The following is a 115,343-nucleotide window of genomic DNA, read 5'->3' as shown; positions in this document are numbered from 1 at the left end:
TAGCAATAAAAATAATGGAAGAAAGAGAAGTACTAGATAATAAAAATAATTTAGATTTTTTAAAACAAATAATAAATTCAGTAGATGATGGAATTATAACAATAAGTAAAGATCATAAGATGACATTAGTAAGCAATAAGGCTTTAACTATGTTAAATCTTACAATAGATGTATTAAATAAAGAAATAAAAATAGAAAACACTGGAGAATATTATCCTAGAGGAGAACTATTTAATTTAAAGATAGATAGAAAAAAATATTCAGTAGTTGGAAAAATAATATATAATTACATAAATTTTAAGGAGTGCGAAAAGATATTAATATTTAAGGAATTTAAAAGCGCACAAAAAGAAGCTGTTAATTTAACATTTGGTAAAAATAGAATTTCTTGTGATGAAATAATTGGTGAATCTCATCCAATGGTTCAATTAAAAAGTAAAATAAAGAAAATAGCTTCATCTAAATCAACAGTACTTATTACTGGGGATAGTGGAACAGGAAAAGAGTTAGTTGCAAGGGCAATACATGCAGAAGGTGATAGAAGAAATAAACCATTTATTGCTATAAACTGTGGAGCTATTCCAGAAAGTCTTTTGGAAAGTGAACTTTTTGGATATGCTAAAGGTGCATTTTCAGGAGCAAATTCAAATGGAAGAGTAGGTAAATTTGAACTTGCAAATAAAGGAGTAATTTTCTTAGATGAAATAGGAGATATGCCACTTTATTTACAAGTTAAGTTATTAAGAGTTCTTCAGGAAAGAACTTTAGTAAGAGTTGGATCAAATAAGCTTATAGATTTAGATATAAGAGTTGTTGCTGCAACTAATAAAAATTTAAAAGAGCTTGTTGAAAAAGGTGAGTTTAGAGAAGATTTGTACTATAGATTGAATGTAATACCTATAGAAGTTCCTCCTCTTAGAAAAAGAGATGATGATGTTATCTTAATAATAAATAAACTTATTAAGAAGTATAATAATTTATTTAATAAAGATGTTCATACAATAGAAAATGAAGTGTATAGAATATTAAAGGAATATAATTGGCCTGGTAATGTAAGAGAGTTACAAAATGTAGTTGAATTTATGGTAAATGTTGCAGGTGAAGATGGAATAATAAAAAAAGATATGATACCAAAATCTATATTAGATTTTGAAAAGAATAATGTAGATTTTGAAGTTAAAAATATAGAAGAAAATATAAAATTTGATAAAAATGAAATAAAACCTTTAAAGGATATGGAAATGGAATATATTGAAAAGGTATTAAATTTATGTGGTAAAGATACAGCAGGAAAGAAAAAAGCAGCTAAGATGCTTGGGATAGGTATTGCAACTTTATATAGAAAGATAGAAAGTCATAAAGAATAATTTTTAAATTTTATATTTATCATTTTGATAAAATTTAATATTATTTTGATATATAAGTATAAAAACTTAGAAAAATAGAGGGTTACGGCCTAATTATCACTTTGACAATTAATTCTCAAAATGATAATTAGGCCTATTTTTATATAAAAAAAGAATAGGTTTATATAAAAAAATATAAGTTTAAATATTTATACTAAACTGTTAGTTTTATTGACTTTATAGAAATATTTTCAAAATAATTGTAGATTTAATTAACAATAAAAAATAGAGGTGGTTTTGGCATAGCAATTGCTATCAGTATAGTTATAAGGAATAAACTCTAGAAAATAGTGGGGGATAAAAAAATAACTTTAGGAGGATAATGCTATGGAAAAAATATTATGGAAAGAAAATACTTTACCAAAAACAGATAAAGAAGGATGTGTAAAATTTTTAAGTAAAGAGGAAGTATCAAAAGCTAGAAACTTTCACAAAAGTTTTTCAGAATATAAAGAAACACCATTAGTTAGCTTAGATCATTTAGCAAAAAAAATAGGACTTTCAGGAATTTACTTAAAAGATGAATCTTATAGATTTGGGTTAAACGCTTTCAAAGTTCTAGGTGGATCATTTGCAATGGGAAAATTTCTTGCTGATAAATTAGGAGAAGATATTGCAAATTTACCTTATGAAGTAATAACTTCAGATAAAGTAAGAGATAAATTAGGAGATATTACTTTTGTAACTGCTACAGATGGTAACCATGGAAGAGGAGTTGCTTGGACTGCAAATAGATTAAAACAAAAATCAGTAGTTTATATGCCAAAAGGATCATCAAAAACTAGACTTGAAAATATTAGAGCAGAAGGTGCAGAAGCTAGTATAACTGATATGAATTACGATGATGCTGTAAGACTTGCTGCTAAATATGCAGATGAACATAATGGAGTTGTTATTCAAGATACAGCATGGGAAGGATATGAAAAAATTCCTGCTTGGATAATGCAAGGTTATGGAACAATGGCTTTAGAGGCTGAAGAACAATTAAAGGAAAAAGGAATTGAAAAACCAACTCATATATTTGTACAAGCTGGTGTTGGCTCATTAGCTGGAGGAGTTCAAGGATTCTTTGCATCAGAATTTGGAGAGGATTGTCCAAAAACTGTTATAGTTGAAGCAAACTTAGCAGATTGTTTCTATAAATCAGCAGTAGCAAATGATGGTAAAGCAAGAGCTGTTGGTGGAGATATGCAAACAATAATGGCAGGACTTGCATGTGGTGAAGTTAATACAATAGGATGGGAAGTTTTAAAGAACCATGCAACTGCTTTTGTATCATGTCCTGATTGGGTTTCAGCAAAGGGTATGAGAATACTTGGAAATCCATTAAAAGGAGATACAAAGGTAACATCAGGAGAATCAGGAGCAGTAACAGCAGGTCTTTTATATGAAATTATGACAAATGAAGATTATAAAGATTTAAAAGAAGCTTTAGAGCTTGATGAAAATTCAAAAGTATTATTATTTAGCACAGAAGGAGATACAGATCCAGATAAATATAGAGAAATAGTTTGGGAAGGTAAATATTAAATTTTTAGATTATATATTTGAGCATGGAGGTGAACTTTATGTTAGACGGACAAAGAAAAGAAGAATTAATAAGTTTATGTCAAGAACTTATTAGAAATCAATCACTTTCAGGAGAAGAAGAAAATGTTGCATTAGCTATAAAAAATGCATTTGAAACACTTGGATATGATGAATGTTTTGTAGATTCTTATGGAAATGTTATTGGACATATTAAAGGAAAAAGAGAAGGTAAAAAAATTCTTTTTGATGGTCATATAGACACTGTACCAGTTCCAGATGATACAAAATGGTCCCATGCACCTTTTAGTGGAGAAAGAGTTGATGGAAAGATATATGGCAGAGGAACTTCAGATATGAAGGGGCAATTGTCAGCTATGATGGCGGCAGCAGCTTTCTTTGCAAAAGATACAAATAAGGATTTTGATGGAGATATATTTGTAGCAGGAGTAGTTTTTGAAGAAATATTTGAAGGTGTTTCAGCAAGAAAAATAAGCGAAGCTATAAAACCAGATTATGTAGTAATAGGTGAGTCATCAGAACTTAATTTAAAAATAGGACAAAGAGGTAGAGCTGAAATAGTAGTTGAAACTTTTGGAAAGCCAGCTCACTCAGCAAATCCTGAAAAAGGAATAAATGCTGTCTATAAAATGTCAAAAATAATTGAAAAAATACAAGAAATAGAACCAGTAGAGCATGATGTTTTAGGTAAGGGAATTTTAGTTTTAACAGATATAAAATCATCACCTTATCCAGGAGCATCAGTTGTTCCAGATTATTGTAAAGCTACTTTTGATAGAAGACTTCTAGTTGGTGAAACTAAAGAAGAAGTTTTAGCACCAATTAAAAAAATAATAGATGAGCTAAAGAAAGAAGATAAAGAATTTAATGCAAAAGTATCTTATGCAATAGGTACAGAAACATGTTATACAGGAGAAACAATTCATGGAGAAAGATTTTTCCCAGCATGGTTATATGATGAAGATGATGAATTTGTAAAAGCAGCTCTTAAAGGTTTAAGAGAAGCTGGAATAGAACCAGAAATCACTCAATATTCTTTCTGCACTAATGGATCACATTATGCTGGAGAAGCAGGTATTAAAACTATTGGTTTTGGTCCATCAAAGGAAAATTTAGCTCATACAATAGATGAATATATAGAAGAAGAACAATTATTTAAGGGAGCTGAAGGATACTACGGAATATTAAAATCTGTTTATAACAAATAGAGGGTGATTAACATGAAAATATTAATAAAAAATGGGTTTATAGCAGATGGAAGTGGAGAAAAAGGATGGATTGGAGATATCTTAGTTAATGGTAATAAGATAGAAAAAATAAATAAAAATATAGATGATAAATCTTATGATAGATTGATAGATGCTAAGGGGCTAGTTGTAGCCCCAGGATTTATCGATACACATTCACATAGTGATCTTAAGATACTTGAAAATCCATATAATGAGATAAAAATAAGACAAGGTGTAACTACCGAGGTTTTAGGACAAGATGGTATATCAATGGCACCTTTACCAAAAGAATTTATTTCACCTTGGAGAAAAAATTTAGCTGGTTTAGATGGTGAATCTGATGATATAAACTGGGAATATGAAACTACAGATGGATATTTAAAACTTATGGAGGAAAATGGAGTAGGCTTAAATGAAGCTTACTTAGTTCCTCATGGAAATATAAGAATGGAAGTTGTAGGACTTGGAAATACAGAAGTTACAGATAAAGAAATAAAGGATATGTGTAAAGTTCTAAGAAGAGAAATGGATGCAGGGGCATTTGGGCTTTCAACAGGTCTTATATATATGCCATGTGCATATTCTAAAACAAAAGAACTTATAGAACTTTGTAAAGTTGTTGCAGAATATGATGGAGTATTTGTAGTTCATCAAAGAAGTGAAGCAAATGAAATAATATCATCAATGAAAGAAGTGATAGAAATTGGTGAAAAATCAGGTGTAAGAGTTCATTTTTCTCATTTTAAGATTTGTGGAAAGAAAAATTGGAAACATATAAATGAAGTTATAAGTCTTCTTAAAGAAGCAGAAAAAAAGGGGATTAGGGTAACAGTTGACCAATATCCTTATATAACAGGAAGTACAATGCTTGGAGTAATTTTACCACCTTGGGCTCATGATGGTGGAACAGATAAGCTTATGAAAAGACTAGCATCAAAAGAAATGCGTGAAAGAATGATATATGATATGAAAAATGGAATAGAAGGTTGGGAAAACTTTCTTGAATTCATACCACTTGATTCAATATACATAACTTCTGTAAAAACAAAAAAGAATGAAGATGTTATAGGAAAAAACTTAGTTGAAATTGGACTTTTAAGAGGAAAAGACCCTTACAATGCAACATTTGATCTTTTATTAGAGGAAGAAAATGCTGTTGGAATGTATGACTTTTATGGTAAAGAAGAACAAATAATTGAATTTATGAAATTGCCAGAACAAAATGTTTGCACTGATGGATTATTATCAGGAAAACCTCATCCAAGAGCATATGGATCATTTCCAAGAATACTTGGTAGATATGTAAGGGAACTTAAAGTTATAACTCTTGAAGAAGGAGTTATGAAAATGTCTAGTAAAGCTGCAGAAGCTTTTGGTATAAAACTTAGGGGATATATAAAAGAAGGATATTTTGCGGATTTGGTTATATTTAATAAAGATACTGTAAGAGATGTTGGAACATATGAAAATCCAACTCAATATCCAGAAGGAATAGACTATGTAATTATCAATGGAAATATAGTTGTTGAGAAAAATAAGTACAATAGAGTAAAGGCTGGTATGGTATTAAGAAAATAATAGGGGGAGAGTTTATGTTAGTTGTAGGTAATGGAAGATTAATAACTCAAAATAATGAAAACCCATTTATAGATAATGGTGCCGTAGTAATTGATGGTGGAAAAATAATTGATTATGGAAATACTGAAAATATTCTTGAAAAATATAAGGAAATAGAATATTTAAATGCAGAAGGAAAAGTTATAATGCCAGGACTTATAAATACTCATGGACATATATATAGTGCTTTTGCAAGAGGGATGAATTTAGAAGGTCCAGTATCTAAAAACTTTATTGATATACTTAATAATCTTTGGTGGAGATTAGATAAGGCATTAACATTAGAAGATATAAAATATAGTGCTTATAGTACACTTATGGATAGCTTAAAGTATGGTGTAACAACATTTTTTGATCATCATGCTAGCCCACATGCTGTTGAAGGAAGTCTTTTTGAAATAGAAAAAGTTGCTAAGGAGCTTGGAATAAGAACTTCTCTTTGTTATGAAGTTTCTGATAGAGATGGAGAAGAAATCTTAGAAAAAGGAATAAAAGAAAATGTAGATTACATAAAGCATTGTAAGGAAGAAAATAATAATATGAATTCAGCAATGTTTGGATTACATGCAAGTTTTACTCTTTCAGATAAGTCACTTGAAAAATGTGTAAAGGCAGCAGAAGGATTAGATTGTGGATATCATATTCATGTAGCAGAAGGAATTGCTGATGAAGAGGATTGTATAGAAAAGTATGATATGAGAGTTGTTGAAAGACTTAATAAGTTTGGAATACTTGGTGATAAGACTTTAACAATTCACTGTATACATGCTGATGAAGACGAAAGAGAATTACTTTTAAAAACAGGTACTTCAGTAGTTCATAATCCTGAATCAAATATGGGAAATGCAGTAGGAGTATCTCCTGTAATAAAACTTATAAAAGAAGGAGTTACAGTAGGTCTTGGAACTGATGGATATACACAAGACATGTTTGAATCAATGAAAGTTTGTAATATAATTCATAAACATCATCTTAGAAATCCTTCAGTTGCATGGGGAGAAACTCCAATGATGTTATTTGATAATAATAGAAAAATTGCACAGAAGCATTTTGAGGGAATGTTTGGAATAATTAAAAAGGATGCTAATGCTGATGTAATAGTAGTAGATTATAATCCTTTAACTCCAATGAATGCAAGCAATTATAACTCACATATTTTGTTTGGAATGATGGGAAAATCAGTTGATACAACAATAGTTAATGGAAAAATTGTTGTAAGAAGAGGTCAAATTGTTAATGTAGATGAAAATAAAATATTAGAAAAAACAAGAGAGTTAAGTGCTGAATTATGGAATAGAGCATAATAATGAAATTTTAATATTTTAAGTAATAATAATCCTTTTTGAAAACGTGAACATTTATATTTAATATAGTGTTGTTTTTAATATGAGTATAGTAAGTGTGTTAAAAATAAACTAATAAATTTTAATGTTATTAGTTTAAGATAATCTATAAAATTAAAATTTTATAGAAAAATAATATAAAAAATCTAATGGTAATTAGGGGGAGTAAAAATGGCAAGTTTAAAGGTTAATATATTAGGAATGGAATTTAATAATCCAGTATTTACTGCAGCAGGTCCAGGAGCTAAAGATGGAGATCTTTGTGTTAAAGCAGTAGAAGGTGGAGCAGGTGGAATTGTTACAAAAACAATATCAGTAGATCCAGCTCCAGTACCAAGACCTTGTATGGGAAAAACAAATTCAGGATTTTTAAATACAGAATTATGGTCAGAATTACCAAAGGAACAATGGATTGAAAAAGAATATAAAAGAGCAAAAGAAGCTGGAGTTCCAATGATTGTTAGTATGGGATATACAAAAGAGCAAATAGAAAAGGTTGCTCCTCTTGTAAAACCTTATGCAGATGCAGTTGAACTTTCAACTCACTATGTAGGAACAGATGTAACTCCAATTGTTGAGGCTATGAAGGCAGCAAAAGCTGCATTAGATTGTCCAGTATTCATGAAAATGAGTCCTCATACTGATATTCAAAAAATTGCTAAAGCATTAGAAGAAGCAGGAGCAGATGGATTAGTAATGATTAATTCATTAGGACCATGTATGGCAATAGATGTTGAAACTGGTTACCCAATTATGGGAAGTGAAAAAGGATATGGATGGCTTTCAGGTTCACCAGTAAGACCAGTTGCAATAAGAAATATATATGATGCATCACAAGTTATAAATATTCCTATAATTGGTGTTGGTGGAGTAACTTGCGGAAGAGATGCAGCAGAAATGTTAATGGCTGGAGCTACTGCAGTTCAAGTTTGTACAGAGGCTATATTAAAAGGACCTAGCGTTTATGGAAAAATAGCTAAAGAATTAGATGAGTTCTTAGATAGCCACGGTTATAAAGATGTAAATGAAATAATTGGATTAGCTCATAAAAAGTCAGCTGATAGACATTTTAGAACAACATCAATTGCACCAGAAGTAGATCAAGACTTATGTATTAAATGTGGAATATGTAAGACAAGCTGTGTATATGATGCAATTGAAGTTTCAGATAAATTAATAATTGATAAAGATAAGTGTTTTGGATGTGGATTATGTGTTACAAGATGTCCAAAACATGCATTAAGCATCCAATATAAATAATTTTAAATTGATACTTATTTATATTGAATTTATATAAATAAGTAAAAATAGATATACAAAACAAATAAATTATTTTTGAAAAGATGGTAGTTTGGGTATTTTATTTTAAATTACTTAAATTTAATAATAAAATATTATTCAAATTAATATTGCGAAATAACATAATTACGCGTTAAGACCTTCAAATGTTAAGTACACATTAGTATGACACTTACAAAATAGCTAAACATGATAAAAAATAGATTACCCAAAATTTTATAGTTCAAAAATCTAAGTATAATATTAAAAATTAATTAAGTAATAAAAAAATACCCTACTATCTTTTAATATTAATAATAAAAATAATAATTATTTAATAGTAATAAATTTATTATATTTATTAGTTTTAATAAAACAGAAAATTTTTAGATATTTATTAGAATATAAATATCTGTTTAAAGAATATGTTTATATAAGGGGAACATAATAATTTGATATAAGATTATATGGGAAAACTTGTTTTGTTAGTATATACAAAACAAGTGTGACTATGAGAGGTGGAAGTTATGGCTGAATTCATACTTAATGGAGAGAGGAAAGTTGTAAATCAGAATAAGAAGTTATTAACATACTTAAGAGAAGATTGTAATATAACATCAGTAAAAAATGGATGTTCAGAAGGTGCATGTGGAACATGTACTATTTTAATTGACGGAGTTGCTAAAAAGGCTTGTGTAGTAACTACTGATAAGGTTAATGGAAAAGAAATAACTACTATAGAAGGATTTACAGAAAGAGAAAGAGATGTATTTGCTTATGCATTTACAGAAGCAGGAGCTGTTCAATGTGGTTTCTGTATACCAGGAATGGTTATGAGTGCTAAAGGATTATTTAATAAAACATTAAATCCTACTTCTGAAGAAGTTAAAAAGGCACTTATAGGAAATATATGCAGATGTACTGGTTATGTAAAAATAGAAAAAGCTATTATGATGGCTGCTGAAATATTTAGAGAAAACAAAGAAGTACCAAAAGTACCTTGTAAAGGAATACCAAGAGTTGGAGAAAGATTAGAAAGAGTTGATGCAATGGAAAAAACTCTTGGAATAGGTGAATATGCTGATGATATTAGAATAGATGGAATGCTTCATGGAGTTGCCCTTAGAACTAAATATCCAAGAGCTTTAGTTAAATCAATTGATATTAGTGAAGCTGAAAAGATAGAAGGTGTAGTAAAGGTTGTAACTGCAAAGGATATTCCAGGAAAAAGATATTTAGGACATATATTTAAAGATACTCCAGCACTTGTAGAAGTTGGAGAAGAAACAAGATATTTAGGTGATGCAGTTGCTTTAGTAGCAGCAGAAACTGAAGAAATAGCAAGAGAAGCTATTAAGCATATAAAAGTTGAATATGAAGAATTAAAGCCAGTTACATCACCAGAAGAAGCAGCAAAAGAAGATGCTCCAAAGATACATGAAAAAGGAAATCTTTTATCACATGAGCATTTAGTAAGAGGAAATGCTGATGAAGCTATAAAAAACTCTAAGTATGTAGTTACTTATAAATATAAAGTTCCATTTACTGAACATGCTTTTTTAGAACCAGAATGTGCTGTTGCAGTACCAGAAGGAGAAGATGGCTTAGTAGTTTATACAGGAACTCAAAGTATATATGATGATTTAAGAGAAATAGGATCATTATTAGATTTAGGTCCAGATAAATTAAGAGTAATTTCTAAGTATGTTGGTGGAGGTTTTGGTGGAAAAGAAGATATGAGCTGTCAACATCATACAGCACTTCTTGCATATTTAACAAAGAAGCCAGTTAAAATGGTATTACCAAGACAAGAAAGTATTATAGTAGATACAAAGAGACATGCAATGGAAATGGAATTTACAACTGCTTGTGATGAAAATGGTATGTTAACAGGAATGAAAGCCGTAATAGTTGCTGATACAGGTGCGTATGCATCACTTGGAGGTCCAGTCCTTCAAAGAGCTTGTACTCATGCAGCAGGACCATATAATTATCAAAATGTAGATATAGATGGAAAGGCCTATTATACAAATAATACTCCAGGAGGAGCATTTAGAGGTTTTGGAGTTACTCAATCAGCATTTGCAACTGAATGTAACTTAAATAAGCTTGCAGAATTAGTAGGTATAGATCCATTTGAAATAAGATATAAAAATGCTATAAGACCTGGTCAAGTTTTACCAAATGGACAAATAGCAGATGAAGGAACTGGATTAGTTGAAACTTTAGATGCAGTTAAAGATGAGTATTATGCTAATAGGGATAGAGCTGGAATTGCTTGTACATTTAAAAATGCAGGTATAGGTGTTGGGCTTCCTGACACAGGTAGATGTAGAGTTGCTGTAGTAGATGGTAAGATTCATATTAGAACATCAGCAGCATGTATGGGTCAAGGACTTGGAACTGTAGTTGTTCAAATAGTTGGTGAAGTTCTTAAATTAAAAAATGAAGATATAGTATACGAAACACCAGATACTAAAATAACTCCAGATTCAGGAACATCAACTGCTTCAAGACAAACAGTGTTTACAGGCGAAGCTACAAAAATTGCAGCAATGAAGCTTAGAGATGCATTAAGAGATAAAACTTTAGAGGAGCTTGAAGGTGAAGAGTTCTATGGTGAATATCTAGGTGTAACTGACCCAATGGGTAGTCCTAAAGAAAATCCAGTAAGCCACGTAGCTTATGGTTATGCAACTCAAGTTGTAATTATAGATGACAAAGGAAAACTTGTAAAAGTAATTGCAGCTCATGATGTTGGACGTGCAATTAACCCAAGAAGTGTAGAAGGTCAAATTGAAGGCGGAGTTGTAATGGGACTTGGTTATGGATTAACTGAAGATTACATTATAGAAAATAGTGTACCAAAATCAAAATTTGGAACATTAGGTCTTTTAAGAGCAAATCAAATACCAAAAATAGAACCTATAATAATTGAGAAAAATACAGCAGAATTGTCATTTGGAGCTAAGGGGGTTGGAGAAATTACATGTATACCAACTGCCCCAGCTGTACAAGGAGCTTATTATAAATTAGATGGAGTGTTTAGAACAGAACTTCCACTTAAAGATACTTTTTATAAAAAGAAAAAATAATATAAATATATAGAAATAGTTAATCAAAAATTTCTATTTCTAGACTTATTATAAATATGCTTAGTATTAAAAAATAAATAATAATACTTAAAAGATAAATTAATATGAAAAGAGGTAAATGTTATGAAAAAAGTAATTAACACAGAAAAGGCACCAGCTGCTATAGGACCATATTCACAAGGTATTGAAATTCAAAATTTAGTTTATACATCAGGACAATTACCATTAAACCCTGAAACAAAAGTTTTAGAAACAGAAATAAAAGCTGCAACTAAACAAAGTTTAGAAAATTGCAAAGCAATTTTAGAAAAGGCAGGAACAGGATTTGATAAAGTAATAAAGACAACTGTTTTTGTAAAAGATTTAAATGATTTTGCTGCAGTTAATGAAGTATATGGAACATACTTTAATGAAAATCCACCAGCAAGAAGTTGTGTACAAGTAGCAAAATTACCTATGGATGCACCTATAGAGATAGAAGTAATTGCTATTAAATAAATATTATTTTGGTTAAGGATGCTTTTAAGCATCCTTTTTTAGTATAAATATTTTATTTAGGATAAACTAAAAATATAAGCATAAACTTAAATAATATATTAAAAATATGGTATAATTCTATTGAAATCATGAATATATTTTTGTTTTTACTCAGGAGGAAACAGTATGGATTTAATAACGGTATCGGCTATAAGTGTTGGAATTTTTTCTGCATTATGGGCATTTATAAGCGATGCTCTTGGATTATTGACATGGGTTGGGTTTATAGGATTTACTAGTTATTTTGCATCAGGAGGAAAGGCTGTTGGGCTTAAAAAATCAATTGTTGCAAATATTACAGGAATAATTTGGGCTATGTGCATAATTGGAGGAACTAATTATTTTGGCTCTCCATATATAGCTTATATACTTACAGGATTTTTTTCTTTTGTTATGTGTTTTCAATCTAAGGCTAAGCCTTTAACATTTATTCCGGGAGCATTTTTAGGAGCATGTTCAACATTTGGAACTAATGGTAACTGGAAGATAGTATTAATATCAATAATTGTTGGTAATTTAATAGGTCGTTTATCAGATATAGTAGGATTACTTATGCATGGTAAATTTGGAAAAGAAGATTAAGATTAATTTAATAAATTAATAATTAAAATAGTTACTTTTATAACTTCTTAACTGATTATTGTTAGGAAGTTTTTTTATTTGTGAATACTATATAATTAAATCACATTAAAAAGTTAATATAAATAAGTTTAAACAGTATATTAGATATAAAATTAAAATAACTATATAAATGTATTTAAATATAAAAATTAGTTTGGTATTTAAGTTATTTTAATTTTATTCAGATAGACTTTATATAAATAAAGATGTTAATATAAATTTTGTAGTAATTTTATTGTAGGTTAAATATAAGTAAAAAGATATAATTATATTTAATTAAGAAAAATAACATTTGTTTATAATTTAATGATTAAAGGATGATAAAGATGAGTATAGCTATAATGGCATGTAGAAAACTTATAGGAAAGTGTGCAGGATCAGGATGCTTTAAGGCATATAATAATTCTGATAAATATTTTTCTATATATAAAAATAATAAACAAGAGCTTGCAAGTTTCTTCTATTGTATAGGATGTAAAGATACATTAATAGAAGGTGAGAATTGGAGTCATAAGTTAAGTCAGTTAAAGAAAAATAATGTTAAAGTAGTACATATATCAGATTGTATAAAAAGAGAGTGTAAGACGTATAAAAAGCATGAGGAGATTTTAAAAAAAGAAGGTTTTGATGTTGTCCATGGAACTCATTAAAAAGAAAAGACCAGATGAATATTCATCTGGTCTTTTCAATAAGAAAGGTTTGTTTATTTATATTAATTATTATGGTTGTTAGCTTTTTTTGTGTTTAAAGTTAATGATAGAAGGATTAAAGCAATTACTGCTCCGCATATTATAAAAATAAATGCTCCATTCCATCCAAAGTTATCAGCTATAAATCCTATAACTAAGTCAGCCATAAGCTCACCTAGGATATATGCACAAAGTCCTGATAATCCAACTGCTGCACCAACAGCGAAGTTTGGAACAATATCAATTAGGTTCATACCTATTAATAATTGTGGACCATATATAAAGCATCCTATTACAGCTACTGATATCATAGTTACCATGTAGTTAGAAGTTGTCCAGTAAGCTACAACAGCGAAGATAACTCCTACCATACATATTATACTTAAAGGAGCACGTTTTCCTTTAAATAATACGTCTGATAACCATCCAAGTAATATTGATGCAGGTATTGCTGCGTATTCAAATAAGAACATAGCCCAGTTTGCATCGGCATTTGTAAAGTTCTTAGCTTCGTGTAAGTATATTGGAATCCAGTTAACAACACCTTGTCTGATTAAGTAAACAAAGATATTTGCTAAACATAAATACCAAACATATTTATTAGTTAAAACATATTTGAAAATTATTTCTTTAGTTGATAATTTTACTGGGTCTTCTTCAGTTTTGATTTCTGAATAGTCATTTCTATATTCATCAATTGGAGGTAATCCAACTGATTCTGGAGTATCAGCTCCAACTATAAATACGAATATTGCAACTACTATACATATTACTGCTGGTAAGAAGAATATGCTTTGGAAATTACTAGCTCCAAATAATACTAAAGCTAATGTAGCTAAAGGAGCTATAAGTCCACCACCAATGTTATGTGAAGTATTCCATATTCCCATTTTAAGTCCTCTTTCATTTTGTGAGAACCATTTACCTATAACGATTGAACATGGAGGTGCTCCCATAGCTTGGAATAAACCGTTTATAATCATAAGTATTAAAAATATCCAAACAGTACTTGTGAATCCCATAAGGATACTTACTACTGCAGATGCTAAAAGACCAAAACCTAAGAAATATTTAACGTTTGATCTATCTGCTAAACTTCCTAAAACAAACTTACCTAAGCCGTAAGCTACAGCAAGTCCAGTACTAATTAAACCTATATCAGTTTTTGTAAAGTGATAATTACTAATTAAAAATGGTGATGCAACTGCAAAGTTTTTTCTAACTAGATAATATCCAGCATAACCAACAAATATCATAAGAAAAACTCTTAAACGATACATTTTGTAGGCTGAAGGGATTTTATCTTTTGCTAACCTTGGCATTGCAGGTGCAGGTTTAAAAAAATTAAACATTTATAAATCCTCCCTAAAAACATAATAAATTGATTACGTTTTCTGTATTTAAATCACATTAATATAATAAAATAAAAAATTAACAACAAAATCTCCTAATTGTTTCGCAAATGTAACAATTAGGAGATTTTGTTGTAGCTTTTATTATTTATATACATTTTTGTTAAATATATTCATAATTTCGTCACGATTCATAGCTGCTTTGTTGAAATCATAATCTAAAAATATAGTATTATATATGTTATTATTGGCTTGTTTTGTTGAGGTAGCCTTTGAATAGTTAGATAAATTATTAGCAACTTCTTGAGATAATATAAAATCTATAAAGCTTTCTGCTGCTTCCTTATTTACACAGTTTTTAAGTTCTGCTATAGAATCTACATTCCAACCAGTGTTTTTAGGAACTATGCTTATTATATCTTTGTTAAATTTACTTTGAAGAAGTTGATCTCCTAAAAAGTTTACTGTAACTGCATATTCACCAGATGAGACTCTTTGAATTGAATTAAAACCACTTACAGTATAGGCAGGTACATTTTCTGTGAATTTGGATAAATATTCTTTATATTTATCTTTACCTAACTCTTGATATAAAGAAGCTAAAAATGTATAACCAGTACCTGAGGTTTCAGGGTTAGGCATTATTACTTTTCCGTTATATTCTTTTTGTAGTAAATCATCAAAGGTTTTAGGAAGTGAAATTCCTTTACTTTTAAAATCCTTATCCCATATTTTCTTATTTATTCCTATTGCTAATACATCAACTTGAAATCCAGTCCAGTAGCTATCTGGATCTTTGTATTTTGCTTGTATATCATTAGAGTTTGGTGATTTATATTTTGCTAAAGCTCCATGTGACTTTAAAACTTCATAGGCATCACAACTTCCTCCTATAAATATATCACCACTTGATTTTCCTTTTTCAGCTAATATTTTATTAACAGCTTCTTCGGTAGGGAGTTTTATAAATTCATATGTACAGCCAGTTTCTTTTTTAAATTTTTCTAAAAGTGATATAGCTTCTTCTTCTCTCATTGCTACATAAACTGTTAAATGTTTTCCTTTTAGATTCAATTTATCCTTTTTATTATCTTTATTTTTAAAGGCAAAGATAATAAAAATAATTGATATTAATATAAAAAAGATAATTATGACTTTTTTATTTAAAATCTTTTTCATTTATTTCACCTTTAATATAAATATTTTTACCATTTTCATCGCCTAAATATTGAATTGCTAAATAATTTTTATATATAGCAATGTATATTGTATTATTTGCATTAATAGTGTTTAAACCATTTATAAAAATTTTTAAAACACCTTTTGAATCCTCATTAAGATTAGTATTTAAAAAATCTTTATTATCTTTCATAGTACTAAATTTATTTAAACATTCTATTAGCTTCTTTTTTTTCTCATTATTAAGCGTGTAAGATAAGTTTTCTTTTTCATAAATAATTTTTGTTTTATTAGATTTTAATATATTTAATATGTTTGGATAAGTATATAAGTTATTAAATAAGCTGTTTCTAAGAGTATTAATCAAATATGAATCATCATAAAATTTCTTATTGTCAATGGTTAGGTGATTATTTACTTTATACTTTTCGGAAGTGCCGTTTGAGTAAAATATTTCACCTGATATTGTTATGGTGTTAGTATTTTTAATTTTATTCTCCTTAGACATTTTTGAAGATTTTATGTCATTGAAATATTGAACTGTATCATTCATAAGTAAATTATCAGTTGAAGTAGTAGTGCCTAAGTAGTCATTATGTATTATTATTTTTGTTGGAAATTTAGTTGAAAAACTTTTTTTATTAAAACTAGAACTATCTATAATAGTTAAGTTATTATAAATTGCTTTTGTTGAATAAAGTAAAAAAGATAAAATTAAAATTATAAAAGCTATATATAATACAATAATATTTTTAAAATTCTTATTCATAAAAAATCCTTTCGCTATTTATAAAGGACTATTTCCTTTGTTTAAAAAATGTTAATGTTGCAGTTGTACCTTCATCTAAAATACTTTCAATTTTAAAACTTCCATTTTGAGTAGATAAAATTTCTTTGCATATATTAAGCCCAAAACCGTTTCCTTTTATATTGTTTATATTTGACATATTATTTATATCAAATCCTATTCCGTCATCTGATATATAAATTTCTATTCTATCATTAAGGTTTTTTGATGAGATTTTTATATACTCACATCCGCTATATTTTATTGAATTAATTAATATGTTTATAAATACTTGTTTTGTTTTATCATAATCGCCGTATATAAAAAGGTTATCGTAATTTTTTATTACTTGAATATGATATTTTTGAAGATTTACACTTAAAATAGACAAGCATTCATCAATTAAAGATTTTATATCTATATAAGTTGATTCAATTGAAAAATTTTCTTTATTTCCTTTTGATATGGTTAATATTTCTTCAACTAAAGATAATAATCTTCTTCCTTCTTTTTCAATAAGGGAAGAGCTATGTATAACTTTTTCTTTATCTGATAACTTTGGTATTATTTCTGAAAAACCAATTATTGCAGTTAAAGGGGTTTTGAATTCATGAGATATATTGTCAAAGAATTTTTTTTGTTTAATTTTTGCAGACTTAAGTTCTTTAATATAAACATCTATATTTTTACTCATTATATTAAAGGTATTTGCTAAATCTTCTACTTCATCTCCACTTTTGATTTCTATTGTTTCACCAAAATTACCATTAGCAATTTCATGTGTTTTATCCTTTAACATAAGTAATGGTGTTACTAATTCTTTTGAAAAGTTATATATTAAAATTATACCTATACCTAATGAAATGATACTAACTAAAATCATTATTAATAGGGTATTATTCAATATGCTTCCGTAAGAATCATTTTTAAGTATAAGTCTTAATACACCACAATTAATATTATTATAAAAAATTGGTGTAGACAAAAATATGTAGGGAACACCATCAATTTTTTTTATTATGTAAGCTTCTGAACCTTCTAATGCTTTATCTATATCTAAATTATAAAGGCTTAATTGTTTTTTATCAGAATCATAAAATATTTGTCCTGAATTACTTATTATCTGAACTCTTGTGTCAAACCTGTTACTTAAATTTGTAGCAATAAATGGAGAAAGTGATTTAAAAACCTCTTCTTTATTTGGATTTTTGTTTGATTCTAATAAGTTTTCTATGTATGCCCCCATAGTTGTATTTTCTTTAAGTAAGTATTTAAGAGAGTTATCTAATAAATTTTCTGAAAGGGTATTGAAGGTTATTATATATATAAAAGCTATAATAGGTATTAAAATTGATATATTGGTTAAAATTATTTTTTGTTTAAGAGTTAGATTCATCTTCAATATCAAATTTGTAACCTGCTTTATATAAAGTTTTTATATATTTTTGACAAGAGTCTAATTTTTTTCTAAGCCTTTGAATTAAAATGTCTACAGCTCTAGTTGTTCCTTCAAAATCATATCCCCATATTTTATTTAATAAATCTTCACGACTAAATACTCTACCTTTATTTTCAGCAAGACAAAGTAAAACTTCAAATTCTTTAAATGTTAAATCTACATAATTAGAATCTATAGAAACCTTTCTTTCAATAGGGTTTATTTTAAGATTTCCAAAGGAAAGTAAAGTTGGTTTTTCTTCAGAGGTTTTTTCTAATCGTTTGGAGATAACTTTTACCCTAAGTAACAATTCCGTACTGTTAAATGGTTTAGTAATATAATCTTCTGCACCAAGTCTAAACCCTAAAATTTTATCGTTAATATCGTCTTTAGCTGTAAGCATAATTATAGGTACATCTTTAATTAATTTAATTTTATTAATAAGTTCAAAACCACTTATATCAGGAAGCATAGCATCTAAAATTATTATGTCAGGTTTATGTTTTATAGTAAGGTCTAAAGCTTCATTTCCACATGTTGCTGTAATAACATTATAATTTTGTAATTCTAAGTTCATTTTTATAAGTTGTAATATACTAATTTCATCATCAACTACTAAAATATTCAATATTTTTCTCCTTCTATTTTAATATTGTTAAATGGTATACAATAGATTATACAAAATGAGTAGCTTTTTTACAATTAGAAAGGTTTTCATATCATTAAATATTGATAAAAAAAATATATATAAATTATTTTTAATTTATCAATAAAAATAAAAAGTTTTAATTTTAAATTAGATTAAATATAAATTTAACAAAAGTTAACAATAAGTTACTATTATATTAAAGTAATTATATATGCTTGACTAAATTAAGTTTCATTACTACAATGATATAAAACATAGTAAATTTATAAATTAAATAAGTTCTCGGTAGGTGAGGCTACCATAGGGATACGGGTTGCTGCCGCTGATTAATGGAGACATTAATTTGAAGGTTAGCAGTATACGTCGAATTTCAAGGCGTATTCTAATGCAATTTCATTGCCCTACGGAGTTGAAGCTTGAACGAGGTAATTTAAAGAGTTTATTATCCTTGTTCTGCTTTTAAGATTTTAACAAGGATTTTTTTATTTTTTAAATTACTAATAATTTTAATAAATAAGTGAGGTGAAAATAAATTGGAAACTGCAAGTAGTATTTTGGGAATTGATGGGCACCTGAGAAGCCTATATTTAATTAAGCAAAACATAAATAATATATTAAAAATACGAAGCCAGTATCTGGTTTATTTGTTTTGCCTGAAAATATAGAGACTTAAAATTAAGTGCCTGTCTACTAAAGCTTTAGTTGACAGGTTTTTTTATGCCTAATTCTCATTACTATTAAAAAGTAAGGAGGGTTTTAACATGAAAATTTTAAGAAAAGATTTTTCAAATAATAAAGTTAATTTAAGAAGAGAAGAAATAAATAAAAAATTAATTGAATTTGGATTATTAGAGAAAGAAGAATTTTTTAAAAAATTAAATACAAAAATAGAAGGTTTGGAAAAAGAAGAAGCTGAAAGAAGAATTGAAGAATATGGTTACAATAAGATTAGTTACGGAGAAGGAATAACATGGTATAAAAGACTTTTTGATGCCTTTATAAATCCTTTTTCATTAGTATTAATATTATTAGCAATAGTATCATTTTTTACTGATTACGTTATTCCAGCTCCAAAAGATAAAGATTTAACTACTGTTATTATAATTTTAGTAATGGTAACAATTAGTGGTATTTTACGTATTTTCCAAGAAGGAAAATCTAATAAAGCTGGTGAGAAACTTAAAGAAATGATTGAAACAACAGCAACTGTTATTAGAGGTGGTAAAGATATTGAAATTCCTATGGATGAAATAGTTAAGGGAGATGTAGTAAAGCTAAATGCGGGAGATATGATTCCTGCAGATATAAGAATTATTTTTGCAAAAGATTTATTTATAAGTGAATCAGCAATGACTGGAGAATCAGAGGCTGTAGAAAAGTATGGAGATCTATCACAAGAAACTAAGAGGAAAGATATAAAAAGTACTTTTGAATTAGAAAATTTAGCGTTTATGGGAACTAATGTTATAAGTGGTACTGCTATAGGAATTGTATTAAGTACAGGTAATAATACAGTAATTGGTAGTATGGCAAATGTTATAACAGAAAAGAAAGAAATGACAAGCTTTGATAAAGGAGTAAATTCAGTAAGCTTTTTATTAATAAGATTTATGGCGATTATGGTTCCGGTAGTATTTGTTATTAATGGAATTACAAAAGGTGACTGGTTACAAGCATTTCTATTTGCGTTATCAGTAGCAGTTGGATTGACTCCAGAAATGCTTCCAATGATAGTTACAACAAACCTTGCAAAGGGTGCTGTAAAAATGTCAAAGTATAAAACAATAGTTAAAAACTTAAATTCAATACAAAACTTTGGGGCTATGGATATACTTTGTACTGATAAGACAGGAACACTTACAGAAGATAAAATAGTTTTAGAAAATCATCTTGATATACATGGAAATGAAGATATTAGAGTACTTAAGCATGGTTATTTAAATAGTTACTTTCAAACAGGACTTAAAAATTTACTTGATGTTGCTATACTTCAATATGGAGATAAAGAAGGATTTTCTAATTTAAGTGAAAAGTATAAAAAAGTAGATGAAATTCCTTTTGATTTTTCACGTAGAAGAATGTCTGTTGTTTTACAGGACCAAAATGGAAAAACTCAATTAATAACAAAAGGTGCAGTTGAAGAAATGCTAGAAATATCTTCTTATGCAGAATATAATGATGAAATTGTAGAGTTAACAGAGGAATTAAGAAAAGAAATATTAGAAACTGTTAGTAAACTTAATACAAATGGTATGAGAGTAGTTGCAGTATCACAAAAAAATAATCCATCACCAGAAGGTAGTTTTTCAGTGAAAGATGAAAGTGATATGGTTCTTATGGGGTATATAAGTTTTCTAGACCCACCAAAGGAGTCATCAAAGGATGCTATAGAATTTTTACATGATTATGGAGTAGAAGTTAAAGTATTAACTGGAGATAATGAAAAAGTAACTAAATATGTATGTAGTCAAGTTGGTATAAATGTTAAAAATATATTATTAGGTTCAGAAATTGAAGATATGAAAGATGAAGAGCTAAAAAAAATTGTTAGACATACAAATGTTTTTGCAAAATTATCACCAAGTCAAAAAGCAAGAATTGTATCAGTATTAAGAGATCATGGACATGTTGTTGGATTTATGGGAGACGGTATAAATGATGCTCCTGCAATGAAAAAAGCAGATGTTAGTATTTCAGTAGATACAGCAGTAGATATAGCAAAAGAATCAGCAGATATAATTCTTTTAGAAAAGAACCTTATGGTACTTGGAAAAGGTGTTGTTGAGGGACGTAAAACTTTTGCTAATATAATAAAATATATAAAAATGACAGCAAGTTCTAATTTCGGAAATATGTTTAGTGTATTAGTTGCAAGTGCGTTTTTACCATTTTTACCAATGCTACCAATTCAAATATTAGTATTAAATCTTATATATGATATTTCATGCATAGCAGTTCCATGGGATAGGGTTGATATGGAATATTTGAAAAGACCACGTAAATGGGATGCCTCATCAATTGGAAGTTTCATGGTATGGTTTGGACCAACAAGTTCAATATTTGATATAACAACTTATGCAATTTTATATTTTATAATATGCCCCATTGTAGCAGGTGGACATTATGGAGCTTCAGGAGTTAATAATGTAGTATTTTTAGCAGTATTTAATGCGGGCTGGTTTGTAGAATCACTATGGACACAAACTTTAGTAATACACATGATAAGAACACCAAAAATTCCATTTATTCAAAGTAGAGCTTCAAGTTCAGTATTTTTATTTACAGGACTTGCAATATTAATTGGAACAATTATTCCATATACTTCATTTGGAGAAATTTTAGATATGAAACCAATGCCGGGAGTATATTTTATATATTTAACTTTAACAATATTATCTTATATGATTTTAGTAAATGTTATTAAGAAAATTTATATAAAAAAATATGGGAAATTATTATAATATATAGATTAATAATATAAGTGTATAATAATTATATAAAAATAAAATTATTAAAAGAGAGGAGGAAGATTATGTTTTCATTTTTAGATAAAAAATATAATTCAGTAAAAGTGAATGATTTAAAAGATAAATTAGTAAATATAAATTTAATAGATATTAGAGAACCATATGAATTTAATAATGGACATTTACCTAATGCAAAAAACATACCTATGGAAAATATAGTTAACCAACCTGAAAAATATTTAACTAAAGATAAAGAGTATTATATAATATGTCAGTCAGGAGTAAGAAGCAGTAGAACTTGTGATTTTTTAGATAGAAAAGGATATAAAATAATAAACGTTTCAGGTGGAACAGGAAACTATAATGGAAAATTAGAAAAATAATAAAAAAATTTGTACTAAATATAATTTTAGTACAAATTTTTTTTGCATAAAATAGAATTAAGTTAATAATATAAAGTATATTAATTGTAAAAGAAATAAAATAGAAAAATATAGAATTAAATATTTAATGTGATAGTTTGCTCTTATGACGAATAAGAGTTTTTAGAATAATTCTAATATAATAGATGATTATATTAATATTTAATTATTAATGTTTTGTTATATATTAATTATTAATATTAATGTAATAATTAATATATTGAAGAAAAGATTTTAAATAGTATACTTAATATTATTATAAAATAAAAATTGGAGGACATAATGAACGGATTTGAATTTTATGTTGATTTAATTAATATATACAGAGAAGTAGATTTGAGATTAAATTATAAGCTTAGTAATCTTTTAAAAATGATAAATACTAAAGGAGCAGTAAATGCAGCTAAGTATATAATAAAAGAAGATGATGATATATATGGATTGGAATTATTAATGAATAATAATATGGAAGATTTAACTATAGAAAATCTTATTCTTAATAATAAATATAAGGATCTTTTTACTGATAAAGATAGAGAGTTAAGTAATTTAAGATTAAAAAAATATAGAAATACCGAAAATAAAGATTTAAATGAAGAATAAAAAATCTATATCAAAAGGAATATATTCCTTTTGATATAGATTTTTTATTTTTATATTAAATTATTTTAAAACATATAAAAATATACATTATTATATAATAATTGTAATTAATTAGTACACATAAATTTAATTACATTTAAATAGTAATAAAATATTACAAAATATGAACTAAGTGTTAAAAATGTATTGAAATTTTAAATAAAATGTTTTAAAATTTTAAACAAGATATAAAATAATTAAATTTTTTGTAAAACTTAGGAAGAGTGGAGTGAGGGAATAAATGATAAAGCTAATTGGAGTTTTAATTGTAATATTAGGGTTTGTATTTAAAATTGAAACTTTATTTACAGTTTTATTGGCAGGACTTGCAACTGGTTTTGTTGCAGGAATGGACTTGAATGAAATTCTAACAGTTTTAGGCCAATCGTTTGTAGCAAATAGAGCTGTTTCATTATTTATATTAACGTTGCCTGTAATTGGAGTATTAGAAAGATATGGTTTAAGGCAAAGAGCTATTTATTTAGTAAAAAAATTGGGCAAGCTTACAACAGGCGGAGTTTTAACTGCTTACACAGCTATAAGGCAAATTACTGGAGCACTTTCAATAAGAATAAGTGGACATCCTCAATTTGTTAGACCATTAGTTAATCCAATGGCACAAGCAGCGGCTAAAAATAAGTTTAATAATATAGATGAGGCTGATGAAGAAAAAATAAAAGGTTTATCAGCAGCATCAGAGAATTATGGCAATTTCTTTGGGCAAAATCTTTTTGCAGGAAGCTCAGGAGTTTTATTGATATCAAGCACATTAACAGAGTTTGGATATAATGTTACTGCATTAAGTATAGCCAAAGCTAGTATAATAATGGCTTTAATAGCTTTCTTAGTATCATTATTACAAAATTATTTATATGATAAAAAAATGCAAAAAAAATATTCTAAAAAATAATTCAACAAAAGAGGAGGGGAAATATGCAACAGTTCATAGATATAGCTTTGGAGATTTTTTATATAACAATGGGTTTATTTATGATTGTAATAGCATATAAATCGTTTAAAACAATAGATTCAAGTAAACGATATTATACAGCATTATTTTGGATTATGATGTCGCTACCATTTATATTTGGTAAGTTGCTTCCTTACAACGTAACTGGTGGAATACTTGTCTTATCAAGTTTGTTAACAGTTTCTAAAAAAGTTGTTTTTGCAAAATACGATACAGCTACTGAAGAAGAAGGACAAAAAGCATCAGAAAGAATTAAAAGCAAAATATTTACTCCTTCATTAGTATTGGCTTTTGCAGCAGTTATAGTAGCTATGGGATTGTCTGATTATAAAAATTCATCACAATTTGCAATTGGTGTTGGGGCAATAGCTGCAATGGTAGCAGCTTTTGCAATAACAAAAGCTAAACCTAAAGAAGCTGTTAATGATGGAGCAAGGCTTCTTCACCAAATGGGACCAACAAGTATGTTACCGCAATTACTTGTTGCGCTTGGAGCATTATTTACACAAGCTGGTGTTGGTGATGTTATATCACAATATATTTCAGGTGTAGTTCCGCAAGGAAATAGATTATTAGGAGTTACTGCATACGTACTTGGAATGGCATTATTTACAATGGTTATGGGAAATGCATTTGCAGCATTTTCAGTAATTACAGCAGGAATAGGAGTACCTTTTGTATTAGCACAAGGAGCAAATCCAGTAATAGTTGGAGCATTAGCACTTACTGCTGGATATTGTGGAACACTTTTAACACCTATGGCTGCAAATTTTAATATAGTTCCATCTGCATTGCTAGAATGTAGAGATCAAAATGAAGTAATTAAGACTCAGGCACCAACAGCTATAATATTATTAGTTGTTCATATATTTGCTATGTATTTCTTAGCGTTTTAAAAAATTTAAGGGTATAGTAACAAAGGAGGAATTAAAATGAAGATATTATTAACTGGATTTGATCCTTTTTGTGGTGAAAAAATAAATCCAGCACAAGAAGCTGTAAATATGGTTTCAGATAATATAAATGGTGCAGAAGTAATAAAACTTATAATACCAACTGTATATGAAAAATCATTAAAAGTTATAGAAGAAGCTATAATAAAACATAAACCAGATGTAGTAATATCAATTGGTCAAGCTGGGGGAAGATATGATATAACTCCAGAAAGAGTTGCAATTAATATAAATGATTTTAGAATAAAAGACAATGAGGGAAATCAACCAATAGATGAGGTTATAAGAGCAGATGGAGATGCTGCATATTTTTCAAATTTACCATTAAAAGCAATAGTAAAACATTTAAATGAGAATGGAATACCAAGCACTCTTTCAAATACAGCTGGAACTTTTGTATGCAATCATGTAATGTATGGAGTTTTATACATGATAAATAAAAAGTATCCAAATATTAAAGGAGGGTTTGTTCACATACCATATATAACATCTCAAATCTTAGATAAAAAGAATGTACCTTTTATGTCGTTAAATGAAATAGTAAAAGGTATAGAATTAATTTTAGAAGCATGTACTATCTATGATGAAGATGTAAAAGTAATTGGTGGAGAAATATGTTAGTGGATAAAGTATTTGTATATGGAAGTCTTAGAAGTGGGATGTTCAACTATGAGAAATTATTAAAGGGTAAGGTTAAAGGGTTAAAAAAGGGGACAATTTATGGGGAATTGTTCCATATAGAAAATAAGGGATATCCAGCAGTAATTTGTGGGGAAGAAGAAATTGCTGGTGAATTAATGACATTTAAAAATTTTAATAAAACTTTATTTGAACTAGATGAATTAGAAAATTTTAAAGTTTTAGATGAAAATTCAGAGTATTTAAGAGAGGTTGTTGAAGTTTCTTTAGAGGATGGGACTAAAGAAAAAGCATATTTTTATAAATATAATACAAAATCTATTTTAAATAAAGAAGATAAGTTATTAAAAGTTAAAAGTGGGGATTGGTTTAAGAGGTAATGTAGAAAGAAGTTATCAAATATTTGGTAGCTTCTTTTTTGTATAATTTATAGATTATAAACCAAAAATACAATAAATATTAACAAAAATATAGTAAACTTAAAAAACATATAAATATTAAATTGAATATGCTAAATTATTTTTATAATTTAATCATTAGGGGGAAAAATGAAAGATAAAAAACAATTAAAAAAGAAAAATCCAATAAAAACTGTACTTAATATTATATTTTATTTATTTATAGTTGCAGTTATAGTTTTATCAATCTTTAATATAATGGGTGAAAAAGAAGGAAAACATCCAAGTATATTAGGTTATAGTACATATTATATAATGACTGGTAGTATGGAACCAAATATAAATCCAGGAAGTTTAGTGGTAGTTAAAAATGGTACAGATCAATCAATAAAAGTTGGAGATGTAATAACATTTAGAGGCTCAACAGGCAAGACAATAACAACTCATAGAGTGCAAAAGGTTGTAAATAATGGAACTGAATTTATAACAAAAGGAGATGCAAATAATACAGCTGATCCAATTCCAGTTAAAAATATGCAAGTTATAGGAAAGGTAATGTTCCATATACCTTATTTAGGAAATATATCTCAATTTATTCAAAGAAATTTAGTTATAGTAATAATATTTATTTTGGCCTTATTTGGTATTAGTACAGTTATCGATAAAGTTAGAAATAAATAATAAAAATATATTTTATTAATAAATTTAACAAAGTGTTAATAAAGTAAAATAAATATAAAAACTATTGTATAATAAAAAACTAAATGATAACATTTTATTATAAAAATGAAATTTAGGAGCTTTGAAACATATTCTGTATATGGGCACTTGGAATATGTGGAGCTAGTAGTGCAACCGACTAATTTATATTATTTTAAATATAGATTAGTCTTTTTTTATATAAAAATATATTAATTAAGACTAATGCAATTAAAACTAAAATTTTATAGAAGCTTTGAAGTATGTTCTGTATATGGGCACTTGGAACATATGGAGCTAGTAGTGCAACCGGCTAATTCTACATGATTAGCTTATTTTCTTAGCTAATCCTTACATTATATTCTAAAAATATAAAATAAAGTAAAACGGAGGATTAACAAATGAAAAAGAAAAAAATTATTAGTGCAATAGCGGCAGTCGCAGTAGTGGCATCATTATCAATAGGATCATTAGCTTGGTTTACATCACAAGACAGTGTAACAAATAAATTTTCAACAGTATCAACAACTGATCCAAGTGATCCAAATGCAGGAATAAAAATAAATGAGAATTTTGATAAAGAAACAGCTAAAAGTGTACTTCCAGGAACAGAAGTAAGAAAACTTGTAAAGGTTGATAGTAAAGCAAATTATGATCAACTTGTAAAAGTTAAATTAGAAAAGGTTTGGAAGGATTCAAATGGAAATAAAATAACATCTGTTTGGGTAAAAGATAATAAGATAGTTGCAAAAGGAACAGTAGGAGCTGAAGAAGTTGTTTTAAATGATGATTTAATTAAATTAAACTTTGGAGATAACCTAGATAACTCAAAAGGAAAATGGATTGATGGGGGAAAAGGAATTTATTATTATAATGGAATTCTTAAGCCAGGAGATGCAACAAGTGCTTTATTAAATAGTGTTACATTAGATGGACAAGCAGATAACTTCTATAAAGGTTTAAGCTTTGACGTTGTAGTTACAGCAGATGGTATCCAAGCATCAAATGGAGCTGTAAGTGATGGGTGGAAAGAAGCACCTCAAGCTATTAAAGATTTAGGCGGAGTATCTAAATAATTAAATAAATATAAAAGTAGGGTGATAATATATGAAAAATATTTTAAAAGCTTTTGTATTAACCCTATCAATTATATTACTTACTGGAATTAAGGGGGAGGCAGCAGAGGTGCTTCCCCCTAATGTTAAATTGGTAGGAGATGCTAATGGAATAGTATTTGTTAATGGTGATGAACCTTTTTTATGTAAATATAATATGCTTCCTGGGGATAGTGTAAAAAGAACAATGACTCTTAAAAATTCTCATAAAGATTCTTATGATATATATGTAAGAGCTGAAAGAGTTACTAGAAGAGAAAAATATGATTTATTAAAAAAGATAAATTTAATTGTAAAGTATGATGGCAATATTATATATAATGGTCCAATAGCTAGTAAAAATGGGTTAAGTAATGAGATTTTCCTTGGTAATGTTAAGCCAGGAGAAGAAAAAAAGCTTGAAGCTGAAGCTGTATTTGATGGGAAAACAATCGGAAATGAGTACAAAAATAAACATGCTGAAGTTGACTGGATATTTACTGCTATAAAAATTCCAGAGCAAATGATTAATAAAGAAAATAATTATAATCTAAATAATAAAAAAATGAATGGTATTTTACCTAAAACTGGTTACGAAAATTTTTATTTTATAGGTATATTAATTGCTTCAATAGGAATTATTTCTGTTTTAAAAAAAGATAAGAAATTTAGTAAGTAGTAGTGATGGGATTTAAAATTATTTATATATAAGAGTTATACGATTTAAGGATACTTCTTAAAAAGGAGGAAAAGTATGATTAAAAAGAAGAAAATTATAATTGCAACAATTGGAATAGCGTTAGTTAGTTTAATTAGTTTAATCAGCTTTGCAAGTAATGCATTTTTTACATCTTCTGATAAAGTGAAAAATGATTTTAAAATTGCTAAATATGAAGTTACTACTAAGGAAAATTTTCACCCTAGTAAATATAATAAAAATGATACTATAAAAAAAGAAGTTTATGTAGAAAATACAGGAAGCTTACCTGCTTATATAAGAGTTAAAATAGTTCCAGTATGGAAAAATGGATTACCTATACAAGTTAATGGTAAAAGCACAGTTGATTTAAATATTATTAATTTAGATAGTTGGGCAAAAATAGGGGATTATTATTATTATAAGGGAGTATTAAATCCTAAATCTTCTACAAAAAAATTACTAGATAGTGTAAAAGTTAGTGATAATATAAAAAATTTAGATGGTGATTATGATATAAAAAATTTATCTGTTGATGTATTTACTGAAAGTATAATACATCTAGATGAAACAAAAGAGAACCAAAAAGAGATTAATATTAAAAGAATAAAAGAAGCTTGGAAAGTTGATGAATCTAAGTTTATTGATAAAAAAGAGTAAGGAGTGATTTTACTAATGAATAATAAAAGAAAAAAATCTAAAGTTATTTTAGCAATGACAGTAATATTCACTTTTTTTACTTTTAATATTACTCCATTGAGTGTTAACGCAGATAATAGAAAAACAGATAATAAAAGTTTATTTACTATAAGTAAAACAGCAGAATATTATCACAAAGGTGATAAACAAAAACAATTAAAAGATAGAGAATATACTATAAATTTAAATGCTTCATTTAATGGAGCGACAAAGTCAAATCCTAAAGATGTAATATTAGTTTTAGATAAATCAGGAAGTATGTTATATAATAATGCTGAAGAAAATTTAAAATATGCTGCAACTACATTTGCAGACAAGTTGCTTTCAGATAAAAATAATAGAATATCTATAATAACATTTTCACAAAGTTATAACATTATAAAAGATATTAAGGATGCAAGTAATGGTTGGATATTAGGTAAAATATATAATTATCAAGATAATAAAAATATACCAATATATATTGATACAAAGAATTATATTAATAATAATACTAATTATTATTGGGGATATATAAATTATGGAACTAAAAGTGAAAGAAGGGTATTAGTTAACCATCTTTATAATGGATATTTAATAGAATCTGGTATACCTTCAGATTCTGATTTGTTAGTTGATTTTACATCAGATAAAAATACAGCAATAAATAAAATAAAAGATATAGGAGCAGGTGGAGGAACTGATGCTGAATCTGCTTTAGATAAGGTTCAAACTCAATTGGAAAAGATTAAAGATAGCAAAAGAGGAAAGTATGTTATATTTTTTACTGATGGATTACCTAATGCAAGTATAAATTATGAAGGTAATGATTTTGAAAATGTTATTAATCAAACATTAAAAACTTATAAAGGATTAGAAAAAGAAAATAATGATACTAAATTTATATCATTAGGTTTTAAAAGTGATACATTAGGTTTAAGCGGATACTATAAATATATGTCAGAAAAATTTCTATCTGGAATACAGAATTATAATAAGGAAATAGATAAAAATAGTAAAAATGGTGTAATTTATATAGATGATGTAAATGATATAAATAAAGTTTATAATAAAATTTATGAAAAGATTATAAATTCGGTAGAAAATGTAACTATAAAGGATGTAGTTCCTGATAATTTTGAAATAGTTGATGGTAGTGTAACAAATGGTGGAGTAGTAAAAGGAAACACAGTTATTTGGGAAAATCAAGTAATTACAAAACAAAATAAAACTTTTTCTTTTAGAATTAAGGCAAAAAATTCATACTTTGGTAACGTAACAAATGATATTGATTATATGAATATAGATGGTGCAATAAATACTAATGAAAAAGCAACAATAGAATATATAAATCCAATTAATGATAAAAAATTTATAGAAGAGTTTCCTGTACCTAGAGTAAATGTTCCTAATTCATATAATTTAAAATTACAAGATAAAATTGTATTATATGGAGATAAAATAAATTTAAATACTTTAATAAATAAGCTAGTTATTAAGTATGGTCCTAAAAATGGGTATATATATACATGGACAGATGATAAGGGAAATAAAATAGTAGTAAATAATCAAAGTAGAAAGTTTAATGAAAATAATAATCTTAAAGAAAATAATATAGTAATGAAAGAAGATACTAATTATACTTTAGAAATAACTAATAAGGATATACCAAGTTTAAATTTAAAAAGTACTGCCAAGGTTAAAGTTATTAAACCAAAAGTAGAAATATTAAAAAATGTTATTGATTCAACTGGAAAAAGTATAGATTCAGCTCAACTATTTTCATTTAATATGTCTCAAAATTATAATGGCAATATTCCTGTAGAATTTACTAATCAAAATTGGAATGTTGATATTTATAACAATGAGAAGTTTACTATTAATAATATTACAAGGGGAACATATAAATTTAATGAAGGTGATTTTCAAGGTTATAACATAAAATCTTTAACAGTAGATAATCAAGTTATTTCTTTGAATAAAGATGCTTTTGAAATTGGTATGTCAGATGATGGTAATGTAACTTTAAACGGGAAAAAGATAGGTAATAATAATCCTGTGATAAAAATAAATATAGTTAATGAATCTAATCCACTTAAATTTTTTAATAGTAGTGATGTAATAAGAAATACATTTGAAAAATGTAAGTAATATAAGCCCATAAAGCAATATTTATATACTAAGGTATTTACTTCAATTAAATTGAGTAAATACCTTATTTTTTATGAAAACTTTTATAGTATTTTATAGATAAACTTAAGTTAATAACTTTAATAATATGTAAAATAAATAATAAGATATATTAAAAGCAAGAATACATTAGATATTAGAACATTAAATATATTTTTTTTTATTTAAACTAACTTTAATACGAAAAATAAACAAATAAAAGATAATATTAACTAAAGGATATTTTACCTCATTTATAATAGATGTTAATATTAAGACAAGATTTGGACAAGATGTTGAGAGGGATGATAATTATGAGTCAAAAAAGATATGATGAAGTTGTCATTGAAAAAGAAAAAACAAAAACAAATGAATTAAGAAAAGAACAAGAAAAAATGGCTAACAAAATAAAAGAAAAAGAATTACATAAATAAGACTACACCAATAAAATAAAAGAACATATTGTTTGATTAAGTAAATCTTAATTAAGCAATATGCTCTTTCTTTTTATGTGAAGAAATTTAATTTTATACTGTCATTATTTTTAAAGTATTATCTTTAAATGATGAATCTCTATTAGAAGTAAGTACTATAATAGTATCCAATCTATTTGCAATTTTATTTTTTAATACAAAGTTTCTACAATCATCTAAAAATTTATTATCGCTTATAAAATCATTATATACAAAAGGTGTTACACCGTATTGTAATAATAAACTTCTAGCAACCTCCTTATTAGGTGTTATTGCAATTATATTAGCTTTAGGTCTGTATTTTGATATAGATTTAATCATTTTACCATCTAAAGTATTTATTAATATAGCTTTAGTTGGAAAGTTATTAGCCATATTGACTATAGAAGAATACATTATATCATCATATCCTAAGGTTTTATTTATACATTCTTCTAATATTTTATTTTTAATTTCTAATTTGTTTTCTCCATCTTTTAATAATTTGCATAATGTATCTAATACTTCAATTGGATTATTACCTATAGATGTTGATCTTGTAAGCATAACTCCATCAGCATTATCAGATATTATTGTGAATATATCGCTTATTTCAGAACGATTAGGTTTATTAAATGTAATCATTGAACTTAATATTTGATTAGCAACTATAGATATTTTATTATTTTTAATACATTTATTTATTATATTTTTTTGAATTGCTGGTATTTCTTCGTATTTAATAGTTATACCCATTTCATTTCTACAAATAATAACCCCATCACAAAAACTTAGTATATCATCAATATTGTTGATACAATCAATATTTTCAACATTACATAATAATTGAGTCATTGAGCTTTTTCTATATTCTAATATTTTATCAAAATATAGTAATATATCATTTTTAGTTCTTACAGAAGATACAGAAATAAAATCAGCACCAATATTACAAGCAAATTCAATATCTTTTTCCATTAAAGTTGTAATTAGAGGTTTTTGTTCTTTTATCTTAGAGCAATTTAATTGTTTATTTGCAGATATAAATCCTGGAACTATAACCTTGCATTTAATTTCACGTCCTTGAATTTCAATAACTTCAAATTGAACAAGACCATTATCTATAAATAGTTTATCAGAAGGGGATAAAATTTTATGTAGATATGAGTTTGATATGGAGCACCTAGTATCATCTCCAATAATTTCACTACCACATAAGAAAGAAAAATTTTGACCTTTCTTTAGAGCAAAGCCACTATTTATAAAAGAGTTAGTTCTAATTTTATTGTCTTTAATATTTATAAGAATTGCTGTAATTGTATTTAATTCTTCGTCAACTTCCCTTAAAAGCTTAACAGCAAGTTTTGCTTCATCATATGAATAATGCAATAAGTTTATTCTTGCTACGTTCATACCATGATTAATTAATGTCTTTAAGCTTTCTTTATTAAAATTAGATTTGTTTAAAGTAGCTATTACTTTTGTTTTTTGCATTATATCACCTCAAATAATAAATTTGTAAATTGTTATAATAAGATTATACATATTTAAATATAAAAAAGGGGTTAAATTTATTTAATTATTTAAATGTTTACAAATTTTGTCTTACGAAAATGTAAGTTAAATGAAATATAAATAAATATGAGATTATATGTAAAGAAGTTAATATATACACATAAGATAATTTCAAGGAGGGCATACTGATGAAAAATATATTAGAAGTTAAAAATATAGAAAAATATTATGGAAATAAAGATAACGTTACAAAAGCATTAGATGGAATAAGTTTTGATGTTACAGAAGGAGAATTTGTTGGAATAATGGGAGCATCAGGAAGTGGTAAAACAACACTATTAAATTGTATTTCAACAATAGATACAGTAACTACAGGTAAAATACTTTTAGATGGGGAAGATGAAACAAGATTAAAAGGAAAGAAATTGGAAGAATTCAGAAGAGATAAGCTAGGATTTATATTTCAAGATTATAATTTATTAGATACACTAACTGTTTATGAAAATATTGCGTTAGCCTTAACAATACAAGGCAGAAAACCTAAAGAAATAGATAATTTAGTTAAAGATGTATCAAAAAAATTAGGAATAGAGACACTTTTATCAAAATATCCATATCAAGTATCAGGAGGTCAAAAACAAAGAGTTGCATCAGCTAGGGCAATTGTTACTGATCCTACATTAATATTGGCTGATGAACCAACAGGAGCACTTGATTCAAAATCAGCAAGACAATTATTAGAAAGTTTTGAAAAGATAAATAAAGAATTAAAAGCAACAATACTTATGGTAACCCACGATCCATTCACAGCAAGTTATGCAGATAGAATTTTATTTATAAAGGATGGAAAAATATTCAATGAAGTAACAAAAGGAAATAATTCTAGAAAAGAATTCTTTGATAAAATAATTGAAGTTGTTACTCTTCTAGGGGGGGAAACTAATGTATTTTAAGTTAGCAATAAATAATGTAAAGAAAAGTTTTAAAGATTATACTATATATTTTCTAACATTAACATTTGCGGTATGTATATTTTATAGTTTTAATTCAATTGATGCCCAAAAAGACATGATGGGTATTAACAAACAATATTTAGAGCTTATGTCAAATGGAATGTCATACATATCAATATTTGTATCAGTAATACTTGGTGGACTTATTATATATGCGAATAACTTTCTTATAAAAAGAAGAAAAAAGGAATTAGGTCTTTATATGTCTCTTGGAATGAGCAAAGGAAAAATGTCAAAACTTTTAGTTATAGAAGAACTGTTAATAGGTATAGGTTCATTAATTATTGGACTTATTGCAGGCATGTTAATATCACAGCTTTTAGCGATTATTACTTCAAAATTATTTGAAGTAAATATAATAAAATACCAATTTATAGTATCTGTAAATTCAATAATAAAAACAATAATATATTTTGGTGTTATATTTTTAATAGTTATGATATTTAATACATTTAATATTTCAAAATATAAGCTTATTGATTTACTTAATGCTCATAAAAAGGGAGAAAAGAACAAAATTAAGAACCCTTTTATTGCAGGAATTCTTTTTATAATTTCAATAGTTATGATAGTATTTGCTTATAAATTAATACTTAAAATTGGATTAGATTTTACCAAACCTGAATTTAAAATATCAATACTTTTAGGAATAGTAGGAACAGTATTATTTTTCTATGGCTTAACAAGCTTCTTAATAGTTATAATTCAAAAAAATAAAAAAATATATTTAAAAAAATTAAATATATTTACTTTAAGACAAATGAATAGCAAGATAAACACAAATTTTATATCAATGGCAGTTATTTGTTTAATGTTATTTTTAACTATTAGTATATTATCAACAGGTGTAGGTTTTAAGAAACAAAATATTGATAATATTGCTAAATATGATGCTTCAGTTACTGCATATTTTGATAAAAATAAAAAAGATTCAATTAAAAATATATTAGATAAAACTAAGTTTAAAATTATAAGTGGAGATAAGTATGCTTACATAAACCTTTATGATACAAAAGTAAGTTTTAATAGTCTATTGGGAGAATATGCGAATGGAAATATAAAAGAAACCATTGAGAATGGGCATATGGGAAATATAAAGGCTATTCCATTATCAGAGTTTAATGAATTAAGGGCATTAAATGGAGAAAAACCTTTAAAGTTAGATGAAAATAAGTTTTTAATACAATCTAATATGGAACAAATGAGACCTACAATAGAAAACTTTATAAAAAAATCAAGTGAAATACAAATAGAAAATAAGAAATATACATTAGAAGATAATAAATTAATAGAAAATCCTATATCTACTCAATCAGCAGCAGAAGTTCTATTTAATATTATAGTTCCAGATAGTGTTGTAAATGGATTAGAAATTAATCAATCTTTCTTAGATATACAATATGGAAATGATAAAGATAAATCGCAACAATATTATACTGAATTCTTTAAAAATAATAATGATTTTAATGGTACTTTTTTACGACTAACAACTAAGATAGAAACATTAGAAGTTATGAATGCTTCAACTGCATTAATACTATATATTGCATTATATTTGGGAATAATTTTCTTAATATCAAGTGCAGCAGTGCTTGCTCTTCAACAATTATCAGAAGCTAGTGATAGTGCTGAAAGATATAATTCATTAAGAAGAATTGGAGCACCAGAAAAAATGATAAACAAAACAATATTTATTCAAACATTATCATATTTTATGCTTCCATTAGCACTTGCTATAGTTCATTCAGTAGTTGCTATAAAGGTTACTAATTCATTTATAGCATTATATGGAAAGCCAAGTATAATATCATCTTCGTTATTAACTATGGTATTTATAATAATATTATATAGTGGATATTTTATTGCGACATATTTTGGTTATAAAAATATAGTTAAAAAGATTTAATTAAATAAAAATAGGGCTATTGTAGTAGCTCTATTTTTATAAGTTCAAATATTTTATTGAATATTATGTAAATTGACTTAGAATAATATATAATACTATTTAAAATAAAGTATATTTTATAAATATGTTTAAATGAAGGGATAGGAGGTTTTTTTATGTTTAATATTGGGATAATAGAAGATACAGAAATTATAAGAGAAGAACTTGGGAAGCTTCTTTCAAGGTATGGATATAAAACTACATTAATTATTGATTTTGAAAATGTAATAGAAGATGTTTTAAAAACTAATTTAGATTTAATATTATTAGATATAAATTTACCTTATTATGATGGATATCATATATGTAGAGAAATTAGAAAAAAATCATCTGTTCCAATAATAATAGTAACAAGTAGGGATAGTGATATGGATGAAATTATGAGTATGAATTTGGGTGCTGATGATTTTATAACAAAGCCTTATAACACTCAAATACTTTTAGCAAGAATAGAAGCAATTCTTAGAAGGGTAAATGGAGTAAAAAATGATTCCAATATACTTACATATAAAAATTTAAAATTAGACTTATCAAAAGGAATAATTATTCTAGAAGATGGTAATACATTAGAACTTACAAAAAATGAAATAAAGATATTATCATATTTAATGGAGAGAAAAGGTGAAATTGTAAGTAGAGATGATTTAATGGAATATTTATGGAATTCTGATTATTATGTAGACGATAATACATTATCAGTTAATGTAACTAGAATAAGAAAAAAACTTCAAGAAGTAGGAGTTAAAGATATAATAGAAACTAGGAGAGGGCTTGGGTATATAATGCCATGAGTTTATTAAGTTATTTAAAAGATAAAAGTATATTTTTAATAATAAATTTAGGATTATTTATATTAATGTCTATATTAATGAATTTTTTAAAATTTGGAAATGGAATAATATTTATTATATTTTGTATATGGTTTATGCCTTTATTTATTTATATAATATTTCAATTTTTAAGAGAAAAAAGGTTTTATAGTGAAATAATAGAATTAAGCAATGAATTAGATCAAAAATATTTGTTAGCTGAAATAATAAATAAGCCTGAGTTTTTAGAAGGACAAATAGTTTATAATGCATTAAAAGAAGCTAATAAAGATATGCATGAGCATATAAATGTTTATAAAAATATGCAAAATGAATATAGAGAATATATAGAAATGTGGGTTCATGAAATAAAAACACCAATTGCATCAACAAATCTTATTATAGAAAATAATAAAAATGAAGTAACAAAAAATATTTCAGGTGAACTTAAGAAGATAGATAATATGATAGAACAAGTTTTGTATTATTCAAAAAGTGATGAAGCTAATAGAGATTATATAGTAAAGCAATTTTCATTAAAAGAAGCTGTAATGTATTGTGTTAAAAAGAATTCAAGAGATTTTATAAGTAAGAAAATTAAACTAAATATTGGGGAAATAGAAGCAAATATATTTAGTGATATAAAGTGGATTGAATTCATAATAAATCAAATATTAGGAAATTCATTAAAATACACTCCAAGTGGAGGAGAAATTTCTATAAAATGCAATAAAGAAAAAAATAAAATAATTTTAAATATTGAAGATAGTGGAGTTGGAATTGAAAAATCTGAATTAAATAAAGTTTTTATAAAGGGATTTACAGGAGAAAACGGTAGAATATTTGGTAAGTCAACAGGTATAGGATTATATTTATGTAAGAAGCTTTGTGATAAATTAGGACTTGGAATAGCACTAATGTCTGATAAGGGAAAAGGAACAAAGGTTAGTATAATTTTTCCAGTAGGAAATACCTATATATAAAATTTATAAATATTTTAGCAAAAGTGATTAATATTAAATTTAAAATGAAATAATACTTATATATGTAAAAATAGGAGTGGTTTAATGTGAGTAAAAGGATATTAATTACAGGAGCTGGAACAGGAATAGGTAAAGATGCTTCAATAGAATTAGCAAGATTAGGACATAGAGTTTATGCAACAACACATTATGATGACGAAGCAAAATGGATTAACGAATATGCAAGAGATAATGAATTACAAAACAATTTAATAGCCTTTAAATTAGATTTATTATCAGTTGAAGATAGAAAAAAAGTTTTAGAATATGATATTGATGTTTTAATAAATAATGCAGCCATTGGAGATACTGGTTCAGTAATAGAAGTTCCGATTGACTCCTATAGAAGAACTTTTGAAACTAATGTATTTTCAGTTTTAGAATTAACTCAATTAGCACTTCAAAATATGATTACAAAAGGAAAGGGCAGAATAATTTTTGTATCATCATTGGTTGGTAGAATATCAATGCCATTTTTTTCGCCTTACTCAGCTACTAAATTTGCAATAGAAGGAATTGCAGAATCTTTAAAAGATGAACTAAATATGTTAGAAAACTGTGATATAGATGTTGTATTAATAGAGCCTGGAGCTTATGCTACTGGATTTAATCAACTTAATATGGAAAAGAAGTATGTGTGGATGAGAAATAATTCATATTTTAAGGATAAATTTAATAAGATTAAGTGCAAAGAGCAAGAGCGATTTAAAATTTTAGAAGAAAAAGATACTGAGTCAATAGTTTTAAAATATATAAGAGCAGTTGAGGAACGTAAACCTAAATTTAGATATACATCACCTACATATCAATCATTTGTTATTCAAGGACTTAGACTTATAGGTAGATAAATTAATTATACTTTTAATAAATTTTTTAGAACTTAGTAAAATCTAAGTTCTTTTTATTTCAAATTTAATTTAATAAAAAAAGAATTTATATTAAAATAGTAGTAGTGGACTTTACAGAGTAATGAACTTTTTAAGGAGGAATAAATGAGAAGGATATTTGATTCTTTATTTAGTAGAATAGCCATAGTTGGACTATTAATTTTTATACAACTAATTATATTGATTATAGGGATATGGAAGCTTAGTGAATCATTTGTATACTTGTATGTATTTTTCTTTATAATAAGTGTTTTAGTAGTAATATACATAGTCAGTAGAACAGATAACCCATCATATAAATTAGCTTGGACAATACCTGTTTTATTATTTCCTGTATTTGGAGGTTTGTTTTATTTATTATTTGGTGGAAAGAAAATTAATAATAATTTTAAAAGAAAAATAATTAGAGTATATTATGAATTTAAAGGGGCTCTAATACAAGATCCAATGATAATTCGTGAGTTAGAGGAACAAGATAAATCAATAGCTAACCAAGCTAAGTATACAAGTAAATATGCAGAGTCTCCAGTATATAAAAATACGTTAACTGAGTATTTATCTCCTGGAGAAAAGTTTTATGAAAGATTAGTTGAAGAATTAAAAAAAGCAGAAAAATATATTTTTATGGAATATTTTATAGTTCATGAAGGTAAAATGTGGAATACTGTTTTAAATATTTTAGAAGAAAAAGCCAAACAAGGCGTAGATGTAAGAATGATATATGATGATATGGGATGCTTAACTACACTTCCTTATAAGTATAATGAAGAACTTGAAAAAAGAGGTATAAAGTGTAAAGTATTTAATCCATTTGTACCATTTCTTTCAATAATATTAAATAATAGAGACCATAGAAAAATAACTGTAATTGATGGACATACAGCATTTACAGGAGGAATAAATTTAGCTGATGAATATATAAATGAAATAGTTAGATTTGGTCATTGGAAAGATTCTTCAATAATGATAAAAGGTGAAGCTGTTTGGAATTTAACTATAATGTTTTTACAAATATGGAGTTTCAATAGTGGTGAAAATATTGATTATAATGATTTTAGATTCCCAAAAGATAAATTTAAATTTGAAAGTGATGGATATGTTCAGCCATATGCAGATAGCCCTTTAGATGATGAGATTGTAGGAGAAAATGTTTATTTGAATATAATTAATAAGGCTGAAGATTATGTTTACATATGTACTCCATACTTGATAATTGATAATGAATTAGTTACGGCATTAACTTTAGCTGCAAAAAGTGGGGTGGATGTAAGAATAATAACGCCTCATATAGAAGATAAGTGGTATGCGCATATTGTTACTAAAGCATATTATCCTCAACTTATAAAAGCTGGAGTTAAGATATATGAATATACTCCTGGTTTTATACATTCAAAAACTGTTGTATCAGATGATAAGGTAGGAACAGTTGGAACTATAAATTTTGATTATAGAAGTTTATATCTTCATTTTGAGTGTGGAGTTTGGTTATATAAAACAAGTTCTATAAATGCAATAAAAGAAGATTATATAAATACGTTAAAAGTTTGTACAGAAATAACGTTAGAAGATTGCAAGCATGTTAAAGTATATAACAGAATATTAACAGCTATATTTAGAGTTTTTGCACCACTTATGTAATATTTGCTTTATAATTAAGTTAAGAGGACTTTTTTTTAAAAGTCCTCTTAATAAATTAGTTTTTTACAGAAGAAAAATTAAGGGGGAAGTTTATGGTTTTAATCTTGACGTTTATATTGTTTCTTGCAATATTTCTTTTAGTTATAGATTTTTTCTCAGTACTTTTTAGACTTACAGGAATGCCTTTAAAAAAAGCAAGATTTCAAGTAATATCTTTACTTACTAGTACAGGATTTACTACAAAGGAAAGTGAAATGATAGTTAGAAATCCATTAAGAAGAAAACTTGCAAGTTGGCTTATGGTAATAAGTTATGTAAGTACAGCAACATTTATATCATTTTTTGTAAGAATGCTTTCAGATAGTGTTACGAGCATTGGATTTTTTACAGTAGTTATAATATTTATTATTGTAGTAGCTTTTTTTCATAAAACTTCATTACTTGAAAAGTTTGAATCAAAGATTGAGTTATCTGTATCAAAATCGAAAATATGGGAAAAGTTAAATGCTAAGCATTTTACTTTAATTACGGATACAAAGGGATATGGAATATATGAAATTTATTTAGCAAAAGATTCAAGTTTGATTGGAAAAAGTATAATGGAAAGTAATCTTAAAGATTTAGAAATAGAAGTTTTAAATATAGATAAAGGAGATGAATTTATAAAATTTCCTTCTCCTGATTACATATTTGAGATATATGATAACATAACTGTTTATGGTAATTTAAAAAATATAAGATCAGAATTTAAATATGTAAGTGGACAATAAACAAAAAAAGAACTACTAAGTAGTTCTTTTTTATTTATTTACTATCAAATATATAAAAATTATTTGAAATATAATTATTAAAGGAATACCATATTTAAATTTAATATGCTTTGTTTTGTGTCTAAATTTATTCATTCCTATAAAACTTCCAATACTACCACCTAATAAAGATAAAATAATTAATGTGTTTTCTGATATTCTCCATTTATGCTTTTTAGCTTTTTCTTTATCTATATACATAAATATAAAGCCCAATATATTAATGATTAACAAATAAAATATAAATAAATTATTCAACTTTCTAGCCTCCTTATATTACTGATTTAATATTTTATCAGATAAATAATATAAAAAGAACAAAAAGTTTGCATTTATTTACAAAATATGGTAACATTTATTTATAGAATATTGGTATAAAATGAAGCATGTCTTAGATATTTAAAGGTTTTTAAGGGGTGATGGGGAATGGCAAATACAAATTATGCTAAACTTAGAGAAATTGAGATGTTTCATAAAAAAAAGATGAGATATGAAAGAATTATGCAAAAAAGAAGAAGAAGAACTTTTACAATTGTTGCGTTAACCTTAATAATATTTAGTTTTTTTATTTATACTAAAATATCAAGTAGTAGATATTCAACATTTTTGATGAATAATAGTAAGTACGGAAAAGTTAAGAACAGCCTTTTAGCAGAAAATATTGACAATTTAATAAGAAATTTAAATATAGAAGAAGTTAATTATAAATGGAATGAAGACATTATAGAGAATAATGTACCAAATAAAATAGTTGTACATCATGCTGTTACAACTGATGTTGAACCACAAGAAATACATTCTTGGCACATAGAAAAAGGTTATGGTGGTATAGGATACCACTACTACATAAAAAAAGATGGAACTATATATAGAGGAAGAGAAGAAAAAATGCAAGGAGCACATGCTATAGGAGAAAATAGTAGAAGTATAGGAATATGCTTAGAAGGAAGTTATGATAAAGAAAATATAGAACAAGCACAGATGACTAGTCTTGTAAATTTAGCATCAAGCTTAGTTGTAAAATATAATATGGAAAATATAATAGGCCATAGAGATTGCAATGATACTTTATGTCCAGGAGAAAATATAAATATAGATAAAATAAAAGATAAAGTTGTAAGTGTATTAACTAATTCAATAGAATAAACACTCTTAAAATAAACAATACTAATATTAAAGTATTATTATTTTAGGAGTGTTTTTAATATGAAGTTATTACACATAATAGTGAATTCAAAACCTGAAGAAGAATCATCTAGCAGAAAAGTAGCAAGGCATCTTGTAAATACAATATTAGAAAGAAATCCTCAATATAAATTAGAGGAAATAAATTTGTACGAAGATTATATACCAAGATTAAAATATAATTATTTTAAAGGCAGGAATTGTTTAGTAGACAATAAAGAATATGAAAATTTAAATGATGATGATAAAAAAGAAGTTAATAGAATAAATGAATTATGTGATCAATTTAGGAGTGCTGATATGTATGTAATAGCTGCACCAATGTGGAGCTTATCATTTCCAGCTCCTTTAAAGGAGTATTTAGATTGTATAGTTCAGATTGGTAAAACTATTGAAATTAAAGATGAAAAAATAAAAGGTTCATTAGATGATAGAAATAGAAAAATGGTCTATGTTCAATCTTCAGGTGGGGAGATTCCTTGGATTTTAAGAGGAAAATTAAGTCAAGGAGTTGAATATTTTGAGGATATAATGAAATTTTTAGGAATTAAAAAATTTAAAGAATTATTAGTTGATGGAACAGGAATTGATAAATATACTAAAATGGATGCTGAACATAGAGCGATGAAAAAAATAGATGCAATTATAGAGGATTTTGATTCATAGAATAAATTTTGATAAATCTAGATAATATTAGAAACATTAAAATATTATCTAGATTTTTTTGCATAAAATAACAAAAAAATAACTAAATATAATAAAAAAAATTATAATTATTCAAAAAAACCTCTATCATATGAATAAAATTTCTGTTATTCTAGTTATTGTGTTTAACAAAAGAAAAATAAAAGTTGTATTAGGAGATGTTAATTGTGAAAGAAAACATAAAAGAATACGGAATAATAACTATAGGAGTTCTTCTAATTTCAATAGCAATAGAGTATTTCTTTGCACCAAATTGTATAGCGGCTGGAGGAGTAAGTGGACTGGCTGTTGTAGTAACTCATTATATACCTAGTTTAAGTGTTGGTAGTTTCTCATTTATAGTTAATTTATTTTTATTTGTACTGGCATTTATTGTAGTTGGTGGAGATTTTGGACTTAAAACTATTTATGCAAGTTTTGGCTTATCTTTTATATTATGGTTTATGGATAAATTTATACATCCACAAGCGTTAACGAATGATTTAATGCTTGCAACTATTTTAGGAACTATAATAGTTGCTATAGGACTTTCAATAGTATTTAATATAAATGCATCAACTGGAGGGACTGATATATTAGCTAAAATATTAAATAAGTACACTACTTTTAATATTGGTATAGCATTACTTTGTGTAGATTTTTTAGTAACTTTATCAGGAGCTATAACATTTGGGATAGATAAAGGATTTTATGCATTACTTTCTGTTGTAATAAATGGACCATTAATAGATAAAATATTATCTATTATGAATCAGAAAAAGCAAATTACTATTATAAGTAATAAAAATGAAGAAATATCAAAATTTATAATGGACGAATTAAAGAGAGGATGTACAGCTTTAGCAGGTTCAGGTGCTTATAGCAAAGAGAAGAAAGAAATAATTTATTCCATTTTAAATAAAAAGGAATTAGAAAAATTAAAAGATTTTATAGAAAAGATAGACAATGAAGCTTTCTTTACTATAGGAAATATAGAAGAAGTTCAAGGAAAAGGTTTCTTAAAGGTTAGTGGACTTTAATAATTTATAAGACAAGTGTTTTTATAATCACTTGTCTTTTTTTATAAAAATAATTAATAAAATAAACTATGTTGAGATAATAATTAAAATTAATGTTAACAAGAATAGATATAGTTAATAATAGTATTAATATATTGATATAATTGAAATAAAAGCAAATAAATTTATATAAGTTTATAGAAATAAATATATTATTTAAATTCATAATAAAAGATTATTGTGTATATTAAGTTTTAAAATAATCAAATATAAATTACAGAAGAAGAGGGGATTAATGTGAAAAAAGTAATATCAATTCCAGTTATAGTTGTATTATTATTTAGTTTAGTTTCATGTGGTGCTAATAGAAAAATTTACGATAGTGTTAATGACTTTTTTAAAGCATACAAGGAATTGGATTTAAATAATGCAAACAAGTATGTTGAAGATGGTGGATTATTAGCCAAGTCTATAAATAAATTTGATAGTTATAATGATAAAAGAAAAGATGCTATAAAATATTGGGCAAGCAAGATATCATATAAAATAAATAAAACAGAAGAAAAAAATGGTATAGGAATTGCAGATGTTGAAGTTACAGCTCTTGACGGAAATTATATTTATAATAATTATATGCAAAATGTACAAGCATTACAATTTAATGAAAATCAATTAAATAATAATAATAAATATGGAAATCCAATAGGTGGGGATTTCGATGATGCATTTTTAAGTGCTTTAGAAAATCAAGAAACACCACTTAAAACAACAAATATTAAAGTTAAGCTAAAGAAGATAGATGATACGTGGAAAATTACAAATGATAGTGAAGTACTTACTGCAATATTAGGTGGACTTAGTCCTAGTGAAATATTAGATTAATTAAATTTTGTTTATTTATATAGATTGAATTTTTTTAGATACATAAATAATATTATTTGTGTATCTTTTTTCTTTGATATAGAATAAATTAATAAATATATTTAGTAGATGATAGAATTAGTCTGAAGGAATATATTTATTTTTTGTTATATTAAGGGGGATTTTTATGAAAAGGTTTTTAATTACTTTTATTATTTGTATTGGATCTATATCTTTAATTGGATGTTCTGGTGTGAATAAAAGTATATCTGAAAATTCTAATGAAGTAATTAATCAGGAAGATAACAATGAAGAAAAAGAGAAAGAAGATACTAAAAGAAAAGAAGAATTAAAAAAAGCTAAAGAGGAAAAAGATGCAGCAGAAAAAGCAAGATTAGAGAAAGAAAAAAAGAAAGTAGAAGAAGCAAAAAAAAAGGAGGAAGTTAAGAGAATAGAAGAAGAAAAGAGAAGAAAAGAAGAAAAGAGAAGAAAAGAAGAAAAAAGGAAGTATGAAGAAATTAAGAAGAATCAAAATAAGGTATTTAAGTTATATTCTTTAGATGAATTAGGCGATAAAAAAATAATTATTGGTGAAGTTAAAAGTTCATCAAACTCTATAAAAGAAGATTTAAATAAAATAGCTGTAGAATTATCAAATAAAAAATTTAATTCAATGAAGATAGAAGTAAAAGAAGTTAAAAATAATATAGCTTATATAAATTTAAAGGACAGTGGAAATAATGAATGGGTGAAAAAGTGGTTTCAAGGTTCTTATGGAGGATTATCAACTTACACGGCACTTACAGAAAGTTTTTTACAAAAATCTTATAAAGGTGATTGGATTAGAGGAGTAGTTTTTACTTATAATAATAAACCTATTGAAGAGTATGATCATGTTAATTTAACAGGTACAATATATAGATAAAAAAGGCTACATATATGTAGCCTTTTTTTAAAATCCTAATCCCATTGGATAATTCATAAACATGCTAGAAAATACTGAAGCAAATACTAATACAAACATAATTGCAAATAATAAGCATACAGCTAATAGAACTAAAGGAGCTACAATATTAGTTCCTCCATTTTCTTTTAGAACTTCTGAGCTATCTCCAAACTTATTAAAGAATGATTTTAGAGAAGTAATTTTATTTTTACTATCATTTACATAAATACAGTTTCCATAAACTCCAAGTAAAATCATAATTATTAAGTCAAAAATAGCAGCTAATGTAGAACTGAATGTACCTATTAGTATACCTCCAAATAATTTTATTAAAAATACTCCAATAAACCATTTATAAAGCTTTCTATATAATAACCAATATGTTCCTAAGAAAAATGAAGCCCAATTCCATGATGCAAAATTTGATTTTTCGTGGTTATTTTTAAATTTTTCAAAATAATACTTAGTATTTTTATTTCCAATAAAATTAATAATATCTAAATCTGTTATTTTATTAGAAGTGCTTGTACTATTTTTTTGTTCTGAATTTTCTTCAGTATTTATGAATTCTTGTGAATTATTTAATTCTTCTGAAATCATATAATTCCCTTCTTTCTATAAGTTTTAAATATAAGTTCTTAGTTTATTATAACAAAATAGTAATGAATAATTGTATTAAATATAAGAAGGTATTGTTTCAATAAAGTAAAATTTAGTTCAATATAAATTAAAAATAAAAATATGTTTAAACATGAGGAAAGAGGGGATAAGTTAACCCCTCTTTAGTGTAGTTAAAAATTATAGTTATGCATGAATAGTTATTATAGGTAAATTACTTAGGTTGTTAGATTCATCTCCATCTGGTAAACTTCTTAGATATTCTTCGCCTTTAGCGGAGACTCCAACGCCAACACCTTTGATTTCTCCTCTTTTAGCCATTTCAATTGCAGCATTTTTATCAACTTGGTGGCCGTTTTGAAGTTCATATCCTATTATTAACCCGCCGTGTTTAACAACTTTAGTAATTTCTTGTGCATCACTTTTAGGTGTTGGAACTATTTTATTAATATTTTTTGGTACATTTCCGGTCATATTATCTTTTATAGTATCCTTCATTTAAATACACCTCCATTTGATACAGTAATAGTTTAAGTAATTTTAAAAAAATTATTCAGTAAAATATTAGATTATTATTCTAATATAAGTTTAAATTTAATAAATTATTATAAGACCATTATAAATTAATTTAAATAGTGGAGGTTCTTATGAAGTTAGATTTATATACTTTATATCTTTATAGATATGCAAAAGAATATTTATTTGAAAAAAATGTTGATATAATAAAGATAAAAGAATTTTCAAATTGTTCTAAAGTAAGATTTTTTGATAACTTCATATTTGAAAAAAATATTGCAGATAATGTAATAGATTTTTATGAATATTTAAAAAGAAGAAAATGTTTTAAAATTAATATGCTAGTTCATAATAAAAAATATCTAATATTAAAATTTTGGTGTAGTTTTTCTCTTGAATATTGGTATGGATATAAAGAAGATGATAAATTTGACATAATGAACTTTGAAAAAGTAAATGAAGATATTTGGGCAAAAAAATATTTGAATATTTCAGAAGAAGAAGAGAAGATGTTAAGATTAAAATTTAAGATGAATAACTATATGAATATTTAAATTAATCACAATATACCATAAGTATATTGTGATTTTTAATACTAAAATATAAAGATTATATAATTATTCTATTTAATTTATGTTTATAACTCCAGATTCAGTTGATTTTATACTTAAGATATCTTTTCCATTACCGAATTTTTTTGTATATATTTTTTTATCAAAAGTTTTATCATTTAATGCTATTATTTCGCCATTACGAGTTTTTGCATTTAATGAATAATCACTTACATTACCTCTATTATATATATTTATTATTCCATGAGTATTTGAAATACTAGTAGATGAACCAAGTTTAGTAAATGAAAAATCAATTTCTCCTGAATAGCATTCTATAGATGAGTTTCCAAAATATCCATTACAATAAATCTTTCCGTTGTCATTTTTAATTTTAGAGTTTTTAAAATTAGAATTTGTACAACTTATATCACCAAGTGTTTCTACATCAACATTAGTGGCTTTTATATCAGAAAGTTCAACCGATGAAGTATCTCCTTTTATGTTTAAATTATTCAAATTTAAATTAATTATAGATATTTGAGATAATGTTGGTTTTATAGTTAAATTTTTATTATAGCTCTTAGGTATAGAAATATTTATTGTATTATAATCTATGGATGAATCTAAGTTCTCAGTATTAAAAGTTAAAGTTCCACCATTTTTATTAAATTTTATTTCTTTAGAATTAAAATCTTTAACTATACTTTCTTTACCTGATATAGAAAATTCTAATAATAGTTCATTTGAATTATTAGGATATATTCTTATATCAGAATTATTAGATATTATATTTATAGAATCTATATCTTTATTTATAGTGTATTTGGCTTGTTTGGTTGTAGCAATAGTATTTTCAAACCAAGTTTCTGCATTAAATAATCGAGAATCAAATCCTAAGAATTTTTTGGCATCTTCTTTGTAATTTGATAATCTATAACCACTATTATAAAGTATTGCAACAGAACTTATATATGAAGCTATGCAAATTATAAGAAGAACTAATAAAGCAATTTTATATTTCTTTTTTATAAGAGGTTTTTTCATATTAGTTAGCCTCCTTACCAAATATTTTTTTTACTAATTTAATTGAATAGAATAAGCAAAATTTTAATAAATAATAAGTTAGCATTATAAAAAGTAAAGTTAATGAAATTGAGCCTATTATAAACATGATTATTGAAGCAGTAGGAAATTCAGTTATAAATGCTGGTGTATTACTTGCTCCTAATATAACTAATCCCATTTTTCCTAACAAAACAGATATACTACCTATATTTAAAGCAATACTAAAAGCTATAGCTGCTATAAGTATTGCGATTATTGCAGCAAATATTCCGAAGGCAAGCCCTCCGATAGATAGAATTATTGGGATACATAATAAGAATAAAAAACAAATTAAAGCAAGTTTTATTACTCCACGTATATTGATTGAAAAATTTTTAGAGAAAAATTTTTTAGATGTATTATTAGTATCTCTAATATTTGAATTAGATGAGTAATTAATATGATCTATTGTTTCTTTTTTACAATCATTATTTTTACTTTTTGATTCTTCACTTGATTTAGTATCAGTACTAATATTAGAACTTGAAATTAAATCATTAGAAAATTGTTCTGTATCATTTATATTAGTAGATGTAGTTTTATCTGAAGTATCACTATAGTCTTTTACATATTTATTATAATCATTTTCGTAATAGTCTTTTGTATATTTATTATAATTATTTTTTAGATAAAGATTTTTATAATGAACAATTAAATCGTATGGATTTCCTAATTCATTTATAATGTCTTCTTCATTTTTTCCTTCAGAAAATCCAGATATAAAATTTTCTTGATAATCAAAAATAATCTCAGCAAGCTTTCTATCAGGAAGTTCTTTAAGTCCATTTGCAAGTATTGATAAAAATTCTGATTTAGTCACATTGACATCCCCCTATTATAACTAAATTACAAAAAGTTATATAGATTTTGTAAAAAATTTCATATTCATAGTATAATATTCGCTTAATGACAATTCAACGTATTGGTGCGTATTTAAAGATTATTTTAAGAGACTTAAGAATTTAATAAGATTTGTTAAGGATTTTTATAATTATTTACAAAATAAAAATTCTGAATTACATAATATTATTTTTTATACAATTTAATTACTTGTTTTCTAAATTTTAAAGTATAATTTTAGAAATAATATTTATTAAAAAGAATTTCAATATTTCAATTAAAGTCTTTATGAAGTTAAGTATATTAATAAAAATATACATATTAATAGCTTTATATTATGAAATTATAGAAATTCTTTTTAATTTAAATGTACTTTTGCTTAAAATTTAAGCTTTGAAATTTGTTTATACATTGATAATTCTTTTTCAGATGATACTTCCTCTAATGATTCATTCCAATCTTTATCAAATTTAATTTTAAATATTTCTATTTGATTTGGAGAATTAACAGGTGCTAATGCAACGTATTCAGTTCCACATAATAATTTTTTTTCTAAAATAGAATAATCAATTTTATTATTATTTTCATCTAAAAATGTCATTATATTTCCAGTATTCAAAATAATCACTCCTTAAAAGTTATATCACTATATTTTTCTACAAAAAAGTATAATTATTCAGAATAATAATTAACAGGCTATAAATGGCTTGTTTAAAGGATTTATTAAGAAATGTTGTTGATAATGTGGATAACTATGTTTATAATATGTAAAAATAAAGAATAATTTCCATAAAAAATATAGTATAAAAATACCACAATATATACCAAAAAAATAAAAAAATAATCAATATGATGGGTGTTGTAGAAATAAAGATTATTAGTTAGAATTTATTTAAGAAAAATAATTTATGTTGATGAAAAATGTTAACAGTATTCACAAAGCTGTGGATAAAAATTGTGGATAATGTGAATAACTTTAAAGGAGATAAAATATGGAATATAATAAAGAAATACTTGAGGCTAAATTTATAAATAGACCAAATAGATTTAATGCATTAGTAGAACTTGAGGGGGAGGAGATAACTGTACATGTTCCTAATACAGGAAGATGTAAGGAATTACTTGTAGAAGGAGTTAAAGTACTTATAAGAAAAGAAAATAATCCTACAAGAAAAACTAAATATGATTTAATTTCTGTATATAAAGGAAATGAGTTAATAAGTATAGATTCGCAAATACCAAATAAAGTAGTTATGGAAGCTTTACAAAATAAAAAAATAGAAAAATTAATTAGTTATAATAATATTTTAAAAGAAAAAACTTTTGGAAATAGTAGATTTGATTTTAAATTATCTAATGATAATGGAGAAGAATACTATTTAGAGGTAAAAGGTGTTACATTAGAAGAAGACGGTCATGCAATGTTTCCTGATGCGCCAACAGAAAGGGGAAGAAAGCATTTATTAGAGTTAATAGAAGTTAAAAAAAGTGGTAGAGGAGCAGGTGTGTTATTTTTACTTCAAATGAATAATATGAAAGATTTTGCACCAAATGATGAAAGAGATAATGAATTTGGTAAAGCCTTAAGAGAAGCAAGAGATAATGGAGTAGATATATTTGTTTATGAATGTGATGTTTTAAAAGATTCAATAACATTAACAAATAGAATTGAAGTTAATTTTTAGAAAATTTACTTCTAAAACATAATATTGTATTTTATAATTAAAGTAATAATTATAAAGTAAAAGGGAGTTATATATGAAATATAAGTTTTGTCCAAAGTGTGGTAGGGAATTAGAGATGTTTAATTGTTGGGATGAGGGATATGTACCTTATTGTCCAATAGATGATACATTATATTTTGATACTCCAAAACCTTGTATAGTGGTTGGAGTAGTGAAAGAAAAAGAAATTCTTTTATTAAAACAAAGTTATATATATAAAAATTCAAAAGTATTAATATCTGGATATGTAGGTCAAAATGAGTATGCAGAAGATACCGTTTATAGAGAAGTTCTTGAGGAAACAGGAATAAAAATAAAAAATATAAAATATCTAGGTTCTGATTTTGTTAAAGATAAAGATTTATTTATGATAACATTTATGGCTGATTATGATAGTGGTGATATAAAAAAATCAGATGAAGTAGAAGGAATTGAATGGGTTAACATAAATGATGCTATATCTCAAATGGAAGAAGATAAGATAGGGAAAAGAGTAGTTAAAAAGATATTAGAAAGTATGAATTTATAACAATTAAAATCCACATAACTATAGTTTGATATAGTTATGTGGATTTTTTAATAATTTTCAATTCTTTTAAGTTCTATAACTAATATATTATTATCATAAGAAATAGTTGTACTATCTACCATCATACCAACTAAAGATAATTCAGAGTCAAATTCATTATTTCCTCCTAAATGCCAATAGTATTGTTCAACTTCATGTTGGCGTGGAATATTAAGAGTTTGAGTTAAATTCATTAAAGTTTCATCTGATAAATTTTCAATTTTTGCCTTTATTAAAATAATAGATGTATTTTCTATAGTTTTTACGTTTACATTAATATCAGTACTATTTAAGTGATAACAAAATGACATAATTTCATTAATTATCTTAAGTTTTTTTTCTACATTAAATTTCATTTGTGTAAACCTCCCTTTTGAATGTTGTTATAATTGGTATTAAAATCATTGCTACAAATCCACCTGCAAGTCCATTATTATATAAATTTAACCCACCATGTAAATATCCTACATTTGTAACTAATGAAACATGAAGTATACCTGCTAGTATTCCATATTTCCAACCAAATTTACCTGATATAGGAGCAAGACAAGTACTGAATAGTATTGCGAGTTGAATTCCAGGATCAGATATATCATTAACTCCTATAATAGCACATATAGTAGCTCCAATCATTACAGGTACTATGTTTTTTATATGTTTTCCAAAACAGCCAAAACCTATTATAGTAAATAAACCACCAATTGTTGGACCGTTTAAGTCTCCACCAAATAATAATAAGTATATACTTGAGAAAATACCTATTATTCCCATATTAATATAAGATGTTTCTCCAAATAAAATATAAAAATCTGATACAAGTTTTCCAGAAAAACTATTTATTTTTTTTAAGTTATTTTTATGATCTTTTCCAAAATAGAGTCCAATACAAATTAAGTAAATAGATATTATAAGCATAAATATAAAAAGAAATGTGTTGTTTCCGGTACTCCAAACTAATTGAGTTTTAAAGTCTATTCCAAATATTCTAAAAATGGACATAAGAAGTGTTGCAAGAAGTCCACAAGCAAAGCCTATATTATAAAGGTTATAGCCGCCATGAGCTGAAATACAATGAGTTGCTATAGGAGTTAGTAGGAATCCTGTAAATACTCCTATTAATGACCCTAAAGTAATACCTAGCAATAGATTATTAGATGAAAAACTAAGTTGAGTAACAGTTGGGGCTAGAGTTGTTGATAATAACATTACTAAGGAATAATTCATTAAAGGTTGCTTTTGATATTTGGAATATAGATAAACACCAAACATAACAGGCCATATATTAATTATATTTTTGCCAAAGAAAGAAAAGCCAGTCATAAGCCATAATGCCATTATAGTTGAGCCATTAGGTTTAATTTTTAAAGCTACTAATATAAAAATACTTATAATACTTGTCAATGCTGCATTTACTAATGTAGCACCAATGCCAGCAATTTGAATATAATCAGTTATTAGAATATCAGGTGTTAATATTATGTTTTTTAATCCTATAAAGATTTCTTTAGGAGAATTAATAGTAAAAGCAGTAAGTATAAAAAATAGATATATTGAAATTAAGATTTTGTACGGGAGAAAAAATTTTTTTAGTTGAAGCATAAATAAAAAAACACCGCCTTTTATAAATCAATATTATTTGTAAACATTATATTACAAATAATACATACTTATCTATAAAATGAATAAATATTTTTTATTTATCAAAAATAAATATTTTAATTAATGGAAGTTGGTTATATAATAAGTTGTAAAGCAAAGCAATGTAAGTTTTTGGAGGGATAAAAATGAGTAAGGATAATGAAAAATATGTTCCAGAAATATTAGGAACATTTAGAAATCATATAATTGAAGCACCTTCTGCAATAAGAAAGTGTAGTGGAATAAAGATATTTGGAAAGAGAATTAAATCAATAATGTTTTCAACTGATGTTGCCATGATAAAAAATACAAATGCAGATGCAATAATGGCAGTATATCCTTTCACCCCCCAACCAAAAATAACTGAGGCTATAATAACAGCAGCTGATGTTCCAGTGTTTTGTGGAGTTGGAGGTGGAATAACTCAAGGTAGGAGAGTTATAAACTTAGCATTAGATGCTGAATTTAAAGGAGTAATAGGGATAGTTGTAAATGCACCAACAACAAACAGTGTAATAAAAAAGATAAGAAAAACAATAGATATTCCTGTTGTTGTAACAGTTGTATCAGAAGATACAGATATAGAAGAAAGATTAAATTCAGGTGCCACTATATTAAATGTATCAGGTGGAAAAAATACAGCTAGAATTGTTAAGAAAATAAGAGAAAAGTATCCTTTAGTTCCTATAATTGCAACTGGAGGAAATACTGAAGAAAGTATATTAGAAACAATAGAAGCTGGAGCTAATGCAATAAGTTATACACCACCATCATCAGCAGAGATAATGGGAGATTTAATGAATATTTATAGAGAAAAAGAATATTAATGTATAAAAGACTTTAAATTTATAGTATCATAAATAATAAAAAATAATAATATATTAGGAAAGAACAAATCTTAGGGTAGAGGTGCCGAGATTAAGAGTAATCTTTAGGAGTTTTGCAGACTATGAATAAGGATGAAAGGATGATTGGCCGAAGTTAAATTATAATGCAAATATAATTTTTCTGGGTATGTATATAATATATGCATAACTGTCACATAACGTGGAGAGCTACAAGGATTTTTAAATTACTATATAAGTGAGTTTAGAATATATTAATTTTAGGCTTAAGTTTTTGTAATTATAATACCTTAATGTTATAACGTTATTACCCGTCACAGGAATTTTCCTGTGACGTTTTGTTTTACTTAAATGAATTGGAGGAATTTAAATGAAACTATTTGGTAATATGAGGACTGAAGAAAATACTTTAGTAATTGGAGGAATAAAAACAACAAAGTTAGTTGAAGAGTTTGGAACTCCTTTATATGTTATGGATGAGAATTTAATTAGAGAAAATTGTAGAAGGTATTTTCAGGCCTTTAGTTGTGAAAATAGAGGTAATAAGGTAGCCTATGCTGGAAAAGCATTTTTAACTTTAGCGATGTGTAAAATAATAGAGGAAGAAGGCTTATGTTTAGATGTTGTTTCAGGTGGAGAATTATATACAGCATATAAAGCTGATTTTCCATTAAAAAAAGTATTATTTCATGGAAATAATAAAACATTAGAAGAAATTGAAATGGGTGTAAAACTTGGTGTTGGAACATTTGTAGTGGATAATTTATTTGAAATAGAACAGCTTAATAAAATTGCTAGAGATTATGAAAGAAAGCAAGATATTTATTTAAGAATTACTCCGGGTATTGAGGCACATACACATGAATATATAAAGACAGGACAAATTGATTCTAAGTTTGGTTTTGCACCAGTAGGAGATAATATAATAAATGCTATAAAAAGGGCTATAAAATTGGAAAACATAAATTTACTTGGGCTTCATTGTCATATAGGTTCACAAATATTTGAAATAACTCCTTACGAAGATGCGGCTGAGATAATGCTTAATTTAATAAATAGAGTTAAGAATGAAACTGGATATATAATAAAAGAGTTAGATTTAGGTGGTGGATTTGGAATATATTATAGTGATGAAGATAAACCAAGAGAAATAGAGGAATATTGTAATGCCATAATAAATAAAGTAGATGAAGTTTGCAAAAATTTACAATTGGAAAGACCTACACTTATTATAGAGCCGGGAAGGTCAATAGCTGGAAATGCAGGAATAACATTATATACTATAGGCTCAATAAAAAATATACCATCAGTTAGAAAATATGTGTCTGTAGATGGCGGTATGACTGATAATATAAGACCAGCATTATATAAGGCTAGATATGAATGTATAGTTGCAAATAGGGTTATATATGATGCTAAAGAGAAAGTAACTATATCTGGAAAGTGTTGCGAATCTGGTGATATATTATTAAATGCAATAAAAATACCATCTGTTTTAAGTGGAGATGTTCTTGCAGTTATGTCAACGGGTGCATATGGTTATTCAATGTCTAATAATTACAATAAGATTCCAAAGCCAGCAGTTGTTATGGTTAAAGGTGGAAAAATTAAAATTATATGTAAAAGAGAGAGCTATGATGATATAATTAAAAATGAAGTAATTTAAATTTAACTGAAGGGTATAAAGTGGGGAAAAGTATGGGAAAAAAATTTATTACGGACATAGTCTGTCCTATTATCTTAGCTGTAATATTAGCTTTACTAATAAACAAATTTTTAATTTTTAAAGTAGAGGTTCCTACATCATCAATGGAACCTACTATAAAAGTAGGAGAAAAGTTTTTAGTAACAAAAGTTTATAATTTTAATAATTTAAAAAGAGGGGATATCATAGTCTTTAAAAATAAAGAAAAAAATGAGATTATGATAAAGAGGCTTATAGGTCTTCCAGGAGATGAAATTGATGTAAGAGGAAATGAACTTTATATTAATGGAGAATTTATTCAAGAGGATTATGTGAAAAATCCAGATGGTTTTTTTGGGGAGTTCAAAGTTCCAGAAGGTAAATATTTTTTCTTAGGAGATAATAGAAAAAATTCAGCTGACTCAAGGTATTGGGAAGATCCATATATTCCAAAGGAAGATATAAAAGGTGAGGCACAACTTAGAATATATCCAATAAGGGAATTTGGAAGTATAAAATAATATTTTATTTAATAATATTAAAAGATTTTAATGTAATTTAGAACGAATAAACTAATTAGTTTATTCGTTTATTTTTGTTATTAAAAAATACTTAAGTGGTATTTAATATTGTATAATATTGAAATATAAATTACGTATGATATAATGTGAAAATAAGATTAAAAGTATTTAAAAAAGGACAAGAATATAATATAAAAATTTAAATTTCATGAAATAAATTTGTCAAAAAAGTATGATATAATTAAATTTAATTTAATATCAATATTTAGGAAAGGTTAAACAGGTATATAATGCATTTATGAGAAAAATTTATGTAGTTGATAGAAGTGAAGGACGATATTATATTTTACAGTCTTTAGATAATAAAATATTAAATGTTCCTAAAAATGAATTTTCTATAAAGTTAAAAAGTGGTGATGTAGTATATGAAGAAAATAATCAATACTATTATAGTGAAGAAGAAACCATTAAAAGAAAAAAGTATATTAGTGAATTAATGGAAGGAATGTGGGATGAATAATACTAAGTTAAATTTTTTTAAAGATTGGATTATACCAATAATTATAGCTGTTGTATTAGCTATATTAATAAATAGATTTTTAATATTTAGAGTTTATATACCAAGTTCATCAATGGCACCAACTTTAAATGTAAATGATAGGCTTTTAGTAACAAAAGTTTATAAGCCAGAAAATTTAAAAAGAGGTGATATAGTAGTTTTTAACTCTAAAGAACTTGATGAGATAGTTATAAAAAGACTTATAGGACTTCCAGGAGATGAAATAAGATTTGATGGTACTTCTGTTTATGTAAATGGCAAGAAGTTAGATGAACCATATGTAAAAAATCCTATGGAGTTTTATGGAACATTTAAGGTTCCAGAAGGTAAGTACTTTTTCTTAGGGGATAATAGGGCAAATTCAAATGATGCTAGATTTTGGAAGAATCCATATATAAATGGAGATCAAATATTAGGTAAAGCACAAGTTAAAATATATCCTTTCAATGAGATAGGATTTTTACAATAATTATAAGGAAAAGAGAGGTGGATTGTATGGAGCCAGAAAACCAAAAACAAAATAAAAATAAGGCTGGGATTATATATTTTTTAATAGCCTTAGCAATTATAATGTCCTTTAATTACATTAGAGAGACATCAATGAATAAAGAGATTAGTTATACTTCATTCCAACAAATGGTGAAGGATAAACAAATTTCAAAGGTTGTAATAACTACTGAGAATTTAATTATTACACCAAATGATAAGAGTGAATACAAAGGAAAGACTTTATATACAGCAAATATACCAAACAATGACTTACTTAAACAATTAAATTCAGCAGGAATTGACGTAACAGGAAAAAATCCTAAACAATCACCTATTTTTGACTTCTTAGTAAGTTATGGATTATTATTTTTATTCATGTTTATAATGTGGAAAGTAATATTCTCAAAAATGGCAGGTAAAATGGGTGGCGGAATGATGTCACTTGGAAAAAATAATGCTAAAGTTTATTTAGAAGATGAAATAGGCGTAACATTTAAGGATGTTGCAGGACAAGAAGAAGCTAAAGAATCTCTTGAAGAGGTAATAGATTTCTTAAATGATCCTAGTAAATATACTGAAATAGGAGCTAAGCTACCAAAAGGAGTTCTTTTAGTTGGACCTCCAGGAACAGGTAAAACATTACTAGCAAAAGCAGTTGCAGGAGAAGCAAAGGTACCATTTTTCTCAATATCAGGTTCAAGCTTTGTTGAGATGTTTGTTGGTGCTGGAGCTAAAAGAGTTAGAGAATTATTTAAGGATGCTCAAGAAAAAGCTCCTTGTATAATCTTTATAGATGAAATTGATGCTGTTGGTAAGAGTAGAGATAGTCAACTTCAAAGTAATGATGAAAGAGAACAAACACTTAATCAGTTATTGGCTGAAATGGATGGTTTTGATTCATCAAAGGGTATAGTAATACTTGGGGCTACAAATAGACCTGAAATACTTGATAAAGCATTACTTAGACCAGGTAGATTTGATAGAAGAGTTATAGTTGATAGACCAGATTTTCCAGGAAGAGAGGCTATACTTAAAGTTCATGCAAAAGATATTAAACTTGGAAAAGACGTAAATTTAGAAGAAATAGCAAAGAGTACTCCTGGTGCAGTTGGGGCAGACCTTGCAAACATCATGAATGAAGCAGCACTTAGAGCTGTTAGAGAAGGTAGAAAAGAAGTTATTCAAGATGACTTAAGAGAAGCAGTAGAAGATATAATAGCAGGTAAAGAAAAGAAAGATAGAATACTTTCACCAAAAGAAAAGAAAGCAGTTGCTTTCCATGAAGTTGGTCACGCTTTAGTTGCAGCTCTTTTAGATGGAGCAGATCCAGTTCATAAAATTACAATAGTTCCAAGAACTATGGGAGCTCTTGGATATACTATGCAATTACCTGAAGAAGAAAAATACCTAATTTCTAAGGAAGAGCTTATGAATCAAATAACTGTAATGCTTGGTGGTAGATCAGCTGAAGAAGAAGTATTTAATCTTGTATCAACAGGAGCTTCAAATGATATAGAAAGAGCAACTCAAACAGCTAGAGGAATGGTAACTATGTATGGTATGACAGAAGAGTTTGATATGATGGCTCTTGAATCAATACAAAATAGATATTTAGATGGTAGGGCTGTTAGAAATTGTAGTGAAGAAACTTCAACTTTAGTTGATAAAGCAGTTCTTAATATAATAAAGGAAGCTCATAAGAAAGCAAGAACTTTACTAAAAGATAATAGAGACCTTTTAGATAAAATATCAAATGTTCTTCTTGAAAAGGAAACTATTTTTGGAGATGAATTTATGGAAATAGTTTATGAAAAATATCCAGAAATGAGAATTAAAAAAGAAGAAGAAGATAGAATAAAAGAACAAGCTAGAAAAGAAGCTAAGATGCTTGCTGAAAGTAGAAAAAATTCTAAAAAGGAAGCTTCAATATTATCAACAGAAAAATTAGAAGCAAAGGATGAAATAGCTGTTACTAAGGTTTCTACTACAATAGTAGAAAATTTAGAGCAAAACAAAGAGAGTTTAAATTCTTCTAATAATGAAAAAAAAGATTTAAAATTAAGCAATGAAAATGAAGAAAAATCAACAAGTAATGAGAATAATAGAGATGGTAAATAGGTGAGTAACAATCTATTTTGGAAGGAGATATAGATAATATGGAAAACAACCTAGATTTCCTTATGGAAGAAGCTCATTTAAATGACACATTAAATATAATAAATGAAGAGATTTTAAGTTATATAGAAAAAAGAAAATATATAACAGAATATATTATAGATTACAGAAAAAAAGTAATAGAAGAATATAGGGATGATGAGGATAAAGTATTAGAATACTTTGACCATGAAGCTTATGTAAAAGAGGAAGCTTTTAAAAATATAGATAAAAAGCTTAAGGAATACACAATTTTGAAGGAATCACCTTACTTTGGAAAAATAAATTTTATAGAAGAGGGAGATTCTCCAGAAGAAATTTATATAGGTAGATTTGGACTTACAAGAGAAGGAACATATGAGCCAGTCATTGTAGACTGGCGTGCTCCTATAGCTTCATTATTCTATAAAGGAAATGTTGGTGAATCTTCATATACTTCTCCATCTGGAGAGATATCTGCTGATATACTATCAAGAAAACAACTTGTAATAAAAAATGGAGAACTTAAAGGTGTATTTGAATCAGCAATAGATGTAAAAGATGAAATACTTCAAATGGTTTTAACAAGTAATTCAAGTGAGAAACTTAAAGATATTGTAATGACAATACAAGAGGAGCAAGATGAAATAATAAGAGCTCCAAAGGATAAAGCTGTTGTTGTAAATGGAGTTGCGGGTTCAGGAAAAACAACAATAGCTCTTCATAGAATATCATATCTTTTATATAATTTTAGAAAACAATTTGGAGACAAAGTTTTAATACTTGGTCCAAATGATATATTTATGGATTATATAAATGGTGTACTTCCATCACTTGGTGAAGATGGAGTAGATAATATGACCTTTGAAGCTTTTGCAATTAAAGAAATAGGAATTAATGAACCTATAACAGAGTTTTCTTATTATATAGAAGAAGCTATGAAAGGTAATGAAGAAGCTTTAAAAGAATACAAGTATAAGAGTTCATTTGAATTTGTAAGAAAACTAGATGATTCCATAGAAGAAATGAATAAAAATTATTTTTCTTTAGATAGTGTAAAATTCTTTGGAGAAGAAATAGTTTCAAAAGATGAAATAAGAGAATTATTTAATAAACATTATGCTTATATGCCTTTATTTAGAAGAAGTGATAAAATAAAAAGAATACTTATTTCTAAAATAAAAGATAAAAGAGATGAGTATGTTTGGAAGTTAAATAAAGAAATACAAGAAAAAATAAGCTCTCTTACAGAAGATGAACTTATTTTTGAAAAAAATAATTTAGATTTTACTAGAAGACTAAGAATAAGAGAAATAGTAAGAGAAGTTATTAATGCAAGAGAAAGATTAAATGAATGGCTTAATAATGAAGATATAGTAAGTATATATAAGAAAATTACAAATACTGATAATCTTGGCTTTATGGATCTTGCAGGTATACTTTATTTAATGATAAAGTTAAATGGTAAAAAAACTAAAAAAGAATATAAGCACGTAGTAATTGATGAAGCTCAAGATTATAATTATATTCAATTTATAGTATTAAAAGAATTAACAGGAGCTAAGAGTTATACGATAGTTGGAGATAGTAATCAAAGGCTTATTGATACAAAAGAAGTTCCAGCAATGCTTAAATTAAATGAAATATTAGATAATGTAATGGAATTTAGTTTAAATAAAAGTTATAGATCAACTCAACAAATAATGGAATATGCAAGTAAATTCTTAGATGAGGAAAAAATTGTACCATTAGTAAGAAGTGGTGAGTCCGTTCTTGAAGAAGAAACAGAAAATATTGAAGAAACTATAGATACTATAACTTCTATAATTGAAGATTATGAAGAAGAAGGTCTTGAAAGTATAGCTGTTATAACTAAGAAAAAAGATGAGCTTAAAAATTTATCTCATAGACTCAAAGGAAAAGTTAAAATACTTACATTTGATAGAAATGACATAATATATAGAGGCGGAAAAGTTTTAATACCAGCATATTTTGCAAAAGGATTAGAATTTGATGGAGTAATCATTTTAGAGGATGACACAGACACTCCAAATCTTGTAAAATATATAATGTGTACTAGGGCCCTTCATAGATTATCAGTTATAAAACAGATAAACAAATAGCAAAAAAGATTGCGTAAATTTACGCAATCTTTTTTTTGCTTATAATTATAATCCATCATAATATTAAACAGTTAAAGATTAATTAGGATTTAAGTTTATTTAAAGATAATTTAATTTTTAAACTTTTCAAAATCTATTATTATATCATTATAAATTTTATTTACTAAATTAAAATCCATGTGAGAAACATATATTTTTTCAAGCTTATCATGTGTAAGTTTAGCTTCTGTTATTAAAGATAAACCTTTATTAAGAAGTATATCAAATTCAGTTCTATCAAAGTCTAATTCTTCTTTATAATTTGCTAATATATTTCTATCACAAAGGGAGGATAAATCAAAAACAGTTGCATTTAATTTTATTTTTGATAATTCATTTTCACTAAATATACCTATTCCTTCTGAAGGTATTATTATATGCTCTAATTCATCAGGTAAAAGAGGATGATGGTAGTACTCAACATATAAACCAAGCTTTTGAGCTGAAATTCCTAATGATTTTAATAAATCACTTTTATAAAGACCAGGTTCACCTTTAAGTACAAATAATTTTGTTAAAGATTTTGATAGAAGTTCACTAAAAGAAACTATTCCATTTGGAGTAAAAGCAGTAGCAAAAAGATGTCTTTCACCTCCAAGTGTATTGGATGATTTAATAGGTAAAACTGCTGACTTAATTGTTTCTTCAAGATTTAATAATAAGTCTTTATTTACAGATGATTTATTTATATTTCGCCAATCCAAATATACTGAATTTGCAGCGTTAAAAAATGTATAAGCTCTAGAAAAACATTCACTTATTTGATTACTAAGGGATATAATTTCATTCTTATATTTAGATATATTTTTGTTATCTAAAGCGACAGCTAAGTCAATAATTTTATCTATAGCTCCAGGGGAACGTGGGTCTGTCATATGAGGAGAAGTTGCATCTAAAATTGCTGCTTTTAGTTCTTTAACTAAGACACCATCTAATGATTGATCATCAGATGAGCAGTGATATTCCTCAACTGTATATCCGTTAGATTTAAAGTGGAAGGCAAGTTTTTTCATAAGAGAGGATTTTCCAGTTCCAGGTCCACCTTTAAGACATATAATTCTATTGGCATCTTCTTGAGATAATAAATATTTAAAAAGGGAATAAAAACCTTTTGGTGTATTATTACCTAGAAACATATGACGATTTTGAGTTGTGTCCATTATTTCACCTTCTCATAAAATATTTCAGTAATACATTATATATTTGTATAGATTTATTTGTTACTATTAGGGAATTATGTTTTAAAATAGTTATGAAAATAAAAAAGGACAGAATTCCTGTCCTTTTTATTGCTTTTTGGCAAAATAATATCTAATACCAATTACCAATACAGCCAGTAAAAATAAGATTACAAACCAACTCACAAAACTAGGTTTTGTATTAGTTATATTAGAAAGAATATTAATATTATTTATCATATAGCCCCCTATAATACAATGATTTTTTCTATGCTTATAATATTATATGCAATAGTAATATAGTTCTCTAAAGAGAACTATATATTCCTTTAATTGATTAAAATATTAATTTTATTTTGAATTGATAATAAAACAATAAAGAGTTAAAAGATTTTAAATAGAATTTACTTATAAATAGATTATAATACAAAAATTTCCAAAAATTCAATATAAAAAATAACTTTTTGAAAAATTAAAGTTTTATTAAATTAAAAATAGAGTAGCTAAAAAGCTACTCTATAAAATTTGATTAAAACAAATGATTACTATAAATTATAATTAAATTAACTATAATCATGGTCTATTGTTATTATGCAATTATATTGAGGATGTATATCTTTTATTGATTTTATTAAATCTTTTTTTAAGGCATTTTCATCCATTATTTTATTTAGTGCCTTTGAATTAACTACTATATCAAAAATAAGATTTTTTTCATTTCCTTCACCAACTATCCTAAAGTCATGCATAGACTTAATTAATGGATTATATTTAATAATTTTTGATACTTCATTATGAGCTTCTCTAATTTCATCATTAGATAAACATATTGGGTCCATATGAATTACTAAATATACACCAAGTTCTTTAGAAATTTCTCTTTCAGCTTTATCTATTATATTATGAATTTTCATAATATCAATATCTGATGGTATTTCAGCGTGGACTGATGCCATACATCTTCCAGGACCATAGTTATGTATAACAAGATCATGTATTCCTGTTATATAATCGTATGATAAAAGCATAGAATGTATATCTTTTACTAATTTAGGGTCAGGTGCTTCGCCTAGTAAAGGATTAATTGTTTCTTTAACAAGTGAAAATCCAGAATAAATTATAAATAATGCAACTAGAATACCAACATAACCATCAATTGGAATAGTTGTAAATTTAGCAGCAAGTAAAGATATTGCAACACAACTTGATGTAAATACATCACCTAAAGCATCAACAGCAGATGCTTTTAAAGCTGTTGAGTCAATTTTATTTCCAATAAATTTATTAAAGAATGAAAGCCATACTTTAAGAAAAATAGAAATAATAAGAAGAATAAAAGGAATCCATTCAAATTTAATAGCTTCGGGATTCATTATTCTATCAAATGATGTTTTTACAAATTGAAATCCAACTAGCATAACCATAAATGCTACAACAAGAGCTGATAAGTACTCAATTCTACCATGTCCAAAAGGATGTTCTTCATCAGCTGGTTTATTTGCCATATTAAATCCAACAATAGTTATTATTGAAGAAGCCGTGTCAGATAAGTTATTAAAGGCATCAGCAGTAACTGCTATACTTGATACTAATGTACCGACACTAAATTTTATTAAAAATAATAAAAAATTAACTATTATTCCAATAATACCACCTAAAAATCCATAAGAATTACGAACTTTTTTACTAGCGGTATTTTCACTATCTTTTATGAATTTTTTTACTAAAAATTGCGAAATCATTAATATTACCCCCGTTTAATTTATATATTTTATTCTATATTAGAGTTAAACATTAATCAAATAAAGTAAACATTAATTTTATACTATATTTTAAATTAAATTTTATTTTTTATTTGGTAAAGAAATATTATTTTAATTTAGAATTTATATAGTTAAAAGTATATTTTAAAAGTTAATATTTATTTAAATAAATGTTTATTTTATTTCAGGTTATTTATATAATTTTAGTTTAAATGAAAAAATTAAAATTTATGCTTTATACATATTTTAATTTAAATAATTAAAGGTTAAATAAAGTATTAAATCATTAGTTTATAATTATTTTTAGTATTAAATGTGGTAAAATATATAATAAATAGTTATTTAGCTTTAGGAGGAATAGTTATGCAAAAGAAATTAGCAAATGAATTAATAGATTTCTTATATAATAGTCCAACAGCATATCATGCTGCTTCATCAGTAAAAGAAATTTTGGATAAAGAAGGATTTCAAGAATTATTTGAATCTGACTCATGGAAAGTTAAAAAAGGCGGAAAATATTATTTAAAGAAAAATGATTCAGCAGTAATAGCTTTTACTGTTGGTAATGGTGAAATAGAAAAAGATGGTTTTAGACTTATTGGAGCACATACAGATGCACCAGGATTTAAAATTAAGCCAAATGCTGAAATGGTAGGAGAAAATCATTATTTAAAATTAAACACAGAAGTATATGGTGGACCAATACTTTATACTTGGTTTGATAGACCACTTGGAATTGCTGGAAGAGTAATAGTTAAGGGTAAATCAGCATTAAAGCCAGAAGTTAAACTAGTAAATATAAATAAGCCAGTATTAGTAATACCAAGTTTAGCTATTCATATGAATAGATCAGTAAATGAAGGTTATGAATTTAATAAACAAAAAGATACATTACCTTTAGCTGGATTTGTTAATGAAAGTTTAGAAAAGGAAGATTTATTATTAAATCTTATTACAGAAGAATTAGGTGTTAATAAAGAAGATATATTAGATTTTGATTTATTCCTATATGAATTTGAAAAAGGATGCATAATGGGAGTAAATGAAGAATTTATATCAGCTGGAAAGTTAGATGACCAATGGATGGTTTTTGCAGGAATTAAAGCTTTAATAAATAGTTCAGATATAGATGCAACAAAAGTTATGATTTGTATAGATAATGAAGAAATAGGAAGCTTAACAGCTCAAGGAGCTAATTCAAATTTAATTAGAAGAACATTAGAAAGAATTGCAATTGCTCTTGATAAAAATACAGAAGAATTCTTTAGAGCACTTTCAAATTCAATAATGATTTCAGCAGATTTAGCTCATGCAGTACATCCAAATTTACCAGAAAAACATGATCCAACAAATAGACCTGTTCTTGGAAATGGACCAGTTCTTAAAATTGCAGCATCAGGAAGCTATTCAACAGAAGGAGTTGCAGCTGGAATATTTGAAGCTGTATGTAAAGAATCTAATGTTCCAATGCAAAAATTTGTAAATAGATCAGATGTAAAAGGTGGAACAACAATAGGACCAATGTCAGCAGCTGATTTATGTATACCAGTTGTTGATATGGGAGCACCAATATTAGGAATGCACTCAGTAAGAGAACTTGCAACAGTAAAAGATAATTTTTATTCAGTAGAAGCATTCACTAAATTCTTTAGCTTAAATTAGTTATTATAAAGAGCAGTTATTTAAATAATTGCTCTTTTATTTTTATAGTAAAATTAAAAAATTCTCATTTTATATAAAGTATATTTTAATTTTAAGTTGTTATTATTAATACATAATATAAATATTAAATTTTTAGGAGGATTTTTTATGAATGAAAATAATATAAATGAAAACAAAAATATAAAGGATACAGAATTTATAGAATTAAATAATAATAAAGATGATTCACAAAATAATTCAAAAGAAAAAAAAGCTAAGAAAAAAATTAGTAAAGGAAAAGTGATAGGACTTTCAATATTGGGAGTTCTATTATGTGGAACAATAGCTGCGGGAGCTATAACACATGAAGTTATTGAGAATAAATATAATCCAATAGAGCAAGTAGAAGAAAAAATAGAAATGAAGTTTGCAGAAAAACCAAATTATACATTAGATCAAGCTAAAGAAATAGCTTTAAAGAAAGTTCCAGGAAGTTTAGTAAGCGCAAAAGAAGATGTAGATGATGGTGTTGTAGAGTATGAGATAGAGATAAAAGATAAAGATAATATGCTTCAAGAAGTTAATGTAGATGGAAGAACAGGTGCTATAACAGAAATAGATAATAATTGTCATGATGGTCATGGGGATAATCATCATGATGATTAATTTAATTATTAACTATTATAAATAAGAGAGATTTAAAACCTCTCTTATTTTTAAAATATTTACATATAGTTTAGCTATTGTGTGATTAAATAGTAGTATAGGCAATTTATATTAATTTAATTTAGGAAGGAGGATTTTATGAGAAAAATTTTAATTGTTGAAGACGAAGAAAATATGGTTTTATTTATACAGATGGAATTAAAATATGAAGGTTATAATGTTGATGTAGCAAGTGATGGTAGAAAAGCTGTAGAATTAGCATTAAAAAATAATTATGATTTAATATTACTAGATTTAATGTTGCCAGGAATAAACGGTTTGGAAGTTTGTAGAAGAATAAGAAAAGAAAAAGATACACCTATAATAATGTTAACGGCAAGAGATAGTGTTATGGATAAAGTTACTGGTCTTCAAAATGGAGCAGATGATTATATTGCAAAACCTTTTGCAATAGAAGAATTATTAGCTAGAATGGAAGCTATATTTCGGAGAATAAATAGTAAAAATATAAAAAGTGAATTTAAATTTAAAGATATAACATTAGACGTAGAAGGAAGAATAGTAAAAAAAGATGAAAAAATTATAGAATTAACAAATACAGAATTTCAACTTTTATTAATACTTATAAGAAATAAAAATAAAGTTCTAACTAGAGATGTATTATTAGATAATGTTTGGGGATATAACTCAGAGGCAGAAACTAATATTGTTGATGTATATGTAAGATATATAAGAAATAAATTAGATAAAGATGATAAGGAAAAATATATTCAAACAGTAAGAGGAGTTGGATATGTTATGAGAGATAATGATTAAAGAAAAGTATAAGAAATTACCTATATTTTGGAAAATAACAATAGCATCTGCAATAGTATTTGCAGTATTTATATTATTTATAGCAATAGCTCAAACAGCAGTATTTTTTGATTGGTTTATAGATCATAGAAGTAAATATGGAATAGAACTTAATATTTTTGATGATATATTTGAATCTTATGGTTATTTAATATTAATAACTGCTGTACTTGGGTTATTTATAAGTGTGATAGGTGCAATGGCAATATCAAGATTATTTCTTAAAAATATAAGAGAACTTACAAATACAATGGAACAAATAAAAAATGAAGGAAGACTAGATAAAAGAGTTAATATAATTGGTGATGGCAGGGATGAAATTTCAAAGCTTGGTATAGTTTTTAACTCTTTAATGGATGACTTAGAGGCTTCATTTAATAGGGAAAGAAGATTTGTTCAAGATGCTTCTCATGAACTTAAAACACCACTTACTATAATAAAAGGTCATTTATCATTATTAAATAGATGGGGAAAAAATGATAAGGAAGTGTTAGATAAATCAATAAAGGCAAGTAGTGAAGAAGTAGATAGATTAATAGATTTAGTAAAAACATTACTTGATATATCAAAACTTGATAACTTGAATGAGAGGTTAAGTGGAAGTTGTAATACGGAAGAAGTTTTAAAAAATATTTTAGATGATTTTTCTATTATAAAATCTGATTATAATATTAAAGTTAATTATAATGGAGTAAAAACTTTTCCTATGAGCGAGTTACATATGAAGCAACTTATTATAATTTTATTAGATAATGCTATAAAATACTCAACTACTAATAAAAATATAGATATAATATTTGAAAAAAATAATAACAATAAAATATTAAAGGTTGTAGATAGAGGTATTGGAATACCAAAAGAAGATATACCATTTCTTTTTGATAGATTTTATAGAGTTGATGAATCAAGAAATAGTAAAACAGGTGGAAATGGATTAGGTTTATCTATAGCAAAAAAATTAGTAAATATATATGGCGGAACTATATTTGTTAATAGTAAATTAGGGGAAGGATCAATATTTGAAATAAAAATATGACAATAGCAAAATAGCCATTGACAATAGGATTTTATACTCTTACAATCTATAATTGAACGTGTTTAAAAGTTAGTGATTATATATAATTAAGGGGATGAAGAATTGAAAAATTACAAAGGAATTTTATTTGCAATATTAGCTTCAGTTGCATTTGGGTTAATGCCTATATTTGCTAAATTTGCATATCAAAATGGTTCAAATCCAACTACAGTATTAGTATTTAGATTTTCAATAGCTGCAGTTATACTTTTTGTATATTTACTTATAACTAAAGTATCAATTAAAGTAACAAAAAAACAATTTCTATATTTATTTTTTACAGGATTTTTTGGCTATACAATAACTACTCAAACATTATTTATGTCTTATAATTATTTAGGGGTAGGACTTGCAACTACATTACATTTTGTTTATCCAGCATTTGTTTGTATATTTGAATATATTTTATTTAAAAAGCTTATGAGTAAAAATAAATTAGCATCATTAATATTTGCAGGAATTGGAGCATATGCTTTAATTGCATTTGAAAATAATACATTAAGTATATTAGGTGTAGTTTTAGCTATAATTTCTGGAATAAGTTATGCAGGTAACATTATAATGTTAGCCCTTGAGGAGCTTAAAGATGTTGATAATAGAGTAGTTACTATGTATTTATCTTTTGGAGCTGGTGTTGGAATGATACTTTATGGACTTATAAATAACTCATTAGTTATGACATTTACAGTTAATTTAGTATCTTCATATATGTTAATATCAGTTGTATCAACAATATTATCAATAATATTATTATTAAAAGGTATAGAACTTATAGGTGCATCTTCAGCATCAATACTTGGTACGTTTGAACCAATTGTTAGTATTATTATGGGGGTAATATTATTTGGAGAACATCTAACATTAGCATTAATTTTAGGTACAATATTTATAATAATATCAACTATAATATTAGCAAAAGATAAATCAAGCATCGAAACTGTTGAAGAGTTAATTGAAGAAAAGAATTTAGGGGAATTAAATACAGAAATAAAGTAATATTATATATTTAAAAAGATGGTATTTATAAATGAGATTTTTTATCTTTTTTATAAATACCATCTTTTTTATTTTTATAGAAAAATAAAAAGTAATTTTTTTTATTATTTTGGTAAAAACTAAGTTAACAAGTAAAACTTTGCAAAGGAGAAGATTAAAGTGAATAACAAAAACTCATCAAGTAGGAGAAATGTACTTAATGAATTAAAGCTTAGTTTTATGAAAATAAAAGAAAATTATAAGTATATAAAAGCTTTATCAAATGAAGGAGAAGATGTAATAGGGGCAGGGCAATGGTTATTAGATAATATTTATCTAATAGAAAAAGAATATAAAACAACTAAAAAGAATATGCCTAAAGAATATTTTGAGGATTTAAATGAAGTTACTTTTAATAATGAAAATTCTCCACGTATTTTTTTTCTTGCAAGAAAGATGTTAAATGAAAATAATATGAATGTAACAGAAGAAGAATGTATAAATTTTATATTAAAAAATAATAAAAAGTTAACTATGGGAGAACTATGGGCATTTCCATTAATGCTTAGAGCTTCAATAATTATAAGCTTATCTAATATAACTGAAAATTTAAAAGAGATATATAGTGATAAATTAAATGGTAAAAAACTAGCTTATAAAATAATTTCAGATAAAGAACATAAAAATTCAGATGAATATTATGAAATTATAAAAAAATCAACATTTAATTTTAATAATCAGTTATATAAAGTTTTAAAAGATAATTCTTATGAAGATGAAAATTTATATAGTATTTTAAAGTTAAATTTAATTGAAAACAGTTCAGATAAATGTGTAATGAAAAATAAATTATTAGAATCAAAATTAGAGTTAGAAATAAGTTTATTAATTAATTCAATAAGAGAGATAGATTCTATAAATTGGAGAAGGTTTTTTGAAGAAACATCTATGGTGGAGAAAATTTTAAAAAATGATCCTAATAATATTTATAATAGAATGGATTTTGAATCAAAAGATTATTATCGCCATAAAATTGAAAAAATTTCTAAATTAAATAATATTGATGAAATTTTAATAGCTGAAAAATTAATATTTCTAGCAAAAAAAGCAAGTGATTTGGGAAAATGTGATTTTAAAAGGCATATAGGATACTATTTAATTGATGATGGAATTAAATATTTAAATGAAGTTCTTGAAATTACAAATAAAATAAAGAATAAAATGAATTTTAAAAGTTTCTTTATGATAAATGTTTTAGGAACATTATTTTTAATATTAATTACACTTTTTATGGGAAATTTATTAGGTGCAAATTATAATTTAGGTCAATATATACTTGCAGCAGTAATACTTTTAATTCCATCAAGTGAAGTTGTAGTTACATTAATAAATTTAGTAGTTAGTAAAAGTGTAGAAGTGAGGCATGTACCAAAGTTGGAGTTAAATTCTATAAGTTCAGAACAAAAGACTATAGTAATAGTGCCAACAATAGTTAATTCAATAAAAGATATACATAAGCTTTTAGAAAAACTTGAAGTAGCATATTTAGCTAATAAAGAAGATAATTTATATTTTGCTATACTTGCAGATTTTAAAGATAGCAAAGAAGAATTAAATGATTATGAAAAAGAAATAAATTTAAAGGCTATAAGGGAAACAGAAACTCTTAATATAAAGTATTGTAAAGGAGATGAAGATGATAAGTTTTTCTTCTTTAATAGAAAAAGAGTTTATAATCCTCATGAAGGTGTGTTCATGGGTAAAGAAAGAAAAAGAGGAAAAATAATGGAATTTATAGCTTTATTAAAAGGGGGCAAAAACCATACATATAATGTTATAAGTTCAAATATAGATTGCATTAGAGATGCCAAGTATATTGTAACTTTAGATACAGATACTTTTTTAACAAGAGGAGTAATAAAAAAATTAATAGGAGCAATGAGTCACCCTTTGAATAAACCATTTTGCAAAGAAGGTATTGTAAAAAGAGGTTATACTATAATGCAGCCTAAAGTTTCAATATCTTTAGAAAGTAAAAATAAAAGTAAATTTTCAAAAATATTTGGTGGTGATAGTGGAGTTGATGGTTATTCAACAGCATATTCTGATACTTATCAAGATTTATTTGAAGAAGGTTCATTTACTGGTAAAGGAATTATAGATATAAATGTATTTTATAATGTTCTTAAAGATGAAATACCGGAAAATAGAGTATTAAGTCATGACCTTTTAGAAGGATGTTATGTAAGAAGTGCATTAGTAACTGATTGTGAGTTTATAGATAATTATCCATCAACATATATATCAAGTACAAAAAGATTACATAGGTGGGTAAGAGGAGATTGGCAATTAATTTCATGGATGTTTTCAAAAAAGTTATCTGCACTTTCAAGGTGGAAAATATTCGATAACTTAAGGAGAAGTCTTTTAGCTCCATCAATATTAATAGGGATTATAATAACTTTATTATCATTAAATAGAGGTATTGAAATAACTATATTATTATTTTTAGCAATAGCAACACCATTATTATTTACTGTTACGGATTTTGTTGTTACCCCTAAAAATAAACTTATAGGAACTTTGAAAAGTTTTAAAGAAGTAATTCTAATTATAAGTTTTATACCATATCAAACGTATATAATGGTAGGGGCAATATGTAAAGCATTATTTAGATTTCTAATATCAAAAAATAATTTATTAGAATGGCAAACAGCAGAAGATGCTGAGAATACAGTTAAGGATAGTATTGGATATTATTATAGAAATATGTGGTTTTCTGTATTAGCTGGAGGATTATTTATTGTATTTGGATTTAATTCATCTTTTACACTAGGTGGGTTAATGACAGTAATATCTATACTATGGTTATTTGCACCATTAATAGCCTTTAATATAAGTACTTCAATAAAAGAAGAAAAAGATGAGCTTACAAGAGGTGAAAGAAATTATTTAAGATGTATAAGTAGAAGGATATGGGCTTATTATGAGGATTTTGTTAATGAAGAAAATAATTATTTAGCTCCTGATAATTATCAAGAAAAACCTTACAAAGGAGTTGCACATAGAACATCACCAACTAATATTGGAATGGGGCTTATATCAAATATTGTTGCATATGACTTAGGATATATATCATTAGGTGAAGTTATAAAGAGATTAGAACTTATAATAGAAGGAATGAATAAACTTACTAAATATAAGGGGCATTATTTTAATTGGTATGATACAAAAACCTGTACACCATTATGGCCAAGATATATATCAACAGTAGATAGTGGAAATTTATTAGGTTATTTATGGATTATAAAAGAAACACTTGTTGAATATAAAAATAATCCATTAATAAGAGAAGAAGAAGTTTTAAGTTTAGTTGATACATACAATATATTAGGAATAGATTATAGTAATAATCTCAATGTATCAAATAATTTAAAAAATGAAGATTATATACAGATTTTAAAACAACAATTACAATATATTAAATTAATAAAAGAAGAAAGTACAGATAGAGAAGAAGAATTTAAATATTGGTTAAATAAGTTAGAGAAAGAAATTGAAAATAAAATAAAATATTCAGAGTATATTTATGGAGATATAAATAAAATATTATTTGAATATTTAAAGAAAGAAAACCCATCGCTTATAGAACTTAAAAAAGAAATAAAAAAGATTGAAAGATTATCAGAAGATGACTCTAATAAAGTTTTAGAAGAAAAAGTTAAACAATTAGATGTTTTTGAAAAGAAAATTGATGATTTAATAGAAAAAATAGAAGTAATTATGAGTGAAATGGATTTTAAAATTTTATATTCAAAAGATAGAGGATTATTTTCTATAGGATATAATGTAGAGGAAAATTCTTTAGGTAATTCATATTATGATTTATTAGCATCTGAATCAAGAGTAGCTTCATTTTTATCTATAGCAAGAAATGAAGTTGATACTAGTCATTGGTTTAAACTTGGCAGAGCAATGACTAATGCATATAGAGGGATGAGTTTAGTTTCATGGAGTGGAACTATGTTTGAATATTTTATGCCCAATTTAATAATGAAAAGTTTTGAAGAAACTCTTTTAGATAAAACGTATAAGTCAGTTATAAAGGCACAAATAGCATTTGCTAAAAAGAAAAATATTCCGTGGGGTATATCAGAATCAGCTTATTATAAATTTGATATAGGAGAAGTTTATCAATATAAAGCTTTTGGAATTCCAGGAATAGGATTAAAAAGAGGGCTTGAAGATGATTTAGTAATATCACCATATTCAACACTTATGGTATTACCTTGTATTAAGGAGAAGTCCATAGAAAATCTAAGAAATTTAGAAAGTTTAGGAGCAGTAGGAAGATATGGTTTTATAGAAGCTATAGATTTTACTGGAAAAAGAGATAATAAAATAAAAGGGCATATGTATAAAGGTAAAGAAGTAAGATGTTATATGGTTCACCATTTAGGTATGTCTTTATTAGCTTTAGATAACATATTAAATAATAATATACTTAAGCAAAGATTTCATAATATAAAAGAAGTAAAAGCAACAGAAATATTACTTAAAGAAAAGATACCTAAATATATAACATTTGAGCGTAATGAAGATATTGCAATTAATAGAGAATATATAGAATGTGAAGATTTTACTCCAAGAAGATTTAATAGCAGTACAAATAAAAATCAAGAAGTTTTGTTGTTATCAAATGGAAACTTTTCAACTATGATTACCTTACAAGGAAGCGGTTATTCAAAAGAAGGAAATAATTTATTATATAGATGGAAAGGGGATAGTACTGTTGATAATAGTGGATTATTTTTATACATTAAAAATTTAAATTCTAATGAATATTGGAGTGCTACTTTTGAGCCTTGCAGAAATGATTGTGAAGAAACGGATATAGAATTCTCGGTAGATAAAGCAAAATTTACAAAAAGATGTGGATTAATAAAGAGTGAAATGGAAGTTGTAGTATCAAGTGAAGATAGTATAGATATAAGAAAGCTAAAATTAAAAAATGTTGGAGAAAAAGGAATATCTATAGAAGTAACAAGTTATATGGAAGTAACATTAACTACTATGGAAGCTGACACAGCACACCCAAGCTTTTCAAATCTTTTTATTCAAACTGAATTTGATGAAAGCACAAAAACAGTAATAGGGAAAAGGCGAGCTAGAGTTAAAGATGGAAAAGTTCCTTATATATTTCATAAGCCAATATGTGATTATGAGTTTGAAGGGGTAATGAGTTATGAAACTTCAAGAATGAATTTTATTGGAAGAAATAGAGACTTAGATAAGCCTTTAGCTTTGGATAATAATAATAGTTTAAAAAATACAGTAGGAACAGTATTAGATCCTATAATTAGTACTAGAGTAAGATTAAACTTAGAACCAAATGAAGAAAAAATAATTTATTTTATAACAGGAACTGCATCTGAAAGAGATGAGGTTATAAAACTTTCTAGAGAATATAGTAATATTAAAAAATTAGAAAATGAGTTTAATACATATAGTAGATTTATGCAAGTTGAACTTAAAAACCTTGCTATTACATCAGCACAAGCTAATATATATCAAAGTTTAGCTTCATATATATTATTTTTAAATAATGAAAGAAAAGATAGAGAGTTTTATATAAGAAATATAAATAAACATCAGAAAGATTTATGGGCATTTGGAATATCAGGAGATATAAAAATTATAATGTTACTTGTTAATAGTGATGAAGATATTAATTTAGTTAGGTCAATTATAAAAATGCATAAGTACTTTAAAAATAAAGGAGTTAAAACTGACTTAGTAATTTATAATAATGAAGAATCAAGTTATGAAATGCCACTTCAAAGAGAAATATTAGAAGAAATTAATGTTTTATCTGGTGAAGAAATTTTAAATAAACAAGGAGGAATATATCTTCACAATAAATCAACAATGAATGAAAATATAAGAGATTTTTTAATTGGTATATCATCAATTTTTATAGATAGTACAAAGGGAAATATATTAACTCAATTAAAAGAACAACAATTTTTAAATAATAAGAATGATAAATATACATATGAAGAAAAATATAAATATAAAAAAATAATAGAAAATAAAAACAAAATAAGTATGTATAATGAATTAAAGAATAAGTTAGATTTTTTTAATGGGTATGGTGGTTTTGATAAAGAAGATAAAGGTTATGTAATAGTGCTTAGAGAGAATAATAATACGCCAGCACCATGGATTAATGTTATTTCTAATGAAAGGTTTGGATTTCATACATCTGAAGTTGGATCTATGCACACTTGGTGTGAAAATAGTAGAGAAAATAAAATAACTCCTTGGAATAATGATATAGTTAAAGATTCATTAGGAGAAGCAATTTATATAAGAGATAATAATGATTTGAAATATTTCTCAATAACTCCAGAGCCTGTTAGAAATGATGGAGAGTATATAATAAAACACTCATTTGGATATTCAAGCTATTCTCATACAGTTAATAATATAAGAGGTAATATGATAGTATTTGCTCCAAAGGGAGAAAGGGTTAAAATTCAAAAAATAATACTAGAAAATATAGATAATATTGATAAAAATTTATCAGTATATTATTATGCTCAACTAGTACTTGGAGTTTTAAATTATCAAACAGCTAGATATATATCAACCTACAATAGAGGAAACTATATTTATGGTCAAAATCCATATTCAGAGTACTTTGGTAATTTGAAAGCGTATTCAACTATAATAGGTGGAGAAAATATAAGTTTTACCTGTGATAGAAAAGAATTTATTGGGATTTCTGGTAGTTTAGAATCACCAAATGGTTTGCAAGAAGATAAATTAAGTGGGGCATGTGGAAGCAGTTTTGATCCATGTTTAGTTACAAAGTGTGATATTACATTAAAGCCTGGAGAAAAGAAGGAGTTGATAGTACTTTTAGGAGAAGAAGAATCTGAAGAGAAAATAGAGTGTTTAATAGAAAAATATGAATATATAGAAAAGGTAAATGACGAATTAAATAATATTAAGGAGTATTGGGGCGATTTCCTAGGAAATATACAAGTTAAAACAAAAGATGAATCAATGAATTATCTTTTAAATGGATGGTTACTATATCAAAATTATAGTTGTAGATATTTAGCGAGAACGGCTTTTTATCAATCAGGTGGTGCTTATGGATTTAGAGATCAACTTCAAGACTCAATGTCTCTTGGTATTATAAATCCAAGTATAACAAAAGATCAAATTATAAGAAGTGCTTCAAGACAATACTTAGAAGGTGATGTTCAACATTGGTGGCATCCTATAATAAATAGTGGAATAAGAACAAAATTTTCAGATGATTTATTATGGTTACCATTTGTAACAGCTGAATATATAGAAATTACAGGAGATTATAATATATTAAATGAAAGTGTTCCTTATTTAGAGGATGAACCTTTAAAGGGAGATGAGGATGAGAGATATACAATAGTTAATCAATCAAATAAGGAAGGAACTATATATGAACATTGTATAAAAGCTATAGAAAAATCACTGAAATTTGGTAAGCATAATATCCCACTAATGGGAAGTGGGGATTGGAATGATGGAATGAGTACAGTAGGCAATAAGGGAAAAGGTGAAAGTGTATGGCTTGGATGGTTTATATATAAAATTTTAGTAGGATTTGATGATATATGTAATTATATGAAAGATGATGAAAAAGTAAATAGATATAGAGAAATGAGAGAATTTATAAGAGAAAATATTGAGAAAAATGCTTGGGATGGAGGATGGTATAGAAGAGCTTATTTTGATGATGGAACACCTCTTGGTTCTAGAGAAAATGGTGAGTGTCAAATAGACTCATTAGCTCAAAGTTGGTCAGTAATATCAGGAGGTGGTAAATTAGAAAGAGCAAAAGAAGCTATGGAAGCCGTAGATAAAAATCTAGTGGATAAAGATTTAGCTTTAATAAAACTTTTAACTCCACCTTTTGAAAAATCAAAAGAAGAGCCAGGGTATATAAAGGGGTATGTTGCAGGGGTAAGAGAAAATGGAGGACAATATACTCATGCAGCAACTTGGGTTATTTTAGCATTAACAAAGCTTGGAATAGGAGATAAAGCTGCAAAATATTTTAATATGATAAATCCAATTAATCATGGATTAACTGAACTTGATTGTAGAAGATATAAGTTAGAACCATATGTTATGGCGGCTGATGTTTATGTAAGAGAACCACATGGAGGCAGAGGTGGATGGAGCTGGTATACAGGAACAGCTAGTTGGATGTATAAAGTAGGATTAGAAAATATATTAGGATTTAAAATTTATAAAGGAATAGGATACAAAATATCACCATGTATTCCAAGTGATTGGGATGGTTTTGAAATAAAAATAAACAATAAATCAGAAAAATATAATATAAAGATAAAAAAATCATTTAAAAATAAAATAATAATAAACGGAAAAGAAATAGAAGAAGATTTAATTCCTAAAAACTTAGGAGATGCAAGTATAGAGGTTTATTACAAAGATATTAAAAACTAAAAATTTAATAATAGTAAGAGATATAGTTAAATTCCTTTTTCTATATCTCTTTTTTCTTTAAAATAAATTTATTGAAAATATAATTAAAGTTTAAAGAAAAAAATGAATTAATTTTAATATTTTACTTATATTTATAAACAAATTAAAGAAATTAATAGAAAAATGTTAAAAAAATATCATAATTGACATATATTTTAATAGGTGCAATAATAAAAAAGTAGAAAACATTTACAGAAATGATAGGGGCGAGAATATGAATTTTAAAGAAGTTTTAGCAGATAATCCAGTAATAGCAGCAGTAAAAGATTTTGAGGACTTAAAGGTAGCTATAAATTCAAATATAGAAATTATATTTGTTCTTTTTGGTGATGTCCTTAATGTAAAAGAAATAAGCAGTATGATAGAAGAAAAAAATAAAATAGGAATTGTACATATTGATTTAATAGATGGATTAAATCAAAGAGAAGCAGCAATTAAATTTTTGAAGAAAGAGACTAAGTTTAAAGGAATTATTAGTACAAAGCCTCAAACAATAAGATTTGCCAAAGAAAATGGTTTTATAGCAATACAAAGAAGTTTTGTATTTGATACAATATCACTTAAAAATGTTAAAAATCATTTATTATCAGATATTGATGCAGTAGAAATATTACCAGGTCTTATACCAAAAGTTATTAATCAAGTTACAAAAGGCTCTGAAAAGCCAGTAATTTGTGGTGGACTTGTAGAAAAGAAGGAAGAAGTAATAATGGCATTAAGTTCTGGAGCATCATCAGTTTCAACAACTAAAAGAGAAATATGGGGAATGTAAATATGGTATTTGAAATTTAATGATAAATTAAATTTATGATTTTAAATACGATATATTATATAAAAGCAAAACATATAGACTATAAAAGAGGTGTAGAGATGAAACAAAAGTATATTATAGCTTTAGATCAAGGAACAACAAGTTCAAGAGCAATAGTTTTTGACAATGAACAAAACATATTAGGTGTAAGCCAAAAGGAAATAACTCAAATATATCCTAGAGAGGGTTGGGTTGAACATAATCCTATGGAAATATGGGCAACACAATATGGTGTTCTTCAAGAAGTTATAGCAAAAACTAATATAACTCAAGAGGATGTTGCAGCTATAGGAATTACTAATCAAAGAGAAACAACTATAATATGGGATAAAAACACTGGAGAGCCTATATATAATGCAATTGTTTGGCAATGTAGAAGAACAGCTCCTATTTGTGATAGTTTAGAAGAAAAAGGGATGAAAGATTACATAAAGGAATCAACTGGTCTTATACTTGATGCATATTTCTCAGGTACAAAAATTAAATGGATTCTAGATAATGTTGAAGGTGCTAGGGAAAAAGCTGAAAAAGGAGAATTACTTTTTGGTACTGTAGATACTTGGCTTGTATGGAAGTTAACAAATGGAAGAGTTCATATAACTGATTATACAAATGCATCAAGAACAATGCTATTTAATATAAATACATTACAATGGGATGAAAAGATTTTAAAAGAATTAAATATTCCAAAATCAATATTACCAGAAGTTAAAAATAGTTCAGAAATATATGGATATACTAATCTTGGTGGTAAGGGAGGAGTAAGAGTTCCTATAGCTGGAATTGCTGGAGATCAACAGGCGGCTTTATTTGGACAAGCATGTTTTACAAAGGGTTCAGCAAAAAATACTTATGGAACTGGATGTTTCTTACTTATGAACACAGGGGATGAAAAGGTTGAAAGTAAAAATGGACTTTTAACAACAATAGCAGTTGGAATAGATGGTAAAGTTCAATATGCATTAGAAGGTTCAGTATTCGTTGGGGGAGCAGTTATACAATGGATAAGAGATGAGTTAATGCTTGTAAGTGATGCTCAAGATACTGAATATTTTGCAAAAAAAGTTAAAGATAATGGTGGTGTATATGTTGTACCAGCTTTTGTAGGACTTGGAGCACCACATTGGGACATGTATGCAAGAGGAGCTATATTTGGATTAACAAGAGGATCAAATAGAAATCATATAATAAGAGCAGCATTAGAATCAATAGCATATCAATCAAAAGATGTATTAAATGCTATGGAAGAAGATGCAGGAGTAAAAATTAATGTTCTTAAAGTTGATGGTGGAGCTAGCAAAAATGACTTTTTAATGCAGTTCCAAGCAGATATATTAGAAACAGAAGTAACAAGACCAATAATTACAGAAACAACAGCACTTGGAGCAGCATATTTAGCAGGACTTGCAGTTGGATATTGGAAAGATAAAGAAGAAATAGCTAAGTCATGGTATGCAAGTGAAAACTTTAAACCAAAATCAGAAAAAGAGCATATAGAAAAATTATATTCTGGTTGGAAGAAAGCTATAAAAAGAGTTAGTGGCTGGGAAAAAGAATAGTAATAAAAGTAAAATTTTATTTTTAAATTATAGCTGAAAACGTTTGACAAAAATAAAAAGCTATGATAATATATAACCATAATATAATATGAGTGTTAAGAGAATTAGAGTCAAGCACATAAGTTAGGGATTATTAATCCCTAGTTTCTGCTTGACTTTTTTTGCTTTTAAAATTTATAAAGCGAATTCTAGGAGGTTTTTTTATGTATGATGTTGCAATTATAGGAGCAGGAGTTATAGGAGCTTCAATATTTAGAGAACTTACAAAGTACAATTTAAAGGTAGCAGTATTAGAAAAAGAAAATGATGTATCAATGGGAACATCAAAAGCAAATTCAGCAATAGTTCACGCAGGTTATGATCCAAAAGTTGGCACATTAATGGCAAAATATAATGTTAAAGGAAATGAAATGTTTGAAGATCTTTGTAAAGAACTAGATGTACCATTCAAAAGAAATGGTTCATTAATAATAGGTTTCTCAGATGAAGATATGGAAACTATAAAGGCATTATATGAAAATGGTAATAAAATTGGAGTTAAAGGCTTACAAATTTTAAGCAAAGAAGAGCTTCTAGAAAAAGAGCCAAACTTAAGCGAAGAAGTTGTTGGAGCTTTATATGCACCAACAGGAGGTATAGTTGGACCATTTGAATATACAATAGCACTTATGGAAAATGGTGTATCAAATGGAGGAGAATTAATATTAAGAGCTGAAGTAACAGATATAAAGAAAGAAAATGATATATTTAAGATAAAAACAAAAAATGGACAAACAATTGAAGCTAAATATGTAATTAATGCAGCAGGAATTCATGCAGATGATGTACATAATTTGATTTGCAAAGAAAGCTTTAAGATAGTTCCAAGAAAAGGTGAATATTTTGTAATGGATAAAACTCAAGGGGATATCGTAAGTCATACAATATTCCAATGTCCATCAAAACTTGGTAAAGGAATATTAGTAACACCAACAGTTCATGGAAATCTTTTGGTTGGACCAGATGCAGAAGATTTAGAAGATAAAGAAGATACAAAGACAAAAGGTGATAGATTAGACTATATAAGAGAAACATCAATGAGAACAACTAAAAAAGTTAATTTCAGAGAATCAATTAGAAACTTTGCAGGACTTAGAGCAACACCAGATAGAGGAGATTTCATTGTAGAAGAGGCAGAAGATGTTAAAAACTTTATAGATGTTGCAGGAATAAAATCACCAGGATTATCATCAGCACCAGCAATTGCAGAAGATGTTGTTAAAATATTAGAAGGTTGCGGATTAAAATTAGAAGAAAATAAAGATTTCAATGGTGTTAGAAAAGAAATAAGATTTATGGAATTATCACCAGAAGAAAAAGCTGAAATAATTAAAAAAGATCCAAGATACGGAAAGATAGTTTGTAGATGTGAAAGTATCACAGAAGGTGAAATAGTTGATGCTATACACAGATGTTTTGATAAAAATATGACATTAGATGGTGTTAAGAGAAGATGTAGACCAGGAATGGGAAGATGTCAAGGTGGTTTCTGTGGACCAAGAGTTCAAGAAATTATAGCTAGAGAATTAGGAATTAAGTTAGAAGATATTAACCTAGAAAAAGACGGTTCATATATATTAGTAGGAAAAACAAAATAGGAGGGGTAGTTATGTACGATTTAATAGTAGTTGGAGGAGGCCCTGCAGGACTTGCAGCAGCTTATGAAGCATACAATGATGGAGTAAAGAAAATTTTAATTATAGAAAGAGACAACGAGCTTGGAGGAATATTAAATCAATGTATACACAATGGTTTTGGACTTCACACATTTAAAGAGGAATTAACTGGCCCTGAATACGCACAAAAGTTTATAAATATGCTAGAAGACACAAATGTTGAAGTTAAACTTGGTACAATGGTTCTTAATATAGATGAAAATAAAAATGTACATGCCATAAATGAAGAAGAAGGATATATAGTATTAAGCGCAAAAGCTGTAATACTTGCAATGGGATGTAGAGAAAGAACTAGAGGAGCTATAAATATACCAGGAGATAGACCATCTGGAGTATTTACAGCAGGAGCTGCTCAAAGATATATCAATATGGAAGGATATATGCCAGGAAAAAAAGTTCTAATATTAGGATCAGGTGATATTGGACTTATAATGGCAAGAAGAATGACTCTTGAAGGAGCAAAAGTTTATGGTGTTGTAGAACTTATGCCATATTCAAATGGATTAAATAGAAATATAGTACAATGTCTAGAAGACTATGATATACCACTATACTTATCACATACTGTTGTAGATATTGTAGGTAAAGAAAGATTAGAAAAAGTAGTAATAGCTGAAGTTGATAAAAATAGAAAACCAATAAAAGGAACTGAAAAGGAATTTGAAGTAGATACATTACTTTTATCAGTTGGATTAATTCCAGAAAATGAATTATCTACTAAAGCAGGTATTACAAAAGATATGAGAACAAATGGACTTATAGTATCAGAAAGTATGGAAACATCAATAGATGGAATCTTTGCTTGTGGTAATGTAGTACATGTTCATGACTTAGTTGACTTTGTTACTCAAGAATCAAAGCATGCAGGAAAGTCAGCTGCAAAATATATAAAGAATGAGTTAAATAAAGGTGAAACAATAAATATAGTTAATGGTCAAAATGTAAATTATACAGTACCTCAAAGATTTAATGTAGATGCAATAGATGGTAGCATGACTGTGTTTATGAGAGTAAATAATATATATCATGATAAAGCATTAGTAGTAAGAGAAGGAGATAGAGAAATAGCAAGCTTTAAGAGAAAGCATCTAGCTCCATCAGAAATGGAAAAAATAATATTACCAAAGAAACTTCTTGAAGGAGTAAAGGGTGATATTACAATATCATTAGAATAATATAAAATAATAATTAGTAGGGGAACTCAACTTCTCCTACTGAATAAGATTAAAAATAAGACCTCAACCTAAAAAATAATAAAGTTATAAAAATTAAGTACAACAAAAATGAAAAACTAACAATATTTACAAATTAAGTATAAATAAGATACGGAAATTTAATTGTTTAATGAGAGAATTAGTAAAATAGAGTATATTATAGGACGGTGAAAATCTATGATTAAGGAATTAATTTGCATAAGTTGTCCAATGGGATGTCATTTAAAAGTAGATACAGATAAAAAAACAGTTACAGGTAATACTTGTAAACGTGGTGAAATATATGGATTAAATGAAGTTACAAATCCAGTTAGAGTAGTAACTTCAACAGTAAAAGTAGAAGGTGGAGAACTTCCAGTGATACCAGTAAAAACAAATGGAGCAATTCCAAAACCTTTAAACTTTGAATGTATGAAAGTTATAAATGAAACTGTAATTAAAGCTCCAGTAAAAATGGGAGATATAGTTATAAAAGATGTACTAGGAACAGGAATAGATGTAATTGCTAGTAGAAATATAGAAGCAGTCTAAAAAGCTAAATATAGCTTATAGAAATAAAGATTTAATCACATACGTACCTCTTTAAGGGCAATTTAAACTTTAAAAGTTTAAATTGCCCTTAATTTGTGATTATTATAGAGTAATTGTAATAATTTTGACTTTATTTTGTAATTGTATATAATATATATAAAATTTATACTTTATATAGTATATATGAGTTACTTTAATGAAATTTTTATAAATTTATATATATATTAAAAGTTAAAAGTTAGTTAATTATTTGATGAAAAATACTATTGTTAATATAGGTATAAACCTAGGAAAATGGCTTTATAAGGAGTATTAAGATAGTTTTATAAAGTTAATTTAAGAAGTAATTAAGATAGTATTTACAATTTGTTAAAAACAATTAAATTAATGTAATTGAATATTATTAAAAATAGTAATAATATTTCAGGTGGAATTTATTTATTTCCGGATTTTACGTAACTTTAAGAGAGGAGCAAGGTATGAAAAAATTATTATATTTTATAATACCATTAATAATTGGGGTATTATTTGCTTTTGGACTAAATAAGTTTTTAGACCATGAAAATAGCAAATTGATGAAAGAAAAAAACTTAGTGCCTCTTATGGGGGAATATTCATCAGATATAAAGGATAAGGGTGTACTTATAAATAATGAATTATTATCTAAAAATAATATAATGATTTTAGGTTCATCAGAATTAAGTAATATAATAAAAAGACAACATGCAGCAACATATTTTAATAGTGGAAGAACTAAAAATGGATTATTTACTGTTGGAAGACCATATAATCAAACATTACAAGAAACACTTATACTTGGATCTACTAATCCTGATATAGATAATAAAAAGGTTGTAATATTTGTATCTATGCAAGCATTCTTAAGTAGAAAAGGAGTGCCTGGAAAAGATTTTCAATCATTATTTTCGCCAACACAATTTTATGAATTTTTAAATAATAATAATATAAATAAAGAAACAAAAGATTATTTAGCAAGAAGAGTAGCATCACTTTTAAAAAGTAGTGATGAATATTCAAGTGAAAGAGTTTATGCTGAACTTTACACTGATAACTCAACTTTGGGTGATATATGTAGTGTATTATTTAAGCCTTATTTTTTTATTAGAGAAAAAGAAGTTATGTTAAAAGAAAAAGGTCTTTTATATTTAAAACTTAAAAAACTTAATAATAAAAATAAAACTAAAAAATTAAGCAACAATTCAATAGATTGGAAAAGAGAAGATGAAATAGCATATAAAGAAGGTCAAGCAAAGGCTAAGGGAAATAAATATAAAATAGATTATAACAATTATAAATTTATTTCCAAGAAGTTACCGAAAATGAAAAATGCGTATTCAAAGATTAATTTATTAAAATCACAAGAAGTAGATGATTATAAGAATCTTTTAAATACTTGTAAAGAACTTGGAGTTAAACCTACTATAGTATTATTACCAAATGCAGACTGGTATTATGATTATACTGGAATTACTAAGGATAAGAGAACTAATTTTTATAAAACATTAGAAGAATTAGCTAGCAAGGATGGTTTTAAAGTAATTAATTTACAAGACAAAGAACCAACTCTAAAAAATAATAAAAATACAGATTACTATTTAAGAGATATAATGCATCTTGGAACGAGAGGATGGGTTGATATAAGTGAAAGGATTTATAAAGAATATAATCAAGGACAAATACCTGTTAACTAGTATAATAGTAACTTTAATAATAATTGCAGCAATATTAATAGTAACATTTACACCATTTAAACAAATACCATTCATTTACAATGAATTCTAATTTGAGGAGGATATTAAGATGGAAATAATTAAAGGGATTAAGAAATATGCTAATACTGATAGAATTGCTTTAAAATGCGATGGAGAAGAATTATCATATAAAGATTTAGATAAATTTTCAGAAAGCATAGGAGTTTATTTAAAAGAAATACATAAGGATAACACTCCTATAGTTATATATGGTAATAAAGATAATTTAATAATGTCATGTATGATTGGGGCATTAAAATCAGGTAGAGCTTATGTTCCATTAGATATAAGCTTTCCTTTAGATAGAGTTTCAAATGTAACTGAAGAAGTAAAACCAAAAGTACTATTTAACTTTAGTGATTATGATAAAGAGGTTTTTGGAGAAGGAATAAAAGTAATTAATAAAGATGAATTAGAAAAAATAATATGTGATAATAAAAATGAAGTATTAACAGAAGATTCATGGGTTAAAGAGGATGAAAATGCATACATATTATTCACATCAGGAAGTACAGGAAAACCAAAAGGGGTTCAAATAAGTAGTAACAACTTAGATAATTTTGTTGAATGGATTAGTGAGTATTTAAATATTGATGGAAGTGAAAAAGTTATAATGAATCAAGCTGCATATTCATTTGATCTTTCAGTAACAACAATATATCCAGGATTAACTCATGGAGAAACTTTATTTTCACTTTCAAAAAAGACTTTAGCAAACTATAAAGAACTTTTTAATCAATTTAAAGATTCTGATATGGCAATATGGGTATCAACACCATCATTTGCAGGGGTATGTGTAACAGAAGATACATTTAATTCAGAGATGTTACCTAAATTAGAGTCAATGATATTTATAGGAGAAGTTCTTCCAAAAAATTTAGCTAAAGATCTTAAAGAAAGATTCCCTAACACTAGAATAATAAATGGATATGGACCAACAGAAGCTACAGTTGCAATAAGTGCAAATGACATAACTTCACAAATGATTGAAGATTCAAAAAGCTTACCAGTTGGTGTTGTTATGGATACAACAAAAATTAGAATAATAGATGATAATGGGAATGATGTAGTAGATGGAGAAAAAGGTGAAATCGCTATAATTGGTAAATCAGTATCAAAGGGTTATTTTAAGAATGAAGAAAAAACAAATGAAGTTTTCTATTATGATGAATTTAATGGTGAAAAATTTAGAGCGTATAAAACAGGGGATATGGCGTATCTTTTAGAAGGTAAAATATATTACTGTGGAAGAAAAGACTTTCAAATAAAGCTTAATGGATTCAGAATAGAAATAGAAGATATAGAAAATAACTTAAGAAAAGTTGATAATGTAAAAAATGCTGTTGTATTACCGATATATAAAGATGAAAAGATTGCATATTTACAAGGAATAGTTCAATTAGAAGAAAAAAATGACCTTAGTAATTTAAAAAATGGAGTAAGAATAAAAAAAGATTTAGAAAAATTTATTCCAAATTATATGGTTCCAAGAAATATTAAGATAATAGAGGAATTCCCAACAAATATAAATGGTAAAATTGATAGAAAGAAACTTATGGAGGAGATTTAATGACACAGTATGGAGATTATTTATATCTATACATATTATTATTAACAACTATACCTGCCATAGTTTTAGGTTTATGTGGTAAGAAGATAAAAATATATGGAATGATTGCTACTATATTTATGATTTTTCTTATTATTGGTATTAATGTACAGTTAGGATTTTTGTGTACATTCATAATATGGGAATTAATAATAGTATATGGATATTTATTTATTAGAAAAAAAACAGATAGTATTATAGTATATAGAATATTTTTATTTGCTTCAATGCTACCTGTAATAATTAATAAAATATCACCGCATTTTGATTTAATAATTCCAGGTGCTAAGATAACTACTATAGGTTTTATCGGTATATCATATTTAAACTTTAGAGTTATTCAAATGGTTATTGAAATATATGATGGTGCTATAAAAGAAGTGAAATTATCTACATTTTTATATTTTGTTTTATTTTTCCCAACATTAAGTTCAGGACCAATAGATAGGTCAAGAAGATTTGAGAAAGATTTAGATAAGGAAATTTCAAAATCAGAATATATAAATGAATATTTAATGCCAGGAATAACAAAAATATTTTTAGGTATTTTATATAAGTTTGTAATAGCATTTTTAGTAAATACAATGTGGTTTACTAAAATACCAACAAACCATTTAACATTTGGTCATGCATATCAATATATGGTAGCTTATACTTTATATTTATTCTTTGACTTTGCAGGTTATAGTTTATTTGCAGTAGGTACAAGTTACATATTTGGAATAAAAGCACCAGATAACTTTAATAAGCCATTTATTAGTAAAGATATGAAGGAGTTCTGGACAAGATGGCATATATCACTTTCAAGATGGTTTGGAGATTATATTTTTTCAAGATTTGTAATAAGTTCTATGAGAAAAAAAAGATTTAAAAAGAGAGTTACAGCATCTCATGTTGCACAAATGATAACAATGATAACAATGGGATTTTGGCATGGATTAACATGGTATTATATAGTTTATGGTATATATCAAGGTGCTGTATTAGTACTTACTGATATGTATCAAAAAAAATCAAAGTTTTATAAAACTCATAAAAAGGAAAAATGGTTTCAATATTTACAAATATTTATTACATGGCATATAGCTGGATTTGGTCTTTTAATATTCTCGGGATATTTTGCGATAGTTAAATAATAAGGTTTAATTAAATGTTATATAAACTTAATATAAATTTACTGGAGAATTTTAGCTTTTAGTATTAAAATATAAATATATATTTTAAAAATAATTAAACTTTAATAAAAAATAAAGATTTGTATAATAGTATATAAGAGAGAATTTAAAAATAAAGGAGAATTTAGATATGCAAGAACAAGTAATAGAAATTTTTGAAGAAGTAACAGGTTGTGATGAAATAAGAGACGATTTAGATTTTGATTTATTTGAAGCTGGTCTTTTAGATTCACTTGCAATAATTGAAGTTTTATTACAAATTGAAGAAAGATTAGGAATAAAATTACAACCAACTGATTTAGAAAGATCAGATATGGCTACAGTAAATAATTTAGTAGCATTTTTAGAAACAAGATAATATTAACTTTATAAAAATTAATATTTAAGTTACATAAAAAGAGATATTCAATTTATTGAATATCTCTTTTTTGACGCTTAATCTTTTGGTTATTTTAACTTATAGTTAATTTTTATTATTTTTAAGATAAGATTTTGGTTGCTTTTGTATTTCTTTTACTGATTCAATTTCAGATAATCTATCTGCCATACTATCAGTGTAATTAAATTCTTGCCAAGCTATATTATTTACAACTATATCATCAGTAACAGGGTTTGGAATCATTGTTATATCTCCATTTGGAGCTGTACTTATTAAGTCTTCATCTGGAAGATGATAGTCATCTCTTTCATTAGGAAGATATGCATGTTCACCAGGATTATTTCTTATTTTTGCTGAATCTACTTTATTTTTTTTCATAATTAATCCCTCCTCTTGTTTAGTTTCTCCATAAAGAAAAAATATATTAGATTTATTTAAAAATAAATTTATTTATATTAACTTCTAGTAAGCATTACATTTTATATGATAAAGTATTAATTATAGAAAACTTAAGATTATAAATATTTAAAATAAAGTGGTGAAAAGATTATGTTTCAACTAGAGGCTATTAAAAGTTTCAATGATTTAGAATTTAGCGTTTATGATTATGTTATGAAAAATAAAAATACAGTAGTATATATGAGAATAAGAGAGCTTGCAGATGAAGCACATGTATCAACAACTACAGTTTTAAGGTTTTGCAAGAAACTTGGATGTGATGGTTTTTCTGAATTTAAGATTAAGTTAAAAATGTATTTAGAAAATGAAGAAAATTTTAATGTGAAAAATGATAAAAGTATTATAGTTGAATTTTTAAATAGAGCAGATAGCAATAATTTTAAAAATGATTTAGAAAAAGCATCAATTGCTCTTAAAGAAGCTAAATATATATTTTGTATAGGTTTTGGTAGTTCAGGAGCTATGGCAAATTATGCTTCAAGGTATTTTGCAGGGCTTGGAAAATTTTCATTACCAATAACTGACCCTTATTATCCAACAGAAAGTGTTTATGTAGAAGGAAGTGTTACACTTGCCTTTTCAGTATCAGGTGAATCAAAAGCAGCTGTAATGCATACTAATAGAATGAAAAGTGCTGGGGGGAAAATTATATCAATAACAAATAGTAAAAATTGCACTATAGCAAGTTTAGCGGATATAAAACTTGCATATTATGTACCACAAGAAAAGTATGGAATAAATGAAGCAACAACTCAAATACCTGTACTGTATATAGTTGAAGATTTAGGAAAAAGAATGAAAAATTTATAATTTTAAAATAATTAAAGTTATAAAAAATTTATATGTCTATTTAATTGAAATGTTTTATATAAAAAAGCATCTTATAACAAGATGTTTTTTTTATATAACAAATTATTTAAAAGATTATGTGTTTTTTATTAGTTCAAATATATTTATCTAAATTTTAAAAGGAAATATAATTAAGTCAATATAAGAAAGAACTATTTAAGGTATAGTTTATCTGTTATAAAATTTGTATAAATAAATTATAAAAATAAAGTGGGAGGTTTTAATTTGAGTAAAAAAGGATTGAAGATAGTTACAATAGGTGGAGGGTCAAGCTATACTCCAGAATTAGTTGAAGGAATTATAAAAAGATATGATGAGATGCCAGTTGCAGAATATTGGCTTGTTGATATAGAAGAAGGAAAAGAAAAACTTGAAATAGTAGGGAATCTTGCAAAAAGAATGGTTGAAAAAGCGGGAGTTCCAATGGAAATACATTTAACTTTAGATAGAAGAGAAGCTTTAAAAGATGCAGATTTTGTTACAACTCAATTAAGAGTAGGTCTTTTAAAGGCCAGGGCTAAAGATGAAAGAATTCCTTTAAGCTATGGATATTTAGGACAAGAAACAAATGGAGCTGGAGGACTTTTTAAGGCACTTAGAACAGTTCCGGTTATTCTTGATATAGCAAAAGACATAAAGGAACTTTGTCCTAATGCTTGGCTTATAAACTTTACAAATCCAGCTGGTATAGTTACAGAAGCACTTTTAAGATATGGAGTTCATAAAAAGGTAATTGGAGTTTGCAATGTTCCAATAGGTATGGAGTTTGGAGTAGCTGAACTTTTAGGAGTAGAAAAAGATAGAGTAACAATTGATTTTGCAGGTTTAAATCATATGGTATATGGACAAAGAGTTTACTTAGATGGAAAAGATATTACAGAAGAAGTTATAAATAAAATGGTAAAGGGAGAAGATATACAAGGGGTTGCAAATATTGTATCATTAGGATGGGATCCAGCGTTTATAAAGGCATTTGGAGTGCTTACTTGTCCGTATCATAGATATTATTATAAGAAAAAAGATATGTTAGATAATGAATTAAAAGAGTTTGCGGAAGGAAAAACAAGAGCGGAAGTAGTAATGAAACTTGAAGAAAGGCTATTTGAACTTTATAAAGATGAAAATTTAGATGTGAAACCAGAAGAACTTTCAAAAAGAGGTGGAGCTCATTATTCAGATGTTGCATGTAATGTAATTAATGGTATTTATAATGATAAGCATAATATAGTTGCTGTAAATACAAAAAATAATGGAAAGCTTAAGCAATTTGATGATAATTCAGCAGTAGAAATAAGCTGTTATATAACAAAAGATGGTCCAGTACCAGTTGAGACAGTAACAGATTTACCAATAGCAGCTCAAGGATTAACATCACAAATAAAAGCATTTGAAAGATTAGCAGCAGAAGCGGCATATACAGGAGATTATAATACGGCTCTTCTTGCAATGGTTACAAATCCATTGGTATCAGATGATATAAAAGGAAGAAAAATATTAAATGATATGTTAGTTGCTCATAAAAAATATTTACCTCAATTTAAGAAGGTTATAGATGCAATTGAAAAGGTAAATTTAGCAGAGTTTTAAAATTATAAAAATACTATTTTTTAAAACTACATGGCTTTATAAGGCTATGTAGTTTTATTTGTGTTATAATCATTATATTAGTTTTGACTAATTTAATTGAAACTTATTGATTGTACTGATATAATAACTTTGTTTTCTTAAACTTATGATAAAAAGTTAAGTACAAATGTTTATTTGGAGGAGAGAGATTATATGCCAGTAAGAATAGCCATCTTAGGTGGACCAAGATGTGGAAAAACTACACTGATACAACAATTATATGTTGATTTAAAAATAAGAGATTTAAATGTTGGAGTTGCGACTGAGTATAGTACTGATTACTTAAGAGATAAAGGTATGATAGAAACAATAGCGGAACAATATGGTATATATTTAGGACAAGCTCAATTAGAAGAAAGTTTAAATGAGTTTGATTATGCAATAACAGATTATGCTACATTTGTTCCATATATATATGCTAGATTTATGTTAGGTGATAAAAAGAGAACAAAAAAAGAAATAGAAATATTAAAGGATTTGTACATATTAGCATTAAGAGATTTACCAAAGTATGATTATATATTCTTTGTACCAAGAGAATTTGGTTATACACAAGATGGAGTAAGATGGCAGGATGAGGATTTAGCAAATGCCATAGATAAAGCTATATTAAGTTTCCTAGAAGCGGAAAATGTTAAGTTTGAAGTAATAACAGGTTCAACAAAAGAAAGATCAGAAAAGATTTTAGATAGAGTTGGAATAAAAGAAGTAGAAATAAAGGCAGCAATGCCACAAAAATAATATAATTATAAAGACTTATTAAAGTTTAAATTTAAACTTTAATAAGTCTTTTTTTATCATTAAATTTAATTTAATATACATAAAAAATAACATTTATTTAAGTCTAAAATTAATATGAAAGTTTAATAAATATAAGAATTAAAGTATACAAATTTTAACTGTTTAGTGATTATTTAAAAAATTTTAAAATAATAATACGCTTAGTGTGATAAAAGTTCTTAAATAAGTGTGAATATATAAATGAAAGTTTAGTGATACTGTATAAAGAGTTTTTAATTTTAAAAATAATATAGATAAAACTTTAATTATAGATTTCACACGAATTTGGCACGATAATTGCTAATTTTATTTAATACTAAGGGAAAATAAATTAAAAGTACATATATTATAGTCATATTGGAGGGTTTAGAAATGGAATTCAGAATTGAGAAAGATTCAATAGGAAGCAAAAAGGTGCCAAAGGATGTTTATTATGGAGTACAAAGTTTGAGAGGGCATGAAAACTTTAGAATTAGTGGATTAGATTTAGAAGAATCTTTCATAAAAAGCTTAGCTTTAGTTAAAAAAGCTTGTGCTATTACAAATTGTGAGGTAGGGGAGTTAAAAGATAACTTAAAAGATGCTATAGTAAAAGCTTGTGATGATTTATTAGAAGGAAAGTATTTAGATCAATTTATATTAGATCCAATTCAAGGAGGAGCTGGAACTTCAACTAATATGAATATGAATGAAGTTATAGCTAATATAGCAAATGAGTATTTAGGTTATGATAAGGGGTTACAATATCCAGTACATCCAAATGACCATGTAAATATGGGACAGTCAACAAATGATGCTATACCAACAGCCGGATTAATAAACTGTCATTTGTTATTAAGAGAATGTATAGAAGAATTAGAAAAATTTAAAAATGCACTTTTAGTAAAAGGACAAGAATTTGAACATGTAATAAAAATGGGAAGAACAGAAATGCAAGATGCTGTTCCAATAAGTTTAGGTTCAGAATTTACTGCATATGGAAGAGCAGTAAGTAGAGATATAAAGAGATTAGAAAAAAGACTTGATGAAGTTTTAATAGTTAATCTTGGTGGTACTGCAATAGGAACAGGAATAAATGCAAATAAAGATTATATAAAAGAAGTTTGTATAAATTTAAATAAATTAAGTGGATTAAATATAAGACAAGCTGAGGACTTAGTAGATAGCACTCAAAATGCAGATACAATGGCAGCACTTTCATCAGATTTAAAAGTTTGTGCTATTAATTTAAGTAAGATTGCAGGAGATTTAATTTTAATGTCATCAGGACCAAGAACAGGATTTTCTGAAATAAATCTTCCAGCTAAACAAAATGGTTCGTCAATAATGCCTGGAAAAGTTAATCCTGTAATGCCAGAATTACTTAAACAAATATCATTTCAAATAATGGGAAATGATACAACAGTAACTTTAGCAACACAATCAGGACAATTAGAACTTAATGCTTTTTATCCAATTATACTTTTAAATGTATTCCAATCAATTAGAATATTAAAAAATGGAGTGCGTACATTTACTGAAAACTGTGTTAAAGGTATTGAAGCTAATGAAAATACATGTAAAGACTTAGTTGAAAAGAGTATAGGAATAGTTACAGCTTTAGCACCTTCTTTAGGATATGAAAAATCTGCTGATATTGCAAAGAAAGCTCTTAAATTCAATAAGAGTGTAAGAGAAGTTATAAAGGAAGAGTTAGGACTTAGTGACGATGAAATAAAGAAAACACTTAATATAGATAAAATGGTTAGAATTAGTGGTTAAAGGTTTTAATTGAAAATTTATGATTTTATAAATGAAAGGAGCATAAAAAATGCTCCTTTTTTATTTATCAAGAATTATATCAGAGTTAAAAACATATATTGCAATTAACATAATTAGAATAAACTCTGATGGAGAAATATAGAGATTAAGACTATCTTCAATAATATTTGTATATTCTAAAGCTAGTTTATATTCTTCAGGAAACAAGCCTTTTAATCTATTTTGAAGATTTAGGTTATCTAAAGAAATAAGGCTCATTCTATCATATATTAAATCTATATGAATATTAAATAAATTTTCAAATACAGAAATTTTAAAAAATTTCTCCATATTTTTATCAAATTCAATAAGTTTATTATTAGTCTCATCAAATGTAGCATAAGCAAAGTTAAATTTATAATTATCACTATGATGAGATATAACCTTAAGATACTCGTTTAAGATATCATTAAAATCTTCATAAGAAGCGTGCTTAGTTGATGAATGTATTTCAACTTGATTAATTAGAGTTTTATATGCTTTAAACATAGCCTGTTTTTGATTTTGAAAAGAGTGACTATTAACTTTACTATCCTTATCATATATAAAGTATCTATCCTTAGTTGGAAGTTTATCTAGTATTATTTTTTCTTCAATCAAAGGACGAGTAAGGTTTTCACGCATTTCTTTTGGAAGATCCGGACTATTAATTTTTATATGTTTTTTATTATTTATAAAATATTCAGTATATGAATTAGCGACAGCAAGCTTTACATCATTTCTAAGTTGTCCGACATTAAATGTGCAATTATAAGATAAAAAGCACAGCATTGCATTATAGGAAATATATATAGGTTTATTTAAATTAATACTTTCTTCTTTTATAAAAGTTTCAATTAAAGTAAGTTTTTCTTCTAGACTTCTTTCATTAAGACTTGGTATTTTTATTTTTATAGAAATTCTTCTTAAGAAAGTACTAAGAAGGGTTTCATTTATATCTTCGTTAGTTGCACAAATTATCCTAACATCAGATTTTATCTTTTTTGATACTTCACCAAATCTTCTAAAATACCCTGTATCCATAAATAAAAATAGCATTTCTTGTCCTTCGCTTGGAAGATTGTGTATTTCATCTAAAAATAAGATACCTCCATTTGCTTTTTCAATAAGTCCAGCTCTATCTTCAGTTGCTCCAGTAAATGTACCTTTTTTAACTCCAAAAAGATGAGAGCTTAAAAGTTGTACATTATTTGCGTAATCTGAACAGTTAAAGTGAATAAAAGGCATATCTTTATTAAAAAATGATACTGCATATTCATGCATAAGTTTTGCAAGCATAGATTTACCAGAACCAGTTTCACCTATTATTAATGAATTCATTCCATTAGGAGGATAAAGTATAGCTGTTTTTGCAAGCTTACAAGCATCTGTAAGAGATGGATAAAGATAGGAAAGTTTATCAAGTGATGATTTTAAATTAAAGTCTATATTATTAGGATTTTTTAAATAATATTTTACTGGTCTAGAAGAGTTTTTATACAATTTTTCTTCTTTAACTAATTTATTTAGATTTTTGCTTATATTTGAACGTTCTATATTTAATTCATTACAAATATCTTGTGTAGTAACCCCATTACCTTTATCTAACTTTTTAATTGTCTCATAAATTAAATCAATTCTTTTCACCATTATGTCACCTCAACCCCATTATTGTATATAAGATAATTCACTCTTATTAAAAAAAATAATTATGTATAAATTTAGTGTGCTATAAATGTAAAAATTTAAATTATTATGTATTATTTTAAAGCACACATAATATAAAATCAACAGATTATGAAAATGATATCATAAAAATTAGCTAAAATACTAGCCTTATAACTAATGAAAATTTATGGCATGATATTTGCTTATTGTTATTTGTACAAAAATAAATTAATAAAAATTTTATAAATTCTAAGGAGGAATTATCTATGAAAAAAATATTTTTATTTTGTGATGCAGGAATGTCAACAAGTCTTTTAGTTTCAAAAATGCTTGAAGTTGTAAAGAAACATAACTTAGACATTCATATTGAAGCTAATCCTTGTGTTAAAGCTCATGCAATGATTCAAGATGAAAGACCAGACTGTGTTCTTTTAGGACCACAAGTAAGATTTATGCTTGGAAAAATGCAAGAAATATGTGATCCATTAGGAATTCCAGTTGATGCTATAAATGCAGCTGATTATGGAGTTATGGATGGGGAAAAAGTATTAAAAACAGCTATAAAAATGATAAAAAAAGCTCAAAGCAAATAACTATAAAAAGTACAAGCTATTAAGTGAAAGAACTATAGTGTAATCATGGAGAAAATTAGTAAGTAACGTATATAAACAAAAGATAAAGTTATAAAAAGGGTTTAATAAAAGAGAGAGGGGAACTTATTATGAACTTTATAATGAAAAAGTTTGAAAAGATATTAATGCCTATGGCAGAAGTTATAGGAAAAAATAAATATTTAATAGCAATAAGAGATGGTTTCTTAATATCAACACCACTTCTTATTGTGGGATCATTATTCTTACTTATAGCAAACTTCCCTATTCCAGGATGGAATGATTGGGTAGCACAATTTTTAGGTGAAGGATGGGCAGCTAAACTTACAACTCCAGTTGCAGCAACTTTTGATATTATGACAATACTAGCTATAGTAGGTATTGCATACAGTTTAGCAAGACAACTAGATATAGATGCAATTCAAGCATCAGCTACAGCATTAGTTGCTTTCTTTATAGTTACACCTTATAAAATAAATTTTACTCCTAAAGAGCAAAATGTTGAATACATAGTAAAAGGTATTCCACTTGATTGGGTTGGATCAAAAGGATTATTCCTTGGTATGATTGTAGCTCTTGTTTCAGTAGTAATTTTTGCTAAAATTCTTAAAAAGGGATGGGTAATCAAGCTTCCAGCAGGGGTACCTCCAACAGTTGCAAAGTCATTTGAAGCATTAATACCAGCAGGTATAGTTATAATAGTATTCTTCTTAATAAATTATATTTTTGCAGCAACATCTTATGAAACAATTCATAATTTTGTATTTAATATGTTACAAGTACCACTATTAAAATTAGGTAATACATTACCAGCTATGATAATTGCATATATTTTCTTACATGGATTCTGGTTCTTTGGAATTAATGGATCAAGTGTTGTTGGAGCTGTATTTAATCCAATATTAAAGGCATTATCAGTAGAGAATTTAGAAGCTTTCCAAGCAGGACAACCGATTCCAAATATAATTACAGGACAATTCCAAGATATGTTTGCTACATTTGGTGGAGCTGGAAGTACACTATCATTACTTATCGCAATAGTATTTATTTGTAAGAGTCAAAGGGTTACAAAGATTGGTAAACTTTCATTATTACCAGGAGTATTTGGTATTAACGAACCAATAATATTCGGATTACCAATAATGCTTAACCCAGTAATGTTAGTTCCATTTATGTTAATACCAACAATTAATATAATTATTTCTTATTTTGCAATGTCAAGTGGTTTAGTTCCATATACTAACGGAGTACAAATTCCATGGACAACACCACCAGTTATTTCAGGTTTCTTAGTGTCAGGATGGCAAGGTGCAGTATTACAAGTATTACTAATAATTTTAGGTATAATTATTTATATTCCATTTATTAAAACAATAGATAATCAATACTTAAAAGAAGAATTAGAAGCAGCAGCTAATGAAGATGAAGATGATGATTTAGATTTCGATGATTTAGATTTATAAAATTTATTATAAAAGTTTAGGAGGAAAGAAGAGCAATGGTTAAAGTATTATTAATATTAAATCATGTACAAGCTGGAATGGGAAGCGATGAAAATGCAGATTTACCACCAGCTGGAAAAAAATCAATAATAGGACCAGGAAAGATGATGGAGCCTTACTTTAAAGAAATGGATGGTAAGATAGTTGCTACATTATATTGTGGTGATATGTATTATCAAAAAAACGAAGAAGAGGTGAAAAAAAAGTTCTTAGCAATGGCTAAGAAGCTAGGTCCAGATGTAGTAATATGTGGTCCAGCTCTTCATTATCCTAACTTTGGAGAAATGGCAGGTGGACTTGCTGAAGAAATTAATAATAATTCCGATATACCAGCATTTGCTGCTATGTCAGCTGAAAATCCAGCAACTACAAAGTATAAAGATAGAGTTATTGTTGTAAAAACACCTAAAAAAGGTGGGATTGGATTAAATCAATCAATAGAAAATATTTGTAACATGGCAATAAAGCTTGCCAATAAAGAAAATATAGAAACTTTAAAGAAAGAAGTATGTTTCTAATAAAAAAACAAAAGGGTTAAAACTTTAAATTTGCAGTATGAGTGGAGGAATAAATTATGAAATGGGCTATGATAGCTACTTGGAGAATGGCAGTTGAAGGGATTACAGAAGCATCAGAAGATCTTAAAAATGGAGGATTTGCAGGAGATGCAATAGAAAAAGCTATAAAGGCAGTTGAAGACTTTCCTTATTATAAATCAGTAGGATACGGTGGACTTCCAAATGAGCATTGTGAAGTAGAGCTTGATGCAGCATATATGGATGGAGATACACTTTCAATAGGAGCAGTTGCTGGAATAAAAGATTACAGCAATCCAATAAGTATAGCAAGAAAATTAAGTGAAGAAAGATTTAATTGCTTTTTAGTTGGAGCAGGAGCAGAAGATTATGCACACAAAGAAGGTTTTGAAAGAAAAAATATGCTAACTGATAGAGCAAAACAACATTATAAGAAGAAAGTAAAAGAAACTTTAGAAAAAGGCTTAAGCCCATATGACGGTCATGACACAGTTGGTATGATAGCTGTAGATAAAGAAGGAAAAATGGTAGCTGGAACTTCAACAAGCGGACTTTTTATGAAGAGAAAAGGAAGAGTTGGAGATTCACCAGTATCAGGTTCAGGATTCTACTGTGATAGTGAAGTGGGGGGAGCGTCAGCTACAGGTCTTGGAGAAGACTTAATGAAAGGATGTATTTCATATGAAATAGTAAGATTAATGAAAGAAGGAATGCATCCACAAGAAGCTTGTGATAAAGCTGTTCAAGATTTAAATGATAAATTAACAAGAAAACGTGGAAAATCTGGAGATCTTTCATTAGTAGCACTTAATAATAAAGGTGAGTGGGGAGTTGCAACTAATATAGCTGGTTTTTCATTTTCAGTAGTTTCAGAAGATGAGGAACCAACAGTATATGTTTGTAATAAACAAGAGAACGGAAAAACTACTTATGAAAAAGCATCAGAAGAATGGTTACAAGCTTATCTTGATAGAATACATTCACCAATAACATTTGATTAATAATTTTAAGGTAGCTAATATTAGCTACCTTAAATAATATAGTTAAAATTATTTTAAAATGTAATTTTAATTATGTTTAGTATATAAAATAATATTTTATATTTTAAATATAAAAATAATTTATTATTAATTATTTAAGGAGATGTGATTTATGAAAGAGGTAAAAGATGAGCTTAATATAAAGTTTAAAGAAAAAGTTTTAAGCTACAAAGATGAGCTTATAGAAAGTATAAGAAGACTAGTTAAAATAGATAGTATTGAAGGGGAAGCTAAAGATGATGCACCGTTTGGTGAAAATCCTAAAAGAGCATTAGAAGAAGCATTAAAAATAGCAAAGGAACTTGGATTTAAAACAAAAAATATAAATAATGCTATTGGTTATGCTGAATTAAGTTTAGGAGAAAATTGTAGTGATGATTATATTGGAGTAATTGGACATGTTGATATAGTTCCAGTTGGTAAAGGATGGTCATATAATCCTCTTGATGTAACAGAAGCAAATGGAAAAATATATGGTAGAGGTGTTTTGGATAATAAAGGACCAATAATGTCAGTTCTTTATGGCGCAAAAGTAATAAAAGATTTAAATATACCCTTATCTAAAAAAATAAGAGTTATTTTTGGTACTAATGAAGAAACAGGATTTAAAGATATTCCTTATTATTTAAATTCAGAAAAACCACCTGTAATGGGATTTACTCCAGATTGTAAGTATCCAGCAGTATATGGTGAAAGAGGAATACTTGATGTAACAATATGGAGTAATGAAATAAAAAATTATTATGTAGAAAATATTAAAGGTAATTTTAGAAATAATATGGTTCCAGATTTTGCAGAAATATGCATAAAGAGAAATGAATTTTTAAAAGGTGAAAGTACAAGTTGGGAAACAAATATAACTGAAAAGGTAAGTGCAAAAGGTAAACAAGCACCAGGAAATGCACCAGAAGTTGGGATAAATGCAGCTACAACTTTATGTAAAACATTAAATGGAATTGGAAGCTTTAAGGGTGAACTTGGCGAATTCTTTAAGTTTGTTCATAATAATTTTCATGAGAATCATTCATTAGAAAAGTCAGGAATAAAGTGTGAAGATGAAATATCAGGAAAACTTGTTATAAATCCATATAGTATAAGTAAAAAGGGTAATAAACTTGGAATATCAGTAGTGTTTAGGTATCCAATAACTTATAAATATGAGGATATTATTGAAATAATAAATAGTATAAAAATAGAAGGATATGAAGTTGAAGTTAATAGAAGAATGGATTCAGTATGTTTTGATAAAGACCATATACTTCTTAAAGAATTACAAAAGGCATATGAAGGTGTTACAGGAGAAGATGGAACACCAGTTACAACTACGGGGGGTACTTATGCAAAAGTATTTCCTAATATAGTAGCTTTTGGACCATCATTTCCAGGTCAGAAGGGAATAGCACATAATAAAGATGAATATATGGATGTTAATGATCTTTTATTAAATACAGAAATATTTACTAATGCTTTATATAATTTAGCTAAAGAGTGATAGTAATTAGATTAATTTATTATTTAAATATTTATTATTAAAATTTATAAACAAAAATAGTGTAAATGTTATCAAAAACTGTTATCAACTATTTTAGGTTGTGGATAATTTTTTGTATTTATTTATGTTAATAGATTTTAGATTTAAAATTTTTTGGTATTTAATTATATATTCTTATTAAATACAAGTATTATTAAAACTAATACTTGTATTTATAATTAGTTTTTTGAATAGAAATTTAATTATAATATGTTATTATAGTTTTATAATAAAAGCTATTTTTAAAGTATTACTAATTTTTATATAAAATTTTATTAGTATTTGAATGATTATTAATATTTAATTATGTAATAGCAACAATAAATAATTAATAAAGATATAGCCTATATTAATATCAATTGAAAATATAGATTAAAATATAATTTATAAATTGAAAGGGGATAGAGAAATGAATATATATGAAGAGGCGTTAAAGTTTCATGGAGAACTTAGAGGAAAGCTTGAAATTAAGTCAAGAGTTAAAGTTGAGAGTAAAGAGGATTTAAGTTTAGCATATACACCAGGAGTAGCTGAACCTTGTAAAAAAATTCATGAAAATAAGGAATTAGTAAATACATACACAAGAAAGTGGAATACAGTAGCAGTAGTTTCAGATGGTACAGCAGTTTTAGGACTTGGAGATATTGGCCCAGAAGCAGCTATTCCTGTAATGGAAGGAAAGAGTGTATTATTTAAGGAGTTTGCAGATGTTGATGCAATTCCAATAGTTTTAAATACAAAAGATGTTGATGAAATAGTTGATACAATAGTTAGAATATCACCAACTTTTGGAGGAATAAATTTAGAAGATATATCAGGACCTAGATGTTTTGAAATAGAAAAAAGACTTCAAGAAAAACTAGATATTCCAGTATTTCATGATGACCAACATGGTACAGCAATAGTTGTATTATCTGCTCTTATAAATGCACTTAAAGTTGTTAAAAAAGATAAAAAGGATATAAAGATTATTGTAAATGGTGCAGGAGCAGCAGGATGTGCTATAACAAAACTTCTTTTATCTTGGGGAGCTGGAAATGTTGTTATGGTAAATATAAATGGTGTTATTCATAGAGATATGGAACATGAAAGTGAAATTCATAGAGAACTATCAGAAGTTACAAATAAATATAATGAAAAAGGACATCTTAAAGATGTAATAAAAGGAGCAGATGTATTTATAGGAGTTTCAGCACCAAATGTACTAACAACTGAAATGGTTAAAACAATGAATAATGATGCAATAGTATTTGCAATGGCAAATCCGGTTCCTGAAATATTTCCAGAAGATGCTATAAAAGGTGGAGCAAGAGTTGTTGGTACTGGACGTTCAGATTTTAATAATCAAATTAATAATGTATTAGCATTCCCAGGAATGTTTAGGGGAGCTTTAGATGCAGGTGCTAAGAGAATAACAGAAGAAATGAAACTTGCAGCAGCTTATGCAATTGCAGACTCAGTTAAAAATGATGAATTATGTGAAGAATATATAATGCCAAAAGCATTTGATAGAGATGTACAAATAAAGGTTGCTGAAGAAGTTAAGAAGGCGGCGATTAAATAAAATAATTAGTGATAATATTGAGTATTTATCATAAATAATCATTAAATTTGAATAATTATTTAATAAAAAGTTAAAAAATATACAAATTTATTTACTCATATTAAATAGGATTGTATTATTTAATAGAAATCAATTACATTAAGTCTACATTTAAGATTTCAATATCTTAAATGTAGACTTTTTGCTTTATGGGGGAACATATGAAAAATAAAAAGATTCAAGCAATTATAATAGCTAGCGCTATGACTGTTAACTTAGTTGTACCATCAACTAATGTTTTAGCAGATGAATTAGGAAACAAGGTAGAAATTAATACTGTTTCTGAAAATACAGATATAAATAAAAATATATCTAGTACTATTTTGAAAAATAATGAAGTAAAAGAAGGTGAAAAAAATAATATAAATTTAGAAAATTCAGTTACGAACAAAAATGAAAGTATTACTAAAGACATTAGTAAAAAAGATAATACATATAAATTAGGTTGGAATAAGATAGGTGAAGATACATATTACATTGATACAGATGGGAATAAAAAGACTGGATGGCAAACAATAAATGGCATTAAATTTTATTTTGGACAAGATGGTAAGTTAAAAACTGGTTGGCAAAATATTGGTGATTCAAAATATTATTTTTGGGAATCTAATCAACCAGCAAAATGGTCAGGAACTCCTGTTGGAGCAATGGCTAATGATAATTGGATTAAAATAGATGGAGTGTATTATAGTTTTAATAGTGATGGAAGATTAAAAATAAAAGATATAGATTCAAAGAATGAATCAAATAAAAAATTAGAAGAAGACAATTTAAATACATCTATAAATAAAGAGTTAAGTAAGATAGATATAAGCAATGTAAGTGATGTATTAAATAATGAAGAACTAAATAAATATGTTAACAAAAAAGAACTTATATCAAGAATAGGAGTAGATAGTTTAAATCAATTTAAAAATACTGATGCTGTACATAAAAATTTTATGAATTGGCTTTTAAATAATAATGAAGCTATGGAATATTATTTAACTGGTGGGCTACCATCAACAACAACTCAAGGTTCAATGGGAGCTTATCGTTATGAAAATAATTCAAAAGTAAATAAAGAAAAAGAAATAAGTGCATTAGAAGTTTGGTCAAAAATTTGGAATTTTGATAAGGAGTCACAAACTGGAATAAATTTAAAAATTGCTATAGCAACAGCATTAGAATTTGCAAGTCCAGTAAACACATGGCTTACAAATAAACCATTAGATTCAATATCAAGATACAATAGTTTTAAAGATTCAAATAAAGAAGGAATACTATTTCCTTGCTTTAAAGATTTAAGTATAAAAGATTTAAGAAATGTAGTTAATGCAAAAATAACAGATGAAGATATAATATGGCTTAGACAATATGTAAAAGATTTAACAGAAGGAAAAGAAGATAAAAAATTTAAATGGCAACATGATCATGTTCATAATCCAGATTTATTAAGTCAGGATAAAATAGCAAATATATGCTCAACAATACAATATACTAAAACAAACCCATATGGAAAAAGTATATTTGGAGCAGGATTTTATGGAGATAATCCAACAATAGAAAAGGTAGTTGAATATGGTGGAGTTTGTGGATCTATATCAAAGTTTAGTACAGCAGCATGTCAAGTATTTGGGGTACCTGCATATCCTGTAGGTCAACCTGGACATTGTGCATTTCTTCATTTAAATTCAAAAAATAATTGGCAACTAGGATATGATGTATTTGGATGGGAAAAGTCAGGTGGATATTATAATTCAATTCCATACATGTTAATAAATGAAGAGTTAAATTTAAATAATAATCAAGATGCATATATAAAATCTGAACAACTTAGAATTATTGCAAAAAATATTAATTCTAAAGAAATATCAGAAATTTTATTAAATGAAGCAATAAAAATTGAACCAATAAATTATATGGCTTTTGAAGATAAAATAAATATTATGCTAAAAGATTCAAATACTACATTAGAGCAATATAGAGAATTAAATTTACAAATAATGAATAACTTTAAAAAGTATCCTCAAGTTATGGAAAATTTACTTATTAAAATTAGAGAGAAAGTATTAAATGGTGATAGAAAAGAAGTACAATATTATGTAAATAAATATGAACCAGCACTTAGACAAGTTTCAGATAATAGACAAAAACCTTATGCAAATAAGCTTTTAGGTGAAATGGTTCAAAACGGATTATATTTAGCAACGTTTAGTTTTGATGGCGTTAATGGAGGAAAGCTTGTTGGAGTAAAGAAAGGTATTGATGAATATAGTATTGATGGAGGAAAAACTTATAAGTTAGTTAATGAAGATTCACAAATGTTAAGTGAAGAAGAGATAAATAGTTTAACTTCTGAAAATGGAATATTAGTAAGAGTAAGGGGAAGTGAAAATCCAAATATAATTAAGATAAAAAAAGGTTCAAATATAAATATATCAATTAATGATGATGAAAACTTAATATTTGGTTTAAATAAAACTATGGAGTTTTCAAAAGATGAAGGAAAAACTTGGACTCAATATGATGGAAATAATTTAGGTGATTTAAGTGGAAATTTAGCATTATTAATTCGTAAAAAAGCAAAAGAAGATACATTAAGTAGTGATATAGTTAAAGTTAATTTTACGGATAACGAAGCTCCAAAAGGATTAATACTACATAAAAATATGAAAGTAAAAGCTTTTTCAAGTGAACAAAATAATTCAGATCAATCAGTTAATAATGCTATAGATGGAAATAAAAATACTATTTGGCATACAAAATGGGATAGAAGTGATAAAACACCATTTATAACAATAGAACTGAATAAAGAATATGACATAAAAAAGTTATCATATACACCAAGACAATCAGGAAATTATAATGGCAATATATCACAATATAATATATATACAAGTTTAGATGGTGAAAATTATACAAAAGTTAAATCAGGTTCATGGCAATCAAATAGAGAGATTAAATTTTCAGATTTTAAAGAAGTAAAAGCAAAATACGTAAAGTTAGAGGTTGTAAATGGAGTTAATGGATTTGCTTCAGCTGCAGATATAAGCTTATATACAGAATAGAAATATAGAATATTTAAATAAACAATAAAAGGGATTTAAAATTTAAGTCCTTTTTATGTTTTATTAATATAATTTTAAGTATTTAAACTATAAAATTTAATTGTTAAATTATTTACAGTAATATCCATTAGGTGGTTATAGGTTATCAACTAATATTCTAATAAATTCAACAATTGCACATATTTAAATTAAAAGATATTAGTATACTTATAATAAATTAGAGAAAAAATTAAATTAAATAAGGGTTTTTAAGTTATGTACATTGAACCTGTAACTATGTTATAATCGAGGGTAGATTGTAATAATAAAGGTAAGATAATTTTAAAATAGAAATAAAAAGCACTATTAATATATAAGGAGGAAATATCTTGGCTGATTTTAAAAAAGAAATAGAAAAAAGAAGAACCTTTGCAATAATTTCTCACCCAGATGCAGGTAAAACAACATTAACAGAAAAATTCTTATTATATGGAGGAGCTATAAGACTTGCAGGTTCAGTAAAAGCAAGAAAAGCTTCAAAACATGCAGTATCTGACTGGATGGAAATTGAAAAACAAAGAGGAATATCTGTAACATCATCAGTTATGCAATTTAACTATGGTGGACACTGTATAAACATATTAGATACTCCAGGTCACCAAGACTTCTCAGAGGATACATATAGAACTCTTATGGCAGCGGATTCAGCAGTAATGGTTGTTGATGCAGCTAAAGGGGTAGAGGATCAAACAAAAAAATTATTCCATGTTTGTGCATTAAGAGAAATGCCAATATTTACTTTTGTAAATAAGATGGATAGAGAATCACAAGATCCATTCCAATTATTAGAGGATATTGAAAATGAACTTGGAATTAAAACATATCCAATGAACTGGCCAATAGGCTCAGGTAAAGAATTTAAAGGTGTATATGAAAGAGACAACAAAAGAATTATAGCATTTACAGGTGGAGCCCACGGACAAAAAGAAGTTGAAGCTATAGATGGTGATGTTGATGATCCTAAATTCAAAGAAATATTAGGAGAAGCACTTCATGAAAAATTAATGGAAGATATAGAGCTTCTTGATATAGCTGGAGATGAATTTGATGTAGAGAAAGTAAGAGCAGGGGAACTTACTCCAGTATTCTTTGGATCAGCTCTTACAAACTTTGGTGTTGAGCCATTCTTAGAACATTTCTTAGAAATGACAACATCACCACTTGGAAGAAAATCAAGTATAGGTGATATAGATCCATTTGATGAAAAATTCTCAGCTTTTGTATTTAAGATACAAGCAAATATGAATAAGGCTCATAGAGATAGAATTGCATTTATGAGAATATGTTCAGGTAAGTTTGAAGCTGGAAAAGATTATTTCCATATGCAACAAAATAAAAAAATAAAACTTACTCAACCACAACAATTTATGGCTCAAGACAGAGAAATTGTTGAAGAAGCTTATGCAGGAGATATAATTGGGGTATTTGATCCAGGTATATTCTCAATTGGAGATACTATTTGTACACCATCAAAGAAATTTAAATTTGAAGGAATACCAGCCTTTGCTCCAGAACATTATGCTAGGGTTAGACCAGTTGACACAATGAAGAGAAAACAATTCATTAAAGGGGTTACTCAAATAGCACAAGAAGGAGCAATCCAAGTATTTAAAGAACTTCATATCGGTATGGAAGAAATAATAGTTGGTGTTGTTGGTGTTCTACAATTTGAAGTATTAGAATATAGACTTAAAAATGAATATAACGTTGATATAAAGATGGAAAGATTACCATACAGATTTGTTAGATGGATTGAAAATGATGCTAACATTGATGTTGATAAGTTAAACTTAACATCAGATACAAAGAAAGTAAAAGATTTAAAAGATAGAAACTTACTTATATTCCAAAATACTTGGGGAATTAGCTGGGCGTTAGAGCATAATCCAGGGGTAGTATTATCAGATGTAGGAAAGTCAGAAGAATAGTAGTATAGTTATATATTAAAAAGTGATTTATTATATTACAGGTAGAATGTTTAATTTAATAAAAGTATTTTTAGTGTCTTTTTCTTAAATATTAATAAGAGTTTTAAAGTTTATTTTATTTATATATATTAGAATTTTATTATAGTTATTATAAAAGCGATGAAATACTAGAATCTTATTTAAATATTCTACTAAGTAATATAATAATTAATTATTGTAAATGATAGATAATATATTATTTAAAATTAATAGCTTACATTAAGTAGACTAGAAATTTTGGATGTTATCAATAATTAAAAAGTAAATGTTTAGCTTAGAAATTTACAGTTAAATATTTAAGTTAAGCATGTTAGCTAAAGATAAGTTATAAATTATAAGAAGAAAAATTTTAAATATTAATTTTAATATTAATCAGCAGTTTATGCTACATTTTAAAGGACGGTAGATTACTATGAAAAAGATAAAAGTATTATCAGTTTTTGGAACAAGACCTGAAGGAATAAAAATGTGTCCATTAGTTAAGGCACTTGAAAAAGACGATAGATTTGAATCAATAGTATGTGTAACAGCACAACATAGAGAAATGCTTGATACAGTACTTGAAATATTTGATGTTCATCAAGATTATGATCTTGATATAATGGCTCACGGACAAACAATAGTTGATATATCAAGTAAAGTTTTAAAGGGAGTAGATGAAGTAATTAAAAAATGTAAGCCGGATATAGTATTAGTTCACGGAGATACTTCAACAACTTTAAATGGAGCACTTGCTGCATTTTATAATCAAGTTCCAGTAGGACACGTAGAAGCTGGGCTTAGAACATATGATATATATTCACCGTTCCCAGAAGAAGCAAATAGAAAACTTACAGGTGCTATAACAACACTTCACTTTGCTCCAACAAAAACAAATAAAGCTAATCTTTTAAAAGAAGGTGTAGCAGAAGAAAAAATATTTATTACAGGAAATACAGTAATTGATGCGTTACTTAGTGTAATAGATGATACATTAATGTTTGAACAGCCAATATTAAATGATATAGATTATAAAAATAAAAATGTAATATTACTTACAACTCATAGAAGAGAAAATTGGGGAGAGCCAATGGAAAATATCTTCAAAGCAATGATTAAGCTTATTGAAGAAGATGAAAGAGTAGAAGTTATATTCCCAATGCATAAAAATCCTGCAATAAGAGAGTTAGCTCATAAATATTTTGATAAATATGCAGGAAGAGTATTCTTAATAGAACCTCTTGAGTATGTTGAATTTGCAAATCTTATGTCAAGAGTTAAGCTTATAATGACAGATTCAGGTGGAATTCAAGAAGAAGCACCAACACTTGGCAAACCAGTAATGGTACTTAGAACAGAAACAGAAAGACCAGAAGCAGTTGAAGCAGGTACAATAAAACTTGCAGGAATTGAAACAGATAAAATTTATGAAGAAGCTAAGAAACTTTTATTAGATGAAGAAGCTTATAAAGAAATGGCACATGCAGAGAATCCATATGGAGATGGAACAGCTTGTATAAAGATATTAGATGTAATAAGCAATTACTTTTCTAAATAATTATAAAAATTACTCAATTAGATACCACCAAAAAGCTATAAATTTTGGTGGTATTTACAAAGTAGGAGGAATATAAATGGATAAGCTTTATTTAGTAATACCTTGCTATAATGAAGAAGAAGTACTTCATGAAACTAGTAAGAGATTACTTGATAAAATGAATACAATGATTGAAAGAGAATTGATACATAAAGATAGTAAAATTCTTTTTGTAAATGATGGTTCAAAGGATAAAACTTGGAGTATAATTGAAGAATTACATAATCAAAATGACATTTTTTCAGGAGTTAATCTTTCAAGAAATAAGGGTCATCAAAATGCGCTTCTTGCAGGACTTATGACTGCAAAAGAATATGCAGATATGACAATATCATTAGATGCAGACCTTCAAGATGATATTGATGTTATAGATAAATTTGTTGAAGAATATTATAGTGGATCAGATGTAGTATATGGTGTGCGTTCATCTAGAGAAACAGATACATTTTTTAAAAGAACAACTGCTCTTGGTTTTTATAAGTTTATGAATACACTTGGAGTTGATGTAGTTTATAATCACGCTGATTATAGACTTATGAGCAAGAGAGCTCTTGAAGGTTTAAGTGAGTTTAAAGAAGCAAATCTTTTTTTAAGAGGAATAGTCCCACTTATAGGATATAAGTTTTCAATTGTAGAATATGAACGACATGAAAGATTCGCAGGAGAATCAAAATATCCTCTAAAGAAAATGCTTACATTTGCTTGGGATGGAATAACATCATTTAGTGTAAAGCCAATTAGAATAATAACAAGCTTAGGGTTCTTTATATTTTTCATAAGCTTTATTGCAATAATATATTCACTTGTTTCTAAATTTATGGGAAATGCACAAGCTGGTTGGACTTCACTTACTGCTTCAATATGGATGATTGGTGGAATTCAACTTTTATCTCTTGGAGTAATTGGGGAATATATAGGTAAAATTTATACTGAAACAAAGAGAAGACCAAGATTTATTATAAAAGATACATTAATTGATGGAAAAAAAGAAAATGTTAGAGATATATAAAGAAATAGGGGAGAGGTTATGGGAGAAGTAATAAGAAAAATAAAGGATACTTTCTTCAATAAACAATTTATATTATTTGTAATAATAGGTGTTATAAATACATTTAATGGAGTTGTTTTTTCATATATATATTCAAGCTTTTTAAATGAAAATGTAGCCTTTGTATTTGGATATATATCAGGGCTTATTATATCTTATGTTTTAAATAGTTATATAACATTTAGAGAGAGATTGGAATTTATTAAATTTATAAAATTTGCAATATCTTATATACCAAATTTTATAATTCAAAATATAATTGTTTTAATTGTATTCAATATGATGGGATTTGATAAGCTTATTGCTTATGCACTTGCTGCAATAATAGGGGTTCCTGTTACTTTTATATGTATGAAATTTTTTGCATTTAAAGAAAAATAAAAATTTAAATTAAAAATACTTAATAAATATTATTTTTAATAAAATTTATTAAAAGAGTTATGAAAATTAATTTTCATAACTCTTTTTTTATTTACTAATATTTTTAAATAATAAAAATAAATAAATAGTTAATAAATAGTTAATAAATAGTAAATAAAAATAATTGCAAAAAGAAATATAGGTGTTAAAATATAGTAAAAATAAAACTTATGAGGTGATATATGGTTAATATAGCAATATGTGATAATGATTTAAATGATATTAAAAAATTAGAATACATTTTAAAAATAATATCAATAAATAAAAACATAAAAATGAACATTGAAAAATTTAATCATGGTAAGGAACTTATGAGAGTTTATAAAAATGATGTAGCAAAATATAATGTTATATTTTTAGAAGTTGATTTGGATGATATTAATGGAATTGATGTTGCTAAATATATTATAAAGAGAGATAGATTTGTAAAATTTATAATTTTAAGTAGAACTAAGAAGTATGTATTTGAAGGGTATGAAATATTAGCAGTTAATTATCTATTAAAACCTGGAATTAGGGATAGAATAGAGAAAGAATTATTTAGAGCTCTAAAAATAGATAATGATAAAGAAAATTTTCATGAGATAAGTAAAAAAGGAATAAAAAAATTAATTGAAATTAATTCAATATATTATTTTGAGGTAAATCATAGAAAGATAAATGTATTTATGAATGATTGGCAAGTTGATTATTATGAAAAACTTGAAAATATAGAAAAAAAGCTTTCAGAAAGAGGTTTTATAAGGTGCCATAGAAGTTATATGGTGAATTTATCTAAAATAAATGAAATTATAAAAAATGAACTAATTTTAATAAATGGAAGTATATTGCCTATAGGTAGAAAATATAAGAATAATTTAATTAAAACATTAAATTATTATAGAAATTTAAGAAATGAAATTTCTTTATGATTTATATAAATTAGACTTTTTATGTAATTTATTACATTTAAAATGTAATTAAGTACAATAATGTTTTATCAAATTATAAAAAATGGTATAAGTTATTAGGGAAGGGTGAGGTCTTAAATATGGAAGGAACAAAAAATAAAAATTTTTTTTGGAAGTATTTAAAAAATATTATTTTTTATTTTTTAGTATTTATTTTTTTGTTAATAGCTTTATTTTCAATAATGGGTAATAAGGGAATAGGTGAATATAAATCTTTTAATATATTAACTGGTAGTATGAGTCCTAATATAAATCCAGGGAGTTTAATTATAACTAAAAAGGTAGATGTAAATAAAATAAAAGAAAATGATGTAATAACTTTTAAGGGGAATAATACAAACAACGTTACTACACACAGAGTGGTTGAGGTTATTAATGATAAAAGTGGAAGAATTAAATTTCAAACTAAGGGAGATGCAAACGATGTTTTAGATCCTATGTTAATTGGACAAGATCTTGTTGTTGGGAAAGTAATTTGTTCAATGCCATATTTAGGATCAATTATTAACTTTATTATAAAATTTAAGTTTATAATTATGGCTTTAGTAATATGTTCATTAGTATTAAGTAGCATATTCGATAATAAAGTTAAGATTAAAGGGAATATATAAATAAATTTTATATATAAATATTTGAATTTTGGGAGGATTATTTTATGGGAAAAAAGAAAATTATAGGACTATGTTTAGCAGTAGGATTAATGGTTGGAGTTGTTGGAGGATCACTTGCTTGGTTTACTGATACTGATACAGTAACTAATAATTTTGCAACACAAGGAAATGGAATAAATGAGGATAATGGAATTAAAATACATGAAAACTTTGATTCAACATTAGCTCAAAAAGCTTTACCTGAAACAAAGGTTAATAAAGATGTTAAGGTAGAAAATAAAGCTTCATACCCACAACTTATTAGAGTGAAATTTGAAAAAAAATGGGTAACTGGTGAGGGTCTAGACATTAAAAATATAGAATTAGGATTTCAAAATTTAACTACAACTGGAGAAGAAGGTAAATGGATTGAAGGAACTGATGGTTATTATTACTTTAATGGAGTTGTACAACCTAAAGGAGAAACTGTTGATCTTTTAGATTATGTTAAATTAAGCAAAAATATAGACAGTACTTATAAAAATAAAAAATATGACGTTATAGTTAATGCAGAAAGTATTCAAGCATCAAATGGAGCTGTAAGTGACGCTTGGAAGGAAGCACCAGAGGCGATAAAAGCATTAGGTGGAACTTTAGAATAGCAATATATACAATTTTATAAATAATATTTAAAGGAGTGAAAAAATGAGCAAGGTTTTAAAGACTATTGGTATGTCTTTATCACTTCTTTTAATGATTGGAATAACGGGGGTTGCAGATGAACTTGCACCCCCTAATGTTGAATTAGAAGGAAATTCTGAAGGTATAGTGTATATTCCAGGAGATGAGCCTTTTTTACAATTTAACAATATGATTCCAGGAGATAAAATAAAAAGAAGCTTGATAATGAATAACAAACATTCAGAAGAATATGAAATATTTTTAAGAGCAGAAAGAATTAATGAAAAAGAAGAATTTGATTTATTAGAAAAATTAAATATGAATATAATACATGATAATAAAGTGTTACATGATGGAGATGCAACAGGCGCTCCAAGTATAGAAGAGAATATATCACTTGGAGTTATAAATCCAGGTGAAAAAAAAGAAATTACCGCTGAAGTAATTCTTGATGGAGCTGAAACAGGAAATGAATATAAGGGAAAAGAAGGTTCTGTAAGATGGATTTTTACGGCAGTAAGAACTGGAAATACAAATGATAATATAGTAAAGCCAAACTTACCTAATGATACAAATGATAATATATCAACTAGACCACCAAAAACAGGTGATAATGGTATATTAAATTATTTATTAATAATTGTTATTGGAGCTATATTACTTGTAGTTATAAATAGAAAGGGAGGTAAGCAAAATGAAAAAAACTAAAATAATCATATGTGCAGCACTTGCCTTTTCAATATTTTGCTCTACTGAATTAAGTACAAAGGTTTATGCTATGGGTAAAGAAGTTATTGGATGGTTTACAGATAGTGCTCAAGTAACCAATAATTTTAATTTAGCAACTATTGATATAAATACAGAGGAGTCTTTTACTCCAGCAGAGAATTGGAATGGAGATAAGTATGAAAAAATAGTTAAAGTTAAAAATGAAAGTACAGCAGATGCTTTAATTAGAATATCTATAAATCCAAGATGGGTTGATGAGAACGAAAATCCATGGGCAGGAGATATTAGTTTTATTAAGTTAAATTTTTCAGATAGTAATAAGTGGATGAATGGAAATGATGGTTATTACTATTATAATGAAATTGTACCTAAAGGGGAGACAACAGATGAGATTTTAAATTCTGTTCAACTAAATATCCCTCAAAATTTAAAAGAAAGATATAAAGGGAAAACTGTAATAATTGATGTAGATTCAGAGGCTATACAAGCAACT

At 26.3% G+C, this 115,343-nt stretch carries 97 protein-coding genes and 4 riboswitches (2 of these 101 running past the window's edge); of the genes, 79 read left to right on the top strand and 18 right to left on the bottom strand.

Features of this window, described 5'->3' with window-relative positions:
- From AC4FQW_RS08825 to AC4FQW_RS08780, 10 genes are all read left to right on the top strand, one after another.
- Nucleotides 1-1,367 carry the 3' portion of a sigma 54-interacting transcriptional regulator gene (locus AC4FQW_RS08825; RefSeq protein WP_491148601.1) on the top strand. Its footprint begins 418 nt before the window's first position, so 1,367 of the gene's 1,785 nt are visible here — the last part of the coding sequence; its start codon lies beyond the left edge, outside the window; the stop codon is at nucleotides 1,365-1,367.
- 366 nt (nucleotides 1,368-1,733) lie between these two features.
- The gene (gene dpaL, locus AC4FQW_RS08820) at nucleotides 1,734-2,936 is read left to right on the top strand and encodes a diaminopropionate ammonia-lyase (RefSeq protein WP_303127898.1); all 1,203 of its coding nucleotides are present in this window, start codon (nucleotides 1,734-1,736) and stop codon (nucleotides 2,934-2,936) included.
- 38 nt (nucleotides 2,937-2,974) lie between these two features.
- Entirely contained in the window at nucleotides 2,975-4,162 is a 1,188-nt protein-coding gene (locus AC4FQW_RS08815; RefSeq protein ID WP_491148599.1) for a YgeY family selenium metabolism-linked hydrolase, read from the top strand.
- A gap of 12 nt (nucleotides 4,163-4,174) precedes the next feature.
- Nucleotides 4,175-5,761: an N-acyl-D-amino-acid deacylase family protein gene (locus AC4FQW_RS08810; protein ID WP_491148598.1), complete on the top strand. Its 1,587-nt coding sequence runs from the start codon at nucleotides 4,175-4,177 to the stop codon at nucleotides 5,759-5,761.
- A gap of 14 nt (nucleotides 5,762-5,775) precedes the next feature.
- Nucleotides 5,776-7,104, top strand: coding sequence for a putative aminohydrolase SsnA (gene ssnA, locus AC4FQW_RS08805; RefSeq protein WP_303127891.1), 1,329 nt, complete (start codon nucleotides 5,776-5,778; stop codon nucleotides 7,102-7,104).
- 210 nt (nucleotides 7,105-7,314) lie between these two features.
- Nucleotides 7,315-8,403, top strand: a complete 1,089-nt coding sequence (locus AC4FQW_RS08800) for a 4Fe-4S binding protein (RefSeq protein WP_303127888.1) — start codon at nucleotides 7,315-7,317, stop codon at nucleotides 8,401-8,403.
- Between the two features lie 545 nt (nucleotides 8,404-8,948).
- Nucleotides 8,949-11,516: a selenium-dependent xanthine dehydrogenase gene (gene xdh / locus AC4FQW_RS08795; protein ID WP_491148595.1), complete on the top strand. Its 2,568-nt coding sequence runs from the start codon at nucleotides 8,949-8,951 to the stop codon at nucleotides 11,514-11,516.
- A gap of 123 nt (nucleotides 11,517-11,639) precedes the next feature.
- The gene (locus AC4FQW_RS08790; protein ID WP_491148593.1) at nucleotides 11,640-12,014 is read left to right on the top strand and encodes a RidA family protein; all 375 of its coding nucleotides are present in this window, start codon (nucleotides 11,640-11,642) and stop codon (nucleotides 12,012-12,014) included.
- A gap of 165 nt (nucleotides 12,015-12,179) precedes the next feature.
- Nucleotides 12,180-12,635 carry a DUF1097 domain-containing protein gene (locus AC4FQW_RS08785; protein WP_303127880.1) on the top strand — a complete coding sequence of 152 codons (456 nt, stop codon included), beginning with the start codon at nucleotides 12,180-12,182 and terminating at the stop codon, nucleotides 12,633-12,635.
- A gap of 365 nt (nucleotides 12,636-13,000) precedes the next feature.
- Nucleotides 13,001-13,324, top strand: coding sequence for a CGGC domain-containing protein (locus AC4FQW_RS08780; protein ID WP_303127877.1), 324 nt, complete (start codon nucleotides 13,001-13,003; stop codon nucleotides 13,322-13,324).
- 62 nt (nucleotides 13,325-13,386) lie between these two features.
- On the opposite strand, the gene AC4FQW_RS08775 is transcribed toward AC4FQW_RS08780, so the two are convergent.
- The 5 genes from AC4FQW_RS08775 to AC4FQW_RS08755 form a co-directional block, all read right to left on the bottom strand.
- On the bottom strand, nucleotides 13,387-14,715 hold the full coding sequence (locus tag AC4FQW_RS08775; protein WP_303127875.1) for an MFS transporter: 1,329 nt from the start codon (nucleotides 14,713-14,715) through the stop codon (nucleotides 13,387-13,389).
- Nucleotides 14,716-14,859: 144 nt separating this feature from the next.
- The gene (locus AC4FQW_RS08770; RefSeq protein WP_491148591.1) at nucleotides 14,860-15,894 is read right to left on the bottom strand and encodes an ABC transporter substrate-binding protein; all 1,035 of its coding nucleotides are present in this window, start codon (nucleotides 15,892-15,894) and stop codon (nucleotides 14,860-14,862) included.
- Nucleotides 15,875-16,663, bottom strand: coding sequence for a DUF3919 family protein (locus AC4FQW_RS08765; RefSeq protein ID WP_491148589.1), 789 nt, complete (start codon nucleotides 16,661-16,663; stop codon nucleotides 15,875-15,877). The genes AC4FQW_RS08770 and AC4FQW_RS08765 overlap by 20 nt, the downstream gene beginning before the upstream one ends.
- Before the next feature lie 28 nt (nucleotides 16,664-16,691).
- Nucleotides 16,692-18,089 carry a HAMP domain-containing sensor histidine kinase gene (locus AC4FQW_RS08760; RefSeq protein WP_303127866.1) on the bottom strand — a complete coding sequence of 466 codons (1,398 nt, stop codon included), beginning with the start codon at nucleotides 18,087-18,089 and terminating at the stop codon, nucleotides 16,692-16,694.
- A complete protein-coding gene (locus AC4FQW_RS08755) occupies nucleotides 18,061-18,747 on the bottom strand; it encodes a response regulator transcription factor (protein WP_491148586.1) in 687 nt (228 codons plus the stop codon). Before AC4FQW_RS08755 ends, AC4FQW_RS08760 begins: the two co-directional genes overlap by 29 nt.
- 295 nt (nucleotides 18,748-19,042) lie before the next feature.
- A riboswitch (M-box (ykoK) riboswitch) is annotated at nucleotides 19,043-19,202 on the top strand.
- 327 nt (nucleotides 19,203-19,529) lie between these two features.
- On the opposite strand from AC4FQW_RS08755, the gene mgtA reads away from it, so the two are divergent.
- The 12 genes from mgtA (at nucleotide 19,530) to AC4FQW_RS08695 (ending at nucleotide 31,578) form a co-directional block, all read left to right on the top strand.
- On the top strand, nucleotides 19,530-22,229 hold the full coding sequence (mgtA, locus tag AC4FQW_RS08750; RefSeq protein WP_491148584.1) for a magnesium-translocating P-type ATPase: 2,700 nt from the start codon (nucleotides 19,530-19,532) through the stop codon (nucleotides 22,227-22,229).
- Nucleotides 22,230-22,300: 71 nt separating this feature from the next.
- On the top strand, nucleotides 22,301-22,618 hold the full coding sequence (locus AC4FQW_RS08745; RefSeq protein WP_491148583.1) for a rhodanese-like domain-containing protein: 318 nt from the start codon (nucleotides 22,301-22,303) through the stop codon (nucleotides 22,616-22,618).
- Nucleotides 22,619-22,939: 321 nt separating this feature from the next.
- Nucleotides 22,940-23,260, top strand: coding sequence for a hypothetical protein (locus AC4FQW_RS08740; protein WP_491148581.1), 321 nt, complete (start codon nucleotides 22,940-22,942; stop codon nucleotides 23,258-23,260).
- A gap of 283 nt (nucleotides 23,261-23,543) precedes the next feature.
- Nucleotides 23,544-24,209: a DUF969 domain-containing protein gene (locus AC4FQW_RS08735; protein ID WP_491148705.1), complete on the top strand. Its 666-nt coding sequence runs from the start codon at nucleotides 23,544-23,546 to the stop codon at nucleotides 24,207-24,209.
- A gap of 23 nt (nucleotides 24,210-24,232) precedes the next feature.
- Nucleotides 24,233-25,165 carry a DUF979 domain-containing protein gene (locus AC4FQW_RS08730; RefSeq protein ID WP_491148579.1) on the top strand — a complete coding sequence of 311 codons (933 nt, stop codon included), beginning with the start codon at nucleotides 24,233-24,235 and terminating at the stop codon, nucleotides 25,163-25,165.
- 36 nt (nucleotides 25,166-25,201) lie between these two features.
- The gene (gene pcp / locus AC4FQW_RS08725) at nucleotides 25,202-25,843 is read left to right on the top strand and encodes a pyroglutamyl-peptidase I (RefSeq protein WP_491148578.1); all 642 of its coding nucleotides are present in this window, start codon (nucleotides 25,202-25,204) and stop codon (nucleotides 25,841-25,843) included.
- Nucleotides 25,837-26,241: a gamma-glutamylcyclotransferase family protein gene (locus AC4FQW_RS08720; RefSeq protein WP_303127843.1), complete on the top strand. Its 405-nt coding sequence runs from the start codon at nucleotides 25,837-25,839 to the stop codon at nucleotides 26,239-26,241. Before pcp ends, AC4FQW_RS08720 begins: the two co-directional genes overlap by 7 nt.
- 168 nt (nucleotides 26,242-26,409) lie before the next feature.
- Complete coding sequence (locus tag AC4FQW_RS08715; RefSeq protein ID WP_491148576.1) at nucleotides 26,410-26,940, top strand: signal peptidase I; 531 nt, start codon at nucleotides 26,410-26,412, stop codon at nucleotides 26,938-26,940.
- 105 nt (nucleotides 26,941-27,045) lie between these two features.
- Nucleotides 27,046-27,129: riboswitch (cyclic di-GMP riboswitch) on the top strand.
- A 69-nt stretch (nucleotides 27,130-27,198) separates the two neighbouring features.
- Nucleotides 27,199-27,279: riboswitch (cyclic di-GMP riboswitch) on the top strand.
- 80 nt (nucleotides 27,280-27,359) lie between these two features.
- Nucleotides 27,360-28,034, top strand: a complete 675-nt coding sequence (locus tag AC4FQW_RS08710; RefSeq protein ID WP_491148574.1) for a BsaA family SipW-dependent biofilm matrix protein — start codon at nucleotides 27,360-27,362, stop codon at nucleotides 28,032-28,034.
- Nucleotides 28,035-28,065: 31 nt separating this feature from the next.
- A complete protein-coding gene (locus tag AC4FQW_RS08705; RefSeq protein ID WP_491148572.1) occupies nucleotides 28,066-28,731 on the top strand; it encodes an LPXTG cell wall anchor domain-containing protein in 666 nt (221 codons plus the stop codon).
- A gap of 75 nt (nucleotides 28,732-28,806) precedes the next feature.
- Nucleotides 28,807-29,409: a hypothetical protein gene (locus tag AC4FQW_RS08700; protein ID WP_491148570.1), complete on the top strand. Its 603-nt coding sequence runs from the start codon at nucleotides 28,807-28,809 to the stop codon at nucleotides 29,407-29,409.
- 15 nt (nucleotides 29,410-29,424) lie between these two features.
- Nucleotides 29,425-31,578, top strand: coding sequence for a vWA domain-containing protein (locus AC4FQW_RS08695; protein ID WP_491148568.1), 2,154 nt, complete (start codon nucleotides 29,425-29,427; stop codon nucleotides 31,576-31,578).
- A gap of 545 nt (nucleotides 31,579-32,123) precedes the next feature.
- Here the strand turns inward: AC4FQW_RS08695 and pyk are convergent.
- Nucleotides 32,124-33,542 (bottom strand): pyruvate kinase, encoded by a 1,419-nt coding sequence (pyk, locus tag AC4FQW_RS08690; RefSeq protein ID WP_491148566.1) that lies wholly within the window; start codon nucleotides 33,540-33,542, stop codon nucleotides 32,124-32,126.
- 209 nt (nucleotides 33,543-33,751) lie between these two features.
- Here pyk and AC4FQW_RS08685 point away from each other — a divergent pair, with 209 nt between their 5' ends.
- The 7 genes from AC4FQW_RS08685 (at nucleotide 33,752) to AC4FQW_RS08655 (ending at nucleotide 41,647) form a co-directional block, all read left to right on the top strand.
- Entirely contained in the window at nucleotides 33,752-34,516 is a 765-nt protein-coding gene (locus tag AC4FQW_RS08685) for an ABC transporter ATP-binding protein (protein ID WP_303128969.1), read from the top strand.
- The gene (locus AC4FQW_RS08680) at nucleotides 34,506-36,482 is read left to right on the top strand and encodes an FtsX-like permease family protein (RefSeq protein ID WP_491148564.1); all 1,977 of its coding nucleotides are present in this window, start codon (nucleotides 34,506-34,508) and stop codon (nucleotides 36,480-36,482) included. The genes AC4FQW_RS08685 and AC4FQW_RS08680 overlap by 11 nt, the downstream gene beginning before the upstream one ends.
- Nucleotides 36,483-36,637: 155 nt before the next feature.
- On the top strand, nucleotides 36,638-37,312 hold the full coding sequence (locus tag AC4FQW_RS08675) for a response regulator transcription factor (RefSeq protein WP_491148563.1): 675 nt from the start codon (nucleotides 36,638-36,640) through the stop codon (nucleotides 37,310-37,312).
- Entirely contained in the window at nucleotides 37,309-38,313 is a 1,005-nt protein-coding gene (locus AC4FQW_RS08670) for a sensor histidine kinase (protein WP_491148562.1), read from the top strand. Before AC4FQW_RS08675 ends, AC4FQW_RS08670 begins: the two co-directional genes overlap by 4 nt.
- A gap of 86 nt (nucleotides 38,314-38,399) precedes the next feature.
- Nucleotides 38,400-39,200: an SDR family NAD(P)-dependent oxidoreductase gene (locus AC4FQW_RS08665; RefSeq protein ID WP_491148560.1), complete on the top strand. Its 801-nt coding sequence runs from the start codon at nucleotides 38,400-38,402 to the stop codon at nucleotides 39,198-39,200.
- Between the two features lie 144 nt (nucleotides 39,201-39,344).
- Complete coding sequence (cls, locus tag AC4FQW_RS08660) at nucleotides 39,345-40,877, top strand: cardiolipin synthase (RefSeq protein ID WP_491148558.1); 1,533 nt, start codon at nucleotides 39,345-39,347, stop codon at nucleotides 40,875-40,877.
- A 92-nt stretch (nucleotides 40,878-40,969) separates the two neighbouring features.
- Entirely contained in the window at nucleotides 40,970-41,647 is a 678-nt protein-coding gene (locus AC4FQW_RS08655) for a cation:proton antiporter regulatory subunit (protein ID WP_303128957.1), read from the top strand.
- A gap of 30 nt (nucleotides 41,648-41,677) precedes the next feature.
- Here the strand turns inward: AC4FQW_RS08655 and AC4FQW_RS08650 are convergent, their stop codons facing one another.
- Nucleotides 41,678-41,944 carry a DUF1294 domain-containing protein gene (locus AC4FQW_RS08650; protein ID WP_303128956.1) on the bottom strand — a complete coding sequence of 89 codons (267 nt, stop codon included), beginning with the start codon at nucleotides 41,942-41,944 and terminating at the stop codon, nucleotides 41,678-41,680.
- A 168-nt stretch (nucleotides 41,945-42,112) separates the two neighbouring features.
- Between AC4FQW_RS08650 and AC4FQW_RS08645 the strand changes: the two genes are divergently transcribed.
- The 5 genes from AC4FQW_RS08645 (at nucleotide 42,113) to AC4FQW_RS08625 (ending at nucleotide 46,360) form a co-directional block, all read left to right on the top strand.
- Complete coding sequence (locus AC4FQW_RS08645; protein WP_491148555.1) at nucleotides 42,113-42,832, top strand: N-acetylmuramoyl-L-alanine amidase; 720 nt, start codon at nucleotides 42,113-42,115, stop codon at nucleotides 42,830-42,832.
- Between the two features lie 60 nt (nucleotides 42,833-42,892).
- Nucleotides 42,893-43,537, top strand: a complete 645-nt coding sequence (locus AC4FQW_RS08640; RefSeq protein WP_491148553.1) for an FMN-dependent NADH-azoreductase — start codon at nucleotides 42,893-42,895, stop codon at nucleotides 43,535-43,537.
- Between the two features lie 197 nt (nucleotides 43,538-43,734).
- Complete coding sequence (locus AC4FQW_RS08635) at nucleotides 43,735-44,595, top strand: YitT family protein (RefSeq protein ID WP_491148551.1); 861 nt, start codon at nucleotides 43,735-43,737, stop codon at nucleotides 44,593-44,595.
- 276 nt (nucleotides 44,596-44,871) lie between these two features.
- A complete protein-coding gene (locus tag AC4FQW_RS08630; RefSeq protein ID WP_491148549.1) occupies nucleotides 44,872-45,456 on the top strand; it encodes a hypothetical protein in 585 nt (194 codons plus the stop codon).
- Between the two features lie 166 nt (nucleotides 45,457-45,622).
- A complete protein-coding gene (locus AC4FQW_RS08625; RefSeq protein ID WP_491148547.1) occupies nucleotides 45,623-46,360 on the top strand; it encodes a hypothetical protein in 738 nt (245 codons plus the stop codon).
- 27 nt (nucleotides 46,361-46,387) lie between these two features.
- Here AC4FQW_RS08625 and AC4FQW_RS08620 read toward each other — a convergent pair whose 3' ends face one another.
- Both AC4FQW_RS08620 and AC4FQW_RS08615 read right to left on the bottom strand, forming a co-directional pair.
- A complete protein-coding gene (locus tag AC4FQW_RS08620) occupies nucleotides 46,388-46,981 on the bottom strand; it encodes a DUF2628 domain-containing protein (RefSeq protein ID WP_491148545.1) in 594 nt (197 codons plus the stop codon).
- 204 nt (nucleotides 46,982-47,185) lie between these two features.
- Nucleotides 47,186-47,497, bottom strand: a complete 312-nt coding sequence (locus tag AC4FQW_RS08615; protein ID WP_303128946.1) for a DUF3892 domain-containing protein — start codon at nucleotides 47,495-47,497, stop codon at nucleotides 47,186-47,188.
- A gap of 149 nt (nucleotides 47,498-47,646) precedes the next feature.
- On the opposite strand from AC4FQW_RS08615, the gene AC4FQW_RS08610 reads away from it, so the two are divergent.
- The gene (locus AC4FQW_RS08610) at nucleotides 47,647-48,069 is read left to right on the top strand and encodes a hypothetical protein (RefSeq protein WP_303128945.1); all 423 of its coding nucleotides are present in this window, start codon (nucleotides 47,647-47,649) and stop codon (nucleotides 48,067-48,069) included.
- Nucleotides 48,070-48,141: 72 nt separating this feature from the next.
- Here the strand turns inward: AC4FQW_RS08610 and AC4FQW_RS08605 are convergent, their stop codons facing one another.
- The 3 genes from AC4FQW_RS08605 to AC4FQW_RS08595 all read right to left on the bottom strand — a co-directional run bounded on the left by AC4FQW_RS08605 (nucleotide 48,142) and on the right by AC4FQW_RS08595 (nucleotide 50,632).
- Entirely contained in the window at nucleotides 48,142-49,113 is a 972-nt protein-coding gene (locus AC4FQW_RS08605) for a DUF4097 family beta strand repeat-containing protein (RefSeq protein WP_491148543.1), read from the bottom strand.
- A gap of 1 nt (nucleotide 49,114) precedes the next feature.
- Complete coding sequence (locus tag AC4FQW_RS08600) at nucleotides 49,115-49,993, bottom strand: DUF1700 domain-containing protein (protein ID WP_491148541.1); 879 nt, start codon at nucleotides 49,991-49,993, stop codon at nucleotides 49,115-49,117.
- Between the two features lie 399 nt (nucleotides 49,994-50,392).
- On the bottom strand, nucleotides 50,393-50,632 hold the full coding sequence (locus AC4FQW_RS08595) for a DUF1292 domain-containing protein (protein WP_491148539.1): 240 nt from the start codon (nucleotides 50,630-50,632) through the stop codon (nucleotides 50,393-50,395).
- 373 nt (nucleotides 50,633-51,005) lie between these two features.
- On the opposite strand from AC4FQW_RS08595, the gene sfsA reads away from it, so the two are divergent.
- The gene (sfsA, locus tag AC4FQW_RS08590) at nucleotides 51,006-51,698 is read left to right on the top strand and encodes a DNA/RNA nuclease SfsA (RefSeq protein ID WP_491148537.1); all 693 of its coding nucleotides are present in this window, start codon (nucleotides 51,006-51,008) and stop codon (nucleotides 51,696-51,698) included.
- Nucleotides 51,699-51,771: 73 nt separating this feature from the next.
- Nucleotides 51,772-52,266, top strand: coding sequence for an NAD(+) diphosphatase (locus AC4FQW_RS08585; protein WP_303128936.1), 495 nt, complete (start codon nucleotides 51,772-51,774; stop codon nucleotides 52,264-52,266).
- A 47-nt stretch (nucleotides 52,267-52,313) separates the two neighbouring features.
- Here the strand turns inward: AC4FQW_RS08585 and AC4FQW_RS08580 are convergent, their stop codons facing one another.
- Together AC4FQW_RS08580 and AC4FQW_RS08575 are read right to left on the bottom strand one after the other, a co-directional pair.
- Complete coding sequence (locus tag AC4FQW_RS08580) at nucleotides 52,314-52,661, bottom strand: hypothetical protein (protein WP_491148535.1); 348 nt, start codon at nucleotides 52,659-52,661, stop codon at nucleotides 52,314-52,316.
- Complete coding sequence (locus AC4FQW_RS08575; RefSeq protein ID WP_303128933.1) at nucleotides 52,651-53,904, bottom strand: DUF1576 domain-containing protein; 1,254 nt, start codon at nucleotides 53,902-53,904, stop codon at nucleotides 52,651-52,653. The genes AC4FQW_RS08580 and AC4FQW_RS08575 overlap by 11 nt, the downstream gene beginning before the upstream one ends.
- Nucleotides 53,905-54,089: 185 nt before the next feature.
- Here AC4FQW_RS08575 and AC4FQW_RS08570 point away from each other — a divergent pair, with 185 nt between their 5' ends.
- From AC4FQW_RS08570 to AC4FQW_RS08540, 7 genes are all read left to right on the top strand, one after another.
- Nucleotides 54,090-54,770 carry a beta/alpha barrel domain-containing protein gene (locus tag AC4FQW_RS08570; protein WP_303128932.1) on the top strand — a complete coding sequence of 227 codons (681 nt, stop codon included), beginning with the start codon at nucleotides 54,090-54,092 and terminating at the stop codon, nucleotides 54,768-54,770.
- A gap of 69 nt (nucleotides 54,771-54,839) precedes the next feature.
- A riboswitch (Lysine riboswitch) is annotated at nucleotides 54,840-55,009 on the top strand.
- Nucleotides 55,010-55,158: 149 nt separating this feature from the next.
- Nucleotides 55,159-56,454 (top strand): diaminopimelate decarboxylase, encoded by a 1,296-nt coding sequence (lysA, locus tag AC4FQW_RS08565; RefSeq protein WP_491148532.1) that lies wholly within the window; start codon nucleotides 55,159-55,161, stop codon nucleotides 56,452-56,454.
- A gap of 32 nt (nucleotides 56,455-56,486) precedes the next feature.
- Complete coding sequence (gene lepB / locus AC4FQW_RS08560) at nucleotides 56,487-56,993, top strand: signal peptidase I (protein WP_303128926.1); 507 nt, start codon at nucleotides 56,487-56,489, stop codon at nucleotides 56,991-56,993.
- A gap of 298 nt (nucleotides 56,994-57,291) precedes the next feature.
- Nucleotides 57,292-57,513 carry a DUF3006 domain-containing protein gene (locus tag AC4FQW_RS08555; RefSeq protein WP_303128925.1) on the top strand — a complete coding sequence of 74 codons (222 nt, stop codon included), beginning with the start codon at nucleotides 57,292-57,294 and terminating at the stop codon, nucleotides 57,511-57,513.
- A complete protein-coding gene (gene lepB / locus AC4FQW_RS08550) occupies nucleotides 57,506-58,021 on the top strand; it encodes a signal peptidase I (protein ID WP_303128924.1) in 516 nt (171 codons plus the stop codon). The genes AC4FQW_RS08555 and lepB (AC4FQW_RS08550) overlap by 8 nt, the downstream gene beginning before the upstream one ends.
- Before the next feature lie 26 nt (nucleotides 58,022-58,047).
- A complete protein-coding gene (gene ftsH, locus AC4FQW_RS08545) occupies nucleotides 58,048-60,159 on the top strand; it encodes an ATP-dependent zinc metalloprotease FtsH (protein ID WP_303128923.1) in 2,112 nt (703 codons plus the stop codon).
- A 38-nt stretch (nucleotides 60,160-60,197) separates the two neighbouring features.
- Nucleotides 60,198-62,297 carry a HelD family protein gene (locus AC4FQW_RS08540; RefSeq protein ID WP_491148528.1) on the top strand — a complete coding sequence of 700 codons (2,100 nt, stop codon included), beginning with the start codon at nucleotides 60,198-60,200 and terminating at the stop codon, nucleotides 62,295-62,297.
- A 110-nt stretch (nucleotides 62,298-62,407) separates the two neighbouring features.
- On the opposite strand, the gene AC4FQW_RS08535 is transcribed toward AC4FQW_RS08540, so the two are convergent.
- Both AC4FQW_RS08535 and AC4FQW_RS08530 read right to left on the bottom strand, forming a co-directional pair.
- A complete protein-coding gene (locus AC4FQW_RS08535) occupies nucleotides 62,408-63,496 on the bottom strand; it encodes a P-loop domain-containing protein (protein WP_303128922.1) in 1,089 nt (362 codons plus the stop codon).
- A 581-nt stretch (nucleotides 63,497-64,077) separates the two neighbouring features.
- Complete coding sequence (locus tag AC4FQW_RS08530) at nucleotides 64,078-65,256, bottom strand: cation diffusion facilitator family transporter (protein ID WP_303128921.1); 1,179 nt, start codon at nucleotides 65,254-65,256, stop codon at nucleotides 64,078-64,080.
- A gap of 384 nt (nucleotides 65,257-65,640) precedes the next feature.
- Between AC4FQW_RS08530 and AC4FQW_RS08525 the strand changes: the two genes are divergently transcribed.
- The 15 genes from AC4FQW_RS08525 (at nucleotide 65,641) to dltC (ending at nucleotide 89,795) form a co-directional block, all read left to right on the top strand.
- Entirely contained in the window at nucleotides 65,641-66,939 is a 1,299-nt protein-coding gene (locus AC4FQW_RS08525) for a M18 family aminopeptidase (protein ID WP_491148525.1), read from the top strand.
- A 147-nt stretch (nucleotides 66,940-67,086) separates the two neighbouring features.
- The gene (locus AC4FQW_RS08520) at nucleotides 67,087-67,584 is read left to right on the top strand and encodes a PepSY domain-containing protein (protein ID WP_491148523.1); all 498 of its coding nucleotides are present in this window, start codon (nucleotides 67,087-67,089) and stop codon (nucleotides 67,582-67,584) included.
- Nucleotides 67,585-67,722: 138 nt separating this feature from the next.
- Complete coding sequence (locus tag AC4FQW_RS08515) at nucleotides 67,723-68,400, top strand: response regulator transcription factor (RefSeq protein WP_303128916.1); 678 nt, start codon at nucleotides 67,723-67,725, stop codon at nucleotides 68,398-68,400.
- Nucleotides 68,393-69,475, top strand: a complete 1,083-nt coding sequence (locus AC4FQW_RS08510; RefSeq protein WP_491148521.1) for a sensor histidine kinase — start codon at nucleotides 68,393-68,395, stop codon at nucleotides 69,473-69,475. Before AC4FQW_RS08515 ends, AC4FQW_RS08510 begins: the two co-directional genes overlap by 8 nt.
- 102 nt (nucleotides 69,476-69,577) lie before the next feature.
- Nucleotides 69,578-70,510 carry a DMT family transporter gene (locus AC4FQW_RS08505; RefSeq protein WP_303128913.1) on the top strand — a complete coding sequence of 311 codons (933 nt, stop codon included), beginning with the start codon at nucleotides 69,578-69,580 and terminating at the stop codon, nucleotides 70,508-70,510.
- A gap of 159 nt (nucleotides 70,511-70,669) precedes the next feature.
- The gene (locus AC4FQW_RS08500; RefSeq protein ID WP_491148518.1) at nucleotides 70,670-79,012 is read left to right on the top strand and encodes a glycoside hydrolase family 94 protein; all 8,343 of its coding nucleotides are present in this window, start codon (nucleotides 70,670-70,672) and stop codon (nucleotides 79,010-79,012) included.
- 253 nt (nucleotides 79,013-79,265) lie between these two features.
- Nucleotides 79,266-79,823: a glycerol-3-phosphate responsive antiterminator gene (locus AC4FQW_RS08495; RefSeq protein WP_491148516.1), complete on the top strand. Its 558-nt coding sequence runs from the start codon at nucleotides 79,266-79,268 to the stop codon at nucleotides 79,821-79,823.
- A 98-nt stretch (nucleotides 79,824-79,921) separates the two neighbouring features.
- Complete coding sequence (gene glpK / locus AC4FQW_RS08490) at nucleotides 79,922-81,421, top strand: glycerol kinase GlpK (RefSeq protein WP_491148514.1); 1,500 nt, start codon at nucleotides 79,922-79,924, stop codon at nucleotides 81,419-81,421.
- Between the two features lie 203 nt (nucleotides 81,422-81,624).
- Nucleotides 81,625-83,058, top strand: coding sequence for an NAD(P)/FAD-dependent oxidoreductase (locus AC4FQW_RS08485; RefSeq protein WP_491148512.1), 1,434 nt, complete (start codon nucleotides 81,625-81,627; stop codon nucleotides 83,056-83,058).
- Between the two features lie 11 nt (nucleotides 83,059-83,069).
- A complete protein-coding gene (locus AC4FQW_RS08480) occupies nucleotides 83,070-84,311 on the top strand; it encodes an NAD(P)/FAD-dependent oxidoreductase (RefSeq protein ID WP_491148510.1) in 1,242 nt (413 codons plus the stop codon).
- A 216-nt stretch (nucleotides 84,312-84,527) separates the two neighbouring features.
- Complete coding sequence (locus tag AC4FQW_RS08475) at nucleotides 84,528-84,881, top strand: DUF1667 domain-containing protein (protein WP_491148508.1); 354 nt, start codon at nucleotides 84,528-84,530, stop codon at nucleotides 84,879-84,881.
- 479 nt (nucleotides 84,882-85,360) lie between these two features.
- Nucleotides 85,361-86,593, top strand: coding sequence for a D-alanyl-lipoteichoic acid biosynthesis protein DltD (dltD, locus tag AC4FQW_RS08470; protein ID WP_491148506.1), 1,233 nt, complete (start codon nucleotides 85,361-85,363; stop codon nucleotides 86,591-86,593).
- A 109-nt stretch (nucleotides 86,594-86,702) separates the two neighbouring features.
- Nucleotides 86,703-88,223 carry a D-alanine--poly(phosphoribitol) ligase subunit DltA gene (gene dltA / locus AC4FQW_RS08465; protein WP_491148504.1) on the top strand — a complete coding sequence of 507 codons (1,521 nt, stop codon included), beginning with the start codon at nucleotides 86,703-86,705 and terminating at the stop codon, nucleotides 88,221-88,223.
- Nucleotides 88,223-89,398, top strand: coding sequence for a D-alanyl-lipoteichoic acid biosynthesis protein DltB (gene dltB, locus AC4FQW_RS08460; RefSeq protein ID WP_491148502.1), 1,176 nt, complete (start codon nucleotides 88,223-88,225; stop codon nucleotides 89,396-89,398). The genes dltA and dltB overlap by 1 nt, the downstream gene beginning before the upstream one ends.
- 169 nt (nucleotides 89,399-89,567) lie before the next feature.
- Nucleotides 89,568-89,795 (top strand): D-alanine--poly(phosphoribitol) ligase subunit DltC, encoded by a 228-nt coding sequence (gene dltC, locus AC4FQW_RS08455; RefSeq protein WP_303130577.1) that lies wholly within the window; start codon nucleotides 89,568-89,570, stop codon nucleotides 89,793-89,795.
- Nucleotides 89,796-89,900: 105 nt separating this feature from the next.
- On the opposite strand, the gene AC4FQW_RS08450 is transcribed toward dltC, so the two are convergent.
- Complete coding sequence (locus tag AC4FQW_RS08450; protein WP_491148500.1) at nucleotides 89,901-90,194, bottom strand: hypothetical protein; 294 nt, start codon at nucleotides 90,192-90,194, stop codon at nucleotides 89,901-89,903.
- A 171-nt stretch (nucleotides 90,195-90,365) separates the two neighbouring features.
- On the opposite strand from AC4FQW_RS08450, the gene AC4FQW_RS08445 reads away from it, so the two are divergent.
- From AC4FQW_RS08445 to AC4FQW_RS08430, 4 genes are all read left to right on the top strand, one after another.
- Nucleotides 90,366-91,085, top strand: a complete 720-nt coding sequence (locus AC4FQW_RS08445; protein WP_491148498.1) for a MurR/RpiR family transcriptional regulator — start codon at nucleotides 90,366-90,368, stop codon at nucleotides 91,083-91,085.
- A 264-nt stretch (nucleotides 91,086-91,349) separates the two neighbouring features.
- A complete protein-coding gene (locus tag AC4FQW_RS08440) occupies nucleotides 91,350-92,711 on the top strand; it encodes a 6-phospho-beta-glucosidase (protein ID WP_491148496.1) in 1,362 nt (453 codons plus the stop codon).
- Nucleotides 92,712-92,903: 192 nt separating this feature from the next.
- A complete protein-coding gene (locus tag AC4FQW_RS08435) occupies nucleotides 92,904-93,491 on the top strand; it encodes an AAA family ATPase (RefSeq protein WP_303130571.1) in 588 nt (195 codons plus the stop codon).
- A gap of 411 nt (nucleotides 93,492-93,902) precedes the next feature.
- Complete coding sequence (locus AC4FQW_RS08430; protein WP_303130569.1) at nucleotides 93,903-95,291, top strand: aspartate ammonia-lyase; 1,389 nt, start codon at nucleotides 93,903-93,905, stop codon at nucleotides 95,289-95,291.
- 60 nt (nucleotides 95,292-95,351) lie between these two features.
- On the opposite strand, the gene AC4FQW_RS08425 is transcribed toward AC4FQW_RS08430, so the two are convergent.
- A complete protein-coding gene (locus tag AC4FQW_RS08425) occupies nucleotides 95,352-96,959 on the bottom strand; it encodes a sigma 54-interacting transcriptional regulator (protein WP_491148493.1) in 1,608 nt (535 codons plus the stop codon).
- A gap of 284 nt (nucleotides 96,960-97,243) precedes the next feature.
- Between AC4FQW_RS08425 and AC4FQW_RS08420 the strand changes: the two genes are divergently transcribed.
- From AC4FQW_RS08420 to AC4FQW_RS08345, 16 genes are all read left to right on the top strand, one after another.
- Nucleotides 97,244-97,570, top strand: coding sequence for a PTS sugar transporter subunit IIB (locus AC4FQW_RS08420; protein ID WP_303130566.1), 327 nt, complete (start codon nucleotides 97,244-97,246; stop codon nucleotides 97,568-97,570).
- Nucleotides 97,571-97,698: 128 nt separating this feature from the next.
- The gene (gene celB, locus AC4FQW_RS08415; RefSeq protein ID WP_491148490.1) at nucleotides 97,699-99,051 is read left to right on the top strand and encodes a PTS cellobiose transporter subunit IIC; all 1,353 of its coding nucleotides are present in this window, start codon (nucleotides 97,699-97,701) and stop codon (nucleotides 99,049-99,051) included.
- A 35-nt stretch (nucleotides 99,052-99,086) separates the two neighbouring features.
- Nucleotides 99,087-99,608 carry a GrdB-related putative oxidoreductase gene (locus tag AC4FQW_RS08410; RefSeq protein ID WP_491148488.1) on the top strand — a complete coding sequence of 174 codons (522 nt, stop codon included), beginning with the start codon at nucleotides 99,087-99,089 and terminating at the stop codon, nucleotides 99,606-99,608.
- A gap of 56 nt (nucleotides 99,609-99,664) precedes the next feature.
- Nucleotides 99,665-100,627 carry a glycosylasparaginase gene (locus AC4FQW_RS08405; RefSeq protein WP_303130809.1) on the top strand — a complete coding sequence of 321 codons (963 nt, stop codon included), beginning with the start codon at nucleotides 99,665-99,667 and terminating at the stop codon, nucleotides 100,625-100,627.
- A gap of 151 nt (nucleotides 100,628-100,778) precedes the next feature.
- Nucleotides 100,779-102,158, top strand: coding sequence for a dipeptidase PepV (gene pepV, locus AC4FQW_RS08400; protein ID WP_491148485.1), 1,380 nt, complete (start codon nucleotides 100,779-100,781; stop codon nucleotides 102,156-102,158).
- A 448-nt stretch (nucleotides 102,159-102,606) separates the two neighbouring features.
- Entirely contained in the window at nucleotides 102,607-103,761 is a 1,155-nt protein-coding gene (locus AC4FQW_RS08395) for an NAD(P)-dependent malic enzyme (RefSeq protein ID WP_491148483.1), read from the top strand.
- A 200-nt stretch (nucleotides 103,762-103,961) separates the two neighbouring features.
- The gene (locus AC4FQW_RS08390) at nucleotides 103,962-106,850 is read left to right on the top strand and encodes a discoidin domain-containing protein (RefSeq protein WP_491148481.1); all 2,889 of its coding nucleotides are present in this window, start codon (nucleotides 103,962-103,964) and stop codon (nucleotides 106,848-106,850) included.
- A gap of 368 nt (nucleotides 106,851-107,218) precedes the next feature.
- Entirely contained in the window at nucleotides 107,219-108,817 is a 1,599-nt protein-coding gene (locus AC4FQW_RS08385; protein ID WP_303130804.1) for a peptide chain release factor 3, read from the top strand.
- A 451-nt stretch (nucleotides 108,818-109,268) separates the two neighbouring features.
- Nucleotides 109,269-110,393: a non-hydrolyzing UDP-N-acetylglucosamine 2-epimerase gene (wecB, locus tag AC4FQW_RS08380; RefSeq protein ID WP_491148478.1), complete on the top strand. Its 1,125-nt coding sequence runs from the start codon at nucleotides 109,269-109,271 to the stop codon at nucleotides 110,391-110,393.
- Nucleotides 110,394-110,469: 76 nt separating this feature from the next.
- A complete protein-coding gene (locus tag AC4FQW_RS08375; protein ID WP_491148476.1) occupies nucleotides 110,470-111,441 on the top strand; it encodes a glycosyltransferase family 2 protein in 972 nt (323 codons plus the stop codon).
- Nucleotides 111,442-111,459: 18 nt separating this feature from the next.
- Complete coding sequence (locus AC4FQW_RS08370) at nucleotides 111,460-111,861, top strand: GtrA family protein (RefSeq protein ID WP_491148474.1); 402 nt, start codon at nucleotides 111,460-111,462, stop codon at nucleotides 111,859-111,861.
- 221 nt (nucleotides 111,862-112,082) lie between these two features.
- Nucleotides 112,083-112,811, top strand: a complete 729-nt coding sequence (locus tag AC4FQW_RS08365) for a LytR/AlgR family response regulator transcription factor (RefSeq protein WP_491148473.1) — start codon at nucleotides 112,083-112,085, stop codon at nucleotides 112,809-112,811.
- A 119-nt stretch (nucleotides 112,812-112,930) separates the two neighbouring features.
- Complete coding sequence (locus AC4FQW_RS08360; RefSeq protein WP_491148471.1) at nucleotides 112,931-113,461, top strand: signal peptidase I; 531 nt, start codon at nucleotides 112,931-112,933, stop codon at nucleotides 113,459-113,461.
- 44 nt (nucleotides 113,462-113,505) lie between these two features.
- On the top strand, nucleotides 113,506-114,102 hold the full coding sequence (locus tag AC4FQW_RS08355; RefSeq protein ID WP_491148469.1) for a SipW-dependent-type signal peptide-containing protein: 597 nt from the start codon (nucleotides 113,506-113,508) through the stop codon (nucleotides 114,100-114,102).
- A 43-nt stretch (nucleotides 114,103-114,145) separates the two neighbouring features.
- Nucleotides 114,146-114,829, top strand: a complete 684-nt coding sequence (locus tag AC4FQW_RS08350) for an LPXTG cell wall anchor domain-containing protein (protein WP_491148467.1) — start codon at nucleotides 114,146-114,148, stop codon at nucleotides 114,827-114,829.
- Nucleotides 114,816-115,343: the 5' portion of a hypothetical protein gene (locus tag AC4FQW_RS08345; RefSeq protein ID WP_491148465.1), read on the top strand. The gene runs 81 nt beyond the window's last position; 528 of the gene's 609 nt are visible here — the first part of the coding sequence; it begins with the start codon at nucleotides 114,816-114,818; the stop codon falls past the right edge of the window. Before AC4FQW_RS08350 ends, AC4FQW_RS08345 begins: the two co-directional genes overlap by 14 nt.

This window comes from Clostridium sp. TJA085, from assembly GCF_058310235.1.
Note: the sequence above shows the minus strand (reverse complement) of the source record. Positions and strands in the feature narration are given on the sequence as shown.

What these genes read in the sequence shown, in the direction of transcription:
- AC4FQW_RS08390 (WP_491148481.1), top strand. Translation starts at nt 103,962, where the DNA reads ATGAAAAATAAAAAGATTCAAGCAATTATAATAGCTAGCGCTATGACT.
- AC4FQW_RS08655 (WP_303128957.1), top strand. Translation starts at nt 40,970, where the DNA reads ATGGTTTTAATCTTGACGTTTATATTGTTTCTTGCAATATTTCTTTTA.
- AC4FQW_RS08355 (WP_491148469.1), top strand. Translation starts at nt 113,506, where the DNA reads ATGGGAAAAAAGAAAATTATAGGACTATGTTTAGCAGTAGGATTAATG.
- AC4FQW_RS08730 (WP_491148579.1), top strand. Translation starts at nt 24,233, where the DNA reads ATGCAACAGTTCATAGATATAGCTTTGGAGATTTTTTATATAACAATG.
- AC4FQW_RS08430 (WP_303130569.1), top strand. Translation starts at nt 93,903, where the DNA reads ATGGAATTCAGAATTGAGAAAGATTCAATAGGAAGCAAAAAGGTGCCA.
- AC4FQW_RS08480 (WP_491148510.1), top strand. Translation starts at nt 83,070, where the DNA reads ATGTACGATTTAATAGTAGTTGGAGGAGGCCCTGCAGGACTTGCAGCA.
- sfsA (WP_491148537.1), top strand. Translation starts at nt 51,006, where the DNA reads ATGGAATATAATAAAGAAATACTTGAGGCTAAATTTATAAATAGACCA.
- AC4FQW_RS08620 (WP_491148545.1), bottom strand. Translation starts at nt 46,981, where the DNA reads ATGATTTCAGAAGAATTAAATAATTCACAAGAATTCATAAATACTGAA.
- ssnA (WP_303127891.1), top strand. Translation starts at nt 5,776, where the DNA reads ATGTTAGTTGTAGGTAATGGAAGATTAATAACTCAAAATAATGAAAAC.
- AC4FQW_RS08555 (WP_303128925.1), top strand. Translation starts at nt 57,292, where the DNA reads ATGAGAAAAATTTATGTAGTTGATAGAAGTGAAGGACGATATTATATT.
- AC4FQW_RS08780 (WP_303127877.1), top strand. Translation starts at nt 13,001, where the DNA reads ATGAGTATAGCTATAATGGCATGTAGAAAACTTATAGGAAAGTGTGCA.
- AC4FQW_RS08710 (WP_491148574.1), top strand. Translation starts at nt 27,360, where the DNA reads ATGAAAAAGAAAAAAATTATTAGTGCAATAGCGGCAGTCGCAGTAGTG.
- AC4FQW_RS08370 (WP_491148474.1), top strand. Translation starts at nt 111,460, where the DNA reads ATGGGAGAAGTAATAAGAAAAATAAAGGATACTTTCTTCAATAAACAA.
- AC4FQW_RS08605 (WP_491148543.1), bottom strand. Translation starts at nt 49,113, where the DNA reads ATGAAAAAACCTCTTATAAAAAAGAAATATAAAATTGCTTTATTAGTT.
- AC4FQW_RS08530 (WP_303128921.1), bottom strand. Translation starts at nt 65,256, where the DNA reads ATGATTTCGCAATTTTTAGTAAAAAAATTCATAAAAGATAGTGAAAAT.
- AC4FQW_RS08410 (WP_491148488.1), top strand. Translation starts at nt 99,087, where the DNA reads ATGGTTAAAGTATTATTAATATTAAATCATGTACAAGCTGGAATGGGA.
- AC4FQW_RS08520 (WP_491148523.1), top strand. Translation starts at nt 67,087, where the DNA reads ATGAATGAAAATAATATAAATGAAAACAAAAATATAAAGGATACAGAA.
- pepV (WP_491148485.1), top strand. Translation starts at nt 100,779, where the DNA reads ATGAAAGAGGTAAAAGATGAGCTTAATATAAAGTTTAAAGAAAAAGTT.
- AC4FQW_RS08765 (WP_491148589.1), bottom strand. Translation starts at nt 16,663, where the DNA reads ATGAATAAGAATTTTAAAAATATTATTGTATTATATATAGCTTTTATA.
- AC4FQW_RS08810 (WP_491148598.1), top strand. Translation starts at nt 4,175, where the DNA reads ATGAAAATATTAATAAAAAATGGGTTTATAGCAGATGGAAGTGGAGAA.
- celB (WP_491148490.1), top strand. Translation starts at nt 97,699, where the DNA reads ATGAACTTTATAATGAAAAAGTTTGAAAAGATATTAATGCCTATGGCA.
- AC4FQW_RS08375 (WP_491148476.1), top strand. Translation starts at nt 110,470, where the DNA reads ATGGATAAGCTTTATTTAGTAATACCTTGCTATAATGAAGAAGAAGTA.
- AC4FQW_RS08535 (WP_303128922.1), bottom strand. Translation starts at nt 63,496, where the DNA reads ATGGACACAACTCAAAATCGTCATATGTTTCTAGGTAATAATACACCA.
- pyk (WP_491148566.1), bottom strand. Translation starts at nt 33,542, where the DNA reads ATGCAAAAAACAAAAGTAATAGCTACTTTAAACAAATCTAATTTTAAT.
- AC4FQW_RS08475 (WP_491148508.1), top strand. Translation starts at nt 84,528, where the DNA reads ATGATTAAGGAATTAATTTGCATAAGTTGTCCAATGGGATGTCATTTA.
- glpK (WP_491148514.1), top strand. Translation starts at nt 79,922, where the DNA reads ATGAAACAAAAGTATATTATAGCTTTAGATCAAGGAACAACAAGTTCA.
- AC4FQW_RS08695 (WP_491148568.1), top strand. Translation starts at nt 29,425, where the DNA reads ATGAATAATAAAAGAAAAAAATCTAAAGTTATTTTAGCAATGACAGTA.
- AC4FQW_RS08640 (WP_491148553.1), top strand. Translation starts at nt 42,893, where the DNA reads ATGAAGTTATTACACATAATAGTGAATTCAAAACCTGAAGAAGAATCA.
- AC4FQW_RS08515 (WP_303128916.1), top strand. Translation starts at nt 67,723, where the DNA reads ATGAGAAAAATTTTAATTGTTGAAGACGAAGAAAATATGGTTTTATTT.
- AC4FQW_RS08420 (WP_303130566.1), top strand. Translation starts at nt 97,244, where the DNA reads ATGAAAAAAATATTTTTATTTTGTGATGCAGGAATGTCAACAAGTCTT.
- AC4FQW_RS08675 (WP_491148563.1), top strand. Translation starts at nt 36,638, where the DNA reads ATGTTTAATATTGGGATAATAGAAGATACAGAAATTATAAGAGAAGAA.
- AC4FQW_RS08635 (WP_491148551.1), top strand. Translation starts at nt 43,735, where the DNA reads ATGTTAATTGTGAAAGAAAACATAAAAGAATACGGAATAATAACTATA.
- AC4FQW_RS08435 (WP_303130571.1), top strand. Translation starts at nt 92,904, where the DNA reads ATGCCAGTAAGAATAGCCATCTTAGGTGGACCAAGATGTGGAAAAACT.
- cls (WP_491148558.1), top strand. Translation starts at nt 39,345, where the DNA reads ATGAGAAGGATATTTGATTCTTTATTTAGTAGAATAGCCATAGTTGGA.
- AC4FQW_RS08510 (WP_491148521.1), top strand. Translation starts at nt 68,393, where the DNA reads ATGATTAAAGAAAAGTATAAGAAATTACCTATATTTTGGAAAATAACA.
- wecB (WP_491148478.1), top strand. Translation starts at nt 109,269, where the DNA reads ATGAAAAAGATAAAAGTATTATCAGTTTTTGGAACAAGACCTGAAGGA.
- AC4FQW_RS08495 (WP_491148516.1), top strand. Translation starts at nt 79,266, where the DNA reads ATGAATTTTAAAGAAGTTTTAGCAGATAATCCAGTAATAGCAGCAGTA.
- AC4FQW_RS08395 (WP_491148483.1), top strand. Translation starts at nt 102,607, where the DNA reads ATGAATATATATGAAGAGGCGTTAAAGTTTCATGGAGAACTTAGAGGA.
- lepB (WP_303128926.1), top strand. Translation starts at nt 56,487, where the DNA reads ATGGGAAAAAAATTTATTACGGACATAGTCTGTCCTATTATCTTAGCT.
- AC4FQW_RS08720 (WP_303127843.1), top strand. Translation starts at nt 25,837, where the DNA reads ATGTTAGTGGATAAAGTATTTGTATATGGAAGTCTTAGAAGTGGGATG.
- AC4FQW_RS08580 (WP_491148535.1), bottom strand. Translation starts at nt 52,661, where the DNA reads ATGAAATTTAATGTAGAAAAAAAACTTAAGATAATTAATGAAATTATG.
- dltC (WP_303130577.1), top strand. Translation starts at nt 89,568, where the DNA reads ATGCAAGAACAAGTAATAGAAATTTTTGAAGAAGTAACAGGTTGTGAT.
- dltB (WP_491148502.1), top strand. Translation starts at nt 88,223, where the DNA reads ATGACACAGTATGGAGATTATTTATATCTATACATATTATTATTAACA.
- AC4FQW_RS08540 (WP_491148528.1), top strand. Translation starts at nt 60,198, where the DNA reads ATGGAAAACAACCTAGATTTCCTTATGGAAGAAGCTCATTTAAATGAC.
- AC4FQW_RS08785 (WP_303127880.1), top strand. Translation starts at nt 12,180, where the DNA reads ATGGATTTAATAACGGTATCGGCTATAAGTGTTGGAATTTTTTCTGCA.
- AC4FQW_RS08425 (WP_491148493.1), bottom strand. Translation starts at nt 96,959, where the DNA reads ATGGTGAAAAGAATTGATTTAATTTATGAGACAATTAAAAAGTTAGAT.
- xdh (WP_491148595.1), top strand. Translation starts at nt 8,949, where the DNA reads ATGGCTGAATTCATACTTAATGGAGAGAGGAAAGTTGTAAATCAGAAT.
- AC4FQW_RS08405 (WP_303130809.1), top strand. Translation starts at nt 99,665, where the DNA reads ATGAAATGGGCTATGATAGCTACTTGGAGAATGGCAGTTGAAGGGATT.
- AC4FQW_RS08365 (WP_491148473.1), top strand. Translation starts at nt 112,083, where the DNA reads ATGGTTAATATAGCAATATGTGATAATGATTTAAATGATATTAAAAAA.
- AC4FQW_RS08485 (WP_491148512.1), top strand. Translation starts at nt 81,625, where the DNA reads ATGTATGATGTTGCAATTATAGGAGCAGGAGTTATAGGAGCTTCAATA.
- AC4FQW_RS08745 (WP_491148583.1), top strand. Translation starts at nt 22,301, where the DNA reads ATGTTTTCATTTTTAGATAAAAAATATAATTCAGTAAAAGTGAATGAT.
- lysA (WP_491148532.1), top strand. Translation starts at nt 55,159, where the DNA reads ATGAAACTATTTGGTAATATGAGGACTGAAGAAAATACTTTAGTAATT.
- AC4FQW_RS08740 (WP_491148581.1), top strand. Translation starts at nt 22,940, where the DNA reads ATGAACGGATTTGAATTTTATGTTGATTTAATTAATATATACAGAGAA.
- AC4FQW_RS08715 (WP_491148576.1), top strand. Translation starts at nt 26,410, where the DNA reads ATGAAAGATAAAAAACAATTAAAAAAGAAAAATCCAATAAAAACTGTA.
- AC4FQW_RS08625 (WP_491148547.1), top strand. Translation starts at nt 45,623, where the DNA reads ATGAAAAGGTTTTTAATTACTTTTATTATTTGTATTGGATCTATATCT.
- AC4FQW_RS08450 (WP_491148500.1), bottom strand. Translation starts at nt 90,194, where the DNA reads ATGAAAAAAAATAAAGTAGATTCAGCAAAAATAAGAAATAATCCTGGT.
- AC4FQW_RS08815 (WP_491148599.1), top strand. Translation starts at nt 2,975, where the DNA reads ATGTTAGACGGACAAAGAAAAGAAGAATTAATAAGTTTATGTCAAGAA.
- AC4FQW_RS08645 (WP_491148555.1), top strand. Translation starts at nt 42,113, where the DNA reads ATGGCAAATACAAATTATGCTAAACTTAGAGAAATTGAGATGTTTCAT.
- mgtA (WP_491148584.1), top strand. Translation starts at nt 19,530, where the DNA reads ATGAAAATTTTAAGAAAAGATTTTTCAAATAATAAAGTTAATTTAAGA.
- AC4FQW_RS08575 (WP_303128933.1), bottom strand. Translation starts at nt 53,904, where the DNA reads ATGCTTCAACTAAAAAAATTTTTTCTCCCGTACAAAATCTTAATTTCA.
- AC4FQW_RS08790 (WP_491148593.1), top strand. Translation starts at nt 11,640, where the DNA reads ATGAAAAAAGTAATTAACACAGAAAAGGCACCAGCTGCTATAGGACCA.
- AC4FQW_RS08705 (WP_491148572.1), top strand. Translation starts at nt 28,066, where the DNA reads ATGAAAAATATTTTAAAAGCTTTTGTATTAACCCTATCAATTATATTA.
- AC4FQW_RS08350 (WP_491148467.1), top strand. Translation starts at nt 114,146, where the DNA reads ATGAGCAAGGTTTTAAAGACTATTGGTATGTCTTTATCACTTCTTTTA.
- AC4FQW_RS08700 (WP_491148570.1), top strand. Translation starts at nt 28,807, where the DNA reads ATGATTAAAAAGAAGAAAATTATAATTGCAACAATTGGAATAGCGTTA.
- AC4FQW_RS08800 (WP_303127888.1), top strand. Translation starts at nt 7,315, where the DNA reads ATGGCAAGTTTAAAGGTTAATATATTAGGAATGGAATTTAATAATCCA.
- AC4FQW_RS08680 (WP_491148564.1), top strand. Translation starts at nt 34,506, where the DNA reads ATGTATTTTAAGTTAGCAATAAATAATGTAAAGAAAAGTTTTAAAGAT.
- AC4FQW_RS08610 (WP_303128945.1), top strand. Translation starts at nt 47,647, where the DNA reads ATGAAGTTAGATTTATATACTTTATATCTTTATAGATATGCAAAAGAA.
- AC4FQW_RS08615 (WP_303128946.1), bottom strand. Translation starts at nt 47,497, where the DNA reads ATGAAGGATACTATAAAAGATAATATGACCGGAAATGTACCAAAAAAT.
- AC4FQW_RS08525 (WP_491148525.1), top strand. Translation starts at nt 65,641, where the DNA reads ATGCAAAAGAAATTAGCAAATGAATTAATAGATTTCTTATATAATAGT.
- dltA (WP_491148504.1), top strand. Translation starts at nt 86,703, where the DNA reads ATGGAAATAATTAAAGGGATTAAGAAATATGCTAATACTGATAGAATT.
- AC4FQW_RS08445 (WP_491148498.1), top strand. Translation starts at nt 90,366, where the DNA reads ATGTTTCAACTAGAGGCTATTAAAAGTTTCAATGATTTAGAATTTAGC.
- AC4FQW_RS08775 (WP_303127875.1), bottom strand. Translation starts at nt 14,715, where the DNA reads ATGTTTAATTTTTTTAAACCTGCACCTGCAATGCCAAGGTTAGCAAAA.
- AC4FQW_RS08685 (WP_303128969.1), top strand. Translation starts at nt 33,752, where the DNA reads ATGAAAAATATATTAGAAGTTAAAAATATAGAAAAATATTATGGAAAT.
- pcp (WP_491148578.1), top strand. Translation starts at nt 25,202, where the DNA reads ATGAAGATATTATTAACTGGATTTGATCCTTTTTGTGGTGAAAAAATA.
- AC4FQW_RS08360 (WP_491148471.1), top strand. Translation starts at nt 112,931, where the DNA reads ATGGAAGGAACAAAAAATAAAAATTTTTTTTGGAAGTATTTAAAAAAT.
- dpaL (WP_303127898.1), top strand. Translation starts at nt 1,734, where the DNA reads ATGGAAAAAATATTATGGAAAGAAAATACTTTACCAAAAACAGATAAA.
- AC4FQW_RS08770 (WP_491148591.1), bottom strand. Translation starts at nt 15,894, where the DNA reads ATGAAAAAGATTTTAAATAAAAAAGTCATAATTATCTTTTTTATATTA.
- lepB (WP_303128924.1), top strand. Translation starts at nt 57,506, where the DNA reads ATGAATAATACTAAGTTAAATTTTTTTAAAGATTGGATTATACCAATA.
- AC4FQW_RS08670 (WP_491148562.1), top strand. Translation starts at nt 37,309, where the DNA reads ATGAGTTTATTAAGTTATTTAAAAGATAAAAGTATATTTTTAATAATA.
- AC4FQW_RS08570 (WP_303128932.1), top strand. Translation starts at nt 54,090, where the DNA reads ATGAGTAAGGATAATGAAAAATATGTTCCAGAAATATTAGGAACATTT.
- AC4FQW_RS08585 (WP_303128936.1), top strand. Translation starts at nt 51,772, where the DNA reads ATGAAATATAAGTTTTGTCCAAAGTGTGGTAGGGAATTAGAGATGTTT.
- dltD (WP_491148506.1), top strand. Translation starts at nt 85,361, where the DNA reads ATGAAAAAATTATTATATTTTATAATACCATTAATAATTGGGGTATTA.
- ftsH (WP_303128923.1), top strand. Translation starts at nt 58,048, where the DNA reads ATGGAGCCAGAAAACCAAAAACAAAATAAAAATAAGGCTGGGATTATA.